This is a genomic window from Marilutibacter maris (assembly GCF_003233695.1).
In the GTDB taxonomy this organism is placed as follows: domain Bacteria; phylum Pseudomonadota; class Gammaproteobacteria; order Xanthomonadales; family Xanthomonadaceae; genus Marilutibacter; species Marilutibacter maris.
The window spans coordinates 3,234,417-3,349,759 of record NZ_CP029843.1 but is presented as its reverse complement, the minus strand read 5'-3'; the positions used below and the strand labels follow the sequence as shown (position 1 = coordinate 3,349,759).

Genomic DNA, 115,343 nt, shown 5'->3' with positions numbered 1-115,343 from the left:
GATGCTGCGCCTGGTCCAGGGCGATGTCGGTTCGGGCAAGACCGTGGTCGCGGCGTTGGCGGCGATGCTCGCGGTCGAGGCCGGCAAGCAGGCCGCGCTGATGGCGCCGACCGAGCTGCTCGCCGAGCAGCACCTCAACAATCTGCGCGCCTGGCTCGAACCGCTGGATGTCCGGGTCGCCTGGCTGGCCGGCAAGGTCACCGGTCGCGCCCGCACCCAGGTGCTCGCCGAGGTCGCCAGCGGCGACGCGCAGGTGGTGGTCGGCACCCATGCGCTGATGCAGCAGGGCGTCGCGTTCCACGACCTGGCACTGGCGATCGTCGACGAGCAGCACCGCTTCGGTGTCCACCAGCGCCTGGCCCTGCGCGACAAGGGGGCGGGCGGCAGCGACGGCGGCGATACGCCCGCGTTCGTGCCGCACCAGCTGGTGATGACGGCCACGCCGATTCCGCGCACCCTGGCGATGGCCGCCTATGCCGATCTCGATGTCTCGGCGATCGACGAACTGCCGCCCGGACGCACACCGGTGCAGACGGTGGCGCTGAGCGCGGGGCGGAGGCCGGAACTGGTCGAACGGATCCGCGCGGCCTGCGCCGAGGGCCGTCAGGCCTACTGGGTCTGCACCCTGATCGACGACAGCGACGAAGTGGTCGCGCAGGCCGCGCAGACCACGTTCGAAGGACTGTCGGCGCAGTTGTCGGAACTGCGGGTCGGGCTGGTGCACGGGCGGATGAAGGCGACGGAAAAGCAGGCCGCGATGCGCGCGTTCAAGGACGGTGAGACCGACCTGCTGGTCGCGACCACGGTGATCGAGGTCGGTGTCGACGTGCCGAACGCCTCGCTGATGATCATCGAGAACGCCGAGCGGCTGGGCCTGGCCCAGTTGCACCAGTTGCGCGGCCGGGTCGGTCGCGGCAGCGCGGCGTCCAACTGCGTGTTGCTGTACCAACCGCCGCTGTCGGCATTGGCGAAGCAGCGACTGGAAACGATGCGGCAGACCCAGGACGGTTTCGTGATCGCCGAGAAGGACCTGGAACTGCGCGGCCCCGGCGAGCTGCTGGGCACCCGCCAGACCGGGATCGCAGGATTCCGGGTCGCCGACCTGGTCCGCGACGCCGATCTGCTGCCGCGGGTCCACGAAGTCGGCGAACGGTTGATGGAACAGTCGCCGCAGCTGGCCGACCGGATCGTCGCGCGCTGGGTCGGCGGCGCCGCTCGCTACGCCTCGGCGTGATCCCCGGGCTGCGCCCGGGAATCCCCAAAGTTTGCTGCGCAAACCTTGGGCCCCGCCGTTGCGCTTCCACACCCCCATTCGCATCTGTGATGCGAATCGCCCCCTGACTCAGGGGGCTTGGTCCGTGCTGTATCGCATCCTGTAGGAGCGGCGTAAGCCGCGATTTTTTAGAGCTCCCGAAGAAGGCCCATCGAGGCTTACGCCGCTCCTACGAAGAGCGTTCGTCCGCCCCATGAATCCAGCCTCCTGAGGCTGGGGGACGATCTCCGGCTACGCCCGGATATCTCCCAAAATTTGCTTCGCAAACCTTGGGCCCCGCCGTTGCGCTTCCACACCCCCATTCGCATCTACGATGCGAATCGCCCCCTCACTCAGGGGGGAACGATATCCGGCTGCGCGCGGATATCTCCCAAAGTTTGCTGCGCAAACCTTGGGCCCCGCCGTTGCGCTTCCACACCCCCATTCGCATCTACGATGCGAATCGCCCCCTCACTCAGGGGGCTGGGTCCGTGCTTGCTTTATCGCATCCGGTAGGAGCGGCGTAAGCCGCGATTTTTTTGGAGCTCCCGAAGAAGGCCCATCGCGGCTTACGCCGCTCCAGCGGGGACGGGTGATTTAATTTGGATCGATAAAATGGCAGGCTGGAGGGCCTGTCTTCCAGAGGACGCCCTGCCCATGACCAGTCGTCGCCGATTCCTGCAGGCCGCCGCGCTCGGCGCCGGCGCTGCCGCGCTTCCGTCGGTCGCGCTGCGCGCCACCGAAGCCGGCGCAGGCGCGGCCCGCGTGGTCTCGACCTGGGACTTCGGGGTCGGTGCCAATGCCGCCGCCTGGGGCGTGCTCGGCGCGGGCGGCACCGCTCTGGAGGCGGTCGAGGCCGGCGCGCGCTGGGCCGAGGCCGATCTGTGCAACCCGACCGTCGGTCGCTGCGGCAATCCCGACCGCGACGGTGTGCTGACCCTGGACGCGAGCATCATGGACGGCGACGGCCGTTGCGGTGCGGTCGCGGCGCTGGAGGACATCGCCCATCCGGTCTCGGTCGCGCGCGCGGTGATGGAGAAGACCCCGCACGTGATGCTGGTCGGCGACGGCGCCCAGCAGTTCGCGCTCGAACAGGGCTTCGAGAAGACGCCGCTGCTCACCGACGGCGCCCGCGAGGCCTGGCACGAGTGGCGCCGGGAGTCGCGTTACGAACCGAAGATCAATGTCGAGCGCGACCGCATCCAGCGGTCGCGGCCCGGCGACAGCCACGACCACGACACCCTCGGCATCCTCGCGCTTGATGCGCAGGGGCGGCTGGCCGGCGCCTGCACCACCAGCGGCATGGCCTGGAAGCTGCACGGGCGGGTCGGCGACAGTCCGATCGTCGGCGCCGGCCTGTATGTCGACAACGAAGTCGGCGCGGCGACCGCGTCCGGCGTCGGCGAGGAGATGATCCGCAACGCCGCCAGCTTCCTGGTGGTCGAGCTGATGCGCCAGGGCCGTTCGCCGATGGACGCCTGCCGCGAGGCGATCGACCGGGTGGTGCGCAAGCGTCCCGAGGCCAGTCGCCGGTTGCAGGTGTGTTTCCTGGCCTTGAACCGCGATGGCGAGGTCGGTGCCTTCGCCCTGCACGAGGGCTTCGTCTACGCCCTGCATGACGGCGGCGCCGGGCCGCACGAGCGTCTGCATGACGCCGGCGCGATCTACTCCGAAGGCGTGCGCTGAACATGTCCGCCGGCGCGCCGCTGCTGGAGATCGCGGCCAACTCGCTGGCTTCGGCGCTGGCCGCGCAGGCCGGCGGCGCCGACCGCGTCGAGTTGTGCGAGAACCTCGGCGAGGGCGGCTGCACGCCGTCCTGGGGCACCATCGCGGCGGCGCGCGAGCGCCTGGGCATTCCGCTGTACGTGCTGGTGCGCCCGCGCGCCGGCGACTTTCTCTACGACGAGGATGAGCGCGAGGCGATGCGCCGCGACATCGAAGCCTGCGTGCGCATCGGCTGCGACGGCGTGGTGATCGGCGCGCTCGACGCCGATGGCGATGTCGACATGGCGACATGCCGCGAGCTGGTGGCCGCGGCCGGCCCGCTGGGGGTGACCTTCCATCGCGCGCTGGATGCCTCGCGCGACCCGGTCGCGGCGCTGGAGGCGGCGATCGCGCTCGGCTGCGAGCGTGTGCTGACCTCCGGGGCACAGGCCAACGCACTGGACGGCGCGGCGACGATCGCCACCCTGGTCGAGCGGGCCGCGGGGCGGATCAGGGTGATGGCCGGGGCCGGGGTCGAGGCGGCGACGCTGCCGTTGCTGCGCCAGCGCAGTGGTGCCGACGAGTTCCATGCCTCGGCGCGGGCGCGCCTGGCCTCGCCGATGCGTCATCGCGTGCCAGGCCTGCCCGGACTGGAGCCGGAACGCTGGCAGACCGACCCGGCACGGGTCGCGGCGCTGTGCGCGGCCCTGCGCGATGATTGATCCGGTCCAAGACCGCTGGAGCGGCCTCGGCCGCGAGGCCTGAACGAAACTCTCCCCCTCAGTCAGGGGGGATTCGCCCCGCAGGCGCGAATGGGGCGGAGGCGCAATGGCGGGTGCGCAGCAAACCTTCGGAATTCCGGGGTGCAGTCCAGGGATCGCGGCTTACGCGGTTCCCACAAAAGGCTTGGCGGTGCCGGTGAGGGGATCGGCCCACGACTTCCTGCGAGCAATCAATGCCTCATCCACCGTAGCAGCGGCGTAAGCCGCGATGGGTTCATGGGAAGGCCCTCGCGGCTTACGCCGCTGCTACGGGACAGCCTCCCGAGTCAGGGCGATTCGCGCGCAGCGCGAATGTGGGCTGGAGACGCATCGACGGGGCCCGGCAGGTGCTGGGGTTTACCGAGTGGAGCTTCGTCAACGTCGCAATGCGTCGGCCAGCGAGCGTACCGCCAGTGCCGTGCGCAATTCGTCCAGGCCGGCGTCGGAGCGCAGTCTGACGACAGCGGTCTCGCCCGGCAGCAGGGTCAGCGCGTTGTCCGACAACTCGGCATCGATGTCGCCGAAGTCGATCCATACCGCGCGTGCGATCCGTTCGCTGCGCAGCTCCAGCGCATAGCCGTCACCGTCGCGGTCCAGGGTCGCCTGCAGCTCGGGGACGCCCCAGTCGATCCCGCTGGCCGGCCCGAACCAGACCACCCGACGCGAGGGCGGTTCGCCCTCGACGCTCAGCTCGAACACCGCCGCGGTCGCGGCCGGGTCGGCGTCGCCGAGCAGTTGCGCGTCGGTGTACTGCGCGAGTTCGGTCGAGGACAACGCGGGCAGGACCACGGTCTGGCGTTCATCGCGCAGCACCTCGCCGCCCAGGCCCATCACCCGCAGCCGCAGCTCGCCGCGCAGCTCGCGAGTGCGGTCGGAGAGCAGGTGCACCCGGGTCCGGCCGTCCTTGCGCAGGGCCGATACCGCGACCGGGGCGAAGAAACGGCGGGCATGGAACTGCAGTGCCTTCCAGCGTCCGAACCAGTCGATGCCCGACCACGAGGCGCCCGGCCAGACGTCGTTGAGTTGCCAGTACAGCGTGCCCATGGTGTGCGGACGGCTGGCACGGTGGTGCAGGGCGGCCAGCTCGATGCCCTCGGCCTGGGCGACCTGGCTGAGGTAGATGAAGTCGGAGAAGCGGGTCGGCTCGCCGAACTCCATGCGCACGTAGTGCATCAGCCGTTCGTTGCCCTTGCCGGCGAGGAATTTCTGGTGGGCTTCGATCACCGGCGTGTCGATGCCCTGTTCGCCGGGCGCCGCGAAATGGTCGACCGTGCGTTGCACCGGCCAGGCCTGCAGGCCGTACTCGGACATGAAGCGCGGGGTGATGTCGAGGTACTTGAGTGGCGGGTGCGCGGGATTGCCCCACACCTCCCAGTAGTGCATGTCGCCAGCGTCCTCGGTGTTGGCGACCTCGGCCAGATCGTTGCTCGGCGAGCTGGCCCAGTAGGCGATGCCGCCGCCTTCCTCGGCGACGACTTCGCGCAGGTCGTGGCCGAACAGCTGCACGTAGCCGTCCCACACCTTGTCGGCGAACACCGGGTCGGCCTGTTTCAGGTCGCGGCCGTGGCCCCAGTATTTCCAGGCGATTTCCTCTTCGTTGTTGCCGCACCACAGGACGATGCTGGGATGGTCGCGCAGGCGGCGCACGTTGTCGCGCGCCTCGGCGACGACGTTGGCGCGGAAGGCGTCGTCGTAGGCCGGCTGCATGCCGCCGCCGAACATGAAGTCCTGCCACACCATCAGGCCCAGTTCGTCGGCGATGTCGTAGAAGGTGTCGCTCTCGTAGTAGCCGCCGCCCCAGCCGCGGATCATGTTCATGTTGGCGTCCACCGCGGACTGCAGCACCCGCCGCAGCTGCGCCTCGCTCACGCGCGGCTGGAACATGTCGAAGGGGATGAAGTTGGCGCCCTTGGCGAACACCGGGATGCCGTTGATCTCGAACTGGAAACGGTTGCCGGGCGCGTCCGGCTCCCGGTTCAGCACCACGCTGCGCAGGCCGGTGCGCCGTTGCGCGCGGGACACCCGCTTGCGGCCGTCCAGCAGTTCCGCCTCGAAACGATAGAGCGGTTGCGCGCCATAGCCGACGGGGAACCAGCGCTGTGGGTTGTCGATCCGCAGCGGCACGGTGATGGTGCTGTCGCCCTGGTCGACATCGATGCGCTGGCGGGCGACGCGCGTGCGCCTGCCGTCCGGCGCGGTCTGCCACAGGCGCAGCTCGTACTCGCCGGCGCGGGCGGCATCGATGCCGACGCGCACGCTGAGCTCGGCGCGCTCGGCGCCGACGCGCTCCTGGCGCACGTGCAGGTCGTCGATGCGGACCGTGTCCCAGCTGCGCAGCTTCACCGGACGCCAGACGCCGGCGGTGACGTAGCGCGGGCCCCAGTCCCAACCGTAGTGGTAGCCGGGCTTGCGCACGAAGTTCGCGGTCATCGCGTCGCGCGGCTCGTCGCCATGGGGCGAAGGGTAGTTGCCGGCGATCTTGTGCGGCATCGCCTGCACCTGCGGCAGCATGCGGTTGATCGGCGAGTGCAGCACCACGCGCAACCGGTTGCCGCCGTCCTTCAGCCTTCCCTGCACCGGTACCCGCCAGGTGCGGAAGAAGTTGTCGGCGTCGAGGATCTTCTCGCCGTTGAGATACACCTCGGCGAAGGTGTCCAGCCCCTCGAACACCAGCTCGCTGCGCGCGGCATCGCGCGCGCCGGCGGGGGCGTCGAATTCGACCCGGTATTCCCAGTCGGCCAGGCCGATCCATTGCAGCCCGGCCTCGGGCGCGCCGACGTAGGGGTCGGGGATCAGGCCGTGGGCGAGCAGGTCGGTATGGACCGTGCCCGGCACGCTTGCGCTGCGCCATGGCGCGGCTTCCGGATGCGCCCGGGCCTGCGGGCTGGCGGGCAGCTGGCGGAACTGCCAGTCGCCATCGAGGACGATCTCGCCCGCGCTACCCGCGAGGGCGGCACTGGCGGCGAGGGCGAGTGGAACGCCGGCGAGCAGGCGCAGGAGTGGGCGCAAGAGCGGGCGGATGCGGCGGCGGGCGTCGGTCGGGGCCGTGTGTGTCATGGGCTGGGCGCCTTGCAGTACTGGTCGATGAAGTCCTGGTGCCGGGGCATCGCGCCGACGCAGTTGGCGATCACCCGTCGTACCCGCTCGACGTGTTCGACCAGGTCGTCCTCGGGCATCTCGTCGACGATCGGGTGGTAGCCGCGCGGCATGATGCGCTGGCCAAGCATCACCTGGATCCAGCTCGGCAACGCGAAGAAGTCCTCGCCGTTGCGGAAGTAGCGGCCGTCGGCGCGGAACAGCTCGATCGCCTCGCGCAGGGTGTCGGGGATCGACATCGTGCGGCAGTAGTCCCAGAACGGCGTGTCGTCGCGCTCGGTCGCGTTGTAGTGCAGGATCAGGAAGTCGCGGGTGCGCTCGTACTCGAACGCGGATTCGCGATTGAAGCGATCGACCAGCAGCGGATCGAAGTCGCGGCCCGGGAACAGCCCGAGCAGGCGCTGGATGCCGGACTGGACCAGGTAGATGCTGGTCGACTCCAACGGCTCCAGGAAGCCGCTGGCCAGGCCCAGCGCGACCACGTTGCGGTTCCAGAATTTGCGCCGCATGCCGGTGGTGAAGCGCAGCGGACGCGGGTCGGCGAGCGCGCGGCCGTCGAGATTGGCCAGCAGGGTCGCGGCCGCCTCGTCGTCGCCGAGATGGCCGCTGGAATAGACGTAGCCGTTGCCGACGCGGTGCTGCAGCGGAATGCGCCACTGCCAGCCGGCCTTGAGCGCGGTCGAGCGTGTGTAGGGCGTCGGCGCGCCGACGATCTCGCAGGGCACGGCCATCGCCCGGTCGCAGGGCAGCCAGTGGCTCCAGTCGACATAGCCGGTCTTCAGGGTCTGCTCGATCAGCAGCCCGCGGAAGCCGGAGCAGTCGATGAACAGCTCGCCTTCGATGCGCTCGCCGCTTTCCATCACCAGCGCTTCGATGAAGCCGTCGTCGGCGCGCTGGACGACGTCGACGACCTTGCCTTCGGTGCGCTTCACCCCGCGGCGCTCGGACAGTTCGCGCAGGAAGCGGGCGTACAGGCCGGCGTCGAAGTGGTAGGCGTAGGCGATGTCGGACAACGGCGATCCGACCGGGGCGTTGTCGGGGCTGACCATGAACCGGCCCTGCGTCGCCGCCGCGGTCTGCAGCGAATAGGCGCCGATGTCGGCCGCGCGCCCGGCCAGGAACAGCTTCAGCCAGAACTGGTGGAACGGCAGCGGCCCCAGGCCCTGGCCGATCCTGCCGAAGCCGTGGACATAGCTGTCGCCGAGGCGGCCCCAGTCCCTGAATTCGATGCCGAGCTTGAAGGTGCCCTGGGTGCGGGTGACGAAGTCGACCTCCCTGATCCCCAGCATCTCGCTGTTGAAGGTCTTCATGTGCGGGACGCTGGCTTCGCCCACGCCGACGATGCCGATCTGCTCGGATTCGACCAGGCGGATGCTGGCGCCCTTGCCGAGGTAGGTGGCCAATGCCGCCGCGGCCATCCAGCCGGCGCTGCCGCCACCGACGACGACGACGTTCCTGATGCGGTTGTCGCTATTCACGGCGTACCCCAGAGAAAAAGACCGGCAGGAGCCGGTCGAAGGTACCCCCTCGTGCCGTCGGGCACGAGGGGGCGGGGGGTCAGAACTTGTAGGTCAGGCCGAGGTAGGCGACGCGGCCCGCGTAGCCGTTGGAGTAGAAGCGGGCCTTGGTGTCGCTGCCCAGGTGGGAGCGCGTCTCCTCCTTGGTCAGGTTCAGGATCGACGCACTCAGGCTCAGCGCCGGGGTGAAGTTGTACGCGGCGTTCAGGTCGATCTGCTGGTACGGCTCCTGGTAGACGTTCAGGCCATTCACCAGGCCTTGCACCACCTCGCCGCGACGGTTGTACGAGGCTCGCAGCAGAAGCTTCTCGTTCTCGTAGAACACGGTGAAGTTGGTCTGGTTCTTCGCGCTGCCGACCAGCGGGGACTCGCCGAGCCGGGTGCCGTCCTCGAGCACGATGGCCGCTTCGTTGGTGTCGTTGTAGGTGTAGTTGAACTGGAAGCCCAGGCCGAGGTCCAGCGTGTGCTGGGCATACAGTTCGACGCCCTGGGAAACACCGTCGCGGCCACCGGCGTCGGTCCGGTAGTTCTGCACCGTCACGGTCTGGCCGTTGACGACCATGTCCACGTCGTTCACCACCGGCACCGCGAAGTTGCTGACGTTCTTGCGGAACAGGCCCAGGCCCAGGACCGAGCCGGGATGGAAGTACCATTCCACGCCCAGGTCGTACTGTTCGGCCTTGTACGGCTCCAGCTTCTTGTTGCTGCCGCTGCCATACCAACCCTGTTCGCTAGCGCCACCGGTCAGGCGGCGGTCGTTGACGTATTCGGGGCTGAAGTACTCCAGGCTGCCGGGACTGGCGATGGCACCGTAACTCGGTCGCGAGATCACCTTGGAGGCGGCCGCGCGCAGCACCAGGTCGTAGGTCAGCTCGTAGGCCAGGTTGAAGCTCGGCAGCACGTCGGTGTAGGTGCGGTCGAGCGAGGCGACCTCGTAGGTTTCGGTCCGCGCCAGGCTGTCGGAGAGCCTCCAGTACCCTTCGCTGCCGCAGTAGGTGTCGGCGGGTGCGCCGCCCGGCACGGGGGCGCCCTGTTGGCAGGCCAGCGGATTGCCGTCGACACCGTCGAAGAAGTAGTCGTTGTAGGAGGTGACCTTGTCGGTCGAGTCGGCATGCTGCTCGGTCTTGGCGAAGCGCAGGCCGATGTTGCCGCGCAGCCGCTCGGTGCGGAAGTTGGCCTGCAGGTAGGCGGAGTAGATCTTTTCGTCGACGTTGTAGACGAAGTTCGGCTCCTCGCGGGTCTGCTGTGCGCCGTAGGTGCTGTTCAGATAGGCGATGTAGGCCGGGAAGTTGATCGCCGGATAGGCGCTGGCATCGATGCCGCCGGCCAGGTTGTCCAGCGAATACAGGAAGTCCGGCGAGAACTGGGTGGCCAGGTCGTTGCAGCGGCCGTTCCAGTAGCGGTTGTCGTAGTCGCTCGGATCGGTGCCCGGACACACCCAGTAGCTGTTGCCGGTGCTGCGGTGGATGCCGCCGTCGCGGCCCTTGATGCCGAACTGGATCGAATCCAGGAAGTCGCCACCGAAGCGCCAGGTGGTGTCGACCTGGGCATACTTCTGCTCGTCGCTGTTGCGGGTCCAGGACGAACCGGTCGAGCCGAGGTCGACCTGCAGGATGCCGTTGCGCAGGTTCTGCATCAGTTCCGGCGAGAAGGTCATCGACGGGGTGCCGGTCAGGTCCCACGAACTGGCGTAGTTGCCGTTGGTCCAGCTACCGTCCGCGTTCTGGCGGCGCGGCTTGATCGGCAGCGAGAACTGGAGCTCCGGGCCGCCCTTGGCCCAGGTGCGGCCGACCTTGAAGGAGACGTCGACATTCTCGCCGCGCCACTCGCCGCCGAAATCGACGGTTTGCGACAGCGACTTCTCGATGTTGTAGCTGCCGGTGATCTGCGGGGTCGGCACGGTGCAGTCGTCCGGCCCCCAGCCGCCCGGGGCCATGCCGCCCGCGGCGGCCTCGTCCTCGCTGCAGTAGTACGTCTTGCCCGGATGCAGGCTGTAGTCCGCGCCGGTGACGATGGTGCCGCTGGGGTCGAAGGTCAGGCCGTCGAGCAGGCGGCCGCCGGGCCAGTTGCCGTCGCCATGGTAGCGGGCGATGTTCCACTCCGGGACCTTCAGCGTGTTGGTGCTGGAATTCTGCGACAGGTCGAAGCGGAAGTAGTTCGCGGTCAGGGTCAGGTTGTCGGTCGGCCTGAACTGCAATGTCAGCTGGCCGCCCTCGCGTTCGCGCTCTTCCTCGGTCACACCCAGGTTGACCGACGTCGGCATCATGAAGCCGGTGTAGTAGTTGCCGTTCTGGTCGTGGAAGCCGGTGCCGCCCCACCAGTTGGAATTGAAGTCGGAGGGCCGGCCGTTGACGTCGACCGCGGTGCCGCCTTCGTCGCGGCCGTACCACTGCCAGTTCTCGGTGCTGGCGCCCATGGTGCGCGTGGTGCGCTTCTGCCGGGTATAGCCGACGAAGACGCCGAAGCGGTCGTTCGCGTCGTGCCAGGAATACGAGCCCGAGAACTGACCGTCGGTCTCCTTGGTGGTGTCGGCCCAGGTGCCCTCGACGGAAACGAAGCCGGTATTCGATTCCATGTCCAGCGGGCGGCGGGTGTGCAGGATCACGGTGCCGCCGACGCCGCCCTCGTCGATGCGCGCTTCCGGCGTCTTGAACAGCTCGGCGCCGGACAACATGTTCGAAGGCAGCAGCATGTAGTTGAACGAACGGGTCGGGTCGCCGTTGGACTCGGCCGTGGCGATGTAGTTGCCGTTCAACTGGGTCAGAGTCAGATCCGGGCGCAGGCCGCGGACGCTGACGCTCTTGCCTTCGCCGCCGTCGCGGCTGACGATCACGCCCGGCACGCGCTGCAGCGCGTCGGCGACGTTCTTGTCGGGGAACTTGCCCACGTCCTCGGCGGTGATGACCTCGACGATCGCGTTGGCGTTGCGCTTCTGCTCCAGGCTTTCCTCGATCGCATAGCGATAGCCGGTGACGACGATCGCGTCCAGATCGGTGGCCTCGTCGGACGACGCGGTTTCCGCGGCCTCCTGGGCGAAGGCAACGGCTGGAACCGCCGTGGCCGCGGTCAGCGCGATGGCGATGGCCGCGGACAGCGAGTTCCGGAAATACGTATGTGACATCTCAATCTCCCTCTCCAGGTTGAGTGGCCTCGAACGAGCGATTTACATCGATCCAAAACGAGGGCGGCGTCGATCCCCATCAGGCACCCCCTGTGTCTGCCGGCTTGCGCTGTCCGTCTTGCGGACATTCGGCCTGCCCCCCTCTCCCGGGGGTGGCGGGTTAGATCGATCCAATGCGTCGCGGGCCTAGATTTATCACAGGGCGCGGCGACATGCATGCTGCTTTGCAATATGAGGCGGGCGGTTCGACCCGCTCGGGCGCTTGCGGCCAGGGAGTACGCAGGCGCCTGTCGGCGGTCGGGTTTGGCGCTCGTGCGAGAGCGGGCGTATAAGGCCTTTGGATCGATCCATCTTCGTCATGAATTTAGATCGATTCAAATAGCTTGTCCGTGTTGCCGGGCAGGACGGGCAGGCCCTTCGAACAGCCTGACAAGGAGGCACCTATGTTTGACCGTAACCCGTTGTTGCGTGGCGCATGGTTGGTCGCGGCGTCGTTTGGTCTGGGGCTCGTTTCGCCATCCGCATCCGCCGATTCGGCAGTCTATGGCGGCGGTCCGTTCTACAACGGCGGCCAGGCGGTGATGGACGATCTGCGCGGATCGGGCTTCACCACGGTGATCCTGTTCGGCGTGCACGTGCACGCCAATGGCGACCTGCACTACAACAACGATCCGATCATCACCGACGGCACCTATATCGGCGATCCGGGCTGGCCTTCGCGCCTGGCCACGCTGAAGCAGGCGCCGACCTCGGTCACCCGCATCGAGGCCTCGGTCGGCGGCTGGGGCACCGGCGACTTCCAGAACATCAAGGACCTGATCGCCGCCCAGGGCACCGGGCCGGACAGCGTGCTGTACCGGAATTTCCAGACCCTGAAGCAGATCACCGGCGCCGACGCGATCGACTTCGACGACGAGAGCACCTACGACCTCGCCTCGTCGACCCAGTTCGGCAACATGCTGTGGGAGCTGGGCTACTCGATCACCCTGGCGCCGTACACCAACATGGGCTACTGGCAGAGCCTGGCGAGCAATCTGTCGGGCAAGGTCGACGGCATCCATCTGCAGGCCTACGACGGCGGTGCCGGCAACAACCCGTCGACCTGGTCGAATGCGCTGGGCATGACCGTCGATCCGGGGCTGTGGTCGCGCCACGGCAGCGGCTGCGCCTCCGGCGACAGCCCGGCCACGGTGCAGAGCAAGATGGCCAACTGGAAGAACTCCGCCGGGATCGTCGGCGGCTTCATCTGGCTGTACGACGACATCCAGGCCTGCTGGGCGCAGGGCACCAGCGCCGATTACGCCAACGCGATCAATGTCGCGGTCGGCGCCAACGCGCCGCCGCAGGTGAGTTTCCAGGCCAGCGTCAACGGATTGAGCGTCGACTTCAGCGATACCTCCAGCGACAGCGACGGCAGCATCGTCTCGCGCCATTGGACGTTCGGCGACGGCGGCACCTCGACGTCGGCGACGCCCAGCCATGCCTATGCCAGCGCCGACAGCTACACGGTGACGCTGACGGTGACCGACGACGACGGCGCCAGCGCTTCGCGCACCGACACCCTCGTGGTCGGCGCGGCCAATCTGGCGTTGAACCGGCCGACCACCGGCTCGGCCTCCTGCAACTCAAGCGAGAGCCCGGACAAGGCGGTCAACGGCAGCGTCTCCGGCGGCAACGGCGACAAGTTCTGCAGCCTGGCCGGGTCGAAGTGGTTGCGGGTGGACCTGGGGGTCTCGCAGAGCGTCGGCCAGTTCGTGGTCAAGCACGCCGGCGCCGGTGGCGAATCGACGGCCTGGAATACCCGCGGCTACGACATCCAGGTGTCCGGCAACGGTTCGAAGTGGACCACGGTGGTCTCGGTGGGCGACAACACCGCCAGCGTCGCCAGCCATCCGATCCAGCCGGTCACCGCCCGCTACGTCAGGCTCAACATCGCAACGCCGACCCAGAACGGCGATCCGGCCGCGCGGATCTACGAGTTCGAGGTCTACTGATCCGGGCCCGGGGACGGGCGATCCGCGGGGCGGGTCGCCCATCCGGCTGCCCTGGGAGAGGGACGGGAGGTGTCGGTGTGACCCGGTCGATGTTGCGGTGCACGATGCATGGCCGGGCCGATTGTGGTTGATTTAGATCGATCCAGTTGAGCCGGGGCATGGGTAGGTGCCCCTCGCTTGAGCCGGAATTTAGATCGTGACAAATCCGTTTTCCCCCTCCCTCGGGTTGGAGCCCGGTTACGACCGGGCTCGTTTTTCTCCCAGGCGGGGCGCTGCAGGCGCAGCGGGCGGGTGACTCCCGATCGAGCCGGTCCGGTCCAGTTCGACCTGCTTGTCGCAGAACTTTGTCGCAGAACCACGCGGTTGCCGGTTGGCCGCCGCTCAGACCCAGAGGTGAGCCGTGCCCCGAAGCCCGTCGCCAGACCGTCCGAACCGTCGCCCGCCGCTGCGAGCGCTCATGCTCGCGGCCGTGCTGGCACTGCCGTCAGTGGTGTCGGCGACGCCGCCGGCGGCGGATCTCGCCGCGACGGTCAACACCTTCATCGGCAGCAAGGACGACGGCAACACCTTCCCCGGTGCGTCGGCGCCGTTTGGCCTGATCCAGGTGTCGCCGATCGGCGAGCACTACTCGGGCTGGCGCTACGACGACCCGAAGATCCACGGCTTCGGACATTCCTTCATTTCCGGCGCCGGCTGCTGGGAGCAGGGCGGCCAGGTGTCGGTGCTGCCGGTCACCGGCACGATCGGCCCGGGCGGCGACTTCGATACCGCCGACGCCGCCAGCTTCGACCACACCCGCTACGGCTCGAAGTATGCCCATGACGGCGAGATCGGCCAGGCCGGCTACTACAAGGTGCGCCTGACCGACCGCGGCGGCATCGACGCCGAGGCCACCGCGCTGACCCGCGCCGCCGCCGAGCGCTACACCTTCGCGCCGGGCAGCGACAGCGGCCACGTACTGGTCAACATCGGCCAGGCCAACGCCAAGCACGAGGTCGTCGGCAGCGTCGTCCATGTCGTCGGCGATCGTGCGGTGGAAGGCAAGCTGGTCACCAAGAGCTTCTGCGGCGGGCGCCAGTACACGACCTGGTTCCGGCTCGAGTTCGATCGCCCGTTCAAGGCCTTCGGCACCTGGGACAAGGACGGCGGCGTCCCCGGCTCGCGCCACAGCATGGGCGCGCAGTGGGAGGTGCCCAACGGCGCCTGGCTGAGCTTCGACCTGGGTCCGTCGCGCAGCGTCACCGCGATCAGCGCGATCTCCCACGTCGACGCCGAAGGCGCGCGTCGCAACCTGGAGGCTGAGGGCAAGCGCGACGGCCGTCTGCTCGGCTTCGATGAGATGCGCGAACAGGCACAGGACGCCTGGCGTCGCGAGCTGGCCACGGTGCGGATCGCCGGCGGCGGCGACGACGACCGCACGGTGTTCTACACCGCGCTCTATCACGCCCTGTTGCAACCGTTGACCGGCAACGATGCCGACGGCCGCTACCGCGGCTACGACGACGAGATCCACGTCGCCGACGGCTGGACCTACTACGAGTACTTCTCGCTGTGGGATACCTACCGCTCGCAGAACCAGCTGCTGGCGATGCTGCGTCCACAGCGCTCGCGCGACATCGCCCGTTCGGTGCTGAAGATCCACGAGCAGATGGGCTGGCTGCCGCGCTGGGGCTACGCCAACTTCGAGACCAACATCATGACCGGCGATCCGGTCACGCCGTTCCTGGTCGATCTGTGGAAGTTCGGTGCGCTCGACGGCCGCGAGGAACAGGCCTGGCAGGCGCTGTGGCAGAACGCCAGCGGGCGTCCGCCGGCGATGTCGCGTGCGCAGGGCCGTGCCGGCAACGACAACTACCTGGCCCACGGCTTCGTCACCTACGACCGCGCGTTCCCGTCCAAGGGCATGGATGTCGACCCGCATCACGGCGGTTCGGCCACGCTGGAGTACGCGCTGGCCGACTGCTCGCTGTCGCAGATGGCGCAGGCGCTGGGCGAGGGCGAAGCGGCCGCGACCCTGCGCGCGCGCGGCGGCAACTGGCGCAGCATCTGGGACGCCTCGGTCGTCGATGACGACACCGGCTTCCGCGGCTTCCCGCGGCCGCGCACCGAGGACGGCGGCTGGTACACGCCGCCGCATGCCGGCTACGACCCGCGCTCCAACCACGGTTTCCACGAAGGCACCGCCTGGCAGTACCAGTGGCTGGTGCAGCAGGATGTCCCGGGTCTGGCGGCGGCGATGGGCGGCGAGGTGGCGGCGTTGAAGCGCCTGGACACCTTCTTCGCCTACGACGCACTGCTCGCCGACCCGGCGCATGCCGCGCGCAAGCAATGGGTGGTCGGGCCGTACAGCTACTACAACCAGTACCGCTACAACCCCAACAACGAGCCCGACCTGCACGCGCCGTGGCTGTACACCCTGCTCGGCGAGCCGTGGAAGACTTCGGCGGTGCTGCACGCGGCGCAGACGCTGTTCACCAATGCGCCCAACGGGGTGACCGGCAACGACGACCTCGGCACGATGTCGGCCTGGTATCTGTTCAGCGCGGTCGGTCTGTACCCGCTGATGCCGGGCAGCGGCGAGCTGGTGCTGCATGCGCCGCGCTTCGAGCGGATCGAGCTCGACCTGGGCAACGGCCGCACCCTGAGCGTGCGTGCGCCGGGCGCGGGCGGCGAGGGGCCGCGCTATCCGCAACAGGTGCGCTTCAACGGCGAGCCGGTCGAACGGGTCTGGCTGGACTGGTCGCGGCTGCGCGCGGGCGGCGAGCTGGAGATCGAGCTGGGCGCCGAGCCGTCGGACTGGGGCGTTGCCGCGTCCAGCCGTCCGGCGGCCGTGTGCGCGACCAACGGCGCCGGCAGCTGAGGGCGCGACGGGCGATGCCGGTCATGGGCTTCCAACGCGATGTCGCAGCGGCACCGACGCCGCTGCGCGGGCGCGCGGGACGGCCTGCGGCAGCGGCGGGGCGGAGGATCCGTGGCGGTCGCCTTGAATCGATCTACTTCGGCAATAATCGGATGCATCCAGGGATACGCATCAAGGAGCCTCCGATGACCGCAAGCAAGTCCAGGCGCAAGGCCGTCACCGTCACCGACATCGCCAAGGGCTGCGGCGTCTCGCGCGCGACCGTGTCGCTGGTGCTGCGCGGCAGCCCGCTGGTCCACGCCGACACCCGTGCCCGGGTCGAAGCCGAGCTCAAGCGCCAGCGCTACGTCTACAACCGCGCCGCCGCCAACCTGAGGCGGCAGACCTCCTCGTCGGTGGCGCTGGTGATCAACGATCTGTCCAACCCGTTCTTCGCCGAGTTCGCCGCCGGTGTCGACGAGGCGCTGGGCGAGGGCCGCTACGTGACCCTGCTCGGCAGCACCGCCGAGTCGCCCGAACGGCAGGAGGCGGTGCTGGCCTCGCTGGTCGAGCACGCGCCGGCCGGGATCATCCTGTCGCCGGCCGAGCACAGCGACGGTGCGGTGCTGCTGCGCCTGATCGGTGCGCGCACCCCGGTGTTGGTGTTCAACCGCGAACTGGCCGGTCACGACTGGGACTTCCTCGCCCTCGACAACGAGCGCGGCGCGTGCCTGGCCACCGAGCACCTGATCGGGCTGGGGCATCGGCGGATCGCGTTCTTCGGCGGCCATGCGGACTCCAGTTCGTGCCGGCAGCGCCGCGAGGGCTATCTGGCGGCAATGCGCGAAGCCGGCATCGAGCCGGAGGCCGGTTGGCTGGTCGAATCCAGCCCGACCCGCGTCGACGCCGCCGCGCGCACCGCCGAACTGTTCGAGCGCGCGCCCGATGCGAGCGCGGCGGTCTGCTACAACGACAACGTCGCCTTCGGTCTGATGCTCGGCCTGCGCGCGCGCGGCGTGCGCCCCGGGACCGAGTTCGCCGTCACCGGCTTCGACGACATCAGCGAGGCCGCCCTGTCCACCCCGCCGTTGACCACCTTGAGCGTGCAGCCGCGCGCCTGCGGCCGCAGGGCCGCGGAAATGCTGCTCGAACGCGTGCACGACCCCGACGCGCCGCCACGCAGGACCGTCGCCCCGGTCAGTCTGGTGGTGCGCGGCAGCTGCGGGGAGCCGCAGCCATGAAGCCTTTGTCATGACCCCACCCGGTGCCGTCGCGACGGCATCGACCAGGAGAGCACCGCCCCATATGAGCACGCCGAGCACGCCCGCCCGCCTCGAGAATCCGCCCGCCGGCATGAGCAGTACCGCCTCCGGGACCCGCATGGCCCTGATCGCAATGACCGCGATCTTCTTCATGTGGGGCTTCATCACCGAGCTCAACGGGGTACTGATTCCGCACCTGCAGTCGGTATTCGAGCTGACCCATGCGCGCTCGATGCTGCTGGACTCGGCGTTCTTCGGCGCCTACTTCGTGATGGCGCTGCCGGCCGGGCGGGTGGTGGCCCGGGTCGGCTACAAGCTCGGCATCGTGATCGGCCTGCTGATCGCCGGCGCCGGCGCGCTGCTGGTGCTGCCGGCGGCGCAGATGGCCTCCTTCAACCTGTTCCTGCCGGCCTTGTTCATCCTCGCCACCGGCGTGGTGGTGCTGCAGGTCGCGGCCAATCCCTACGTCAGCCTGCTCGGTACGCCGCAACGCGCCGCCAGTCGACTCAACTTCGCCCAGGCGGTGAACTCGCTCGGCCACACCATCGGCCCCTATGTCGCCGGTCTGCTGATCTTCAGCGCGACCCTGCTCAGCGCCGAGCAACTGGCGGCGCTGCCGGCGGCCGAGCGGGTGCAGACCGTGCAGCCGCTCTACATCGGCGTGGCGGTGGCCCTGCTGGTGCTGGCGGCGGCGGTGTACTTCTTCCGCCTGCCGGCGCTGTTCGAGGCCACCGAGCAGGCCGACAGCCGTCCGCACGGCTTCGCCGAGGTGTTGCGGCTGCCGCACGTGCGCTGGGGCGTGCTGGCGATCTTCTTCTACGTCGGCGTCGAGGTCACCGTCGCCCACTTCATGGTCAAGTACGTCTCGCAGCCGACCATCGGCGGGATGAGCGAGCGCGACGCCTCGTTGTACCTGTCCTACTACCACGCCGCGGCGATGGTCGGCCGCTTCGTCGGTGCCGCGCTGCTGATGCGCGCCAATCCGCGCCGGATGCTGCCGTTGTACGCGGCGCTGAACATCCTCCTGCTGCTGGTGACGATGACGACCCTGGGCGGGGTCGCGATGTGGAGCGTGGTCGCGGTCGGACTGTTCAACTCGATCATGTTCCCGACCATCTTCACCCTGGCGATCGAGCGCCTGGGGCCGATGACCGAGAAGGCCTCCAGCCTGCTGGTGATGGCGATCGTCGGCGGCGCGGTGATCCCGCCGTTGCAGGGCCTGTTCGTCGACCTGTTCAACGCGCGCCTGGGCGACGAGACCCGGGCCCTGCAGTACGCGTTCTTCGTTTCGATCCTGTGCTACGCCTACATCCTCTGGTACGGCTGGCGCGGCTCGCGCCTGAGTGGAGCGGGCCTGCCCGGAGCGGGTCCGAGCGGGGCGGGCGTCGCGGCGGCGAAGGACTGAGGCCGACATGCGCAAGATCGTCTGCTTCGGAGAAGCCCTGATCGACTTCCTCGCCCAGCCTTCGGCCACGCCGGGGGCGGAGCGGGCCTTCATCCAGCACGCCGGCGGCGCGCCGGCCAACGTTGCCGTCGCCGCCGCGCGCCTGGGCGCGCCGACCCAGTTCGTCGGCATGCTCGGCCGCGACATGTTCGGCGACTTCCTGCTCGAAAGCCTGGAAGGCGCCGGCGTCGGCACCGCGCATATCGTGCGCACCGACGAGGCCAAGACCGCGCTGGCCTTCGTCGCGCTCGACCATGAAGGCGAACGCAGCTTCAGCTTCTACCGGCCGCCGGCCGCCGACCTGCTGTTCCGCGCCGAGCACTTCGAGCCGGACTGCTTCACCGGTGCCGCCGCGTTCCACGTGTGTTCCAACAGCCTGACCGAAGCGGCGATCGCCGATGCCACGCTGGCCGGCATGCGGATCGCGCGCGACGCCGGCACCCTGGTCAGCATGGATCTGAATCTGAGACCGGTGCTGTGGCCGGACGGTGTCGATCCGCGACCGCGGCTGTGGAACGCGCTGCAGACGGCCGACGTGGTCAAGCTCGCGCGCAACGAACTGGAGTTCCTGGCCGCGGGCTTCGGCGGCGGCGAGGACGGCGAACGCGCGGTTCGCGAGAAGATTCTCGAAGGCGCGACCCGCTGGCTCGTGGTCACCGACGGCGCCGCGCCGCTGCACTGGTACGGCCGCGATGTCGGCGGCGTCGTCGGCAGCGGTTCGCTCGAGGGTTTCCGGGTGCGCGCGCTCGACACCACCGCGGCCGGCGACGCCTTCGTCGGCGGCCTGCTGTTCCACCTGGCCGGCGCCGGTGTCGATGCGACGGGGCTGCCCGCTTTCGTCGGCGATCGCGTCGCGGTCGAGGAGGCGCTGCGTTTCGCCGCCGCGGTCGGCGCGCTGGCGGTCACCCGTCATGGCGCGTTCGCGGCGATGCCGACCCACGCACAAGTACAGCAACTGCTCAAGGAACAGTACGACGATGTCGCCTGAAAACTCCGCGTCACCGGCGTTGCCGGACTTCCACTCGCCGCAGTTGCTGCGCGCGCACATCGCGCAGACGATGGCGTTCTATCACCCGCGCTGCATCGATCCGGATGGCGGGTTCTTCCACTACTTCAAGGACGATGGCCGCGTCTACGATCGCGGCCACCGCCACCTGGTCAGCAGCACCCGTTTCGTCTTCAACTATGCGATGGCGGCGCGCGAGTTCGCCGACGATGCCGCGCTGGCCGGTCAGTACCTCGACGCCGTGCAGCATGGCTTGCGCTACCTGCGCGAGGTCCACCGCGACCCGCGGACCGGCGGCTACGCCTGGACCCTGCGCGACGGCCAGGTCGAGGATGCGACCAACCACTGCTATGGCGTGGCCTTCGTGCTGCTGGCGTACTCGTGCGGGCTCAAGGTCGGCATCGAGCAGGCGCGCGAGTGGATGGACGAGACCTGGCAGTTGCTGGAGTCGCGTTTCTGGGAACCGGGCCCGGGCCTGTACCGCGACGAGGCCGACGCCGACTGGAACTTCAGCGGCTACCGCGGCCAGAACGCCAACATGCACATGTGCGAGGCGATGCTGGCGGCCTACGAGGCCAGCGGCGAGCGCCGCTATCTCGACCGCGCGCTGACCCTTGCCGATCACATGACCCGGCGCCAGGCCGCGCAGGCCGGCGGCCTGGTCTGGGAGCACTACGACGCCGACTGGAACGTCGACTGGACCTACCATCTCGACGACCCCAAACACCTGTTCCGTCCGTGGGGCTTCCAGCCCGGCCACCAGACCGAGTGGGCCAAGCTGCTGCTAATCCTCGACCGCCATCTCGCCGGCGTCGGCATCGAGGCCGACTGGCTGGTGCCGACCGCGCGCCGGCTGTTCGACACCGCCCTCGAGCACTCCTGGGACGAGGCGCGTGGCGGCATGGTGTACGGCTTCGCGTTCGAGGGCCTGCGCGACGCCGCCGGCGGCAACGCCAGGGTCGAGGGCGCGGCCTATCCCTGCGACGAGGACAAGTATTTCTGGGTCCAGGCCGAGTCGCTGGCCGCCGCCGCCCTGCTGGCGAAGCGCACCGGCGAGGCCGGGTACCGCGACTGGTACCAGCGGCTGTGGACCTATGCGTGGACGCACATGGTCGATCACCGGCACGGTGCCTGGTATCGCATCCTCGACGCCGACAACCGCAAGTACGACGACGACAAGAGTCCGGCCGGCAAGACCGACTACCACACCATGGGCGCCTGCCACGAGGTGCTGGGCGTGCTGCGCGGATGAGGGCCGCCGGCGCCGTCCTGATCGCCGTCTGGCTGGCACGCTGCCTGGTGTCGGAACCGGCATCGGCGGCAGCGTCCGCCGGGCCTGCGCCTGAGCGTTTCGGCTCCTCGTTCGAGGACGGCGATCCGCAGCCTATAGCGGGCAGGGGCGAGGAGGCGCGGGGCGCGACCCTGACGCTGCGCCGCGCCGGCGGCCCCGACGCGGCGTACACCGCGCGCACCGGGGTCGGTTTCACCGGTGTGCGCTCGCTGGAATACGCCGGCCGGATCGACGCGGAGGGCGGCGGCGCGGCGCGCGCGGCGGTGTTCGACGTCTCGATTCCGGTGACCGCCGCGACCGAGCTGTCGTACCGGATCTTCCCGCGCTTCATCGACGACGATCTGCGCTATCCCAGCACCTGGGCCGCGGTCGATCTGGAGTTCAGCGACGGCTTCCGGCTGTCCGACCTGGGTGCCCTGGACCAGCACGGCTTCGGGCTGTCGCCGCGCGGGCAGGGCGGGTCGAAGTCGCTGTATACCGACCAGTGGAACCACAAGCAGTCGCGCATCGGCGAGGTCGCCGCGGGCAGGACCATCGCCCGCATCCTGGTCGCCGTGCAGGCGCCGTTCGGCCCCGCCGACTTCCGCGGCTGGATCGACGACATCGCGGTGACGGACCGGCCGATTGCGGACGCGGCCGCATCGGCGGCTCCCGCCGACCACGTGCTGACCACCCGCGGCACCCATTCCTCCGGCGCGTTCTCGCGCGGCAACAACATTCCCGCGACCGCGCTGCCGCACGGCTTCAATTTCTGGGCGCCGGTCACCGATGCCGGCTCGCTGAGCTGGTTCTACGAGTACGCCCGCCGCAACGACGCGCGCAACCGGCCGCGTCTGCAAGCGCTGACGCTGAGCCACGAGACCAGCCCGTGGATGGGCGACCGCCAGACCTTCCAGGTGATGCCGTCGATCGCCGCTGGCGTGCCCGACCCCCGCCGCGATGCGCGCGCGGTGACGTTCCGGCACGAGAACGAGGTCGCCAGGCCCCACCACTACCGGGTCGAACTCGACAACGGCATCGTCGCCGAGATCGCCCCGACCGACCATGCGGCGATGTTCCGGTTCCATTTTCCGGGCGACGACGCCAGCCTGATCTTCGACAACGTCGACGACCGCGGCGGCCTGTCGTTGTCGTCGGAGCGCGGCGAACTGAGCGGCTACACCGACACCCGCAGCGGGCTGTCCAACGGCGCCGGGCGCATGTACGTGTACGCGAAGTTCGATCGCCCGGTCGTCGCCGGCGGCAAGCTGGTCGTCGAGGGCGACGCCAGGCAGGGCAGGCGGGCCAAGGTGCCCGGCTACTTCCGTTTCGATGCCGGCAGCGAGCGCACCGTCACCATGCGCATCGCGACCTCGCTGATCAGCCTCGAACAGGCCCGCCACAATCTGGCGCTGGAGATCGGCGAGCGCGACGGTTTCGAGGATGTCCGCGAGCGCGCGCGCCAGGCCTGGAACGCACGGCTCGGGGTGATCGAGGTCGAGGGCGCCACGCCCGACCAGCTGACCACCCTGTACTCCAACCTGTACCGCCTGTTCCTGTATCCGAACTCGGCGCACGAGAACGTCGGCAGCCACGAGGCCCCGGTGTGGCGTCATGCGGTGCAGGCTTCCGCCGGCACCGACATCGCCGAGGGCACCACCGACACCCGCACCGGCGCCGCGGTCGTCGACGGCAAGGCCTACGTCAACAACGGCTTCTGGGACACCTATCGCACCACCTGGGCGGCCTACTCGTTGCTGGCGCCCGGGCAGGCCGCGGAGATGGTCAACGGTTTCCTGCAGCACTACCGCGATGGCGGCTGGGTGCCGCGCTGGTCCTCGCCCGGCTACGCCAACCTGATGACCGGCACCAGTTCGGACGTGGCCTTCGCCGATGCCTACGTGAAGGGCGTGCAGGGCATCGACGCGGCCGCCGCCTACGCCGCGGCGATCCGCAATGCCGCTGTCGCGCCGCCGAACGACAACGTCGGCCGCAAGGGCATGGACGTGTCCCCGTTCGTCGGCTATGTGCCGAGCACGGTAGGCGAGGGCCTGTCCTGGGCGCTGGAGGGCTACATCAACGACTACGGCATCGCCAACATGCTGGCGGCGATGGCGAAGGCGCCGTCGCCCCCGGTCGCGCGCGAGCGCCTGCGGGCGGAAAGCGCCTACTACCGCAACCGCGCGCTCAACTACGTGCATATGTTCGATCCGGCGATCGGCTTCTTCCAGGGGCGCTCGGCGGATGGCCGCTGGAAGTCGACGGCCGAGCGCTACGACCCCGAGGTCTGGGGACACGACCACGACTACACCGAGACCAATGGCTGGGGCTTCGCCTTCCTGGTGCCGCACGACGGCCAGGGCCTGGCCAATCTGTACGGCGGCCGCGACGGGCTCGCGCGCAAGCTGGACGAGTACTTCGCCACCCCCGAGACCGCGCGCTTCCCCGGCTCCTACGGCGGGGTGATCCACGAGATGGTCGAAGCGCGCGACGTGCGCATGGGGCAGTGGGGGTTCTCCAACCAGGTCGCCCACCACGTGCCGTGGATGTACCTGTACGCCGGCCAGCCGTGGCGGACCCAGGAGATCGTCCGCGAGACGCTGGCGCGGATGTACGTCGGTTCGGAAATCGGACAGGGCTATCCCGGCGATGAGGACAACGGCGAATCGTCGGCATGGTGGCTGTTCGCCGCGCTGGGCTTCTATCCGCTGCAGATGGGCAGCGAGGAGCTGGTGATCGGCTCGCCGCTGTTCACCCGCGCCACCGTGCATCTGGACAATGGCCGGGAGCTGGTGATCAGCGCACCGGACAACGGCCGCGACAACGTCTATGTCGCCGGCGTCACCGTCAACGGCAGGCCCTGGCACCGTACCGCCATCCCGCACCGGCTGCTGGCCGAGGGCGGGCGGATCGAGTTCCGGATGGCGTCCAGGCCCACGGAGTGGGGGAGTGAGACGTCGGCGCTGCCGTCATCGCTGACCGCGCCCGGAGCCGCACCGAGGCCGATCGCCGACCTCACCGGTAGCGGCCGCGGCAGCGCATCCAGCGATCGCTCCGGTATCCGCGCTGACGACCTGTTCGACAACGACTCGCGCACCGAAGCGGTGTTCCCGGGGGAGTCGCCGGTGTCGGTGACCTGGACTTCCGCGCGGTCCCCGGCCCCGGTGAGCTTCTACACGCTGACCTCCGGCGCCAGCGCCGGCCACCCGACCGACTGGGTGCTGGAAGGTTCCGACGACGGCGGCACCTGGCAGGTGCTGGATCGCCGCCGCGGCGAGGCCTTCGAGTGGGCGCGCCACACCCGGCCGTTCCAACTGGCCGCGCCGGCGGCGTACAAGCGGTACCGGCTGGTCGTCGAGGCGAGCAGCGAGCCCGGATCGTTCGCGCTTGCCGAGATCGAGCTGCTGGGCGAGGCCGATCCCCAACGCAGGGCGGATACGCAGTGAGCCGGCGGCTGCGCCGCTCGCTGCTGCCGATGTTGGCAGTACTGGCGACACTGGCGCTGCTGCTGGCCGCCTGCGCCCACCGCCCGGTTCCGGACGCCCGCACGGCATTGAACCCGCGCGCGATCGTCTTCTACTACAACTGGTACGGCAGCCCGGAGATCGACGGAGAACGCCTGCACTGGTCGCATCCGGTGCTCAAGTTCAACCCGGACGATCCGGACCGGCCGCCGATACCCGGGGGCGGCGACATCGCCGCCGACTTCTATCCGGCGCTGGGCGAGTACTCCAGCGCCGATCCGGATATCGTCGAGCTGCACATGGCGATGATCGCGCGGGCCGGCATCGGCATCGTCGCGGTCACCTGGCTGGGCGAGGACGATCCGAGCGCGCGCAGCCTGCCGTTGTTGTTCGAGGCCGCGGCCCGCCATGGTTTGCGGCTGTGCTTCCAGATCGAGCCCGCCGCGCGCCCGGACATCGGCGCCGCGCGCGAGGCGATGGTGCGGATCGTCGAGCGTTTCGGATCGCATCCGGCGCTGTTCCGCGATCCCGACAGCGGGCGTCCGCTGTTCTTCGTCTACGATTCCTACCAGATCCCCGCCGTCGACTGGGCGCGAGTGCTGACGGCCGACGGCGACCTGAGCCTGCGCGGGACGCGGTTCGACGCCGACGTGATCGGCCTGTGGGTCGGGGCCGACGAGCACGCGTTCTTCCGCGACGGCGGCTTCGACGGTTTCTACACCTACTTCGCCAGCCGCGGTTTCAGCTACGGCTCCACCCCGGCGCACTGGCCGTCGCTGCAGCGCTGGGCGCAGGACAACGGCATGCGCTTCATTCCGTCGGTCGGCCCCGGCTACCTCGACGCGCGGGTGCGGCCGTGGAACCGGGCCAATGCGCACGATCGCGACGGCGGTCGCTACTACGACGACATGTTCGCCGCCGCGATCGCGAGCGGCGCGACCCATGTCGCGATCACCTCGTTCAACGAATGGCACGAGGGCACCCAGATCGAGCCGGCGGTGCCGCATACGTACCCGGGTCGCCACTATCTGGACTACGCGCCATTGCCGCCGGATCACTATCTGCGGCGCACGCGATACTGGTTGTCGAAGCACCCGCCGGGCCTGCAGCCGCCGCCGTCGCGGTGACGAAACGCCGGGCCGCGCTTACCCGTGTCGTGCGAATCTGCGCATAATCGGGCGATGAACAAGACAAAGATCCCACTGCTGATAGATACCGATCCGGGCGTCGACGATGCGCTCGCCCTGTTGATGGCGTTCAACGATCCGCGTTACGACGTGGTCGGCCTCACCATCGCCGCCGGCAATGTCGGCCTCGAACACACCGTGCGCAACGCGCTGAAGGTTTGCGAAGTCGCCGGCTGCGACGTGCCGGTGTTCGCCGGCTGCGAGACCCCGCTGCTGCACCCGGCGCCGGATGCCGCCGACGTGCACGGCAAGGACGGCCTCGGCGACATCGGCTACACCCCGGCCGCGCGCAGCGCCGAGGCCGAGCACGCGGCGCTGGCGATCATCCGCCTCTCGCACGAACATGCCGGCCGCCTGGTGCTGGTCGCGCTCGGCCCGCTGACCAATGTCGCGCTGGCGCTGAAGCTGGACCCGAGCCTGCCGCAGCGGATCGCCCGCTTCGTGGTGATGGGCGGCGCGGTCACCGCGCAGGGCAACATCACCGCGGCGGCCGAGTTCAACATCCATTTCGATCCCGAGGCCGCACACATCGTGTTCGACGCCTTCCCGACGACAGACCTGGCCGACTGGGAGGCCACCGTCGCGCACAGTCTCGATCACGCCGAGCTGCGCGGCTGGTTGTCGGCGCCGAACGATCGCGCCCGCTTTTACGAGGCGATCTCCAGGCAGACCCGGGAGTGGTCGGAGAACCGTCGCGGCAGCCGCTGGTTCTGCGCCGACGCGCTGGCGATGGCCTGGGTGCTGGAGCCCGACGGCGGCGAGCGGGTCGAGGCGCGGCCGATGGCGGTGGCGCTGGAGGGCCGCCACAGCCGTGGCGCGACCGTGGTCGACTGGCGCCGCCAGGGCGGCCGTCCGGACAACGTGCGGATCCTGCTCAAGTACGATCAGGCGCGGTTCGAGGCGATGATCCGCGGCGCGATCGGGGCCGAGACCGAGGCGCAGGCCGCGGCCGGCTGAACGCGGAAGCCGGCGGTCACGGCCGGGCTTGTGCCGGTGGGGGAGTGTCGCTATACTGCGCCGCTTCCCTCCGATTACTTTGGTGAGTGCCATGAAGGCCGGCATCCATCCCGAATACCGCGAAGTCGTGTTCCAGGACGTGACCAGCGACTTCCAGTTTCTGACCCGTTCGACCCTCGACAGCAAGGAATCCGTAAAGCTCGAGGACGGCAACGAGTATCCGCTGATCAAGGTCGACATCTCGTCGGCTTCGCACCCGTTCTACACGGGCAAGCACAAGATCATGGATACCAGCGGCCGCGTGGACAAGTTCCGCAAGCGCTACGCCAAGAAGTAAGCAGCCGCGCGCTGCGTCGCGCGTTTTCGCGCGCGATCGAGACAGTATCCGGACGACGGCTGCCTGAGGGTGGCCGTCGTCTTTTGCGCGCGCGCGCGACGATCGCCGGCCGTGCCGTCATATACGCGTGGCAGGCTGGATGCCCGGGTCGGAGCGAGGCGCGTGCGCGGGCCTGGATCCGGCGCCCGTCCCCGGGTCCGAGCTTCGACTCTGAACGCTTGTGCGATAATTCCCCGGTTACGGCTCGCTCGGGTTAAAACCCGGCCGGCTGGCCGTGATCCTGTCCCCCATCCGTGTCCGGGCCTTCGCCCGCACGTCGACATGAGGAGTCTTCCGTGTCCGATTCGACCAAGTCCGGTCTTGCCGAGGTCACCCTGACCGCCGGCGACAAGAACGTCGTCCTTCCCGTGCAGCACCCGACCCTGGGCGCACCGTGCATCGACGTCGCCCGTCTGCCCAAGGAGACCGGCTGCTTCACCTACGACCCCGGCTTCACCGCCACCGCCAGCTGCAAGTCGGCCATCACCTACATCGATGGCGATCAGGGCGTGCTGTTGTACCGCGGCTACCCGATCGAGCAGCTGGCCGAGAAGTCCAGCTTCCTCGAGGTCGCCTACCTGCTGATGAACGGCGAGCTGCCGAACAAGGAAGAGTTCGCCGGGTTCGAGCACGAGGTCACGCATCACACGATGATGCATGAGCGGCTGAAGAACTTCTTCCACGGCTTCCAGTACGACGCCCACCCGATGGCGATGCTGGCCGCGACCGTGGCTTCGCTGTCGGCGTTCTATCACGACACCCTCGACCTCGAGGACCCGGAGCAGCGTCGTCTCGCCGCGATCCGCCTGCTGGCGAAGATGCCGACCCTGGCCGCCGCCGCGTACCGCTATTCGATCGGCTGGCCGATCCGTTTCCCGCGCAACAACCTCGACTACGTCAACCGCTTCCTGCACATGATGTTCGAGGTCCCGAGCGAGCCGCTGGAGATGAACCCGGTGGTCGCCAAGGCGCTGGACCTGTTGTTCATCCTGCACGCCGACCACGAGCAGAATGCGTCGACCTCGACCGTGCGTCTGGTCGGCTCGACCGGCGCCAATCCGTATGCCTCGGTCGCCGCCGGCATCACCGCGCTGTGGGGCCCGGCGCACGGTGGCGCCAACGAAGCGGTGCTGAAGATGCTGGCCGAGATCGGCACCCCGGACAAGGTCGACGCCGCCGTCGCCCGCGCCAAGGACAAGAACGACAGCTTCCGCCTGATGGGATTCGGCCATCGCGTCTACAAGAACTTCGACCCGCGCGCGAAGATCATCCGCGAGATGACCCACAAGGTGCTCGGCGAGCTGGGTGTCAACGATCCGCTGCTGGAAGTGGCGATGAAGCTGGAAGAGGCGGCGCTGAAGGACGAGTACTTCGTCCAGCGCAGGCTGTACCCGAACGTCGACTTCTACAGCGGCATCATCTACAAGGCGCTGAAGATTCCGACCGAGATGTTCACCGTGATGTTCGCGATCGGCCGCACCGCCGGCTGGGTCGCGCACTGGCTGGAGCAGCAGGTCGATCCGGAAAACAAGATCGGCCGTCCGCGCCAGATCTACACCGGCTCGGCCACGCGCGATTATGTCGCCATCGACAAGCGCTGAGCGCGCGGCGGCCGTCCCGTCGCACCGGCAACACCGACGCCCCGCATCGCGGGGCGTTTTTTTGTCCGCGACATCGGCGTTCGTGACCGGGTTCGCGGACGCGCGCCCGTGGACGGTCGCGGCGGTCCGTGGTCGGGAAGGCGGTGCTATGATCCGCTGCGCGACGGGTGGCCAGGGGCCGCCGTCGCGTACAGGGATGTGCATCGGTGCGCGGCGAGATGCGCGCGTCGCCGGCCTCCCTGGACGGCGGGCCGCCGCGGCCGGACCTCACCATGGACAGGAGACGAATGATGAGAACCTTGATCAGCAGCCTCGGCGTGGCCCTGTGCCTGTTGCTGGCCTCGACCGCTGCCTGGGCGCAGGAGATGTCCTTCCGCAGCGGCGTGATCACCGACATCGAGACCATCCAGGTCGAAGCGGCCCGGCCGCAGGAGACGACCCGGGCGCAGTCGGCGGGCGCGCGGGCGGTGGGACGCACGGTCAAGCGCGCGTTGTGGCGCGCGGCGCTGAATTCCAGCAGCGACCATGCCTACGACACCTATGACGTGGCCTCCGGTGCGGTCGACGACACCGCCGAGGTGGTCGCCGAGAACCGTGCCGAGGCGCGGAACACGGCGTATCTGGTGATGATCCGCTTCGACGACGGCAGCCAGTCCGCGATCCAGGCCGGCGAGGTCGAAAAGCTGCAGGTCGGTGCCCGCGTGCGGGTGCTGGGTTCCGGCGATTCGGCCCGGATCATGCCCGAGTAAGCGTCGCGGCCCGGAAACCGCGCCAGGGCCGCCGCCGTGCGGCCCGGGTGTCCCTCCGGTACGAGGCCCGCGCCGGTCCGCCATCGCGGTGCCGGTGGCGGGCCTTGCGTCGTGTCGGCCGGCGATCGCCGCCGCCGGCCGCCAGGACGAGGGCGTAGCCGCGTCGCGTCAGCGCCCCAGACCGGCCTCGTAGCTCGAGATCTCCTCATTGGCCAGCAGCTGCTGCAGCTGGGTTGCCGAGGCGCGCTTCATCGGTCGACCGTCGACATTCGACAAGGGGGCCTGGCGCAGGGCGTCCAGCGGCAGCACGGTCACGTCGAAGCTCAGATCCTCGGCGCCGAACACCCAGACCGGAAGATCGGCCGAGCGCTCGGGATCCAGGCGCAGGCGGCGCATCCGCGATTCCGCCGGAATCCCGTGCTCGTCGAGAAAGCGCATCACCGCTTCGGCATCGTCGCTGTAGGCGTGCAACTGGACCGCCGAGTTGGCGTCGGCGGTGCCCTCCAGTACCGGGCCGACCAGGCGCGGCGAGAACGGCTCCAGGAACCCGAGCGCGCGCAGTGCCGCTTCGCGGCGGACCCTCAGCGCCTCGCCGTGGTTCGCTCCCGAGAACAGCCGCTGGTACTCGCGCAGGGCCTCCTCGATCTCGCGATTCCGCGGTAGCGAGGCATCGTCGAAGATGCCCAGGCGCTGCGCCGCCTTGAGCTTGGCCTGGTGGTAGTCGCGCATCCCGCCCTCGGCCATCAACCGGGCCGCCTCGTGGGCGAGCCGGCGCCGGCGTTCGCGGGTGCGGGTCTGTGCGTGGACGTGGGCGTGCTGACGGGCGTGGGGCATGGCAACCTCCGCGGCTGGCACGACAACGGCGACCTGATCGCCGTGGCCGGTCCGAGCGGCCGGCAGGGCAACGCTAGCACGTCATCGGCGACAGCGTGAACCGGGGCCGGGAGCGGCCGCGATGGTGGTTCAGGCAGGGCCCGGCGGACAGGTCCCGGCGCCGGTTGCGGGCGCCGGGACGGCAAGCCGCCATCGGTCAGAAGATGTCGAAGGACTCCTCGGCCGGCTCCTCGTCGGCGCCGTAGTCGACGAAGGTCTGCATCCGGTCCAGGTCCTCGGCCTTGATCCACTCGGTCAGTCCGCCGCTGCCGTCGGGCAGCAGTTGTCCGGTCGCCGAGACCGACACCCTGATCATGCCGTCGGGCGGGGTGTTCTGCGCGATCGGCTGACCCTCCAGGGCGACCCGCATGTAGTCGATCCAGATCGGCAGGGCCGCCTTGCCGCCGTACTCGCGGCGCCCCAGGGACTGGAAGTTGTCGCGGCCGACCCAGACCGTGGTCACGTACGGGCCGCCGACGCCTGAGAACCAGGCGTCGCGGTGGTCGTTGGTCGATCCGGTCTTGCCGCCGACATCCTCGCGACCGAGCACCCGGGCCGCGGTGCCGGTGCCGCGGCGGACCACGTCGCGCAGCATCGAGATGATCTGGTAGGCGACGCGGTTGTCGATCGCCCGTGGCGCCCGCGGTGCGTCGGGGTCGACGTCGGCGGTGTCGTCGTCGGCCGGTGTGGCCTCGGGTTTCGGTGCCGACGGTGTCGCCGGGCCGAGATTGAAGCCGTCGACCACCTGGCTGACCGACGCCGCGTTGCCGCCGATGCCGCAGCTGGGGCAGGCGCGGGCGGGCTGCTCCTTGAACACCACCGCGTCGTTGCGGTCGCGGATCTCGTCGATGAACCACGGCGTGATGCGGTAGCCGCCATTGGCGAACACCGCGTAGCCGCGGGCGACCGACAGTGGGGTCAGCGAGGCGCTGCCCAGCGACATCGACAGGTTGGGCGGCAGCTGCGACTCCTCGAAGCCGAAGTTGGAGATGTAGCGGCGCGCATAGTCGACGCCGATCGCGTCCAGCAGGCGCACCGACACCAGGTTGCGCGATTGCACGATCGCCTCGCGCAGGCGCATCGGGCCGGCGAAGTTGCCGGAGTCGTTCTGCGGGCGCCAGACCTTGCCGTTGCGCTGCTTGAACACCACCGGGGCGTCGAGCACGATCGAGGCGGGGTTGAAGCCCTTGTCCATGGCCGCCGCGTAGACGAACGGCTTGAAGCTGGAGCCGGGCTGGCGGCGGGCCTGGGTGGCGCGGTTGAACTCGTTGCCGGCGAAGCTGAAGCCGCCCGACAGTGCCCGAAGGGCGCCGTCGATCGGTTCCAGCGAGACCAGGGCGGCCTGGGCGCGCGGCAGCTGGTCGAGCGCGTAGGTGTAGCTCGGCGGCGGTTGCGGCAGGCCCTCGGGGACCTCGGCGGGCTCGGTCTCGACCGGCGTCTGCCGGACCCGGACCAGATCGCCGCGCTTGAGCAGGCTGCCCGGATCGCTCTTGCCGTAGGTGTTCTGGGCGGTGATTTCGACCACCTCGCCACTGCGCAGGGCCAGGGTCGCCCGGCCCGCGCCGGCACTCAGTACCACCGCCGGCAGCAGATCGGCCTGGGCCGGAACGCTGCGCAGGCGCTTGCCGGCGGCCTTCGCGTCCTCGTCCGCGGCCAGCTCGAAGTGCTGTTCGACCCCATGCCAGCCATGGCGGCGGTCATAGGTGGAGAGCCCGTCGCGGATCGCCTTGTCGGCCGCCGCCTGCAGGACCGGATCGATGGTGGTGGTGACCTTGTAGCCCTGGGTCAGCGCTTCGGCGCCGTAGCGGGCGACCATTTCCTGGCGGACCATCTCGGCCACGTAGGGCACGTACACCTCGATCGGCGGCTCGTGCGCCGCCGCGTGCATCGGCACCGCACGGGCGGCGGCGGCCTCGGCCGCGGACACGAACCCGAGTTCCTCCATCCGCTGCAGGATGTAGTCGCGGCGCTCGCGGGCGCGCTCGGGGTTGCTCAGCGGGTTGCCGCTGGACGGGAACTTCGGAATCCCGGCCAGCGAGGCCATCTCGTCCAGGTCCAGCTGGTCCAGGGGCTTGCCGTAGTAGAACTGCGCGGCCGCGCCGATCCCGTAGGAGCGGTGGCCGAAGAAGCTCTTGTTCAGGTACAGCTCGAGGATTTCGTCCTTGCTCAGCTCGCGCTCCATCCGCATCGCCAGCAACATCTCGCGCAGCTTGCGCATGTAGCTGTACTCGGAGTCGAGGAAGAACTGGCGGGCGACCTGCTGGGTGATGGTCGAGCCGCCCGGTACGCGCTTGTCGCTGGTGGTCGCCAGCAGCCAGACCGCGCGCGCCACGCCCTTGTAGTCGACGCCGTGGTGCTCGTAGAAGCGGGCGTCCTCGATCGCGATGAAGGACTGCTTCAGGCGCTCGGGCACCTCATCGATCTTGACCGGGTAGCGGCGCATCTCGCCGAACTGTGCGATCAGCCGCCCGTCTCGGGCATAGACATGCATCGGTTCCTGCAGCTCGACCGTGCGCAGGGTCTCCACGTCCGGGAGATTGGGGACAATTACGTAGTACAAGGTGCCGATCGCGATTGCGCCCAGCACCGCTACGCCGACCAGGGCCAGAAGCGCCCATCGCAGCAAGCGTCGAAGTCGTGGCATCGGGGTCCGTTTCCGAGTTGCGGATGTAATGGCCGGGCAGTATAGAGGAGTCGCCCGGGGGTTCCCCGGGCCGGAAGGGGGATGGGACGGGTTGGCGGTTCAGCTGGTCGATGAGGGGTTTAAAGTGACGAAGGGGGGCAATTTGTGCACGAAGTGGTTGCCAGCTCCTGAAAAGTCCGTTATCTAAGACGGGGCCACACGAAGTGCGCGTAAGCGCTTGTGGCATGGGGAGAAGATCGTGGGAGTCATCACAAAAAGCCAGCCGGCGCTCGTCGGCGTGGACATCAGTTCGACTGCCGTCAAGCTGCTGCAGCTGTCGCGGTCGGGTAATCGCTATCGGGTCGACCACTATGCGGTCGAGCCGTTGCCGCCGAATGCGGTGATCGAGAAGAACCTTGTCGAGGTCGAGGCCGTCGGCGAGGCGATCAAACGCGCGGTGTCCAGATCCGGGACCCGGGCCCGTCATGCCGCCGCCGCGGTCGCGGGCTCGTCGGTGATCACCAAGGTGATCCCGATGCAGTCCGACCTGGACGACGACGAGATGGAGTCGGCCATCGAGCTGGAGGCGGTCAACTACGTGCCGTATCCGATCGAGGAGGTGAACCTCGACTTCGAGGTCCTCGGGCCGGTGCCGGGCAACAACGAGACCGTGCAGGTGCTGCTGGCGGCGTCGCGTGCCGAGAACGTCGAGGTCCGCGCGTCCGCGCTGGAGCTGGGCGGGCTGATTCCGAAGGTCATGGACGTGGAGGCGTTCGCGGTCGAGAACGCGTTCGCCCTGATCGCCGAGCAGCTCAGCGGGCCGCGCGACGGCCTGGTGGCGCTGATCGACGCCGGCGCGACCATGACCACGCTCAACGTGCTGCGCAACGGACGCAGCATCTACAACCGCGAGCAGGTGTTCGGCGGCAAGCAGCTGACCGACGAGGTCATGCGCCGCTACGGCCTGAGCTACGAGGAGGCCGGCCTGGCCAAGCGCCAGGGCGGGCTGCCGGAGAGCTACGAGGTCGAGGTCCTTGAGCCGTTCAAGGAGGCGATGGCCCAGCAGGTCAGCCGTCTGCTGCAGTTCTTCTATGCCGGCAGCGAGTTCAACCGCGTCGACCAGATCGTGCTGGCCGGCGGCTGCGCGTCGATCCAGGGCATCGCCCAGATGGTCGAAGAGCAGCTGGGTGTGCCGACGATGGTCGCCAACCCGCTCGCGAACATGACCCTCGGCCAACGTGTCCAGGCCCACGCTCTGGCGCAGGACGCGCCGGCGCTGATGATCGCCTGCGGCCTCGCACTGAGGAGCTTCGACTGATGGCAAGAATCAATCTGCTCCCGTGGCGCGCCGAGCGGCGCAAGCAGCGTCAGAAGGAATTCGGCGTGATGGTCGCGCTGTCGGCGCTGGCCGCGATCGCGCTGTCTTTCTTGATCGTCAGCTACTACAACAGCCAGATCAGCGGCCAGAATCTCCGCAACAAGTATCTCCAGGACCGGATCGCCGAGGTCAAGAAGATCAACGAGGAGATCGACGTGCTGGAGGCCACCAAGGCCAAGCTGCTGGCGCGAAAGGAAGCCATCGAGGGCCTGCAGGCCAACCGCTCGCAGATGGTCCACCTGTTCGACTCGCTGGTGAGGACCATTCCCGACGGCGTGATCCTGACCTCGATCAAGCAGGACGACAAGACGCTGAGCCTGACTGGCCGCTCGCAGTCCAATTCCCGCGTCAGTACCTATATGCGCAACCTGGAAGGCTCCGGCTGGATGACCAAGCCCGACCTGTCGATCATCGAGGCCAAGGGTGAGGACAAGGGGTTGCCGTACGAGTTCAGCCTGAGCGTGACCCTGGACAACCCGAACGCGCCCAAGGACGAGGACGGCGACGGCATTCCGGACGCACCGATCGAGCAGCCGGCGATGGCGGCGGAAGGCGAGGCGGAAGCCGCGCCGGCGGCCGATGCCGCGGCCGAGCCCGCCGGCGCTGCCGAGTCTGCCGAGCCCGCCGCCGAAGCGCCGGCCGAGGAGTCCGCTCCGGCGGCTGAGCCGGAAGCCGCGCCCGCCGCCTCTGAGCCCGCAACCGGAGCCGCGTCATGAGCCAGAAGAAGATGTCCCTGCGGGAGCTCGACTTCAACAACATGGGGTCCTGGCCGCAGCAGGCCAAGATCGGCTTCTGCGTGCTGCTGGGCCTGATCATCGTCGGCCTGACCTGGTACCTGGTCGTCACCGACAAGCGCGAGCAGCTGCAGCGGCTGGAGAAGACCGAGTCCGAACTGCGCGACGAGTTCGTCGACGAGCAGGGCAAGGCCGCCAACCTCGAGCCGCTGAAGCAGCAGCTCGTGCAAATGGAGCAGCAGTTGCAGCAGATGCTGCGCCAGCTGCCGAGCAAGACCGAGATGCCGGACCTGATCGTCGACATCTCGCAGACCGCGCTGGCGACCGGCATCAGCAACGAGCTGTTCGAGCCGCGGCCGGAAGAAATCAAGGAGATCTACGCCGAGAAGCCGATCGCACTGCGCATGGTGGGCAGCTACCACCAGTTCGGCGCGTTTGTCAGCGGCGTGGCTTCGCTGCCGCGCGTGGTCATCATGACCATGCATGACATCTCGTTGCAGCCGGCCGGCAAGGACAAGGGTGCCGTGATCGGGCCCAACAGCCCGCTGGAGCTGGTCGGTACGGTCAAGACCTACCGTTACCTGGACGAGGGCGAGGCCAGCGAGAGCGGCGATACACCCGCGGCGGAGGGCGGCAAGAAATGAATGGGGAAAGCCTGAACATGCCCGGTTCCCGTATCCAGGCCACGCGGACGATGCCACGGCTGCTACTGGCCGCCTGCGTCGCCCTGGCGCTGGCCGGCTGCGGCCGGGGCATCACCAGCACGCCGGGCGAGGCGCCGAATCTCGAGAAGTGGATCGCCGAAGTGAAGGCGCGACCGGCGCCGCCGTTGCCGCCGCTGCCGGTGATGCAGCAGTTCGAGAGTTTCGAGTACGCGGCTCATGCCCTGCGTGATCCGTTCAGTCGTGCATTCCGCGACCAGGGCGGCAGTGGCCCGCGTCCGGATTCGACCCGTCGCAAGCAGACGCTCGAGCAGTTCCCGCTCGACAGTCTGGACATGGTGGGCACCCTCGGGGCCGGCAGCGGCATCGTGGCGCTGGTGATGGCGCCCGACAGGGTGACGTATCGGGTACGGCCCGGCGCGTACATGGGACAGAGCGACGGTCGCGTGACCGCTGTCCATGAAGATCGCATCGAGCTGGTGGAACTGGTGCCGGATGGCGCGGGGGGCTGGCTGGAACGCCCGGCGTCCGTCGCGTTGGAAGATCAATGAGTTTGGGGGATAGCACGATGACCGTATTCAACGCCAAAAGCCTGCGGCCGGCCCGGCGCTCAACGCTGATGCGCAGTGCCGGCCTTGGCATCGCCGTAGGCGCGTTTGCGGCGTTCAGCGCCGCCCATGCACAGCACACCGACACCGTCGCGGTCGCGCCACTGGCGGCCGGTCAGACCGCGCCGGCGACCAGTGCCGACCCGTCCAAGCGGCTGCCCGGGGCGATCGAGGTCTCCAAGATCGACTTCAAGCGCGGCGATGGCGGCGCGGGGCGCCTGATCCTGGGCTTCAGTGGCGAGGGCGCGGCCCCCGACCTGCGCACGGTCGGTTCGACGGTGACGATCAACGTCGCCAACGCTGAACTGCCGGCCAGCCTGCAGCGTCCGCTGAACGTCACCGACTTCGCGACCCCGGTCCAGCGCATCGAGGCCCGCAGCTCCGGCGGCGGCGCGACGCTGACCCTGAGCACCCGGGGCAACTACGAGTCGATGGCCTACCAGACCGGCGCCGAGTACATCGTCGAGATCGTGCCGCGCGCGGCCGATCCGGCCGCACGCTCGGCCAGTGCCGGCACCGCGGTCGGCGCGACCCGCTCGGCCAGCAGCTCGCGTGCCTACTCCGGACGCCCGGTCACCTTCAACTTCCAGGACGTGCCGGTGCGCACCGTGCTGCAGTTGATCGCCGAGGAATCGGGACTCAACGTGGTCGCCGCGGACACCGTGCAGGGCAATGTGACCCTGCGCCTGGTGAACGTGCCGTGGGACCAGGCGCTGGACATCGTGCTGCAGGCCAAGGGCCTGGACAAGCGTCGCAACGGCAACGTGGTCTGGGTCGCTCCGCAGGCGGAGATCGCCAAGTACGAGCAGGACAAGGAAGACGCGCGCATCGCGCTCGACAACCGCGTCGATCTGATCACCGAGTACATCCAGATCAACTACCACAACGCCGCTCAGATCTTCAAGGCGCTGACCGAGGCCAAGGGCATCGGTGGGCAGAGTGGTGGCCAGGGCGGTCAGGGGGGTAACCAGGGCGACAACGGCTTCCTGTCGCCACGCGGCCGCCTGGTCGCCGACGAGCGCACCAATACGTTGATGATCAGCGATATCCCGAAGAAGGTCGCGCAGATGCGCGAGCTGATCCGGGTGATCGACCGCCCGGTCGACCAGGTCCTGATCGAGGCGCGGGTGGTGATCGCCACCGACACCTTCGCCCGCGAGCTGGGCGCCCGCTTCGGCATTGCCGGCCACAAGGACGGCAAGTACTTCTTCAACGACACGATCGATAACAATGACGCTACGCGTGGGTCTTTTGTCGAAGCGCTCGCTTCCGGAGACTCGACTTATGAGCTGACCAAGGGGCCGATGAGCAATCTGGGCGTGCTCGAGCCGGCCGGATCGCTGGCCCTGCAGATCCTCAATGCCGGCTACGCGCTCGACATCGAGCTGTCGGCGATGCAGGAAGAGGGGCGTGGCGAGGTGATCTCCAACCCGCGCGTGGTCACCAGCAACCAGCGCGAAGCGGTGATCCGCCAGGGCCAGGAGGTCGGCTACGTGACGATCTCGCCGCAGCAGGGCGGCAACAACATTCCGATCCCGAACGTCCAGTTCAAGGATGTCCTGCTCGAGCTCAAGGTGACCCCGACGATCACCCACGACGGCCGCGTGTTCCTGAACATGAACGTGAAGAAGGACGAGATCGAAGGCTTCATCGATTCGGGTATCGGCCGGGTGCCGCAGATCGCCAAGCGCGAGGTCAACACCGCGGTGCTGATCGAGGACGGCCAGACCGTGGTGGTCGGCGGCGTCTACGAGTTCTCCGATCGCGAGGACATCAGCAAGGTGCCGTTCCTGGGCGACATCCCGTTCCTGGGCAACCTGTTCAAGAAAAAGGGTCGCAGCAAGGACAAGGCCGAGCTGCTGATCATGGTCACGCCGAAGGTGATGCGCGTCGAACAGCGCGGCTGACGGCGAAAAAAGTCCGACCGCCGAAAAAAGGGCCTGCGGGCCCTTTTTTCGTGGCCCTCGCGTTGGCGGGCTTGAATCGAAGATGAAGCCCGCGGAACCCGCGCGGCAAAATGGAGTCAAACTGGGACTCTCCCGCGTCCCAGGTAAAGCACGGAATGGACAGCATGGCGATCCCGGCCCCCCCGGTTTCCGAAGAATCGAACCGACTGCACGACACCTTCAAGTCGCTGCGCGAGGGACTGGCGGCGGAGATCGTCGGCCAGGCGCAGCTGATCGAGCGGCTGCTGATCGCGCTGCTGGCCGATGGCCACCTGCTGGTCGAGGGGGCCCCCGGACTGGCCAAGACCACCGCGATCCGCGCGCTGTCCTCGCGCCTGGAGGCGGACTTCGCCCGCGTCCAGTTCACCCCCGACCTGCTGCCGGCGGATCTGACCGGTACCGAGGTCTGGCGGCCGCAGGAGGGACGCTTCGAGTTCCAGGCCGGTCCGATCTTCCACCCGGTGCTGCTCGCCGACGAGATCAACCGGGCGCCGGCCAAGGTGCAATCGGCCCTGCTGGAGGCGATGGGCGAGCGCCAGGTGACCGTGGGCCGGGCGACCTATCCGCTGCCCAAGTTGTTCCTGGTGATGGCGACCCAGAACCCGATCGAACAGGAAGGGACCTTCCCGCTGCCGGAAGCGCAGCTCGACCGTTTCCTGATGCACGTCCACATCGGCTATCCCGAGGCCGAGGCCGAAGCCGAGATCCTGCGGCTGGCGCGGGAACGGGCGCGCGAGGCGATGACGGCGCCGGCCGCGGCGCCGGCGCGGATCCCGCTCGAGGACGTGTTCGCCGCGCGCGCGGCGGTGCTCGAACTGCATGTCGCGCCGGCGGTGGAGCGCTATCTGATCGAGCTGGTGCTGGCTTCGCGCAATGCCGGCCGTTACGACGCGGACCTGGGCCGGCGGATTGCCTGGGGCGCCAGTCCCCGCGGCTCGATTGCGCTGGAGCGATGCGCGAGGGCGCACGCCTGGCTGGCGGGGCGCGATTACGTGACGCCGGACGACGTGCGCGCGGTGGCCCCGGACGTATTGCGGCATCGGGTGCTGCCCAGCTACGAGGCCACTGCCGAAGGCTGGGACGGCGGCCGCCTGGTCGAGGCGCTGCTGCAACAGGTGCCGTTGCCCTGATCGCGCGGCGCCGATGAGTGACAAGGTCGCAACCGAGGGGGCATCGGGCATCGTCCCGTCGCTGGAGGAACTGGTCGCCCTGCGCCGGCTGGCGGGGGCGCGGCGGCCGCCACGCAAGGGCCGCTACGGCGTCAGCGGGCCCGCACTGTCGCCGCTGCGCGGGCGTGGCATGGACTACGCGGAGTCGCGCGAGTACGTGGCCGGCGACGATGCGCGCCATATCGACTGGCGGCTCACCGCGCGGACAGGGCGCGCGCATACCAAGTTGTTCCAGGCCGAGCGCGAGCGCTTGACCCTGATCGTCGGCGACACCGCGCCGTCGCTGTACTTCGGCACCCGGACCCGATTCAAGTCGGTGCAGGCGGCGCGCGCGGGCGCGATCGCGGCCTGGGTCGCCGCGCGCGACGGCGATCGCATCGCGGCGTTGCGCGGCAGCAACAGCGAGCCGCCGGTGGCACCCGCGGCTGGCACCCGCGGGGTGCTGCGGGTGCTCGACGGCCTGGTGCGCTGGTACCGGCAGCCGCCGTCGGACGATCTTGGCCTGGCCATCGCGCTCGAACATGCGGGACGCCTGCTGCGGCCGGGCTCGCGACTGGTGGTGCTGGCCGATGCCGCCAGCGTCGCGGAGGTTCCGCAACGACGCTGGCCGGTGCTGGCCCAGCACCACGAGGTCATCGTGCTGATGCTCACCGACCCCTTCGAAGCGGCGCCGCCGAAGGCCCGGTTGTCGTTGCGGGCGGGACCGGACGGCGACCGTGTCGAACTCGACCTGGCGAGCGCCCCCCAACGCGCGCGCTGGCGTTCGGCGTTCGTCCAACCGGTCGAGGCGGCATTGGCGAACCTGCCGGTGCGCGGGGTGCGCGCGACGGCGTTGTCGACCGACGATCCCAGCGATGCGTGGTTACCGCTGCTGGGACGCGCGCGGCCGTTGGTGGCATGAGCATGCCGGTCGCCATCGTCCTGCGTGACATCCATGAGCCCGCGGCGCCCTCGTGGTGGCCGCCGGCGCCGGGCTGGTGGCTGCTGGTCGCGGTGGTCCTGGCGATCGTTGCTGCCGTCCTGTGGTGGCGACGACGACGTCGCCGCCGGCGCGCGCGCATCCAGGCGCTGTTCGACGACGCGTTGGCCACCGCGACATCGCCGGCGGCGGAGGTGGCGGCGATGTCCGAGCTGCTGCGCCGCGCCGCGCGACGGCGCGATCCGGGCGCGGATCGACTGCAAGGCGTCGCCTGGCGGGCGTTTCTGGACCAAGGCGAGACGCCGCTGTTCGCCGACGAGGTCGGCGAACTGCTGATCGAGGGCGGTTACCGGCGCGAGGTCGATGCCGGACAGGTGGCGAAGTTGCGGCCCCTGGCGCGCGCGCGCTTCCTGCAATGGATGGGCGCGCGATGAGCCTGGCGGCGGCGATGCCCTGGGAGACCTGGCCGGAACTGCAACTGGTCTGGCCGTGGTGGTTGCTGGCCCTGCCGCTGCCATTGCTGGCGCTGTGGCTGCTGCCGGCCGTCCGCAGCCATGCGGCGGCACTGCGGTTCCCGCACGCGGCCCGCTTGAGCGAGGTCGCCAAGCTCGGCGGGCGGGGGCGTCCGGGCCGTGGTCCCGGCCTGTTGCTGTGGCTGGCCTGGGCCCTGCTGTGCGTGGCGGCGGCGCGGCCGCAGCAGTTGGGCGAACCGGTGCAGCCGCCGCAGGCCGGGCGCGACCTGATGCTCGCGCTGGACCTGTCGGGCAGCATGCAGGAACCGGACATGAGCCTGGGCGGGCGTCCGGTCGACCGCCTGACCGCTGCCAAGGCGGTGCTCGCGGACTTCCTCGACCGCCGTGCCGGCGACCGGGTCGGCCTGCTGGTGTTCGGCCGGCGGGCCTATGCGCTGGCGCCGCTGACCCTGGACCGCGAATCGGTACGCCAGCAACTGCAGGACAGCGTGGTCGGCCTGGCGGGTCAGGAAACCGCGATCGGCGATGCGATCGGGCTGGCGGTCAAGCGCCTGCGCGAACGTTCCGATGGCGCGGGAGCGCCGCAGGACAGGGTCTTGATCCTGTTGACCGACGGCGTCAACACCGCCGGCCTGCTGGATCCGCGCAAGGCCGCCGAACTGGCCCGCGACAGCGACGTGCGCGTGCATACCGTCGCCTTCGGCGGCGATGGCGTGATGTCGGTGTTCGGCTTCAAGTTGCCGATGCCGGGCGGCGGCGACGAGATCGACGAGGCGACGTTGCGCGCGATTTCGGAGGCGACCGGCGGACGCTTCTTCCGCGCCCGGGATACCGAACAACTGGCGGGGATCTACGACGAGATCGACCGGCTCGAACCGGTCGAGCGACCGGGGCCGACCCTGCGTCCGCGCATCGAGCGGTACGCGTGGCCGTTGGCGGCCGCGCTGGTGCTGGCGGTGCTGTCGCTGCTGTTGGCGGGCTGGAGGCGACAATGACCCTGCCCGATCTATCCTCCCTGCATCTGCTGCGTCCCGACTGGCTCTGGGCGCTGTCATTGTTGCCGGTGCTGGCGGCGGTGTGGGCGCTGCGACGCCGTCGAGACGGTGTCTGGCGCGAGGCGGTCGATGCGCACCTGCTGCCGCACCTGCTCGATCGCGGGGACCGTCCCCGTCGCCGCTGGGTGCGCGGCCTCGGCGCGCTGGCAGGCATGCTGGCCTATGCGCTCGCGGTGCTGGCCATGACCGGCCCCAGTTGGCGCCAGGTCGAACAGCCGCTGTGGCAGGGCAAGTTGCCGCTGGTGATGGCGCTGGATCTTTCCAGTGCCGGCATGGCGGCCGACCCGCCACCGTCGAGGGTGGCGCAGGCGCGGGCCAAGCTGGGCGCGCTGTTGGCCGCACGCGACGGTCCGGTCGGCCTGTTGGTCTATGCCGACGATGCCTTTACCGTTGCCCCGATCACCGACGATGCCGCCAATGTCGCGCTGTTCCTCGACGCCCTGTCGCCGGACATCATGCCGGTCGACGGCCAGCGGGCCGACCGCGCGCTGGCGGCGGCGGTACGGCTGATGCAGCAGGCCGGCTTCGAGAAGGGCCGGATCCTGCTGCTCGCCGGTGAGGCCGACGAACGCGCCGTCGAGGCGGCCGGCGCCGCCCGCGCGGCCGGTTTCGACGTCGCCGTGCTCGGGCTGGGGCGCCGCGGCGGGATCATGTATCGCGACGTCGCCGGACGCACCGCGGTCGCCGGGTTCGACGAAGCGTCGCTGCGACGGGTCGCCGGCGCCGGAGGCGGTCGCTACGCGCGGCTGTCGTCCGACGCCTCCGATCTGCGGGCCCTGGCGGTGCTCGACGGCGGCGGTGTCGAGGCTTCGCCGGTGGCCGCACGCGGTGGCAGCACCTGGCTCGACGAGGGTTTCTGGCTGATACCGCCGGTGATGTTGCTGGTGTTGCTGGCGTTCCGCCGCGGCGCGGTGCTGGCGATGCTGCTGGTCGGGCTGTGGCTGCCGCTGACTCCGGCCCATGCCGCCGACTGGTGGCGCCGCGCGGACCAGCTCGAACACCGTCGCCTGAGCGAAGCCGGCGATGCCTACCGCAAGGGCGACTTCGCCGCGGCGGCGGAGGGGTACCAGCAGGTCGACAGCGCCGACGGCCACTACAACCGAGGCAACGCGCTTGCCAAGGCCGGCCGCTACCCGGAGGCGGTTGAGGCCTACGATCGCGCGCTGCAGCTGCAGCCGGGGATGGAGGACGCGATCGCCAACCGCGAGGCGGTCCAGGCGGCGATGCAGCAGCAACAGCAACCTCAGTCCGACGGCGAGGACCAGGACTCCGGCGACTCTGGCGACGACGACGGCTCCGGGTCCGACGGCGGCGAGCGCCCCGACCAGGGCCCTGCCGACCCGAGCCGGCAACCTGGAGGGGACAGCGGCGACGGCCAGACGGACGCGTCGCCTGAAAGCGGGGAAAACCCGGGTTCCGACGCCGGAGAGGGGCAGGAGGGGGCCGGGCCCGAGACGGGCGAGGATGCCTCGCCTGCGCCCTCGCCGCAGGACAGCCAGACGCAGGAGGCGGCCGACGAGGCGCAGCGCCGCCGCATGCAGCAGGCCCTGGAGCAGGAGGCTCGCCAGGAGGATGGCGACGCGCAGGACCGGCAGTCGCCCGCTCCGGCGCCGGGCGAGGAGACCGCCGAGCAGCGCGAGCGCCGGATCGCCAACGAAGCCTGGCTGCGACGGGTGCCCGACGATCCGGGCGGCCTGCTGCGCGAGAAGTTCCGAATCGAACATGAGCGCCGCCAGCGCGACGGCGGCGCCGGAGGTCCCAAGCCTTGACCCCTCAGACACCATCGCCGGCAACGCCGCTCATCGGTCGGGTGACGGCAAGTCATCTGCTGTCATGGTTGCTGTGCTTCGCTCTGCTGGCGACCGCCTTCGGCGCCCCGGCGACGACGCGCGCCTGGCTCGACCGCGACAAGATCGAGCAGGGCGAGACCGTGACCCTGAACATCGAGACCGATGCGCTGACCGCGACCCCGGACTACGCGCCGCTGGCGGCGGACTTCGACCTCAGCGGGCACAGCAGCCGGCGCGGTATGGCCCTGGGCAACGGCGGTGGCCGCCGCAGCCTGTTCGCGGTGGCGCTGCGGCCGCGCCGCGATGGCGTGCTGACCGTGCCGTCGCTGCGGGTGGGCAAGGACAGTACCGCGCCGCTGTCGTTGCTGGTGGCGCCGGCGGTGCGGCGAGCGCCGGCCGGTGCCGGCGAGGACGTGTTCATCGAGAGCGGGCCGGACCACGATCAGCCCTATGTGCAGCAATCGGTGGGCTGGGTGGTGAGGCTGTACGCGGCGGTCCCGATCGTGACCGGCACCCTCGACCAGCCGGCGCCGCAACGGGCGGCGTTCCAGCGCGTCGGCGACGATGCCCAGTACTCGCGGACGGTTGCCGGACGCCATTACCAGGTCATCGAACGCCGCTTCCTGCTGGTGCCCGAGCGCAGTGGCGACCTGCAGGTGCCGGCGGCGACCTTCCAGGGCCGCAGCGCGGCCGGGTTCTTCGACGACATGTTCGGTGGCCGCGGTGCCAGCCTGCAGGCCCGCGCCGCGCCACGGACGCTGACGGTACGGCCGATTCCGGACGACGCGCCGCAGCCGTGGTTGCCGCTGCACGACCTGCAGCTGCGCTATCGCGCCAACCCGTCGGACCTGCGGCGGGGCCTTGCCGCGACCCTGACCATCGAGGCGGTCGCCGACGGCGCCACCGCGTCGCAGATGCCGGAGCTGGAACTGCCGCCGATCGAGGGCGTGCAGGTGTTCCCGGAACGGCCGCAGGTCGACGAGACCTTCGTCGATGGCCGGCCCAGGGTGAAGTGGACCCGCAGCTTCTCGCTGGTCCCCGACCGCGCCGGCGAGACCCGTCTGTCGGGAGTGAAGCTGGACTGGTGGGACGTGGAAGCCGGCCAGGCGCGCTCGGCGACCCTGCCGCCGCTGGCATGGACGGTGACGGCAGGTATCGACAGGGGGGCCCCGTCCCCCGCGCCCGCGGTGACGGACCTGCCCGCCGATGCGGATACCCCGGCGACGGACCCGTTGGCGGTCTCCACGGTATCCGATGGCGGCAGCCGCTACTGGGCGCTGGCGACGGCGCTGTTCGCGGCGCTGTGGTTGCTGACCCTGCTGTGGGCGCTTGGCCGCCGCGGCCCGGCGCGGGACGCCGCGGCCGGGGCGCGGACGGATGCGGGGCCGGCCGCGGCGACACTGCGGCCGTCGGCCGATGCGCTGCGGCGGGCGCTGGATACCGGCGGTTTCGACGATGTCGCGCGCATCCTCTGCGCGTTGGCGACACCGCCGGTCAACACTCTGGACGATCTGGCGGCGCGCCTGGACGACCCGGCCCAGCGCGCCGCGCTGGACGCGATGCAGCGTGCGCGCTGGGCCGATGGCGACGGCCGCGAGGCGCGCGCGCGCCTGCGCGAGGCATTTGCCGACGGCCCGCGCTGGGCAGCGATCGCCGCGCCGGCCGACGCCACCCTGCCACCGCTGTATCCGGACGATCGGCGCGCCTGAGCCACGGGCGTACCCGAATCGCCCCGCCAATCGAACTGGCCAGCAGGAGCGGCGTCCGTCGCGGTGCCGTCCGGCCCCGTCGCGCACACCCCCGCGCGGCGGGAACCGCCCGGGCGTTTCCCGGCCACGCCGGGAGCTGGCGGCTTCCCTGACCGTGCCGCCGCTCGCGACCGGCGTCGCTCCTCCCACACCCTCCCGGCGGGCCGCTGAGCCGGTTTGCTAAGCTCGCCGGGTTCCGACGGAAGCGAGCCCATGACCGAAAACAGCAACACGTCCGGCCTGTCGCTGCACACCCGCATGCTGATCGGCTTCATCGTCGGCGCCGGCGCCGGCATCGCCGCCAATGTCTTCGTCGGTCAGGCCGGTTGGCTCGACGGCCTGATCCACTACGTCACCGACCCGGTCGGTCAGCTGTTCCTGCGCCTGCTGTTCATGCTGGTGATGCCGCTGGTGTTCTCGGCGCTGGTGCTGGGCGTGGTCGAGATCGGCGACGCCAAGTCGCTGGGCCGCATCGGCGGCAAGACGCTGTTGTGGATCCTGGTGGTGACCGCGATCGCGGTCACCATCGGCCTGGTCTGCGTGAACGTGCTCGAGCCCGGCCGAGGACTGCCGCAGGAAGTCGGTCAGGAGCTGCTGGCCGCCGCCTCCGACCGCGCCACCGAGGTCGCCAGCAAGCGCGAGGGCGTGTCCGGGCTGCAGATCCTGCTCAACATCGTGCCGCGCAACCCGGTCGCCGCTGCCGCCAATGGCGACCTGATCGCGGTGATGTTCTTCGCCCTGATGTTCGGCATCGCCGCGACCGTGATCCAGAGCGAGGGCACCCGCAGCTTCGTCTCCACCGTGCAGGGCGTGTACGACATCTGCCTGAAGCTGATCGGCTGGGTGATCGAACTGGCCCCGTACGCGGTCGCCGCGCTGCTGTTCTCGATCACCGCCAAGCTCGGCTTCGACGTGCTGGTGCAGCTCGCACGCTACGTCGGCACCGTGGTGCTGGCGCTGGCGATCCATTTCTTCGTGGTGTTCCCGCTGCTGCTGCGGACCTTCGGCCGGATGTCGCCGCTGGCGTTCTTCCGCGGCGCCGAGCCGGCGCTGTTGACCGCGTTCTCGACCTCCTCCTCCAGCGCGACCCTGCCGACCACGCTCAAGGTCACCGAAGAGAGCCTGGGCGTGCCGCGGCGGGTGGTGCGCTTCGTCTGCACCCTCGGCGCCACCGCCAACATGAACGGCACCGCCCTGTTCGAGGGCATCACCGTGTTGTTCCTGGCCCAGTTCTTCGGCGTCGAGCTGACCCTGGTCCAGCAGGTGATGGTGCTGGTGCTGTGCATCCTCGGCTCGGTCGGCGCGGCCGGCGTCCCCGGCGGTTCGCTGCCGGTGATCGCGATGATCCTGGTGATGTTCAAGATCCCGCCCGAGGGCATCGGCCTGATCCTCGGCGTCGACCGCTTCCTCGACATGTGCCGGACCGTGGTCAACGTCGGCGGCGACATGGCCGGCTCGGTGGTGATCGGCCGCAGCGAGGCGGCTGCCGAGGCCCGCGAAGCCGCTCGCCAGGCGGGCTGAACGCGGCGGGGCGGGGCTTCCCGGGCGATGTCCCCGGGTTCCGGTCCCGCTGGCGGCGTCCCGGGGCGACATCGGCGCCGCCGGATGGGACAATAGCGCGCCCGCCGCCCCCTGGCCCGGCCCCGGACGCCCGTGTCCAGGCCGCCGGCCCGCGTCGCGGGCGCCTCCGCCCGCCCGCTTCCCAATACTGCCCCGAACCCATGACGACGCCCAGCCGCCGCGATCTCGCGAACGCCATCCGATTCCTTGCCATCGACGCGGTCCAGGCCGCCAACTCCGGCCACCCCGGCATGCCGATGGGCATGGCCGATATCGCCGAGGTGCTGTGGAACGACTTCTACAGCCACAACCCCGGCAATCCGAAGTGGTCCAACCGCGACCGCTTCGTGCTCTCCAACGGCCATGGCTCGATGCTGCAGTACGCGCTGCTGCACCTGGCCGGTTACGACCTGCCGATCGAGGAGCTGAAGAACTTCCGCCAGCTCGGCAGCCGCACTCCGGGCCATCCGGAGAACTTCGTCACCGAGGGCATCGAGACCACCACCGGTCCGCTCGGCCAGGGCATCGCCAACGCGGTCGGCATGGCGCTGGCCGAGAAGCTGCTGGCGCAGCGCTTCAACCGCCCCGGTTTCGACGTCGTCGACCACCGCACCTGGGTGTTCCTCGGCGACGGCTGCCTGATGGAAGGCATCAGCCACGAGGTTGCCTCGCTGGCCGGCACCTGGGGGCTGAACAAGCTGGTCGCGTTCTGGGACGACAACCACATCAGCATCGACGGCAATACCGACGGCTGGTTCACCGACGACACCCCGGCGCGTTTCGAGGCCTACGGCTGGAACGTGATCCGCGGCGTCGACGGCCACGATGCCGCCGCGATCAAGGCGGCGATCGAGGCGGCGCTGGCCTCGACCGGCAAGCCGACCCTGATCTGCTGCCGCACCACGATCGGCTTCGGTTCGCCGAACAAGGCCGGCAAGGAGTCCAGCCATGGCGCCGCGCTCGGCGTCGACGAGGTCCAGGCGACCCGCGAGGCGCTGGGCTGGAACCACGATGCCTTCGCGATTCCGCAGGCGATCGGCCAGGCCTGGAATGCGCATGCGGCCGGCCAGGCCCGCGAGAACGACTGGAACGCGCTGTTCGCCGCCTATGCCGAGGCGCATCCGCAAGCCGCCGCCGAGTTCCAGCGCCGCATGCGCGCCGAACTGCCGTCCGACTTCCTCGCCCAGGCCGACGCCTGGATCGCGAAGCTGCAGGCCGAGGGCCCGGTGGTCGCCTCGCGCAAGGCTTCGCAGATGGCGATCGAGGCGTTCGCGCCGCTGCTGCCGGAGCTGGTCGGCGGCTCGGCCGACCTGGCCCATTCCAACCTGACCCTGTGGAAGGGCAGCAAGTCGGTCGCCAGCGATGACGCCGACGCCAACTACGTGTACTACGGCGTGCGCGAGTTCGGCATGACCGCGATCAGCAACGGTCTGAATCTGCACGGTGGCTTCATTCCCTACGACGCCACCTTCCTGGTGTTCAGCGACTACGCCCGCAACGCGGTGCGGATGAGCGCGCTGATGGGCGCGCACGCGATCCACGTCTACACCCATGATTCGATCGGTCTGGGCGAGGACGGCCCGACCCACCAGCCGGTCGAGCACCTGGCCTCGCTGCGCTACATCCCCGACAACGACGTCTGGCGCCCGTGCGACGCGGTCGAGTCGGCGGTTTCGTGGAAGGCGGCGATCGTCCGCACCGATGGCCCGAGCTGCCTGGTGTTCTCGCGCCAGAACCTCGACCACCAGCCGCGCAGCGATGCGCAGTTGGCCGACATCGCGCGCGGCGGTTACGTACTGAAGGAAGCGACACTGAAGGACCCCGCCGGCGCGCCGCAGCTGATCCTGATCGCGACCGGCTCCGAGGTCGGCCTGGCGATGCAGGCGGCCGAGCGGCTCGGCGACGGCGTGCGCGTGGTGTCGATGCCCTCGACCGACGTGTTCGAGCGCCAGGATGCGGCCTACAAGGAGACGGTGCTGCCGAAGGCCTGCCGCAAGCGGGTCGCGATCGAGGCCGGGGTGTCCGACTTCTGGCGCAAGTACGTCGGCCTGGACGGTGCCGTGGTCGGTATCGACACCTTTGGCGCGTCGGCGCCGATCAAGCCGCTGATGCAGCAGTTCGGCTTCACCGTCGACAACGTGGTCGAGGTCGCGAAGTCGCTGGGCTGAGTCGCCCTGTCATCGCTCCGGAAAGATGGCGCCTTCGGGCGCCATCTTCGTTTCCATCCCTGCCGTCGCCGCCGCTCACCCCCGGTGGCCAAGCTACCTGGAAGGGGCGGATTCGCGCGCGCCTGAACTTCCTGCGACGTTCGCGGTCCCTTCAGCATCATTGTCATGGAGCCTGGCGGGCCGGTTCATGCCGGGGCCGTTCATGCCCTTCTGGGCCCGGCGCGGTTCCGGCCGTAGCATGGGCCTTGGCGGCGCGCGCTGTAGCGACCGCGCGTGGCAGTGGTCAGGAACAAGGAGAGGAAGGGAAGACAAGATGGGGCCGTTTCCGCCAATACCCGCTGATCCGTTTCGGTGCGCCGCATCGCGCTGCGTGCTTCCTGGCTGCCGGGGAGACGGCGCTTGATCGAGCTGTCCGGAATCCATCGCCGCTACGACATGAACGGCCAATCGGTGCACGCGCTGGCGGGTATCGACCTGACCATTGGTGCGGGTGCCTACGTGGCCCTGACCGGTCCGTCGGGCTCGGGCAAGTCCAGCCTGCTCAATATTCTGGGCTGCCTCGACCGGCCCGACGCCGGTTGCTACCGCATCGACGGCCAGGACGTCGCCGGGCTGGACGACGAGGCCACCAGCGACATCCGCAATCGCCGCATCGGCTTCGTGTTCCAGAGTTTCCACCTGCTGCCGCGATTGACCGTGCTGGAGAACGTGCTGTTGCCGCTGCGGTTCTGCCGGGTGCCGCCGGAGCGGTCGCAGGAGCATGCGCTGCACCTGCTCGAGCGGGTCGGGTTGGCCGGCCGCCGCGACCATCGGCCCAATGAGCTGTCGGGCGGGCAGATGCAGCGCGCCGCGATCGCCCGCGCGCTGTTGATGCGGCCGACCGTGCTGCTGGCCGACGAGCCGACCGGCAATCTGGACTCCAGGTCCGCCGCGGACGTGCTCGCGCTGATCGACGAGGTCCATGGCGACGGGCAGACCGTGGTGATGGTGACCCACGACAACGACATTGCCGCGCGCGCGCCGCGCGAAGTCCGTCTGCGCGACGGCCTGATCGAGTACGACCATGCGCGCTGACATCCGCCTCCGCATCGTGACGCTGCTGGCGGTGGTGCTGTGCTGCCCATGGCCCGCGGCCGCGGTGGTGCTGACCGGCGAGGTCCAGGCCGTCGATGCGCAGGGGGTGTTCACGCCGCCGTCGAACAGCTCGCCGGTGGTGCTGCGCTACTACGCGCCGGAAGGCGCCCGGGTCGAGAAGGGACAGGTGGTGCTGCGCATCGATGCGGGGCAGTCCGCGACCCAGGTGCGCGATCTGAGCGCGCAGATCCAGCAGGCCGAGGCCAAGGTCGCCAAGGAGATCGCCGAACTGGAGGTCAAGCGCGTCGACGCCGAGCTCGCCCTGGTCGCCGCCGAGGCGGCGCTGGAAAAGGCGCGCATCGACGCGAAGCTGCCGCGCGAGCTGATCTCCGGGCTGGATCACGACCGCTACCAGGGCGAGTTGAAGCGCGCCTCGCGGGAAACCGCGCTCAAGCGCGAGGAACTGGAGGAGGCGCGCGCAGCGGTGACCCGCCGTCGCGAGGACGGCACGTTGGAAATCCGGCAACTGGCGATGCGGCGTGACTACCATGCCGGCCAGGTCGCCACCGCCGAGGTGCGGGCCGACCGCGACGGTGTGCTGGTCCACGGCTTCGACCCGCGCAGCGGAACCCGTTTCGACGAGGGCTCGACGTCCTGGCCCGGCAACAAGGTCGGCGAGATCGTCAGCGACGGCGGGCGCCAGAGGGTGCGCGCCTGGGCGCTGGAGCCGGACCGGGTCGGGCTGGCGGTCGGCCAGTCGGTGGACCTGCGTTTCGACGCGTTGCCCGAGCAGGCCGGCGAAGGCCGGATCGCGCATATTTCCGGCGTGCCCGAGGCCAGGCAGGAGTGGGGAGAGGGCCGCTACTTCGCCATCGATATCGATTTCGCCGAGGCCGCGCCGGTCGACGCGCTGCTGCCGGGCATGAGCGTCCGGGTGGTGCCGCGGGACGGCGGGGAATCGTCCGGAGGTGGCCGATGACACGGACCGGCATGCTCCCGGTGTCGGCCGCGCTGGTCCTGGCGGCCCTGTTCTGCGTGGCCGCTCCGGCGGATCTGGTCGCCGCCCCGATCCGCATGGACGGGGAGGTCTACGCGCGCAGCACCACGCCGTTGATGCCGCCGTCGGTGGACAACATGTGGCAGTACAACATCACCCAACTGGCGCCGGACGGCACGCGGGTGACGCAGGGCCAACCGGTGCTGGCCTTCGACGGTGCCGAGCTGAGCAAGCGGCTGGTCTCGAAGCAGAGCGAACTCAACGAGAAGCAGACCCGTCTCGACACCCTGGTGCTCGATCACGCCGAGCGCCAGCGCAACCAGCAGGTGAGCACGGCCGAAGCGCGCGCGAACCGGGAGAAGGCGCAGCGCAAGACCGAGCAACCAGAGGCGCTCATCGCCGGGGTCCAGTACCGCAAGTTGGTGATCGAGCGCGAGGCGGCGGAGCGCAAGGAGGCCCTGGCGCGCGAACGCGAGCGGCTGGCGGCGGAACAGCGGCACCAGGAGATGCGTGTGCTGACCGCCGAGGTCGAGCGTCTGCAGGCGGAGATCGCGCAGCTGCGGCAGGACATCGGGTCGCTGCAACTGGTCGCCCCGCGCGATGGCCTGATGATGCACAGGAGCAGCTGGAACGGCGAGAAATTCGATGTCGGCTCGCAGGTCTGGCGCGGCCAGGCCGTGGCCGAGATCCCGGATGGCAACACCCTGGCGGTCCGGGCGACGCTGCCCGAGCGCGACCTCCTGCACGTCGCCAATGGCACGCGCGTGCGGGTGATGATCGAAGGCGGCGCCGGCAGCACCCTGGGCGGCCGGGTGGTCGGCGTCGGCCGAGCGGTGCGCAGCAAGTCGCGCCTGCAGCCGGTACCGGTGATCGATCTGGACATCACCCTCGACACCGTGCCCGCGGGTCTCAAGCCCGGTCAGGTGGTGCGGGTCGAGCTGGCGACGGACGCCGGCGGGCGGGGGCGCGTCGCCCAGGAGGCCGGCTCATGAGACCGGTATCCATTGTCGCGCCCCTGCTGCTGTCGACCGCGCTGGTCCTGTCCGCCTGTACCGGCGATGCGCAGGGGCCGGTCGTCGAACGCGTGCAGGCCGGTCCGTTGCGGTTGCAGGTGGAGGTCGAGGGCGAGCTGAAGGCCCGCGAGGCCACGCCGTTGCTGGTGCCGGGGGCGCAATGGTCGCAACGGCAGCTGGCGTGGATGGTGGCCGACGGCAGTCACGTCGACAAGGGCGAACTGGTCGCCCGCTTCACCGCGCCCTCCGCCGAGCTGGATCTGGAACAGGCGCGCGTCGACCTGCAACGCAACGCGCTGGCGCGCATGGCCAAGCAGGCCGAGCTGGAGGCGGCGCAGGGCCGGGTGGGCGTGGACCTCTCGCAGGTCCGTACCGATCTGGGCATCGCCGAACGCTATGCCAGCGCCGATCTGTCGACGCTCTCGCGCAACGAGCTGCTGGATGCGGTCCAGGACACCGAGTTCCTGGGGGTGAAGCAGGGCGTGCTCGAATGGAAGCAGGGTCAGTCCGAGCAGCGCGGCAGTGCCGAGCTGGCGGTCCTGGACGCCCAGCGTGCGACCCATGCGCTGAACGAGAAGAACCGCCAGGGCGACCTGGATGCGCTGGAACTGCGTGCGCCGCACGCGGGAGTGTTCATGCTCACCGCCAACTGGACCGGCGAGAAGCCGGCGATCGGCAGCGCGATGTGGGCGGGCAACGAGTTCGGCAGCCTGCCCGATACCGCCGCGCTGGAGGTGGAGCTGAGCCTGCCGCAGTTGCTGGCGCAGGGACTGGCGGCCGGGCAGGCGGTCGTCGTGCACCCGCTGGGCCGGCCCGACCAGGAGGTCGTCACCGCCCTGTCCTGGGTCGCCAGCAGCGCCAAGACGGTGTCGCGCAACAACCCGGTCAAGTACGTGTCGATGAAGGCGCCGCTGGACGCGGCGTCGGTGCGTCGTTTCGGATGGGTCCCGGGGCAGCGGATGCAGGCGAGGGTGGTGATGCTGGAGGCGGAGGAGGCGATCAGCGTGCCGAACGTCGCGTTGTCCAGCCAGGATGGCCGCAGTCGCGTCGCGGTCATGGACGGCGGCGGCATCGTCCAGCGCACGGTGACGCTCGGGGTCCGCGGGCCGGCGCGGTCGCAGGTGATCGAGGGTCTGGAGGACGGTGATCGGGTGGTGCTCGCCGATACGGCCGTCGGCGGCGAGCCCGCCATCGCCGAAGACGCGCCCGCGTCGACGCCCCCGGATCCTGCCGGTGACGATGCCGGGGAGGCCTCGTGAACGCTTTGCTGCAGCGCTTGCCGTTGATCTGGCGCGAGGCCGTCGAGGAGCTGTGGCGGCGACGCCTGCGCACCCTGTTGACCCTGCTCGGACTGATCTTCGGCGTCGGTGCGATCGTCGCGATGCAGGCGGTCGGCGAGGGCAGCCGCCGCGAGGCATTGCGGATGGTCGAGAGCCTGGGGCTGCACAACCTGATCGTGGAGGCGGTGGCCCAGGACGAGCAGGCGCTGAAGGAAACCCGGGCGCGCAGCCTGGGCCTGAGCGTCGACGACGCGCGTGCCGCATTGCGGGTGGTGCCCGGCGCCGAGCGCTTCGCCGCGGAGAAGGCGGTGCGCACGCACGCGGTGTTCAGCGACGACGGCCAGAGCGACGCCCAGGCCAGCGGCGTCAGTGCCGATTATTTCTCGCTGTCGTCCTTGGAAGTGGAGCAGGGGCGCTTGTTCGACGCCGCCGACGAGGCGCGCCTGGCTGCGGTCGCGGTGCTGGGACGCCAGGCCGCGCAGGCGCTGTTCCCGGAGGGGGATGCGGTGGGTCGCCACCTGAAGGTCAACCATGTGTGGCTGGAGGTGGTCGGCGTGCTGGCCGAGCGCGACCTGGGCGAGGACCGGTTCGAAGGGGTCCAGCTCGGTCTGGAGGGCAATCGGGTCTTCATTCCGCTGCGCAGCGCGCGGGAGCGTTTCAAGTTCCAGGTCGGCGAGGACGAGATCGACCGCTTCCTGCTGCGGCTCGGCGATCCCTCGCAATTGATCGGCGGCGCCAAGGTGCTGTCGGGCGTGCTGGACCAGCGCCACGCGGGCATGCCCGACTATCGCCTGGTGGTGCCGCAGAAGCTGTTCCAGCAGCACCAGAAGACCCAGCGCATCTTCCGGGTGGTGATGGGCGCGATCGCCGGCGTCAGCCTGCTTGTCGGCGGCATCGGCATCATGAACATCATGCTGGCCAACGTGCTGGAGCGGCGCCGCGAGATCGGCCTGCTGCGCGCGTTGGGCGCGCGCCGCGGCGATGTCGTCGCCCAGTTCCTGCGCGAAGCGACGGTCATCTGCATCGCCGGGGCGCTGCTGGGCTTGTTGTTCGGTACCGGGCTGGCCTACGCGATCGCCCTGTTCGCCGGTTGGCAGGTGGCGTGGGCGCCGCTGCCGATCCTGGTCTCGGTGGCGTTCTGCGCGCTGGTGGGCCTGGGCTTTGGCGTATACCCGGCGCGTCAGGCGGCGCAACTGGATCCGATTGCCGCGTTGCGCCACGATTGACCGGTTCCCGCGGTACCGGCTCCGGATCAGCGCCCGCTGCGTCGCAGCGCCAGCGCCAGCAGCCGCGCCTGCAGCCACTGGGACAGGCCGCGCGGCCGCTCCAGTCCCATCCGTTGCAGCGGTCCGGCGGCATCCGCGGGTGCAGTGCCCGAGATCGCGCCGGAGATCGCGGCGAGCACGGTGCGCAGCTTGCCGGTGGTGCCGTCGGTGGCGGCCTTCAGCCAGGCCAGCGCGCGCACCAGACGCTGTTCGACCTCGGTGAAATCGCTGCCCAGCGGGAAGTCGGGCAGGGTGCCGTCGCGGCGCAGCGTCGCCAGCCGCTCGCGCAGCCGTTCGGGGGTGTTGTCGCGCGCATGCGCGGGCAATGCGAAATCCGCGGACAGCTTGCCGGCATCGCGCGCGCTGTCCAGCAAGGCCTGCTGGAATCGCGCATCGGCGATCGCGGCCATCGCGGCGACGCAGTCCTCGTCGGTCGCACCGCGGATGTCGGCGATGCCGTACTCGGTGATGTAGACGTCGCGCAGGTGCCGCGGGATGGTGGTGTGGCCGTAGTTCCAGACCACGTTCGAGGTCGCCCGGCGGCCGCCACGGGCCGCGCGGAACATCAGCACCGAGCGCGCGTCCGGCAGCGCGTGCGCCATCGCGACGAAGTTGTACTGGCCGCCGACGCCGGAGACCACGCGGCCGTCCTCCAGCGCGTCGGACACCGCCGCGCCCAGCGCGGTCGCCATCATGCAGCTGTTGAAGAAGCGCGCATCGCGACGCTGCAGCCGCTCCAGGGTCTCGTTGCCGCCGTACAGCTCGTTGACCGCGCTGACCGGGCGCATGCCGATGCCGCGCCGCGCATCGTCGTCCAGCTCCCGCAGCCACCGGTAGAAATCCGGCGAGCCAAGATAGAACGCTCCGTGCAGGTATTCGCCGTCGTGCCGCAGGCGTTGGCGATCGGCGTCGGACAGCCGGTCTTCGGCATCGCGCCGCATCAGTTCGACATCGTCGACGACCCGGCGCCGGATCACCCCGACCTCGACCAGGCGGCGGAAGCCTTCGTTGATCATTTCGCTGCAGCCGTACAGACCCTGCGCGAACGGCCCCAGCGCCGGGTCGTCGGCCGCGGCCGAGCCGAGCGCGCGCAGGACCCGCCGGTAGCCGGCGTTGTCGGTGTGGCGCAGCGCCAGCGCATGGCACAGCGCGTCGGCAAGCGCACCGATGCCGATCTGCAGGGTGCCGCCGTCGACGACCAGGGTGCTGGCGTGGAAACCGATCGCGTAGTCGACCTCGCCGACCGGCTGGCGCGGCAGTCCGAACAGTTTCGGATGCGGCCCCGGCGGTTCGGCGACGATGTCGAAGAAGTCGGCATCGACCGCCGCGCCGCCGCCCAGCCATGGCAGCTCCGGATCGACCTCGGCGACCAGCAGCGGGCGCGGCAGGTCGCGCGCCCGGATCGCGGCGAGGGTATCGAAGGTCAGATCGGTGTTGCACGACAGCGAGAGTCGGCTGCCGCCCGGTTCGCGCGCGACCTTCTGCACGACCACGTTGATCGCGCGGTCGGCGAGCGCGCGGGCGACGTGGGTGTAGTTGAGGCTGGCGTAGCGGCGCTGCGCCTGGCGCGCGCCCAGCATCGCGCCGGACTGCATGTAGAACTCCTCGACCTCGATGTGCGCCGGCAGCGCGTTGCGCTTGAGCGCCTGCACGTAGGCCAGGCGCGGGAAGTCCTCGCCGAAGTGGCGCTTCACGAACGGTCCGAGGAAGCGCCCTTCCAGCCCTTCGCCGCCGGCCGGCGGCGGCTCCAGCGACAGTGCGGTGTACAGATGCAGCGGCCGCTCGGGAGTGCGCTGCACGCGTGCGTACAGCGCATTGAGCAGGCGATGGGGCTTGCCCAGGCCCAGCGGCGCGCCGACCCGCAGCGGGCCTTCGGTGCGCTCCAGGATCAGCGCGGCGACGGCGTCGAGGTCGGAAAGTTCGAGTGGCGCGGAACGTGCGTCGTGGGTCGTCATCGGCCAAGCCTAGCGCCTGCGTCGGTGGCGAGGGGTGATGATGCCGCCATCGCCCCGCTCACTCCAGCACGTGCACCTCGTCGGCCAGCCGCTCGACCTCGTCGCGCTGGTGGCTGACATAGACGATCGGCAGGCGGACCTCGTCGCGCACCCGTTGCAGGTAGGGAATCAGTTCGCCGCGGCGGGCCTCGTCGAGCGCGGCCAGCGGTTCGTCCATCAGCAGCAGGTCCGGTTGCGACAGCAGCGCGCGACCCAGCGCCACGCGCTGCGCCTCGCCACCGGACAGGTTGCGGGTGCGGCGGTCGAGCAGATGGCCGATGCCTAGCAGGGCGGTGATCGCATCGAAGCCGAAGCGCGCATCGCCGTCGCGGCCATGACGGCCGTAGCGCAGGTTGTGGCGCACGTCGAGGTGCGGGAACAGGCGCGCGTCCTGGAACACATAGCCGATCCGGCGCAGGTGCGGCGGCAGGTCGATGCGCGCGGCATCGTCGAACAACACCCGTCCCTCGACCTGGATGCGACCGCGCACGGGGCGGACCAGCCCGGCGATCGCATTGAGCAGGGTGGTCTTGCCGGCGCCGGACGGCCCGAGCAGGGCGGTCACCCGCGCCTCGGATTCGATCCGTATCCGGCGCTGGAACCCGCCCCGGCGCAGCGCGACGTCGATCCGCAGGCTCATGCCTCGTCGCCTCCCTGCTGGCGGCGCACCAGCCATTCCGAGGCCAGCAGCGCGGCCAGCGAGATCGCGATCGCGACCGCCGCCAGGCGCCAGATGCCGGCCTCGCCGCCGGGGACCTGCAGCAGGCCGTAGATCGCCGAGGAGATCGTCTGGGTCTCGCCGGGAATGTTGGAAACGAAGGTGATGGTGGCGCCGAACTCGCCCAGGGCCTTGGCGAAGGCCAGCACCGCGCCGGCGACGATGCCCGGCCAGGCCAGCGGCAGGGTGATGCCGAGGAACACCCGCCACGGCGTCGCGCCCAGGGTCGCGGCGGCCTGTTCCAGGCGCCGGTCGGTGGCTTCGATCGACAACCGTATCGAGCGCACCATCAGCGGGAAGCCCATCACCGCGCAGGCCAGTGCGGCGCCGGTCCAGCGGAACGCCAAAGTCACGCCCAGGTACTCGTGCAGCCAGCCGCCGATCGCCCCGCGGGTGCCGAAGCCGACCAGCAGCGCGTAGCCGAGCACCACCGGCGGCAGCACCAGCGGCAGGTGTACCAGCGCATCGAGCAGGGCCTTGCCGGGAAAGCGCTTGCGCGCCAACAACCAGCCGATCGCGATGCCGGGCGGCAGGCTGCACAGCGCCGCCGCGGTGGCGACCTTCAGGCTCAGCGCGATCGCGGTCAGCTCCTCGGGAGTGAAGGCGATGGTGGCGGTCGCGGTCATCCGTCAGTCCCGCGCGCGCAGCTCGAAGCCATGGCGCCGGAAGATCGCCGCGGCCGCCGGCGAGGCCAGCCAGTCGACGAAGGCGCGGCCGTCCTCGCGGCGCGGCCCGTCGAGGGCCGCGGCCGGGTAGACGATCGGCGGGTGACTGCCGGCGGGGAAGGCCGCGACCACCCGTACCCGCGGCTCGGCGATCGCGTCGGTGCGATAGACGATGCCCAATGGCGTTTCGCCGCGGGCGACCAGCATCAGTGCCGCGCGCACATTGTCGGACTCGGCCAGGCGCGGGGCCAGCGACGACCACGCCCCGAGGTGTTCGAGCGCGGCGCGTGCGTACTTGCCGGCCGGCACGCTGCGGGTCTGGCCGATCGCCAGCCGGCCGTTGCCGAGTGCCCGTTCCAGAGTGCCGGGTACGGCGAGGTCGACCGTCGCGGTCGCCGGACCCGCCGGCGCGACCAGCACCAGGCGGTTGCCGAGCAGTTCGTCGCGATCGCTCGCTCGAACCCGCCCGCGCGACTGCAGGTAGTCCATCCAGTCCAGGTCGGCGGACACGAACACGTGGGCCGGTGCGCCGTTGTCGATCTGGCGGGCCAGTGCCGAGCTGGCCGCATACGACACCCGCACCGGCACGCCGCGCTCGCTTGAGTAGGTGGCGGCGGCTTCGTCCATCGCCTCCTTGAGGCTGGCGGCGGCGAACACCGTCAGCGGCGGCGCCGCGCGCGCCAGGGTGGCGCTCAACAGCGGCGCGGTCAGCAGGAGCATGGCCAGCGCGACGGTGGCGAGCGCGACCGGGAAGCGTCGCATCGCGGTGGCGGGCGACGGCAGAACGGGATTCGGTCCGGTTTCGATCAAGTCCGCGATGCCAGGAGGCGGGCCAGCTGCGAGCCTGCCAGCATTGCGGCCACGAGCACAACCGCCGCGATGAGCTCGCGTGCCGGATCAGTCCAGTGAAGCCGGGATATCGCCCTGCACCGGCGTGCAGAGGTAGCGCCGACCGTTGGGCCGGCTGGGCGGCAGCCGGCCGCCGCGGATGTTCACCTGCAGCGAGGGATACAGCAGGACAGGGGCGGGCAGCTGCGCATCGCGCGCGTGGCGGCGTTGCACGAACTCCTCGCGAGTGGTGTCGCCACTCAGCATCACGTTGTCGCGCTTGCTTTCGGACACGGTCACGCTGCAGCGGCGCTCACGTCCGGCCGGTGGGTAATCGTGGCAGAGCCACAGCACGGTCTCGTCAGCTAGCGCGTACAGGCGCTGGATGCTGGCGTACAAGGTGTCGGCATCGCCGCCGGGGAAGTCGCAGCGGGCTGCGCCCACGTCGGGCGCGAACAGGGTGTCTCCGATGAAGACATGGCCTTCGATGGCGTAGCTGAGGCTGTCCGAGGTATGTCCCGGCGTCGCCATCGCCTCGAAGCGCAGCGTACCCGCATCGATGATGTCGCCATCCCGGAAGGTGGCGTCGAAGGCGTCGGCAAGCATGGGGTCGCCGGGGGGGATGTCGAACACGTCGGCGAAGTGCGCCTGTACCTTGCCGATGCCCGCGCCGATGCCGACCACGGCGCCGGTCGCCGCGCGCAATACCCGTGCCGAGGTCAGGTGGTCGGCGTGCGCATGGGTCTCCAGGATGCGATGCACCGTCAGTCCCGTGCCGGCGATGTAGTCCTGAACCGCTTGCAGGCTTTCGGTGCCGACCCGCCCGGACTTGGGGTCGTAGTCCAGTACCGGGTCGATCACCGCCGCATCGGTGCCGCGATGGACCACGTAGGTCCAGGTGCCGGTGCCGGCGTGGAAGAAGGGCTCGATGTGCAGGGTCGGCGCGGGCATGGTCTCACTCGCACGGCGGCTCGGCGCCGCAATAGATGCTGTGCAGGGTTCCGATGATGCGTTCGGCGGGGCCTGGCGCCAGCATGTAATAGATGGTCTGCGCTTCGCGCCGGGTGGCGACCAGTCCGTCCTCGCGCAGCACCGCCAGGTGTTGCGACAAGGCCGACTGGCTCAGCGCGACGTGTGCGTTGAGCTCGCTCACCGAACGCTCGCCTTCCACCAGCAGGCACAGCAGCATCAGCCGCTTCTCGTTGGCCAGCGCCTTCAGCAGCCGCGCCGCGTCATGGGCGTGCGCGCGCATTGCCTGCGGGTCGATGCTGGAAAGAGGTGGAGCGGAACGGGTCGCGGGCATGGGCTTACCGTACCACCAGCGGCAGTCCGGCCTCGCTCCAGGCGACGACGCCGCCGGCAATGGAGCGCACATCGGCGAATCCCAGCCGCTGCAGGTTGACGGCCGACAGCGCGGCCCGCCCTCCCGTCCTGCAGACCACGACCACCGGCCGTTGCTTGTGCGACAGGGCGGGGTCGCTGACGTTGGCCACCGCCGGATGGGCGTCGACCTGGAACTCCAGCACGCCACGCGGGATGTTGATCGCGCCGGGGATGTGGCCGGTCTCGAATTCGGCCGGCTCACGGACGTCGATCAGGACCTCATCGCCACGGTCGGCGGCGAACGCCGACGGCGCCACCTCGCGGATCCTGGCGCGCGCCTCGCCGACCAGTTCGGAGGCGGTGATGTACGTGCTCATGCTGTGTCCTCAAATATCAGTTGACACTAATATAAGAGATATCTAATATTAAGTCCAGCGTCCGCCCCCGCGTGCGGGCGGGATGGGTGAAGCGATGTCCAGGATTGTGGTGATGGGTGCGGGTCTGGGTGGAATGAGCGCCGCCTATGAGCTGCGTGAGACGCTTGGCAAGGGACACCAGATCACGCTGGTGGGACAGGGCGAACTGTTCGGCTTCACCCCGTCCAATCCGTGGCTGGCCGTGGGCTGGCGCAAGCCCGAGGACATCACCCTGAAGGTGGCCGACCATGTCGGCAGGCACGGGGTGGTTTTCGACGGCAACGGCGTGGAGCGCATCGACGCCGAAGGCGACGCCGTGATCACGGGCGCCGGCGAGCGTATCCCCTACGACTACCTGATAGTCTGCACCGGCCCGAAACTGGCCTTCGACGAAGTCCTGGGCACCGGCCCCGACGCGGGCCATACGCAGTCGGTGTGCACCACCGCGCACGCACAGCATGCGTGGCAGGCCTACCAGGCGTTCCTGGAAAACCCCGGTCCGGTGGTGATCGGTGCGGTGCAGGGCGCCAGTTGCTTCGGCCCGGCCTACGAATTCGCGATGATCGTCGATGCCGACCTGCGCAAGCGCAAGCTGCGCGACAAGGTGCCGATGACCTTCGTATCCAGCGAACCCTACGTCGGCCACATGGGCCTGGGCGGCGTTGGCGATTCCAAGGGGTTGATGGAGTCGGAGCTGCGTCAGCGCCACATCAAATGGCTGGTCAACAGCAAGGTGGCCGAGGTGCGCGACGGGGAAATGACGGTGGTCGAGCACGACGCCGGCGGCCAACCCGGCGAAGCGCATGCACTGCCGTTCAGGTTCGCGATGCTGCTGCCGGCGTTCAAGGGCGTGGACGCGGTTGCCGCGGTCGAAGGGCTGTGCAATCCGCGCGGCTTCGTGATTGTCGACAGTCACCAGCGCAGCCCGAAGTACCCGAAGATCTTCTCGGCCGGGGTGTGCGTGGCGATCCCGCCGGTGGAAGTCACGCCGGTGCCGACCGGCGCGCCGAAGACCGGCTTCATGATCGAGTCGATGGTCACCACCATCGTGCGCAACATCCATGCCGAACTGAACGGCCAGACGCCGGACTACGAAGGCACCTGGAATGCGGTCTGTCTGGCCGACATGGGCGACACCGGCGCGGCCTTCGTTGCGCTGCCGCAGATTCCGCCGCGCAACGTGACCTGGACCAAGGTCGGCAAGTGGGTGCACCTGGCCAAGATCGGTTTCGAGAAGTACTTCCTGCACAAGATGCGCAACGGCACCTCCGAGCCGATCTACGAGAAATACATTCTCGGCGCGCTCGGCATCGAGCGGTTGAAGGACGTCAAGCGCAAACCGTCGGCATGAGCCGGCTCAACAAGATTCCCCTTCCGGAGACAATGCGATGAACCTCGATCGTGCCGTGATCGCCTTCGCTGGCGTGATGATCCTGATCAGTGTGCTGTTGGTGCACTTCGTCTCGCCATGGTGGCTGCTGTTCACTGCCTTCATTGGACTGAACCTGTTGCAGGCCAGCTTCAGCGGCTTCTGTCCTGCTGCGCTGGTATTCAGGGCACTGGGCGTCAAGGGAGGCGGCTGTGCGTTCAAGTAAGGCCCTGCTGCCATCGCTGTTGGCGTTGGCGTTGGCCGCCTGCGGTGGCCAACAGACGGCGGACTTGCCGCCGCTGGCCGACGTGCCGACCTTCGAGGTCGTTGCGGGCACCGGCCTGTCCGGCCACGGCTGGGACGGCGTGGTCGAGGCGGTGCGTCGTGCCGACCTGAGCGCGCAGACCGCAGGCCGGGTGGCGGAGATGCGGGTCGACGTAAACGACCGGGTGCGGCAGGGCGACGTGCTGCTGCGCATCACCGCGGTCGAACAGGACGCCGGCGCGAGCGCCGCCCGGGCACAGCTGCGTGCGACCGAGGCCGCGGCGGCCGAAGCCGAACAGACCTGGCGCCGCTATGCCGCGCTGGCCGACGGACAATATGTGTCGAAGCTGCAGCTCGACCAGGCGCGTTCCGCTCGCGACGCGGCGGTCGCCGCCCGGGATGCCGCCCGTGCCAACCTGGCACAGGCCGCGCAACAGGCCGGCTACACCGTGGTGCGCGCGCCCTTTGCCGGGGTGGTCGCCACGCGCGACGTGGAGCCGGGCGAAACCGTCGTCCCGGGGCAGCCGCTGGTCAGCGTGTACGAGCCGCGCGAACTGAGGATCGAGGTCGCGGTACCGCAGACCCGCGCCGATGCGATCCGTCGCGACCCGCAGGCTACGGTCGTGCTGCCCGGCGGACGCGAGGTGGAGCCGGCCGAGGTGATCGTGTTCCCGGCCGCGGACTCGACCAGCCATAGTGTCAACGTGCGTGTACGCCTGCCCGATCTCGATCCTGCGCCCGCGCCGGGCAGCACCGCGAAAGTGCGGTTCGACGCGGATACGGAAGCGGGCGACGGGGCCGCGCCGCTGCGCATTCCCGTCTCGGCGGTGGCGCAACGCGGCGAACTGAGCGGCGCGTACGTGAAGCAGGGCGATCGCTTGTTGCTGCGCCAGTTGCGGCTGGGCGCGCGCATCGGCGACCAGGTCGAGGTGATCAGCGGCTTGCAGGCCGGCGACAGGGTCGCCCGCGATCCGGTGGCGGCGATGCAGGCGCTGGCGGCGCAGCGCAGGGCGACGGAAGCTACACATGAGTGAGTCTAGGCAATCCGCGCGGCTCGGTGTATCCGGGCGGCTGGCGGCCGCGTTCCAGCAGAACCCCATGACCCCGGTCCTGGCGGTGATGGGCCTGCTGTTGGGCTTGCTGGCGGTGATGATCACCCCGCGCGAGGAAGAACCGCAGATCGACGTGACCATGGCCAACGTCTTCGTCCCGTTCGATGGCGCCGGCGCGCGTGACGTCGAACAGATGGTCGCCACGCCGCTGGAGCAGAAGCTCTCCGAGATCGAAGGCATCAAGCATGTGTACTCGATCAGCCGGCCGGGCCTGGCCGTGCTGACGGTGGAATACGAGGTCGGCGTGCAGCGCCAGCCGGCGCTGGTGCGCCTGTACAACCAGGTGTTCTCCAACCAGGACTGGCTGCCGCAGGGCGTCGGCGTGGGCGTGCCGGTGGTCAAGCCCAAGGGCATCGACGACGTTCCGGTGATGGCGGTGACCCTGTGGAGCGACGATCCCGATGTCGATGCGACGCGGCTGGCGGAGGTCGCGCACACGCTGGAGAGCGATCTCAAGCGCATCTCCGGGACTCGTGACATCTACACCATAGGCGCTCCCGAGCGCGCCGTGCTGGTGACCCTCGACGCCACGAAGCTGGCCGCCTACGATCTTTCGCCCGGCGAGCTGGCGCAGGCGCTGCAGGCGGCGAACGTGGTGCGCCAGGCCGGCGAGCGCGTGGCCGCCGACGCTGCGGTACCGGTGACCGCCGGACGGTTCCTGGCATCGGCCGAGGAGGTGGCCTCGCTGGTGATCGGCAGCAATGGCGGCAAGCCGCTGCTGCTGTCCGATGTGGCCACGGTGCAGTCGCGTGGCGATCTGGCCAGCCGCTACGCCTGGTTCGGTGCGCCGGCCGGCCGCGGTTCCGGCCCGGAGGCCGGAATCGCGCCAGCGGTGACGATCGCCATCGCCAAGAAGCCTGGCAGCAATGCCTCGGACATCACCCGCGCGGTCGCGCTGCGCCTCGACCAGCTCAGGGGCGAGCTCATCCCCGACGGCATCCACGCCACGGTCACCCGCGACTACGGCAGTACCGCCGCCGACAAGGCGCTGAAGTTGATCCAGAAGCTGGTGTTCGCCACCGCATCGGTGGTGTTGCTGGTGCTGTTCGCGCTGGGATGGCGCGAGGCCATCGTGGTCGGCAGTGCGGTGGTGCTGACCCTGGCGGTCACCCTGTTCGCCTCGCATGTGATGGGCTTCACCCTCAACCGCGTATCGCTGTTCGCGCTGATCTTCTCGATCGGCATCCTGGTTGACGACGCCATCGTGGTGGTCGAGAACATCCACCGCCACCTGGCGATTCCGGGCGCGGACGGCCGCAAGCGCACGCTGCGCGAGGTGATCCCGCCGGCGGTGGACGAAGTGGGCGGCCCGACCATCCTGGCCACCTTCACCGTGATCGCGGCGCTGATGCCGATGGCCTTCGTGTCCGGGCTGATGGGTCCGTACATGCGGCCGATCCCGATCAATGCCTCGGTCGGCATGCTGCTGTCGCTACTGATCGCGCTGATCGTCACCCCGTGGCTGTCGCTGAAGCTGCTTGGCCGCCACGGCCATTCCGTGGAAAGCGACCATGCGCACGAGGAACGCCAGCAGGGTTGGCTGCATCGCCTGTTCCACAAGGTGATGTCGCCGTTCCTGCTGGGCGCGCGGGCCGGGCGCAGGCGCGGCCTGTTGTTCGCCTCGATGGTGGGCCTGGTACTGCTGGCCGCGTCCCTGGCGGCGTTCGAGCTGGTGGTGCTGAAGATGCTGCCCTTCGACAACAAGTCGGAGGTGCAGATCGTGGTGGACATGCCAGAAGGCAGCACGCTGGAACAGACCAACGCGCTGCTGGGCGAGCTGGCTGCCGAGGTGGATCGGGTGCCGGAGGTACTGGACTACCAGGGCTACGCCGGCACCGCCGCACCGATCAACTTCAACGGCCTGGTGCGGCAGTATTTCCTGCGCAGCGGCAGCAATGTGGGCGACCTGCAGGTCAACCTGGTCGACAAGCACCACCGCGACCGCCAGAGCCACGAGATCGCGCGGGCGATGCGGCCGGTGCTGGCCGCGATCGGACGGCGCCATGGCGCCTCGGTGAAAGTGGTGGAAGTGCCGCCGGGCCCACCGGTGCTGGCCCCCCTGGTGGCCGAGGTCTATGGCCCGGAGTACGCGGGACAGCGCCGGATCGCGCGCGCGCTGGCCGAAGACGCGTTTGCGAAGACCGAGGGCATCGTCGACATCGATACCAGCGTGGAGGCCGACGCCCCCCGCGAAACCCTGGTGCTGGACCGCACGCGCGCCGCTCGCCTGGGCGTGGCCCAGGCAACGGTATCGGAAGCCATTGCGATTGCGGTCTCCGGCCGCGATGCCACCTACGTGCAGGACGCCAGATCGAAGTACCCGCGGCCGGTGCGACTGCGGTTGCCGGCGCGGGACCAGGCCTGGTTGCAGTCGCTGCTGGCGGTCAGGGTGCGCAGTGCGCAGGGCACGCTGGTGCCGCTGTCCGAGCTGGTGACCGTGGAGCGCGAGGATTGGGACGGCGCCATCCACCACAAGGACGGCCTGCCGGTGGCCTACGTGATGGCTGACGAGGCCGGCGCGCTCGACAGTCCGCTGTACGGCATGTTTTCCATCGTTGGCAAGCTCGGCGACGCCCGGCCCGCCGGCCAGGCGCTGGACCAGAGCTTCATCGCCCAGCCCGCCGATACCAGCGGCTATGCGATCAAGTGGGACGGCGAGTGGCAGATCACCTACGAAACCTTTCGCGACATGGGCATCGCCTATGCCGCCGGCATGGTGTTGATCTACTTGCTGGTGGTGGCGCAGTTCCGCAGCTACCTGGTGCCGCTGGTGATCATGGCGCCGATCCCGCTGACCGTGATCGGCGTCATGCCGGGCCATGCGCTGCTGCACGCGCAGTTCACCGCCACCAGCATGATTGGAATGATCGCCCTGGCCGGCATCATCGTGCGCAACTCGATCCTGCTGGTGGATTTCATCAATCAGGAGAGCGGGCGTGGGGTGCCGCTGGCCAAGGCGGTGATCGACGCCTGCGCGGTGCGCGCCAAGCCGATCGCGCTGACCGGAGTGGCGGCGATGCTGGGTGCGTTCTTCATCCTCGACGACCCGATCTTCAACGGTCTGGCGATCTCGTTGATCTTCGGCATCTTCGTCAGCACCATTCTCACGCTGGTCGTGATTCCCTTGTTGTATTACACGTTGCTGGCCCACAGGACCGACCGGGAGGCGGACGCGGCATGAGCGGAGAAGAGACCATCCGGCTGAGGCTGGAACAGGACACGCCCTATGGCTTCCGCGTCCACTTCCAGGGCGCCGGCATCCCCGAGCTGATGACCGATGAGCCGGCGCCGCTGGGCGAGGGGCGGGGGCCCAACCCCGCCGCGCTGCTGCTGGCCTCGGTGGCCAACTGCCTGGGCGCCAGCCTGCTGTTCGCATTGCGCAAGTTCAAGAACGCGCCCGGCCCGGTCGAGGTGGAAATCGAGGCGGACAAGACGCGCAACGAGGCCGGCCGCTGGCGCATCCCCAAGGCACGGGTGCGCATCCTGCTGTCCGACCGCGCCGAGTCGCTGGAACACTTCGAGCGCACCCTGGCCCAGTTCGAGCAATTCTGCCTCGTCACCCAGAGCGTACGCGATGGGGTCGAGGTCGATGTGGAGGTGGTCGATGCCGCGGGCGCGCGCTTCGTCCCCGGTCGGGCCGCCGCATGAGCGGGGGGATCATCGTTGCCTGCCCACGTTGCAACGCGCGCAATCGCGTGCCGGCCGCGCGCCTGGGCGAAGCGCCCGGTTGCGGCAAGTGCGGCGCGCCGCTGTTCGACGGTCGTCCGCTGGCGCTGGACGAAGCCGGGTTCGACGCGCACGTGCTGCGCGGCGAGCTGCCGGTGCTGGTGGATTTCTGGGCGCCCTGGTGCGGGCCGTGCCGGGCGATGGCGCCGCAGTTCGAAGCCGCCGCGGCGCAGCTGGAGCCGCAGCTGAGGCTGGCCAAGGTCGATACCCAGGCACAGCCCGGACTGGGCGGTCGCTTCGGCATCCGTAGCATCCCCACCCTGGTGCTGTTCGTCGGCGGCCGCGAGCGCGCGCGTCAGGCCGGCGCGATGGGCGCCGCCGACATCGTTCGCTGGGCCCGCCAGCACCTGCCGCAGTGAGGACGCCACGATGAAACGATTCCTGCTGGTGTCCGCCGCGCTTTGTGCCCTCGGCCTGCTGTCGGGCTGCCGGACGCAGCCGCAGATCGCCAGGCTGCCGGTGCAACCGGCGGGGCCTGTGTCCGGCGTCGACCTGCATGCGCCGCGGCCGGGCCTGTACACCGCCGGCCAGCCCGCCGAAAGCGACTGGAGGGCGATTGCCGCGCGCGGTGTGACCACAGTGATCAACCTGCGCACGCCCGCGGAGATGGACGGGCGCGACGAGGCCGCCGAGGTCGCCGCCGCCGGCATGGACTATCACGCGATCCCGGTGGCCGGCGCAGCCGGCATCGACGCGGACAATGCGGCGGCGTTGGCTGCGCTGCTGCAACGGGTCGACGGCACGGTGCTGGTGCACTGCGCGTCCGGCAACCGGGCCGGTGGGCTGGTCGCGCTGGCCGCGGCCGCAGACGGGCAGCCGGCCGAGCAGGCGCTGCGACTGGGCAGGGCGGCCGGATTGAGCGGCGCCGAGGCGCAGGTGCGCGATCAGCTCGGATTGTCGGCCGAGTAGACGGGTTCAGCCGCCCAGCGCGGCGTTGAGCACCCCGGCCAGGTGGCGTCCGCCCAGCCGCAGCTGCCGTTCGACCACCGGCAGCCAGCGTTCGCCGTAGGCCGGGTCCAGGGTGCCCTTGGGCGGATAGAAGCCGGGGCTGTTGAGGATCCTGCAGGAGGCTTCGGCCCAGGCGGCCGGGCTGCCGGGCCGGGCCGGTGCGTCCGCGGCGATCGTCGACTGGCGCAGGCGTGCGAGCCAGCCGGCCTCGCCCAGACCGGCGCTGCCGAGCAGGCCGCTGTCCCACAACGCGTGCAGGTTGCTGCCGCGGCCGTCGATGTTGATCTGGTGGGTGTTGCCGCCGCGGTCGTCGGCGCGTCCGGCGTGCAATGGCTGGTGGATGTCGCCGACGAAGTGGACGACGAACTTCAGCGCCTGCCGGCGCTTGGCGCGTGGCTGGCCGGGGTCGGCGAGGATCGCGACCTGCGCGTCGATCGCGGCGACCACGCAGTCGTCGCCGGGGCAATCGCGGGCGGTGTCGTAGTGGCAGCCGTCCTCGGCGATGTTGACGTAGTGCCAGCGCGCGCTGCGACGGCCCAGGTCGGGGTCGTTGGCGCGCAGCTCGTCGGCCCAGCTGGCGATGCCGGCCAGGCTCGGATCCGCTTCGCCGGCCAGCAGGTCCAGCGCCGCGGCGCGCGCCTGCGGGGTCATGCCGTCCCAGGCCAGGTCGGCGACCAGGCGATGGCCGAGCGGGCCCCAGGCCCGGGCGGAGGGTGACAGGGTGAGGGTGGCGGCCAGTGCGGCGGCGGTCAGGGCGGTTCGCAGGGTCATGCGCCCACTCTAGCCGACGCCGTACTTTCACCGGGTGACAGGATCTGCCGGGTGACAGGATCCGGCGTCAGGCGGTCCCGGTCAGAAGCGGACCACGTAGGCGACGCCGTAGATGAACGGATCGATGTCGACCGTGCCCAGCTCGGCGCCGTCGAGCCTGACGTCGGTGTCGATGTCGATCCAGCGCGCGTCGACGCGGATCGCGCTGCGCTCGCTGATGTCGAAGTCGATGCCGGCGTGGGCGGCCAGGCCCCAGGAATCGTCGAGCTTGAGGTCGCTGCCCGACAGCGCGCCGCGGGTGTCCTCGCTGAAGAAGGTCGTGTAGTTCACGCCCGCGCCGAGGAACGGACGGACCTTGCCGCCGCCGTTGAAGTGGTACTGCAGCGAGACCGTCGGCGGCAGGTGGCGGGTGCTGCCGACCGTGCCCAGCCCGTCGATCGCGATGTCGTGCTGGAACGGCAGCGAGGCCAGCACTTCGATGCCGAGGTTGTCGCGCAGGAAGTACTCGAAGGTGATGGTCGGGCGGACGTTGTCGTCGACCTCGACGTCGAGGGTGCCGCCGGCGAGGCTGCCGTTGTCGGACTTGGGATCGACCACGTGGGCGCCGAAGCCGAGGGTCCATTCGCCCTGGGACTGGGCCAGGGCCGGGCTGGCGAATGCGGCCAGGGCGAGGGCGAGGGTGCTGACGATCAGTGGGTTGCGCATGGGTAAGACTCCTTGTCTCGTTGTAGCCAGTGGATGGATCCAATATCCGGCTTCGGGAGTGTCGCGACTTGACCATGCTCAAATCCGTGAACGGCGATGGAAAAGCGTTCAGTCGGCGGGTCCGGCGCGCGGTCGGGGCCGACGAACGGGCGCCGGAGCCGCCGCCACGGGCGTCCCGTGGGGCCGTCGCGCGGGCTGCCGGGTCGGAGGCCGGCCCCCGGGCGCCCCACTGGGCGGGCCTGCCAGGGCGGGCCTGTTGGAGCGCGCCTGCTAGAATATGCGCCCCCGTCCACCCATCCGCCGCGCGCCGACGCGGCCGTAGGAGCACCCAGCAATGACCATCAAGGTAGGCATCAACGGCTTTGGCCGCATCGGACGCAATGTGCTGCGTTCGGCCGTGCAGAACTTCGCCGGCGAGATCGAGATCGTCGCGATCAACGACCTGCTCGAGCCCGACTACCTGGCCTACATGCTGAGCTACGACTCCGTGCACGGCCGCTTCCAGGGCGAGGTCTCGGTCGATGGCAGCGACCTGATCGTCAACGGCAGGAAGATCCGCCTGAGCGCCGAGCGCGACCCGTCCAACCTGAAGTGGGACGAGGTCGGCGCCGACGTCGTCATCGAGTCGACCGGGCTGTTCCTGACCAAGGAAACCGCGCAGAAGCATCTCGACGCGGGCGCGAAGAAGGTGATCATGTCGGCCCCGTCGAAGGACGATACGCCGATGTTCGTCTACGGCGTCAACCACGCGACCTACAAGGGCGAGGCGATCATCTCCAACGCTTCGTGCACGACCAACTGCCTGGCGCCGCTGGCCAAGGTGCTGAACGACAAGTGGGGCATCAAGCGTGGCCTGATGACCACCGTGCATGCCGCCACCGCGACCCAGAAGACCGTCGACGGCCCGTCCAACAAGGACTGGCGCGGCGGCCGCGGCATCCTCGAGAACATCATCCCGTCCTCGACCGGCGCGGCCAAGGCGGTCGGCGTGGTGATCCCCGAGCTCAACAAGAAGCTCACCGGCATGTCGTTCCGCATTCCGACCTCGGACGTGTCGGTGGTCGATTTGACCGTCGAGCTCGACAAGGACGCCAGCTACGCCGAGATCTGCGCCGAGATGAAGGCGCAGTCCGAGGGCGCGCTGAAGGGCATCCTCGGCTACACCGAGGACAAGGTCGTGGCGACCGACTTCCGTGGCGATGCCCGCACCTCGATCTTCGACGCCGAAGCCGGCATCGCGCTCGACGGCACCTTCGTCAAGCTGGTCAGCTGGTACGACAACGAGTGGGGCTATTCCAACAAGTGCCTGGAAATGGTCAAGGTGATCGCGGGCTGATCCACCGCACCTGATCGCACCGCGGGCGCGGCCCGGTCGGACTAGAGTCCGGCCCGGTCGCGCCCGTTGCGTTTGGCGCGGTACAGCGCCTCGTCGGCCTGCGACAACAGCCGGTCCATGAACTGCGGCGACGGCTGGATGGCGACACCGACGCTGATCGTCACCACCCCGTCGATGCCGTCGGCATGCGGGATCGCGGTGTCGCGCACGGTCGCGCACAGCCGCTGCGCGACCTCGATCGCGACCTCCTCGTTGGCGTCGCGCAGCAGGACCGCGAACTCCTCGCCGCCGACCCGGGCCAACACGTCCCCGGGGCCGCGCAGCAGGCTCAGCATGACCCCGACCACCCGCTTGAGCACGGTGTCGCCGGCCGGGTGGCCGTAGCGGTCGTTGTAGGCCTTGAAATAGTCGACGTCGACGATCAGCGCGCCCATCGGGGTGTCGTCGTACTCCGGCTGCTCGACCAGCTCGTTGACCGCGCGACGGAAGCCGCGCACGTTCAGCGCTCCGGTCAGCGCGTCGATGCTGGCGATCCGCTCCAGTTCCTCGACCGCGCTGCGCAGGTCGGCGGTGCGTTCGGCGATTTCCTGGTCGCGCTCTTCGACCACCTTCTGCAGCGACCCGGCCAGTCTGCGTTGTTCGTCAAGCACCGCGTTGAGTTCGCCATAGGCCTGGCTCAGGCGTTCGGACAGGTCGCCGACCGCGGCGGCGACGGGTCGCAGTTCCATCGGCATGCGGCGGGTGGTTTCGGGATCGACCGGGGCGCCGACCGCGAAGTTGCGCAGGGCGTCGAGCAGTCGGCCGGTGCCTTTGGCCAGTCCACGCAACTGCGCCCAGGTCGCGGCCAGCACGCCGAGGATGATCAGGATCAGCAGGGCGAGCAGGGCGATGGTGCTGCGGCCGATCGTTTCCATCAGCCGCCGGTCCGGCGCGAGCAGGACCAGGGTCCAGCCGCTGCGCATCCGCGAGCGCGAGACGAAGGCGTTGCCGTCGCCGAGGATGCCGTGCTCGAAGCGGGTCTGGGCCATGTGCAGCGGCACGTCGCCGGACAGGGTCAGCCGGGAGTCGGTCACGGTGTCGAGAAAGCCGTGCGGCACGCCCTCGGTGGCGTGGATCACCCGGTTGCGCCGGTCCAGCAGCAGCATTTCGTAGCCGCGCGAGCGGAACGCCTCGCCGCGCTGATTGACGAAGGTCTCGACGTGGATCGAGGCTTCGACGATGCCGCCGAAGCCGTCGGCACCGACAATCGGCGCGGACACCGCGACCAGGGGGTCGTCGCCCAGCGCCCGGCCCCGGAACGCGTTGGAGACGTACGGGCGCAGGTGACGTTCGGGATTCCGGAAGTAGTCGCGATCGGCGACGCTGGGCAGGTCGTCGTCGGGCGTGGCCACCGCCCGGGTCGGTGCGTAGGCGGTGATGCGCCCGTCGGCATCGGTCACCACCGCGCTGATCAGCCCGGGGTAGGCATCGAGCAGTCGCTCCAGGTCATCGGTCCAGCCCGCGTCGCCCGGCGCCCGGGCCTGCGCGAGCAGGGCGACGCCGGCAAGACGGCTGTGGACGAAGTCGTCGATCGAGGACGCGGTCAGGCTGGCCGACAGGCCGGTGCGCTCGCCCAGCGAGACGTGCTCGGCGCGGTACTGCTGCCACAGCAGCACGCCACTGAACAGCATCGCCGGTACCAGCGCAGCGAACAGCAGCAGTTGCGTGAACCGCCGGCGCAGGGACCACGATTGTCCGGTAGAAACCAAGGCTGCGGACGCACTCGGAATGTCGATGACGTAACGCTACCGTGCGGGCCTGGGCCGGGCAATTACCGGCGTCGCGGTGCTTCCCTCGCGCCTGCGCGATCGACGGGGCATTGTGACGGGGGTCGCGGATTGTCCGGCCGGGGTCGCTACGCCGGGTTCGCTCAGGGTCCGGGGGCCGGCGCCGGATCGTCCAGCGGCCTGATCGGCGTCGGCTGTCCATGCGAGTCCAGCGCGACCATGGTGAAGCCGCCGCGGGTCGCCAGGCGGTGGTCGCCGGTCAGCAGGTCCTCGGTATGCATCTCGACCTCGACCTGCATCGAGCTGCGGCCGGTGGCGGTGATGCGCGCGAGCAGTTCGACCAGGGCGCCCTGCGGCACCGCGACGTGGAAGTCGATCCGTTCCGAACGCGCGGTGACGACAGTGCGGCGGGCGTAGCGCGAGGCGACGATGAACGCGGCCTTGTCCATCCAGGCCAATGCTTGCCCGCCGAACAGGGTGCCGAGATGGTTGGTGTGGTCGGGAAACACGATTTCGACCATGCGCGCTTCGACCGGGCGCGCGCTGTCGCTGGAAAGAACATTGGGCATGAGGCGTCTCGTCCTGCCGCGGTCGGGCAGGGCTCCGGGGCGGGGTTTGGGGGGTGTCGTGGGGAAGGCGCGCTCGCGCAGTGGCGGCGTCCGTGCCGCCGGATTACCGCTTTGGACATGGGCAGGCATCCGCCCGCCCCGCATCCCTGCCCGGCGTCCGTGCCGATGCTTCCGTGCCGGCGATGGTTCCGTCCATCGCGTGAGTGCTTCCTGGCAAAGAAAGGAAAGGCCGCCAGTGCCGCCGCGCTCAGAAGGCGGCGTCGAACGCCACTTCGCCACTGACGCCGACCTGGTACGCGGACACGCGCCGTTCGAAGAAGTTGGTGACCTCCTGGACGTCCTGCAGGTCCATGAAGCCGAACGGATTGCTGGCGCCGAACCGCTTCGGCAGCCCGAGCTGCCCCAGTCGCTGGTCGGCGCAGTACTCCAGGTACTGGCGCATGTCCTTGAGCGACAGGCCGACCACGCCGCCCGACAGCACGTCCTGGGCGAACTGCATCTCGCAGTCCACCGCCTCCTCCAGCATGGTAACCACGCGCTGTTTCAGTTCTTCGTCGAACAGCCCGGGCTCTTCCTTGCGCACCGTGTCGATGACCTCGAATGCGAACGCCATGTGACAGCTTTCGTCGCGGAACACCCAGTTGGTGCCCGAGGCCAGGCCGTGCAGCAGGCCGCGCGAGCGCAGGTAGTAGACGTAGGCGAAGGCGGCGAAGAAGAACAGGCCCTCGATGCAGCAGGCGAAGCAGATCAGATTGAGCAGGAATTCGCGGCGCTGCTCGACCGTCTCGATCCGATGCAGGCCCTGGATCGAGTCCATCCACTTGAAGCAGAACTCGGCCTTGGCGCGGATCGAGGGGATGTTCTCGACCGCGGCGAAGGCTTTGGCCCGCGCGCCGGGGTCCGGCAGGTAGGTGTCGAGCAGGGTCAGGTAGAACTGCACGTGCAGTGCTTCCTCGTACAGCTGGCGCGACAGGTACATGCGCGCTTCGGGCGCGTTGATGTGCTGGTACAGGTTCAGCACCAGGTTGTTGGCGACGATCGAATCGCCGGTGGCGAAGAAGGCCACCAGGCGCTCGATCAGGTGCCGTTCGGCAGGTCCGAATTTGTTGCGCAGGTCGTTCACGTCGAGCGAGAAATCGACTTCCTCGACCGTCCACGTGTTGCGGATCGCGTCGCGGTACATCTCGTAGAAGCGCGGGTAGCGCATCGGTCGCAGGGTCAGGTCGAAGCCCGGATCGAGAAGGTGGTTGTCGGTGCTCATTGGCAGGCCTCGCAGGATTGGGGATTCTCGAGTGAACAGGCGACCGCGGCGGCCGGAGCGACCGCGCTCACCGTCGACTTGGCGATCCGGGTCGCCGGGCGCGAACGCAGGTAGTAGGTGGTCTTCAGGCCCTTCTTCCACGCGTACATGTACATCGACGACAGCTGGCCGATGTTCGGGCTCTCGATGAACAGGTTCAGCGACTGGCTCTGGTCGATGAAGGCGCCGCGGTCGGCGGCCATGTCGATCAGCGAACGCATCGGCAGTTCCCAGGCGGTGCGGTAGACCTGCCGCAGCGATTCGGGGATCGCCTCGACGCCCTGGATCGAGCCCTCGGCCATCTTGATCCGGTCGCGCAGCTCCGGGGTCCACTGGCCGAGCTGCTTGAGCTCCTCGACCAGGTAGCGGTTGACCACGATGAAGTCGCCCGACAGGGTCTCGCGCTTGAACAGGTTGGATACCTGCGGCTCGATGCACTCGTAGCAGCCGGCGATCGAGGCGATGGTCGCGGTCGGCGCGATCGCGATCATCAGCGAGTTGCGCAGACCGCCCTCGGCGATGCGCGCGCGCAGCGCGTCCCAGCCCAGCGTATCGGAGGGTTCCACGCCCCAGGCATCGAACTGCAGCTCGCCGCGCGAGGCTCGGGTGTCCTCGAAGCCTGGGTGGCGGCCGCGCTCCATCGCCAACTCGTTGGAGGCCGACAGCGCGTGGAAGTAGATGTGCTCGGCGATCTGCCGCGACAATGCGCGCGCCGGTTCGGAGTCGAACGGCAGCCGCAGTTTGAAGAACACGTCCTGCAGGCCCATCGTGCCCAGCCCGACCGGGCGCCACTTCAGATTGGCGCGGCGGGCGGTCTCGATCGGATAGAAGTTCAGGTCGATCACCCGGTCGAGCTGGCGAATCGCCAGGCGTACGGTCTCGCCGAGCCGCTCGAAGTCGAAGCGTCCGGCCTGGCCGTGCACCGGGCCCTCCTCGAACAGTTCGACGTGGTGCGACAGGTTGATCGAGCCCAGGTTGCAGACCGCGGTCTCGTCCTGCGAGGTGACCTCGAGGATCTCGGTGCACAGGTTCGACAAGTGCACCACGTTGCCCTCGCGCAGGGTCTGGTTGCAGGCGCGGTTGGACTTGTCCTTGAAGTTCATCCAGCCGTTGCCGGTCTGGGCCAGGGTGCGCATCATCCGCGCGTACAGTTCACGCGCCCTGACCGTCTTCCTCGCCAGTCCTGCGGCCTCGGCGGCGCGATAGGCGGTGTCGAAGGCCTCGCCCCACAGGTCGGTCAGCTGCGGCACCCGGGCCGGGTCGAACAGCGACCATTCGCCGTCGGCCTCGACCCGGCGCATGAACTCGTCGGGGATCCAGTTGGCGAGGTTGAGGTTGTGGGTGCGGCGGGCCTCGTCGCCGGTGTTGTCGCGCAGCTCCAGGAACTCCTCGACATCGGCGTGCCAGGGCTCCAGGTAGACGCAGGCCGCGCCCTTGCGCTTGCCGCCCTGGTTGACCGCCGCGACCGAGGCGTCGAGCGTCTTCAGCCAGGGCACGATGCCGTTGCTCAGGCCATTGGTGCTGCGGATCAGCGAGCCGTGCGAGCGGATCCGGGTGTAGCTCAGGCCGATGCCGCCGCTGAACTTGCTCAGCTTGGCCACGTCCATGTAGCGCTTGTAGATGCTCTCCAGCGAGTCCTCCGGCGAGTCGAGCAGGAAGCAGCTCGACAGCTGTTCGTGGGTGGTGCCGGCGTTGAACAGGGTCGGCGACGACGGCACGTAATCCAGCTGCGCCATCCGCCGGTACAGCGCCAGTGCGTCGCCGACGTCCTCGCTGAGCGCGCAGGCGATGCGCAGGAAGAACTGCTGCGGGGTCTCGATCACCGTGCGCGCGGTCGGATGGCGCAGCAGGTAGCGGTCGTACAGCGTGCGCAGTCCGAAGTAGTCGAAGCGGTGGTTCAGCGTGTTGTCGATCGCATCGTTGAGCTTGCGCGCATTGGCCTGCACGAAGCCGAGCAGGCGGTCGTTGATCACGCCCAGCTCGTGGCCGCGCTGGACAGACTGCGAGAACGCGTTGATGTCGATCGCGGCGACCTCCTTCTCGATCACCCCGGCCAGCAGTCGCGCGGCGAGGCGGCCGTACTCGGGTTCCTCGGCGGTCAGCAGGGCGGCGGTGCGGATCGACAGCTCATCCAGTTCGCGCGTGGTCGCGCCGTCGTAGAGCCCGGAGATGGTGCGGGTCGCGACCCGCATCGGGTCGATCGAATACAGGTCCTCGCTGCAGCGGGTCACCGCGCGCACGATCTTGTTGAGGTCGACCGGTTCGCGACCGCCGTTGCGCTTGGTCACGGTCATGGTCAGGTTCGCGGCCGGCGGGGTCAGCGCGAAGCCATCGCCGCCACGGGGGGCGGCGGGCGGGGAGGCAGGCGCTGCGGGGGCGGCGGCGTCGGCCGTTGCGGTGGGGCGGTCGGTGGTGGGAGCGACGGACATCGCGGTACTCCTGTGCAGGCGCACGGGTCGCCACCCTTCCCTCGAGGGCGACGCACGGTGGCACGGTGGATGGCGCCCGCGACAGGGGATGGCGCCGATCCAGCCGTGCCCCCGCGGGCGCGGAATCTGCAGGATGGAGACGGGGTGTCGCAGCGCCCGAGACGGACGCACGCCGGCGGAGGATCCGGCGTTCGCGGCAGCCAGGCGGCCACCGCCACGACACCGACCGTCTCCCCCCGGAGACTCCCTGGCCGGTCACCGCGCGGTGTGCTTCGCGCGGCTGTCGGCAGGTCTTCGGGCTCTGGACGCGGGGCTGGTCGTTCCGTTGCAGACCTGCGGCAGGAGCGGCGTAGGAGCGGCGTAAGCCGCGATGAAGCTTCCTTGGAAGACCCGATCGCGGCTTACGCCGCTCCTACCATCGCTCGTGCAACGACATCTGCGGACCAGCTTCCACCTACCGCCTGCCGCTTCCCGGGGACGGGCCCCAGTGCCATGGCAGGTTTCGTTTCCACTACCGCTGCGGGGCAGCGCCGGCCTTGGCGCGCCTGTTGGCGACACCGCACCGGACTTCCCTTTTAAGCCGTCGTCCGATTGGGGCGACAGCACCGACGGGCACAACATAATGGGGGCGACTGGTTCCGTCAATCCGATATCTTGTGATTTGCGTGAAGGCCGTCGATGGCGTGCGGGTGCAGCCGCGGGGGGCCGTCTGGTGTAGCCTCGCCTGCAGCTGAATGCGAGGCGGAATCAATGGAAGGTCTGCTTGTACTGCTGGGGCTGGCCGTACTTTCGGTGCCGGTGCTACTGATAGTGGCGTTGGTGATGATCGGAGGCTTGCGCTCCAGGGTGAGTGCGCTGGAGGGCGAACTGGCTCGCTTGCGTGCTTCCGCCGGGGCCGAGGCCGGACCGGAGCCGTCGTCCGCGGCCGTGCGCCCGCCGCCTGCGGCACCCGCGCCCGCGCCGACACCCACTCCGGCACCGGTCGAGGCCAGGCCGCGCCCGCAACCCGCTGCGGCACCGCCGGTGGTGGCGGCCGCGCCTGACCCGGTCCGGTCGCCGCCGCCTCTGCCGCGCACGCCGCCGGCCCGCAGCGGTCCGGACCCGGTGACCCGCGCCGCGCGCGTGATCAAGCGCTGGTTCACCGAGGGCAACGTGCCGGTCAAGGTCGGCATGCTGGTGCTGTTCGCCGGTGTCGCCGCGCTGCTCAAGTACGCCAGCGACCAGGGCTGGGTGGCGGTGCCGGTCGAGTTCCGCTACGCCGGCGTCGCCGCCGCCGCGTTGGCCGGGCTGGTGTTCGGCTGGCGTCAGCGCGAGCGCCGGCGCGTGTTCGCGCTGTCGTTGCAGGGCGGCGCGATCGGTGTGCTGCTGCTGGTGGCGTTCGCCGCGTTCAAGGTCCATCCGCTGCTGCCGGCGGGGGCCGCCTTCGCGCTGAGCGTGGTGCTGGTCGCCGGTGCCGGTGTGCTGGCGGTGATGCAGCGGGCGATCGCCTTGGCGGTACTGGGCATCCTCGCCGGCTTCCTCGCGCCGATCTGGTTGTCCACCGGCACCGGCAGCCATGTCGCGCTGTTCGCGTACTACGCGGTGCTCAACGCGGCGATCCTGGCGATTGCCTGGTGGCGCCCGTGGCGGGTGCTGAACCTGATGGGCTTCGTGTTCACCTTCGGCATCGGCACCCTCTGGGGCGTGCTGCAGTACCGGCCCGATCACTTCCAGACCACCGAGCCGTTCCTGTTGCTGTTCTTCGCCTTCTACCTGGCGATCCCGATCCTGTATGCGCGCCGGCGCGCCGCGGGCGGGCAGCGGATCGTCGACGCCTGCCTGGTGTTCGGCACGCCGCTGGTGGCGTTCTCGTTGCAGGCCGCGCTGCTGGAGGGCGCGCGCATGCCGCTGGCGTTCTGCGCGCTGGCCCTGGCCCTGGTGTACCTGGTGTTGGCGTGGATGCTGCGCATGCGCGAGCGCTACCAGCCGCTGGTCGCGCCCTACGCGGTGCTCGCGGTCGGCTTCGCGACCCTGGCGGTCCCGCTGGCGCTGTCCGCACAGGCGACCGCCAGCGTGTTCGCGCTGGAGGGCGCGGCGGCGGTGTGGCTGGGCCTGCGCCAGCAGCGGCGGTTGCCGCAGATCGCCGGCCTGTTGCTGCAACTGGCCGCGGCGGGAAGCTTCCTGATCGGGCTCGAAGCCGGATCGCCGGCGCAGGCGCTGGCCAACCCGCGCTTCACCGGCGGCCTGCTGATCGCGATCGCCGGTTTCGCCAGCGCCTGGAGCTACCGGCGCTCGGCGAAGTCGGGCCCGGCCGCGCCCTATTACCTGTGGGGCCTGGTGTGGTGGATCGGGACGGCCTTGGCCGAGATAGACCGCTTCGCCCCGCCGGCGACGGACGCCGACCTGATCCTGGTGCTCGCGACGCTGACCGCGCTGCTGGCCGGCGTGGCCCGGCGATGGATCGACGCGGCGGCACTGGACGTGACCGTGGCGGCGGCGCTGGCGGCGGCGGTACCGCTGGCGTTCGCCCAGGCCGACGCGCATGCGCAACCGTTTGCCGGCCTCGGCCTGCTGGCGTGGGTCCTGTACGCCGGATGCGGCATCTACACGCTGTCCGGCCTGCGCCGCGTGGACGGTCGCGCGCGTGGCTTCGCCCATGCCGGCTGGGTCGCGGCCTGGACAGTGGCGCTCGGCCTCGGCCTGCTCGAACTGGCGAAACGGCTCGGCCTCGGCGACGGTTGGTGGGTGGCGCTGGCCGCCGCGCCGCTGCTGGCGGTTGCCGCGGCGACCCTGTGGCGGCCGGGCTGGATCGGCTGGCCGCTGGCCACCGCGTTCCAGGCATGGAGGCCGGCGCTGCGCAACGGTCTGTTGCTGGTGCTGGCGCTGGCCTTCGTCAATGCCCTGACCTGGTCCGGCGACGCCGCGCCGCTGCCGTGGATCGCACTGCTCAACCCGCTGGACCTGTTCCAGGCCGGTGCGTTGCTGGTGCTTGCCAACGGCTTGCGGTCGATGCCGCAGCGCTCGCGCCTGCGGGCGCAGCATCCGATGCTGCTGGCCGTCGCCGGCTTTGCGCTGATCAGCGTGATCACCCTGCGCGCGACCCATCACTGGGGCGGCGTGGACTGGCGTCCGTCGATGCTGCAGACAAGCCTGGTGCAGACCGCGCTGACCGTGGTCTGGAGCATGCTCGGCGTGGTCGGCTGGGTGGTCGGTTCCCGTCGCGGCCGGCGCACGCTGTGGCTGGCCGGCGCGGTGCTGATGGCGGTGGTGCTGGCCAAGCTGGTGCTGGTCGACCGCCAGCATCTGGGCAACCTGCTGGGGATCGCCTCGTTCATCGCCTACGGCCTGCTGTGCACCGCGGTCGGCTATTTCGCACCGGCGCCGCCGAAGACCTCGGCGCCCCGGGACTCTTCGGGAGAAACCGCATGAGGCGGCAGGTTCGGAGCGTATGTCGGGTGGCCGCCGTTCTGGCGCTGCTGCCATGCCTTGCCGCGTTGGCGGCCGGGCGTCAGGACTACGGCTGGGAATGGCCGCTGACGCTGTCGCAGGACGATGCCGGCGCCTACCGGGTGACCCTGGACGAATTCGTCTACCGGCGCCTGCAGGATCCGCAGCTGCGCGATCTGGTGGTGTTCGACGGGGCCGGGGGGGCGGTGCCGACCGCAGTGCTGGCGCCCGAGCAGCCGCTGGCGCGGACCGCGCCCAGGCTGGCGCTGCCGTGGTTCGCGCTGCCGATGTCGAAGACACCGTCGGCGAGGCGCTGGGAACTGCTCAGCGAGTCCGACGCCGACGGCCGGCTGCGGCGGGTCGAGGTGAGCGGCGGCGCGCCCGCCGAGCGTGCCCAGGCCGATGTCCTGATCGTCGATCTGAGCCGGGTGCGCGAAGCGGTCGCCGCGCTGGAGCTGGAGTGGAAGCCGGTCGAGGCGCTCGACCTCGGCTACCGGGTCGAGGCCAGCGACGACCTCGATCACTGGCAGCCGTTGGCGACCCGCGGACGCCTGGTCGACCTGCAGCGCGAAGGGCGGCGTCTGCTGCACCGGCGCATCGACCTGTTCGGACTGCTGCCGCATCACCAACGTGCCCGCTACCTGCGCCTGACGCCCGACCGTGGCGACCAGGCGCTGGCGATCGCGTCGGTCGAGGCGGTGTTCGCGCCGCGCGCGACGGCCGCGCCACTGAGCTGGATCGAGCTGTCGCCGAGCCGCAGCTCCGACGATCGCCAGATGTACGAATTCCGGATCGACGGCCGCTTCCCGGTCGAGCAGGCCGATGTCGCGCTCGACGGCAATCACGCGGTCGAGTGGCGGCTGGAGAGCCGCGACGACGCGGATGCGCAATGGCGTTCGCGCGGCGCGCCGTGGATGGGCTACCAGGTGGGCGCGGAAGGCGGACGCTCGCGTCCCAACGCGTTGGCAACGAGCGTTCGCGATCGCCAGTGGCGGCTGCGGGCGAGCACGGCGGTCGCGAACGCCCCGGTTCTGCGCCTGGGCTATCGTCCCGAGGTCGCGGTATTCGTGGCCCAGGGCGCGCCGCCGTACGCGCTGGCGGCCGGCAGTGCCCGCGCGCTGCCGGAGCCTTCGCCGGTGCCGCGACTGGTCGAGGCGTTGCGCGAGCGTCACGGCCGCGACTGGCAGCCGGCGACCGCGTACCTGGGCAGTGCCCGGGTACTGGCCGGCGAGGCGGCGCTGCGTCCGGACTGGAACTGGCGCAAGGGCCTGCTTTGGGGCGTGTTGCTGATCGGCGCGCTGGTGGTGGCCGGACTGGCCCTGAGCCTGCTGCGCTCGAGCCGCGCCACGGCGGCCGCTGAAGCGGTGCCGGAGACGGCCGGGGATGTCGAGCCCGCGCCCGCCGACCCGGACAAACCCGAGGCGGAGTGAGTCCCGTCGCGGTGCCTCAGGGGACCGTTCGGTTTCATTCGCGGCAGCGGGCCGCGACAATGGAGGGCCATGCATGCCGTGCGGGCCGCCCTGGCTGCAGGCCGCGCCGGCGAGCGCCCGGCCATGGAGGGCCGGGCCGGACGGACCGAAGACGGTCCGCTGCGCCAGGGAAGGCATGTTTCCTCCACTTCCAATTGAACAGTTCCAGCGAGCGACCACGATGACCATCCAGCGAATGACCGACCTCGATCTCACCGGCAAGCGGGTGCTGATACGGGAGGGCGAGCCGGGCTGACGCGGGCTGCCCTATCGGCAGGCCGCGCCGGCGAGCGCCCGGCCATGGAGGGCCGGGCCGGACGGACCGAAGACGGTCCGCTGCGCCAGGGAAGGCATGTTTCCTCCACTTCCAATTGAACAGTTCCAGCGAGCGACCACGATGACCATCCAGCGAATGACCGACCTCGATCTCACCGGCAAGCGGGTGCTGATACGGGAGGGCGAGCCGGGCTGACGCGGGCTGCCCTATCGGCAGGCCGCGCCGGCGAGCGCCCGGCCATGGAGGGCCGGGCCGGACGGACCGAAGACGGTCCGCTGCGCCAGGGAAGGCATGTTTCCTCCACTTCCAATTGAACAGTTCCAGCGAGCGACCACGATGACCATCCAGCGAATGACCGACCTCGATCTCACCGGCAAGCGGGTGCTGATACGGGAGGGCGAGCCGGGCTGACGCGGGCTGCCCTATCGGCAGGCCGCGCCGGCGAGCGCCCGGCCATGGAGGGCCGGGCCGGACGGACCGAAGACGGTCCGTTGCGCCAGGGAAGGCATGTTTCCTCCACTTCCAATTGAACAGTTCCAGCGAGCGACCACGATGACCATCCAGCGAATGACCGACCTCGATCTCACCGGCAAGCGGGTGCTGATACGGGAGGGCGAGCCGGGCTGACGCGGGCTGCCCTATCGGCAGGCCGCGCCGGCGAGCGCCCGGCCATGGAGGGCCGGGCCGGACGGACCGAAGACGGTCCGCTGCGCCAGGGAAGGCATGTTTCCTCCACTTCCAATTGAACAGTTCCAGCGAGCGACCACGATGACCATCCAGCGAATGACCGACCTCGATCTCACCGGCAAGCGGGTGCTGATACGGGAGGGCGAGCCGGGCTGACGCGGGCTGCCCTATCGGCAGGCCGCGCCGGCGAGCGCCCGGCCATGGAGGGCCGGGCCGGACGGACCGAAGACGGTCCGCTGCGCCAGGGAAGGCATGTTTCCTCCACTTCCAATTGAACAGTTCCAGCGAGCGACCACGATGACCATCCAGCGAATGACCGACCTCGATCTCACCGGCAAGCGGGTGCTGATACGGGAGGACCTGAACGTGCCGATCAGCGAGGGCCGGATCAGCTCCGAGCAGCGCATCCTCGCCGCGCTGCCGACGATGAAGCTGGCGCTGGAGAAGGGCGCGGCGGTGATGGTGACCTCGCACCTGGGCCGTCCGAAGGAGGGCCAGTGGAGCGAGGCCGACTCGCTGGCGCCGGTCGCCGCGCGCCTGTCCGAGCTGCTGGGCATCGACGTGCCGCTGGTGCGCGACTGGGTCGGCGGCGTGGAGGTGAAGCCCGGCCAGCTGGTCCTGCTCGAGAACTGCCGCATGAACGTCGGCGAGAAGGCCGACGACGAGGCGCTGTCGAAGCAGTACGCGGCGCTGTGCGACGTGTTCGTGATGGACGCCTTCGGTACCGCCCACCGCGCCCAGGCCTCCACCCACGGTGTGATCCGCGCGGCCACGGTCGCCGCCGGCGGTCCGCTGCTGATGGCCGAGCTGGATGCGCTGGCCAAGGCGCTCGACAACCCGGCGCGGCCGCTGCTGGCGATCGTTGCCGGCTCCAAGGTCAGCACCAAGCTGGAACTGCTGTCGTCCCTGGTCGGCAAGGTCGACCAGCTGATCGTCGGCGGCGGCATCGCCAACACCTTCATCGCCGCGATGGGGCACGGCGTCGGCAAGTCCCTGGTCGAGATGGATCTGGTCGACACCGCGAAGAAGATCATCGCCGACGCGCAGGCCCGTGGCGCCAGCATCCCGCTGCCGACCGACGTGGTGGTCGCGCCGGCGTTCGCCGCCGATGCGCCGGCGACGGTCAAGCCGGTCGATGCGGTCGGCGCCGACGACATGATCCTGGACATCGGCCCCGAGACCGCGCAGGCCTATGCGGCGCTGATCGGCAAGGCCGGCACCGTGGTCTGGAACGGCCCGGTCGGCGTGTTCGAATTCGACGCCTTCGGCAAGGGCACCGAGGCGATGGCGCGCGCGATCGCCTCCAGTCCGGCGTTCTCGATCGCGGGCGGCGGCGATACCCTCGCCGCGGTCGACAAGTACGGGATCGCCGCCGATGTCGGCTACATCTCCACCGGCGGCGGCGCCTTCCTCGAATTCCTGGAAGGCAAGGAGCTGCCGGCGGTCGCGGCGCTGAAGGCGCGCGCGGCCTGATGGCCACGGCCCGGGCGACGCTGTTCTTCGACCTGGACGGAACGCTCATAGATTCGGCCACCGGCATCACCCGCTGCGTGGCCCATGCGCTGACCGCGATGGGACGCCCGGTGCCGCCGGATGCGGAACTGCGCGGCTGGATCGGCCCGTCGCTGCGCACCAGCTTCGGGCCGCTGTTCGACGACCCGACCGGGGTCGAGTCGGCGGTCGAGCACTATCGCCAGCGTTTCGATTCGATCGGTTGGCGCGAGCACGAGGTCTACGCCGGCATTGGCGAGACGGTCGAGGCCCTGGGTGCGCGCGGCCATCGCTTGGCGGTGGTCACCGCCAAGAACGAACCGCATGCACGGAGGATCGTCGCCCACCTGCCGTTCGGCGGCTGCTTCGCCGAGGTGATCGGTGCGACCCCGTGCGGCCGCCGCAGCGACAAGCCCGAGCTGATCGCCGAAGCGCTGGCGCGGCTCGGGCTGGATGCCGGCGATTGCTGGATGATCGGCGACCGGCGCATGGATATCGAGGGCGCGCATCACCACCGCATGCGCCACATCGGCGTGTTGTGGGGCTTCGGCGGCAGGGACGAGCTGGGTGCGGCCGGTGCCGAACACCTTGCCGCCGCGCCGCACGAACTGCTCGATCTGTTGGCCTGAAGCGGCCGGCTCGGGCTTGCGCGCAGCCCCGTAGGAGCGGCGTGAGCCGCGATGGGGAACGATATCCGGCTGCGCCCGGATATCTCCCAAGGTTTGCCGTGCAAACCTTGGGCCCCGCCGTTGCGCCTCCACACCCCCATTCGCATCTGCGATGCGAATCGCCCCCTGACTCAGGGGGCTGGGTTCATGGGGTAGGTGGCCGCTTTTCGTAGGAGCGGCGTCAGCCGCGATGAGGCTTTCATGGGAAGGCCTTCGCGGCTGACGCCGCTCCTACAGGGGAACAATATCCGGCTGCGCGCGGATATCTCCCAAGGTTCGCTGCGCAAACCTTGGGCCCCGCCGTTGCGCTTCCACACCCCCATTCGCATCTGCGATGCGAATCGCCCCCTGACTCAGGGGGCTGGAGAGTCATGAATCCCCGACCGTTTGTCGTAGGAGTGTCTTTTCCGGCGTGGGGGTGTCAGCGTCGCGCTGCGTCCAGTCGCTTGCCAGCAGTCCGTAGAACGCGGTGTCGCTGATCTCGCCGGCCACCTGCCAGCGTTCGCGCAGCAGGCCTTCGCGGACGAAGCCCAGCCGTTCGGCGAGGCGGCAGGAGGCGAGGTTGCGCGGGTCGATGTCGGCCTCGATCCGGCGCAGGCCCAGGTCACCGAAGGCGTGGTCCAGCGCCAGGACGCCGGCCTCGCGCGCGAACCCGCGGCCCCATGAGCCACGCTCCAGCATGTAGCCGAACTCGGCTACTCCTTGCTCGGCGCTGATCCGGAACAGGGTGACGCCGCCGATCATGCGGCCGTCGTCGAGTGCGGCGATCGCCCAGCACAGCTGGCTGTCGGGGGCGTTGCCGTTGAGGCTGGAATCGAACTTCGAGTGCGCCTGCTCGATCCGCGTCCACGGCGGATGGCTCCAGTAGCGCATCGCTTCGGGATCGGAGTGCAGTGCGAAGAAAGCGGCGAGGTCGTCCGGGCGATAGGGGCGCAGTCGGATCCGCGCGCCGGTGATGACCGGCGGTCGATAGGGCGGGGGAGTGTCGGTCACGCGTGCTCCGTCGTTTCGTCGTCACAGCCACAGCAGCGCCGCGCCGATCACGACGCCGGTCACCAGCAGCTGGATCAGGCAGAAACCCATGATATCGCGGGCCTTCAGTCCGGCCAGCGCCAGCGCCGGCAGCGCCCAGAACGGCTGGATCAGGTTGGTCCAGGCATCGCCCCAGGCCACGCCCATCGCGACCTTGGCCACGTCCGCACCCAGGGCCTCGGCCGCCGGCACCATGATCGGCGCCTGCACCGCCCACTGGCCGCCGCCGGAGGGCACGAACACGTTCAGCACGCCGCCGGCGATGAAGCTCCAGAACGGCAGGGTGTCGGCATCGGCGATCGCGACGAAGGCCTGCGACAGCGTCGCCGCCAGCCCCGACTCGACCATGATCGCCATGATGCCGGCATAGAACGGAAACTGGATGACGATGCCGGCGCCGCCGCGGATCGCCTGGGCGAGGCTGGCCAGCAGCCGGCGCGGCGTACCGTGCAGCACGATCGCCAGCATCAGGAAGGCGAAGTTGACGATGTTGAGGTTGAGTCCGCCGCCGCCGAGGAAGTGATCGACGAGGAAGCCGATGCCGGCCAGGCCGACCAGGGCCGCCAGCAGGCGGCTGTCCTCGAGCCGGTCGGCCGGCTGTGGCGCGCAGGAAGCCATCGGCGCCGCCGGCTCCGGTGCGGGGCGACGGACCACCGCCTCGTTGTCGGACGGCAGCATCCAGCGGTTGACAAGCGGCACCAGCACGAACAGCGCGGCGAGGATCGCCAGGTTGTAGCCGGCGAAGATCGTCCGCGAGGTCGGCACCACGCCCATGGCGTCGACGAGGAAGTGGCCCTCGGTGGCGATGGTCAACGGGATCGAGCCGGCGAGGCCGCCGTGCCAGACCACGAAGCCGGAATATGCGCTGGCGACCAGCAGCCGGTAGTCGACCCGGACCTGGCCGGCCAGCTCGCGCGCGAACAGCGCGCCGACCACCAGGCCGAAACCCCAGTTGACCCAGCTCGCGGTCAGCGACACCAGGCTGACCAGGACGATCGCCATGCCGGGTGTGCGCGCCAGCGCGGCCAGCCGCGCCAGCAGGGCCTTCACCGGTGGCGTGCTGGCGAGCATGAAGCCGGTGACCAGCACCAACAGCATCTGCATCGAGAAGCCCAGCAGCGCCCAGAACCCGCCGCCCCACATCCGCAGCACCGCCAGCGGCGCCTGCCGCTCGACCGTCATCGCGGCGATCGCCGCGACCAGGCTCAGCAACAGCACCAGCACATAGGCATCGGGCAGATAGCGTTCGACCAGGCGCACGGCCGGTCGCGACAGGCGGTTGAGCATCGGCTTTCCGGTTCGGCACCGGCATCGGCCGGCACCGGAAAACTAACCGAAAACCGCGCCGGGTTCCGCGCGCAGCGTTGCGCACCTGCAGCAAATCCGCGATCGCTGGTCTGCTTTGGCGGTGGCGGTTCGATACCAGCGGCGGGGCCTTGCCGATGCGCAATCGATTTCCGCATGGATCGAGCAACAGCTGTGCTAGCGTCGGCAGGATCGCCCCAGCACCGTTCGCCGATGACCGCACAGCAGCGCCGTACCAAGATCCTTGCCACCCTCGGGCCCGCCACCGATCCGCCGGGCGTGCTGGAGCAGCTGCTGAAGGCCGGTGTCGACGTGGTGCGGCTGAACTTCTCGCACGGCGACCCGTCCTCGCAACTGGCGCGGGCCGAGGCGGTGCGCGCCGCCGGCAGGAAGGTCGGTGTCGAGGTCGGCATCCTCGCCGACCTGCCCGGTCCGAAGATCCGCATCGAACGCTTCGCCGACGGCAAGGTCGAGCTGAAGACCGGCGACGCCTTCGACCTGGTCGCCAGCGAGGATGCGCCGGCGGGCACCCGCCGCGAGGTCGGGGTCAGCTATCTCGGCCTGCCCGGTGATGTCGCTCCCGGCGACACCCTGCTGCTCGACGACGGCCTGATGCAGCTGCGGGTCGAGCGGGTCGAGGGCGCACGCATCCACTGCACCGTGCTCAACGACGGTGTGTTGTCCGATCGCAAGGGGCTCAACAAGCTCGGCGGAGGACTCTCGCTGGGGGCGTTGACCGAGCGCGACCGCGAGCTGATCAAGGTCGCCGCCGATGCCGGCGCGGACTTCATCGCGGTGTCGTTCTGCCGCAACGCCGAGGACATGGAGGAGGCGCGCCGCGCGGCCCGCGAGGCCGGCTGCGAGGCGGCCCTGGTCGCCAAGGTCGAACGCGCCGAGGCGATCGAGAACCTGGTCGAGATCGTCGACGCCAGCGACGTGGTGATGGTCGCGCGCGGCGATCTGGGCGTGGAGATCGGCGATGCCGAGCTGCCGGGCCTGCAGAAGAAGATCATCAAGGTCGCGCTGGAGCGCAACAAGGTGGTGATCACCGCGACCCAGATGCTGCAGTCGATGGTGGAAAGCCCGATCCCGACCCGCGCCGAGGTGCTCGATGTCGCCAATGCGGTGATCGACGGCACCGACGCGGTGATGCTGTCGGCCGAGTCGGCCGCCGGCCGCTACCCGGTTCGCGCGGTCGAGGCGATGGCGCGGATCTGCCTCGGCGCCGAGCGCCAGTTCGCCCACGACACCGATTTCGAGGCGGCCCCGCGCAACCTGCAGCGGGTCGACCAGGCGATCGCGATGGCGACGATGTTCCTCAGCGAGCACATCGGTCTGCGCGCGGTGGTCGCGATGACCGAGTCCGGCGGTACCGCGCGCTTCCTGTCGCGATTCCGTTCCGGCGTGCCGATCTACGCGTTCTCGCGCCATGCCGGCGCGCGGCGGCGGATGGCGATGATGCGCGACGTGTTCCCGATCGACTACGACAGCCGCGGCCAGACCCCAGGCGAGGCCGGACGCGGCGCGATCCAGCGCCTGGTCCAGGCCGGCCTGCTGGGGGGCGGCGAACGGGTGGTGTTCACCAGCGGCGAGCGCATGGAGCACCGCGGTTCCACCAATACGCTGCGCCTGCTGGAGGTCGGTCCCGACGGCCAGGCGGTGGGGCTGGGCGAGCTGTAGCGGCGCCCGAGGGGCGGGCAGCGGCAGCGGTCGTCTACCGGTATCGTGAACTGGTATTGAAATCCGGGGTGTGTGGTCTGCAAGTTGTTGATTGTTGGTCGCCGTGGGGAGGCGGAGCCGCCCGCTCGCGGCTATAATGCCGGGCTTCCCACCCGTTCCCTGCAGGATCCCCATGAGCATCGAACAGCTTGCCGAAACCGCCCTGGCCATGGTCGCCCCGGGCAAGGGCATCATCGCGATCGACGAGTCGACCGGCACCATCGCCAAGCGCTTCGCCGGCGTCGGCGTCGAGAACACCGAAGAGAACCGCCGCGCCTACCGCGAGCTGCTGCTGACCACGCCCAAGCTGAGCGATTACATCTCCGGCGCGATCCTGTACGACGAGACCCTGCGCCAGTCGACCAAGGACGGCGTGCCGTTCGCCAAGGTCATGACCGACGCCGGCATGATCCCGGGCATCAAGGTCGACAAGGGCACCCACGCCCTGGCCGGTTTCCCGGGCGAGGTGGTCACCGAGGGCCTGGACGGCCTGCGTGCACGCCTGGAGGAGTACTACAAGCTCGGCGCGCGTTTCGCCAAGTGGCGCGCGGTGATCAACATCGGCGACGACATCCCGTCGGGCACCTGCATCGACGCCAACGCGCATGCGCTGGCCCGCTACGCCGCGCTGTGCCAGGAGCAGGGCCTGGTGCCGATGGTGGAGCCGGAGGTGATCATGGACGGCAGCCACGACATCGACACCTGCTACGAGGTGACCGAGGTGACCCTGCGTTCGCTGTTCGCCTCGCTGTACGAGCAGAACGTGATGCTGGAGGGCACCATCCTGAAGGCCTCGATGGTGCTGCCGGGCACCACCAGCGGCGACAAGGCCAGCGTCGAGGAAGTCGCCGCGGCGACCCTGCAGTGCCTGAAGTCGACCGTGCCGGCGACCCTGCCGGGCATCGTGTTCCTGTCCGGCGGCCAGGGCGATGAGGACGCGACTGCGCATCTGGACGCGATGAATCGCATGGGGCCGAACCCGTGGCCGCTGTCGTTCTCCTACGGCCGTGCGATGCAGCAGGCCGCGCTGAAGCTGTGGGGACAGGACATCGTCAACAACGTCGCCGCCGCGCAGAAGACCGTCTACGAGCGCGCCCGCGACAACGGCCTGGCCGCGCTGGGCGAGTGGAGCAAGGCCGCGTAAGCGAAGCCGCCACTGTCGTACCGAGAACGCCGGCCCCGTGCCGGCGTTTTCTTTGGCCCGGGAGCCGACGGCTCTTGCGCCCCGGAGGGAGCGGCGGTACCGCGATCGGAGTTCGGAGGAAGGCCTCATCGCGGCTTACGCCGCTCCTACATCAGGTACTCACGGACCCAATCCCCCAGTAGGAGCGGCGTAAGCCGCGATCCCCGGACTGCGCCCGGGAATCCCAAAAGCTTGCTTCGCAAACCTCGGACCCCGCCGTTGCGTCTCCACACCCCCATTCGTGCCGCCGGCACGAATCCCGCCTGAACCAGGGGGGGCTATCCACGCTGTAGGAGCGGCGTAAGCCGCGATGCGCCCTGGAATCCCCAAAGTTTGCTGCGCAAACCTTGGGCCCCGCCGTTGCGCTGCCACACCCCCATTCGTGCCTGCGGCACGAATCGCCCCCTGACTCAGGGGGGAACGATATCCGGTCTGGCCCGGGAATCCCAAAAGCTTGCTTCGCAAACCTTGGGCCCCGCCGTTGCGTCTCCACACCCCCATTCGTGCCGCCGGCACGAATCCCCCCTGACTCAGGGGGGAACGATATCCGGTCTGGCCCGGATATCTCCCAAAGTTTGCTTCGCAAACCTTGGGCCCCGCCGTTGCGCTTCCACACCCCCATTCGTGCCTGCGGCACGAATCGCCCCCTGACTCAGGGGCGGGGCCCACGACTTCGCTCACGACTCTACGCCGCTCTTGCGCGGAGTGGTTTCGGGGAGGGGGCACTTTGCCGATCCGGCCTGCCGGCGGCGGCTGTCAACCTATGGCCCACGCGGGCGTTTACCACTGCTGGCTAGACTTGCTGGCTGCACTGTTCCCTCGATCGAGATTGGCATGCTTTCTTCTCCCCCGGATTCCCGTCGTCGCCTGCCGGCGCTGTTGGCCGTGATCATGATCGCGGGGCTGGCCGCCTGCAGTCGCGGCACCCCTGGAGCGGGGGGCGGCGAAGCGCCGGCGATTCCGGTGACGACCCTGCAGCTGCAGATGCAGCCCTGGAGCGATACCGTGCAGGCGCTGGGCACGGTCAAGGCGCGCGAGTCGATCACGGTCACCGCCAAGGTCAGCGAGACCGTGCAGGAGGTGCATTTCGACAGCGGCGACGAGGTCGCGGTCGGCGCGCCGCTGGTCACCCTCAGCGGCCAGCAGCAGCGTGCCGCGCTGAACGAGGCGCTGGCGGCGGCGGAAGAGGCCGAGCGCCTGTACAAGCGCCAGGGCGAGCTGGTCCAGCAGCAGCTGATCGCCAGTTCCCAGTTCGACGCCCAGCGTGCGACCCGCGACGCCGCCCGCGCCCGGGTCGCGCAGATCCGCGCCCAGCTCGGCGACCGGGTGATCACCGCGCCGTTCTCCGGTGTGCTCGGCATCCGCCAGGTCAGTCCCGGCGCCCTGGTCACGCCCGGCACGCCGATCGCGACGCTGGACGACACCCACCGCGTCTACGTCGACTTTCCGGTGCCGGAGTCGCAACTGGCGCACCTGGCGGTCGGCCAGCGCCTGAGCGGTCACAGCGAGGCCTGGCCGGATCGCGACTTCGCCGGCGAGGTCAGCACCATCGATGCCCGCATCGACGCGGCGACGCGCGCGGTCACCGTGCGCGGCGACTTCCCCAACTCCGACCGCGCGCTGCGCCCGGGCATGCTGCTGCAGGTCACCCTGAGCCGTCCCGAACGGCAGGCGCTGCTGGTGCCGGAGATCTCGATCATCCAGGTCGGCACCAGCGCCTACGTGTACCGGGTCGGCGCCGACGACACCGTCCAGCGGGTCGAGGTCGGCGTCGGTGCGCGCAGCGCCGGGCTGGCCGAGGTCGTCGCCGGACTGTCGGTCGGCGACCGCATCGTCGTCGACGGCACCGGCAAGCTGCGGCCGGGCAGCAGGATTCGTGAGGGCGAGGTCCGCGACGGCGGCGCGCCGGCAGCGGAGAGCGAAGGCGCCGCGGCCGACGACGATGCCGGAACCGCGCCGTCCAACGGAGGCTGAGCCATGAACTTCTCCGAGCTGTCGATCCGCCGGCCGGTGTTCGCGACCGTGATGAGCCTGATGCTGATCGTGCTCGGCATCATGGCGTTCTCGCGGCTGACCCTGCGCGAATTGCCGGCGATCGATCCGCCGATCGTCTCCGTCGACGTCACCTACCCCGGCGCCTCGGCGGCGGTGGTCGAGACCCGGGTGACCCAGGTGCTGGAGGACGCGCTGTCGGGCATCGAGGGGGTGGAGACGATCCAGTCGCGCAGCGTCAACGGGCGCTCCTCGGTGACCATCGAGTTCACCCTCGAGCGCGATATCGAGGCCGCCGCCAACGATGTGCGCGACGCCATCAGCGGGGTCGCCGACCGCATGCCCGAGGAGGCCGATCCGCCCGAGGTCGAGAAGGCCGACAGCGACTCGGACACGGTGATCTGGCTCAACATGAGCAGCACCACGATGGACACGCTGCAGCTGAGCGACTACGCCGAGCGCTACGTGGTCGACCGCCTGTCCAGCCTCGACGGCGTGTCGACGGTCAGGGTCGGCGGACAGCAGCGCTATGCGATGCGGATCTGGCTCGACAGCGACGCGCTGGCCGCGCGCGGGATCACCGCCAACGACGTCGAGGACGCGCTGCGCGCGGAGAACGTCGAACTGCCGGCCGGGCGCATCGAGTCCGACAACCGCGACTTCACCCTGCGCCTGGCGCGCAGCTACCAGGCGCCTGAGGACTTCGCGCGGATCCCGCTGCGCAAGGGCGAGGACGGTTACGTGGTGCGGCTGGGCGACGTCGCCCGGGTCGAGCTGGCCTCGGCCGAGCGCCGCGCCTACTACCGCAGCAACGGCGAGCCGAACATCGGCCTGGGCATCAACAAGACCTCGACCGCGAACGCGCTGGAGGTCGCGCGCGCGGCGCGCGCCGAGGCCGAGCGGATCCAGCCGACCCTGCCCGAGGGCACCCGCATCTTCGTCGCCTTCGACAGCACGCTGTTCATCGAGGCCGCGATCGAGCGCGTCTACCACACCCTGGCCGAGGCGATCGTGCTGGTGTTGCTGGTGATCTGGCTGTTCCTGGGCAGCTTCCGCGCCGCGTTGATTCCCGCGGTCACGGTGCCGGTGTGCCTGGTCGCCGCGTTCATTCCGCTGTACCTGTTCGGCTTCTCGATCAACCTGCTGACCCTGCTCGCGCTGGTGCTGTGCATCGGTCTGGTCGTCGACGATGCGATCGTGGTGCTGGAGAACATCCAGCGCCGCACCGACCTGGGCGAACCGCGCCTGGTCGCGGCCAAGCGCGGTACCCGCCAGGTCGCGTTCGCGGTGATCGCGACCACCGCGGTGCTGGTCGCGGTGTTCCTGCCGGTCGGCTTCATGGAGGGCAACACCGGCCGCCTGTTCCGCGAGTTGTCGGTGGCGCTGGCCAGCGCGGTCGCGATCTCGGCCTTCGTCGCGCTGACCCTGAGCCCGATGATGGCGTCCAAGCTGATCCGCCCGCACAGCGAGGAGAAGTCCAATCCGGCGCACCGCTGGATCACCCGCCGGCTCGACAGCGTCGGCGCGCGCTATCGGCGCTTCCTCGACCACAGCGTCGAGCGGCCGTGGCTGTTCGGCGGGCTGATGGTGGTCGCCCTGGTCGCGATCGCGGGCTTGTTCAAGTGGATGCCGACCGAGCTGGCGCCGCCGGAGGACCGCGGTGCGTTCTTCATCTCGGTCGAGGGCCCGGAAGGCGCCGGCTTCGACTACACGGTCGACCAGATCAAGCAGGTCGAGGCGGTGATGGCCGAGCAGATCGCCGGCGGCGCCGATGGCAACGGCAGCCGTCCGGTCCAGCGCGCCAACACCCGCGTGCCCGGCGGCTGGGGCGCGAGCGAGGAGATGCATACCGGCAACGTGATCGTGTTTCTGGCCGACTGGGACAAGCGCGAGGCGAGCACCGCGGAGGTGGTCGACCAGTTGCGCGGCGAACTCGGCCAGTTGACCGGCGTGCGCGCGACCCCGCGCGTGCGCACCGGCCTGGTGCGCAGCGGCGGCCAGCCGCTGCAGGTGGTGATCGGCGGCCCCGACTACGCCGAGCTGGCCCAGTGGCGTGACCGCATCATCCAGCGCATGGACGGGAACCCCGGCCTGTACGGCGCCGACTCCGACTACAAGGAAACCCGCCCGCAGATGCGCGTGCAGATCAACCGCCAGCGCGCCGCCGATCTGGGTGTCAGCGTGTCGGCGATCGGCCGCGCGCTGGAAACGATGATGGGCAGCCGCCGTGTCACCACCTTCGTGCAGGACGGCGAGGAATACGACGTGATCGTGCAGGCCGACAAGCCGGCGCGGGCGACCCCGGCCGATCTGGCCAGGATCCAGGTGCGGGCCCGTGGCGGCGAGCTGGTGCCGTTGTCGAACCTGGTGACCCTGAGCGAGCTGGCCGAGGCCGGCAGCCTGAACCGGTTCAATCGACTGCGCGCGATCACCATCAGCGCCGGCCTGGCCAACGGCTACCGGCTCGGCGATGCGATCGAGTGGATGAACCAGGTCGTCCGCGAAGAGCTGCCCGAGCACGCCCAGATCGACTGGAAGGGCGAGTCGCGCGAACACCAGAAGGCCGGCAGCGCGGTGCTGCTGACCTTCGCGCTGGCGCTGCTGATCGTCTACCTGGTGCTGGCGGCGCAGTTCGAGAGCTTCATCCACCCGTTCGTGATCATGCTGACGGTGCCGCTGGGCGTGCTCGGCGCGCTGCTGGGCCTGCTGCTGACCGGCGGCACCCTCAATCTCTTCAGCCAGATCGGCATCGTGATGCTGGTCGGCCTGGCGGCGAAGAACGGCATCCTGATCGTCGAGTTCGCCAACCAGCTGCGCGACGCCGGGCGCAGCATCCACGAGGCGATCGTCGAGGCTTCGGCGGTGCGCCTGCGGCCGATCCTGATGACCTCGATCGCGACCGTCGCCGGCGCGCTGCCGCTGGTGATCGCCGGCGGACCGGGCTCGGCCAGCCGCGCGACGATCGGCGTGGTGGTGATCTTCGGGGTCTCGTTCTCGACCCTGCTGTCGTTGTTCGTGATCCCGGTGTTCTACGTGTTGCTGGCCCGCTACACGCGCTCGCCGGACGCGGTCAAGAACGAGCTGGAGAAGCTGGAATCCAGCACCCCGGAGGCGGGCGGGCTGGCCTGAGCCGACCCGTCGCCGCGCCGCTTGCCGGCCGCCGTCGCAGACCGGAGACTGGCGATCGGCAATCGTTTGGAGCAATGGCATGGAACAGGCGCGCTTCGGCGTGGCGATCGAGGGCGACGGCTTCGTGCTGCGCCCATGGCGGGTGCAGGACCTGGAATCGCTGATCCGGCACGCCAACGACGAGCAGGTGTCGCGCGCGGTCAGCGACCGGTTTCCGTACCCGTATACGCGCGAGGACGGGCAGGCCTTCCTGTCCGGCAAGGTCGAAGACCTGTCGTCGCAGCCGGTGTTCGCGATCGAGATCGACGGCGAGGCCTGCGGCGGCATCCGCGCGCGGCCGGGCGCCGGCGAGCGCGCCTGCGGCGCCGAGTTCGGTTACTGGCTCGGCCGTGACCATTGGGGCCGTGGAGTGATGACCCGGGTGGTGGCGCGCTTCGCGCCCTGGGCGATGCGGACGCTGTCCCTGCATCGCCTGTACGCGACCGTGCTGGACAACAATCCGGCCTCGGCGGCGGTGTTGCTGCGCAACGGCTTCGTCGAGGAGGGCACCCAGCGCTGCGCGGTGATCAAGCGCGGCCGGCTGTACGACCTGCGGGTGTTCGCGCGGACGCGGCAGGCTCTGGATCTCGACCCGTGACGAAAGTCATGAAGGCCGGAATCGCCGCCGCTGGCACGACCTCGGCGGCGATTCCGGGTATCGTGGGCCCCTGATTCGCGGGGTGGAGTGCGGGATGCCACCGCCCCTGCTTCGCCGCCATGCGGCCTTGTTCCCGGGGAGAGAGATACGTGGAATCACTGGTCAAAGCACTCAACGACATCATCTGGAGCCCGCCGCTGGTGTACCTGTGCCTCGGCGCCGGCCTGTACTTCTCGATCAGGTCGCGCTTCATGCAGGTGCGCGGCATCAAGGAGATGGTCCGGCTGTTGTTCAGCGGGCAGTCCTCCCAGGCCGGTGTGTCCTCGTTCCAGGCGTTGGCGATGTCGCTGTCGGGCCGTGTCGGCACCGGCAACATCGCCGGCGTCGCCACCGCCATCGCGTTCGGCGGCCCCGGTGCGGTGTTCTGGATGTGGGTGGTGGCCTTCCTAGGCGCTTCGACCGCCTACGTCGAGTCGGCCCTTGGCCAGATATACAAGGAGAAGGACGACAACGGCCAGTACCGCGGCGGCCCGGCCTATTACATCGAGAAGGGGCTCGGGGTGAAGTGGTACGCGTGGCTGTTCGCCCTGGTCACGGTGATCGCGACCGGCTTCCTGCTGCCGGGCGTGCAGGCCAACGGCATCGCCGCGGGACTCAACAACGCCTTCGGCATCCCGTCCGCGGTGACCGCGGCCGGTGTGGTGGTGCTGCTGGGTTTCATCATCTTCGGCGGCGTCAAGCGCATCGCGCACTTCGCCCAGGTGGTGGTGCCGTTCATGGCGCTGGCCTACATCCTGGTCGCGCTGGTGATCGTGTTCCTCAAGATCGACCAGGTGCCGGAAGTGCTTTCGCTGATCGTACGCAGCGCGTTCGGCATGGAAGCCGGGTTCGGCGCGGTCGTCGGCCTGGCGGTGCAGTGGGGGGTCAAGCGCGGGATCTACTCGAACGAGGCCGGGCAGGGCACCGGTCCGCACGCCGCCGCCGCCGCCGAGGTTTCGCACCCGGCCAAGCAGGGCTACGTGCAGGCGTTCTCGGTCTACGTCGATACCCTGCTGGTGTGCTCGGCCACCGCGTTCCTGATCCTGTCGACCGGCATGTACAACGTGTACGACCCGGCCGGCGGCGCGATGCTTGTCGAGCAGTTGCCCGGCGTACCCGAAGGGCCCGGCTTTGCCCAGGCTGCCGTCGAATCGGTGCTGCCGGGCTTCGGTCAGGCGTTCGTGGCGCTGGCGCTGCTGTTCTTCGCCTTCACCACCATCGTCGCCTACTACTACATGGCCGAGACCAACATCGCTTACATCAACCGCCGGGTGCACCGGCCGTGGATGGTGTTCGCGCTGCGGATCGGCATGATGGCGGTGGTGACCTATGCCTCGATCGGCAGCGTCGGAACCGCCTGGGGCCTGGGCGACATCGGCGTCGGTCTGATGGCGTGGCTGAACATCATCGCGATCCTGATCCTGCAGAAGCCGGCCTTCCTGGCCCTGCGCGACTACGAGCGGCAGAAGAAGGCCGGGCTCGATCCGGTATTCGATCCGGAGGCGCTGGGCATCCGCAATGCCGCCTTCTGGCAGCGCCGGCTCGACGACAAGTAAGCCAGGCCCCTGCCGTTACCGACCGCTCAAGCAGATCGCCCTAGACGATGACCGCGAGAAAGTCCCCGTGGGGTGGCGCCGGCCGTGGCGGCCGCGATGCGCCGGAGCGTGCCGCGCCGCGCCGCCGTGAGCCGGCGCGCGAACCGGTCGTGCGCGGGGAAGGGCGCGGTGGCGCCGACGATGCGGGCGAGTCGCGCGAGCTGCGCCTGTACGGTTTGAACGCGGTGCGGGCGACGTTCGCACGTCGCCCGCAGGCGCTGCGCAAGCTGTACCTGTCCGAATCGCGGATCCCGGCGCTGCAGCCGCTGTTGAAATGGTGCGTGGCGAACCGGATCGGCTATCGCGTCGTCGAAGAGGACGACCTGCGCCGGCTTGCCGCCAGTCAGCACCATGAAGGCGTGGTCGCCGATGTGCTGCGCGAGCCGCCGTTGCCGCTGTCGAACTGGCTGGACGGCCTGTCGCAGGGGCCGCAACTGGCGCTCTGGCTCGATGGCGTCGGCAACCCGCACAATCTCGGCGCGATCCTGCGTTCGGCGGCGCACTTCGGCGTTGCCGCGATCCTGGTGCCCCGGCATGCGCAACTGGCGTTGTCCGGCGCCGCCGCGCGGGTCGCCGAGGGCGGCGCCGAGGCGGTGCCGCTGGTGCGCCTGGGACGTCCGGAAAACGCGGTCGCGCAACTGCGTGCCGCCGGCTTCCTGCTGGCCGCGACCGTGGTCGAGGGCGGCGACGACCTGTTCGCCGCGGCCCTGCCCGAACGGCTGGTCTACGTGCTTGGCGCCGAGGGCGAGGGCATGGACCGCGGGTTCGCGCAGGCCTGCGATCTGAGACTGTCGATACCGGGCACCGGTGCGGTGGAGAGCCTGAACGTTGCCGCCGCCGCCGCGGTGATGCTGGCGAGCTGGCAGGCGCGACGTTGACCGTGGCAACGGGTGTTGCGGCGAATTGCTGGGCGACGCTGGACGCCTGGAGTGTGGATGCGGTGCGCGTGCTTTCCGCCGAGGCGGCGGCCATTGCGGCGGCCGAGACGGTGTCGCTGCTGCCCGGTCGCTGCGGCTTGTGCGGCGCCTCGGGCGGTTTCGCGTCCGGCCCGGCGCAGAGCCTGCGCGAAGGCCTGGCCTGCCGCGGCTGCGGCTGCAATGCGCGCCAGCGCGCCGCCGCCGGCGTGCTGCTGGGCAGTCTCGCGTTGCCGCCTCGACGGGCCGTCGTGACGATCACCGAGCAGGCCAGTCGACTGTTTCTGGCGCTGCGTCGCCGGGTCGGTCGCCTGCATGGGAGCGAGTACCTGAACTCGTGGTCGCTGCGGCTGCGGATGAGCCTGTGGCTGTGGCGCCACGGCGTCGTCGACATCGCCCGCCATGGCGATGTGACCGCGCTGGAGACCGGCGATGGGCGAGTGGACGCCATTGTCAGCCTGGACGTGCTCGAACACGTTCCGGACTACCGCGCGGCCCTGCGCGAGTTCGCCCGGGTGTTGAAGTCCGACGGCGTACTGGTGTTGACCGTGCCGTTCCACCAGAACCAGGCCGACAACCGCCGGATCGCGGAACTGGACGCCGCCGGTGGGGTGCGTTTCCTGGGCGAGCCGGAGTACCACGGCGACCCTCTCAGCGGCGGGGTCGCCTGCTTCCATCACTTCGGGTGGCAGCTGTTGCAGGAGTTGCGCCGGTCGGGATTCGCGACCGCCGAGGCGCGGCGGATCCAGGATCCCGACGCGGGCCTGCCGCAGGGGCAGTGGGTGATCGTCGCCCGCCGCTAGCGGCGGGCACGACGGCGTCCGTATCCGACCGGCCTGCGGCCCCGCTCAGGTCAGGCCGCGGATCTGGTTCAACACCTTGGCATACGCGTCGGCCTTGTCGGGCTCGGCGAGCATCGCGCGCAGGCACACCGCGGTCGCGGCCAGTTGCAGCGTGTGCATGCAGTTGCGATAGCTGGCGGCGTTGATGTCGTCGAGCGAGGCCTGCATCGCTTCGGCCGTGCTGCGGACCCCGAAGGAAAAGTCGCCGGCATTGTCGAGCACGCTGCGCAGGTTGAACTTCACCGCCTCGACGACCTGCGAATTGATGGCGGCGATGTTCGCGGCCTTCTTGAGCTCGGCGAGATTCTCGGCAACCTGCTCCGGCGAGAGTCCGGTGTCGGGGCTGGCGGTGGTGTCCAACGAATAGATCTGCATCACGCCCTGGATCAGTGCGGCCTGCCTCTCGGCTTCCTGCTGCTGCTGCGCGGCGACCGCGTTCTCGTACAGGATGGCGGTCGCGTGGGCCATGGCCTGGTAGATCGTGCTCATCGCAATCGCCGGGCCCTCGGCGACGGGCTTGACGTTGGCCTGGGTGACGGAATCGGTGATCTGATCGTTGACCGAGGTCGGGGATGCCATGGTTGCGCTCCTTGCTGTGCGGGTGGGCTTTCGTGTTGCAGTCTACGCCGCCGCAGGTCGTGCCGGCAGCCGCGCGCTCGACGCCGGCGCACGCTCAATCGGCGGGAAGGAACCGGCTGCGCGGCGAGTACGGGGTCGGTCGCAGGGTCCGGTCCTCGATGCCGTCGACGAAGCGGCCGTGCCGCTGCCCGGTCTCGCGCTTGATCGCGGCCCACTCCTCGTCGGCCATGAAGTCGGCCCAGCGCGCCTGCATGGTTTCGGTATCCGGCCACTCGAGGAGATAGGCGAACTCGGTGAGTCCCTCGGATTCGGTTTCCCAGGTGGCCAGCACATCGAAGCCGTGCCGCGCCATGATCCGCAGCGCATGGTCGCGGAACCGGTCGTGGAAGGCCTGCTCGTTGCCGGGATGGACCCGGTAGATGCGCAACTGCTGGATCGATGCGGAGCGGGTGCCGTCGTCGTGCTCGGCGACCTCGGGTGCGGGCGTGGCCGCCGTCGCGTTGGCCAGCGTCGTCACCAGGACCAGCGCCGCGAAGGCGGCGCCGTGAAGCCAACGATGATCGAGGGTCATGCGACCTCCTGGGTGGATTGGAGCACCTTGCTGCCCCGACGCGGATGGCTACTTGCCGATGGTGGACGTGTCCTCGGCCTTCGGCGCGCTGCCGAAACCGAAGCCCTGCGCGTTCTCGATCGAGGCGGCGAGGTAGGCGAACACCGCGTAGGCGGCCACGTTCTGCGCCAGCGCCTGCGGATCGATCTTGTCGAGGGTGTCGTCCGGGGTGTGGTGCAGGTCGAAGTAGTCGGTGCCGTCCTGGGCCAGGCGCGCCCAGGCCGCGCCCTTGGCGGCGATCGGGCCGATGTCGGGCCCCGGGCCGCCCTGGCCGGGCATGTGCTCGATGCCCAGCGGCGCCAGCGCCTCGGCGATGGCGCGGTCGGCGGCCTCGGCATAGGCCGGGGCGGAGCTGGAATAGCCATAGATGCGGCCGGCGCCGAAGTCGCTCTCGGCACCGATCACGTGCCGGTGGACCTGGTCCTTGTGCGCCTCGGCATAGGCCTTGCCGCCGTGCAGGCCCTGCTCCTCGTTGGCGAAGGCGACCACGCGGATGCTGCGCGCCGGCCGCTGCGGCAGGCGGCCGATCAGCGCGCCGGCGGCCATGGTGATGCCGACGCCGGCGCCGTCGTCGACCGCGCCGGTGCCCAGATCCCAGGAATCGAGGTGGCCGCCGATCAGCACGACCTCCTCGGGATGCGCGCTGCCGTCGATCTGGCCGATCACGTTCTGCGAGGTGTATTCGCCATCCCAGCCGCAGTCCAGGGCCAGTCGCAGGCGCACCGGGCCGAGCGCGAGCAGGCGCGCGAGCTGGTCGGCGTCGGGCACCGACAGCGCCGCCGACGGGACCGGGGTCAGGTCGTCGTCGAAGCGGGTGATGCCGGTGTGCGGATTGCGGTGCGAGTCGGTACCGGCCGATCGCATCACGAAGGCGGCGGCGCCGGCGCGGATCGCCGCCGACGGGCCACCGCTGCGCACGCGGCTGCCGGGGCCGTAGCCGCGGCCGTCGCGGGCACGCTCCATCCTGTAGTCGATGAAGGCGATCTTGCCGGCGAGCGAACCTACCGGTGCGGCCTCGAGCGCGGCCAGGTCGGCGAAGCGCACGACCTCGGCCTCGACCGTGCCGGCCGGGCTGCCGCCCAGCGCGGTGACCGTCAGCGGCTGTGCGTTGGCGCCGACGATGCGGGCGCTTTCGCTGCGGCGCTCCCATTTCGGGAAGGTCACCGGCTCGGTCCAGACCTTGTCGTAGCCCAATGCCTTGAACTTGGCCACCGCCCAGGCGACCGCGCGAGCGTCGGCCTCGCTGCCGGCCAGGCGCGGGCCGACCTCGGTGGTCAGCGATTCGGTGATCCGGTAGCCGAGGTCGCTGGCCAGCGCCTGTTCGCGCAACCCGGCGACCGAGTCCAGCGCCGGCGCCGGAATCGTGCTCTCGGCCTCGCCGGCGTTGGCGGTGCCGATGACGACGGGTGCGGCGACCACGAGGGCGGCGGCCAGGGCGAGGGCGAGGGTGGCGGTCCGACCCAGCGGGGATACGCGCATTCGAGGCTCCGGGAACAGGTGAAGAGGGGGTGAAAACGGACGAAGCCGCGAGCTTAGCAACTCGCGGCTTCGTGCCGGGGTGTCGCAAGTCATGCGCGACTTGAGGGTTTTTGGCCGCTGCCTTGAGCGAGGTGAGCGGCTCGCCACGAGGGGCGACGCACGTGCCGGCGTGCGGCAGCCTCATGACGTCTCAATCGCGGCTCACGCCGCTGCTACCAAAGTCGGAGTGGTGGCGTGTCGTGGCTGTCCCGTCCGCCGGTCGGCAAACCCGTCGATGCGCCGTGCGAGCGGTTGCCGGATGTCCGTAGGAGCGGCGCGAGCCGCGATCGGGGCCGTCGGGAAGGCTTCAATCGCGGCTTACGCCGCTCTTACGAAACCCGGACCGGGTGTCGCATGGTCGTTCCGTCCGTTCCCACCGAATCTTCCGCTACCTCGATGTAAGCCATCGCGGACGCTCCCGTAGGAGCGGCGTAAGCCGCGATGAGGCCTTCATGGGAAGCTGGTCGCGGCTTTGCGGTGGCGGGATCAGCCGCGCTTGAGCGAATCGCGGATCTCGCGCAGCAGCAGCACGTCCTCGCTGGGCTCGGCGGGCGCGGCGGCTTCGGCCTCGGCCTCGGCCGACTTCTTCAGCCGGTTGTAGCCCTTGATGAAGAGGAAGATCACGAAGGCGATCAGCACGAAGTCGACGAGGGTCTGGATGAAGGCGCCATAGCGGATCGCGACTTCGGCGATCTCGGCGCCGGCGGCATCGACCGAGGCCGGGCTGAGCACGTACTTCCAGTCGCTGACGTCGACGCCGCCGGTCAGGTGGCCGACCGCGGGCATGACGATGCCATCGACCAGGGCGGTGACGATCTTGCCGAACGCCGCGCCGATCACCACGCCGACGGCGAGGTCGATGACGTTGCCGCGGGCGATGAATTCCTTGAACTCGCTGACCATGCCCATCTGCCGTGCTCCGTGTATGAACGTGGCCGACAGGCTACCGCAAAGCCCGCGCCCGCAGGCGATGCGCGGGCGCTCAGGCCAGCGCGGGCAGGATCCGTCCGGACAGCGGCGGCAGCCCGTCGAGGGTCGCCTGGAAGCTGTCGCCGGGGCGCAGCGGACCGACCCCGGCCGGCGTGCCCATGAACACCAGGTCGCCGGCGCGCAGCGCGTACAGCTTCGACAGCTCGTGGAGGATCTCCGGAACGCTCCAGATCAGGTCATCGAGCGAGGCATGCTGGCGGATCTCGCCGTTGACCGCGAGCGCGATCGAACGCCCGGCAAGATCGCCCAGCGCGGCGGCCGGCACCAGTGCACCTACCGGCGCGGCGAAGTCGAACGACTTGCCGGTATCCCACGGCAGGCCCTTGGCCTTGGCCGCGGCCTGCAGGTCGCGACGGGTCAGGTCCAGGCCCAGCGCGTAGCCGTAGACCAACGCCCCGGCCCGTTCCGGCGCCAGTTCGCCGGGCGGGGCGTCGGCGCCGAGCGCGACCACCAGCTCGACCTCGTGATGCAGTTCGGTGGTGCCGGGCGGGTAGGGCACCTGGCCGTCGACGACGATGGTGTCGGCGGGCTTGAGGAAGAACGTTGGCAGGCCCCGGTCGGCCTTGCCCGCGGGCGCCGCCGCGCCCATCTCGCGCGCGTGATCGGCGAAGTTGCGGCCGACGCAGTAGATCCGGCGGACCGGGAACCGGCGCGCCGCCGCCTCGTCGTTGTCGATGATCGGGATGCGAGGCGCTTCCGGCGCCGGGATGACGTCGCCCATGTTCTGAGTCCCGTGGGTTGCGGCCGCTCGGCGCGGCGGAGGAGGCGCTGGCGGCTCAGCCGGCCGGCGGGATGGTGCGGTCTTCCAGGCGCGCCTTCTCGACGACACGGAACTCACCGTCGACGACCTGGCCGTCGTGCCGGCGGTGTTTACCGGCGATCGGGCGCCCGCGCTGCTGCCACCACCGCAGCAGCAGGCCGGCGGCGATCATCGCCGCGCCGACCACCACCGAGAACATCACCAGCACCGCCAGGATCGCCAGCCCGAGCACGCCCAGCGCGATACGCAGCCAGCGCTGGCGCGGCTTGCGCGGCGAGGCGGCGGAACGGATGCGTTCGTGCAGGCGGAAGGGGTCGAAACGGAAGGTGTGGGCGAACATGGGCTCGGTTGTCTGGGGCGGTCGTGACACAATCCGGCAACATTGCCGAGGCGCGAGTATCGGGCCCCGCGCATATGACCGTGTAATGGATTCGTTAAAAGAGCGTGAGCGACCGTTGGTCGTGCCGGCACGCCCCACCCGGACCTTCGCCGATGAGCACCGAGCCGCTGTTGAAACTGGAGCAGTTCCCCGACGATGGCCTGGCCGAGGTCGAAGCGGTGGTCGACGGCGATGCCGAGTCGCTGGTGTTGTTCCGCGACGGCGACCGGGTGCGCGCCTGGTTCAACATCTGCCCGCATGCCGGCAGGCGCCTGGACTGGTCGCCAGGGCGATTCCTGCGCAGCAAGGACGGATTGCTGGTGTGCGCCGCCCACGGTGCCAGCTTCGAGTTGGCCGGCGGCGCGTGCGTGGCCGGTCCGTGTCGCGGCGAGGCCCTGCGCGAGGTCGCGGTCGAGGTCCGCGACGGCGCGGTCTGGCTGGGCGCCGACGACTAGGACAGGTCCGCTCCGGACGCGGCCGTCGCCTGCTCGGGTGGGCTCTTGCGACGCAGCGGTGCGACCGACGCTTCGCCCAACACGCGCCTGAGCGTGCGCATCATGTGGCTGTGGTGGGCGAAGCCCGCTTCCAACGCGATCTGGCTGGCCGGCATGTCGCGCCTGAGCAGCAGCTCGCGAGCAGGCGACAGCGGCATCGACGACGGGATCCCGCGCTTCATGGCCGACCTGTTCCAGCGCGCCGCCGATGCCGGCCATGCCGGCGAGGAGGCCGCGGCCTTGATCAAGGTGTGCTGCGTTCGCCGGCCTGAGCGTCGTCCTGGGATCCCCGGGCCGCGCCCGGGAATCCCCAAGGTTTGCTTCGCAAACCTTGGCCCCACCGTTGCGCTGCCACACCCCCATTTGCATCTGCGATGCGAATCGTCCCCTGACTCAGGGGGATGGGGTCATGTGGCAGGCAATCGCTCTTCGCAGGCACGGCGTGAGCCGCGATGGAGCTTTCACGGGATTGCCCGGTCGCAGCTTGCGCAGCTCCTACAAAAGCCCATGAGTGGCGAGCACCTGCCGTCCTTCGATCCGAATCGGAACGACAGGCTTCAGGACAGTCGTGGTCAGAACAGCAGGTTCACCATCAGCACCGCGATCGCGGTGTAGACCAGCGACAGCGGCGCGCCGATCTTCCACAGCTCCTTGGCGCTGTAGCCGGCCGGACCGGTGATCATCGAGATCACCGGGTTGGAGGCGGTCATGAAGTTGTTCGACGCCGACAGCGCGACGATCAGCGCGAACGCGGTCGGGTTGCCGCCCGCTGCCAGCGCGATGTTGATCGCCAGCGGAACCACCACGATCGTCGCGCCGACATGGCTGATGACCAGCGAGAACGCCGTCGTCAGCAGGCCCAGCAGCAACTGCATGATCCATACCGGGGTGCCGTCGGGGAGCTGCTCGATGCTGTGGCCGGCGACCCAGGCCGCGGCGCCGCTGGAGTCCATCGCCCAGCCCAGTGGGATCAGGCAGGCCATCATGAAGACGGTCTTCCAGTTGATCGCCGAGTAGGCCTCGTCGATGTGGATCACGCCGGCGATCAACATGCCGGCCACGCCGGTCATCAGCGCCAGCGACACCGGCAGCCGCGAGGACAGGGCCAGCAGCATCGCCACCGCGAAGATGCCCATCGCGATCTTGAACTTGTGCGGGCGCTGCTCGCCCTTGGGGTAGTCGGTGACCACCACCAGGTCCTTGCCGGCGGCGGCCTTGGCCAGGTCGGTCCAGATGCTGTGCAGCACCAGCATGTCGCCGGCGCGCAGCGGCTGGTTGCGCACGTCGTCGCGCAGCACGGTCTTGTCGCGGTTGATCGCCAGCAGGCTGATGCCGCGCTGCTTGCGCAGTTCCAGCTCGCGCCCGGTCTTGCCGATGAAGCCGGAGGTCGGCGGGATCACCGCCTCGGAGATGCCGGCGCGGCTGGGGTTGAACAGGTCGCCGAAGTTGCGCAGCCGCGAACTCAGGCGCAGGAAGTTGTTCTGCGCGAAGTCGGCGACCTGCTGCTTGGGGCCCATCGCGCCGAGCACGCTGCCGACCCAGATGCGGGTATCGGCCGGCGGCGCCAGCCGCTCCTCGCTGTTGCTCTTCAGCGCCAGCAGCAGCGGCACCCCGTGCAGGGTTTCCGCCTCGCCCAGCGACATGCCGACCAGCGGGCTCTCGGCGGTGACGGTCAGTTCGTAGACGTCGCCCTCGATGCCGTAGGCCTTGGCGAAGTAGCTCTGGGTGCGGGCCGGGGTCACGCCCTTGCCGACCTCGTCGCGCTCGAGCTTGTGGCCGAAGAAGTGGAAGTAGGCCAGCGCCGCCGCCAGCAGGGTCAGGCCGATCGGCAGCGGCGCGAACATCTTCAGCGGTTCCAGCGTGGCCGCGCCGGAGGGCAGGTTGCTGTTGGCGGCGACCAGCAGGTCGTTGAGCAGGATCAGCGGCGAATTGCCGACCATGGTCAGCGCGCTGCCCATGATGATCGCCGCGGCGATCGGCAGCAGCAGCCGCGGCAGCGACAGGCCGGTGCGCGAGGACAGCCGCGAGGCGACCGGCAGGTACAGGGCCATCACCGCCGGGTTCTGCATGAACGAGGAGTTGATGCCGGCGATCGCGCCGGTCAGCAGCATCAGCCGCTGCTCGATGCCGTGGGCGCGCCGCAGCAGCCAGGCGGCGAGCCGGTTCAGCGCGCCGGTGCGGTCGAGGCCGGCGCCGAGGATCATCGTCGCGATCACGCTGATCACCGCCTGGCCGGAGAAGCCATTGAACAGCTCGTCCGGCGCGACCAGTCCGGACAGGCCCAGCATCACCAGCACGCACAGGGCGACGACGTCGGCGCGGATCCGCTCGAACAGGAACATCACCATCGTGAAGCCCACCAGCCCGAGAACGAGCTTCATGTCGGTGGTGAGCGTCAGCGCGGTGTCCATTTGGCTAGTAGTGAGCGAAGAGGAGTGAGGAACGGGAGAAGGGCGAGGTCGCGTCTTCCTCGGGCGGTGGGGGTGGAACTCTCACTGCTCACTCCTCTCCACTCAGGTCTCGCTCTTGTCGTAGAGCAGGTCCCAGACACCGTGCCCGAGCCGTTGGCCACGGGTCTCGAAATGGGTCTGCGGACGCCATGGCGGCCGGGCCACCGAGCCGCGCGCTCCGGCGCGGTTGGTCAGCCCTTCGGTGGCGTCGAGCACGTCCCACATATGCTCCGCATACTCCTGCCAATCGGTGGCCAGGTGCAAGCGTCCGTCGGCGGCCAGCTTGCGCATCAGCAGCGCGGCGAAGGCCGGCTGCACCAGCCGCCGCTTGTGGTGGCGCTTCTTGTGCCAGGGGTCGGGAAAGTAGATGCGGACCTCGTCGAGGCTGCCGTCGGCGATCTCGTTCTCCAGCACCTCGACCGCGTCGTGGTGGTAGAGGCGGACGTTGTCGACGTCGTCCTCGGCCAGTGCGTTGAGCAGGCGGCCGACGCCGGGGGCGTGGACCTCGATGCCGATGTAGTCGCGCCCGGGGTCCTGGCTGGCGGCGAAGCGCAGCGCCTCGCCGTTGCCGAAGCCGATTTCCAGCACCCGCCTGCGGGCGCGGCCGAACACCGCGTCGAAGTCGCGCGGAGAGGCCTGGTAGTCGAGGCCGAAACGCGGCCACTGCGCGTCGAACGCGCGCTGCTGCGCCGGCGTGAAGCGGCCCTGGCGCAGCACGAAGCTGCGGATCTGGCGCTGCCCTTCGTGGACGGTGAACGGCTTCGGCGGGGCCTTGCCGGCAGCGGACCGGGGCGTGCTGTCGCCGGACGCAGGGTCGGGCGATGCGTCTGAGGGCTTGTCGGCGCCGTTGCCCATCACCCGATCAGCCCGTCCACGGGACTGGAGGCGGAGGCGTAGCGCTTGCGCGGGATGCGGCCGGCCTTGAACGCGGCGCGGCCGGCCTCGACCGCCAGCTTCATCGCGTGGCCCATCAGCACCGGGTCCTTCGCGCCGGCGATCGCGGTGTTCATCAGCACGCCGTCGCAGCCCAGCTCCATCGCGATCGAGGCGTCGGAGGCGGTGCCGACGCCGGCGTCGACGATGATCGGCACCTTCGCGTTCTCGACGATCTCCAGCAGGTTGTAGCGGTTCTGCACGCCCAGGCCCGAGCCGATCGGCGCGGCCAGCGGCATCACCGCGACGCAGCCGATCTCTTCCAGGCGCTTGGCCAGGATCGGGTCGTCGGAGGTGTAGACCATCACCTCGAAGCCATCGCCGACCAGGGTCTCGGCGGCGGCGAGGGTGGCGACCACGTCGGGAAACAGGGTCTTCTGGTCGCCGAGCACTTCCAGCTTGACCAGGTTGTGGCCGTCGAGCAGCTCGCGCGCCAGCCGGCAGGTGCGCACCGCGTCATCGGCGGTGTAGCAGCCGGCGGTATTGGGCAGGATGGTGAAGCGGTCCGGCGGCAGCACGTCGAGCAGGTTCGGCTCGCCCGGGTTCTGGCCGATGTTGCTGCGGCGGATCGCGACGGTGACGATCTCGGCGCCGGCGGCCTCGGTGGCCAGGCGGGTTTCCTCGAGATCCTTGAACTTTCCGGTGCCGGTGAGCAGGCGCGAGGCGTAGGTCTTGCCCGCGATGACGAGCGGGTCGGTGCGGTGGGGGGCGTTCATCCACCTATTATTGCATCGACTACCTATTGCATCGACTGCTGCCCAGGCGGCATGGCTTGCGCCGTCGATGCCACCGCGATGCCGGCGCCGCGGCGCCCGGGGGCCCGCCTCAGCCGCCGCCGAGCGCGTGGACGATCTCGACGCGGTCGCCGTCGGCCAGGGCGTGCTCGGCATGGCGGCCGCGCGGCACGATCTCGCCGTTGACCTCGACCGCGACCCGGCGCTGGCCGAGGCCCTCGTTCTCGATCAGGGCGGCGATGGTGGTGGCGTCGGTGCGGCGCGGTTCGCCGTTGAGGGTGATGTCCATACCGGTATTGTCCCGCCGCCGGTCGCGGCTGTGAAGCCGGCGGCGGACGCCGCCCGTGCGCGGACGGGTCCGATGGCGGTCGCCGGATGGCGCGATCCATGACAGATTAATGACGCACTGCGGCGTGAATCGCGGTCGCCTGCGCGGTATTGCTGTATCCATCCGCAGGCGTATGCCCGCGGCCGCGCCCAGCGTCCCGATACGACGACCGGCGCCGCCAGCCCCTGGCGATCGCGTCGGCGCGGCCGTATCGATCGACCCGCACACCTTGGCTTGATCCACCGAATTGGGAACCTCATGAAGACACCCGTACGCACCCTGCTTGCCAGCGCACTGGCGCTGGCCGCCGCGCCGGCGATGGCGCAGACCTATTCGCAGACCATCTTCTTCGGCGACAGCCTGACCGACTCCGGTCACTTCCGTCCGGCGCTGGTCCAACAGGCGGGGCCGTCCGCCGCGATCCTCGGCCGCTTCACCACCAATCCGGGCCTGGTGTGGTCCGAGTACCTGGCCGATTTCTACGGCGCCGAGGCCTGGAGCGACAACCAGGGCGGCACCAACTACGCGGTCGGCGGCGCCCGCGTCGGTACCGACGGCAGCGGCGCGCTGGGACCGATCCCGTCGCTGGCGACCCAGGTGTCGAGCTATCTGGCCAGCACCGGCGGCCGCGCCGATCCGAACGCCCTGTACACCGTGTGGGGCGGCGCCAACGACATCTTCGCGGTGACCGCGGGCGCGCCGCCGGAGCAGACCATCGGTGCGGCGGTGACCACCCAGATCGGCCTGGTCGGCAGCCTGCAGGCGGCCGGCGCGCGCTACGTGCTGGTGCCGACCCTGCCCGACATCGGCAGCACCCCGGGCTTCCTCGCGCAGGGGGCGCAGGCCTCGGCGATCGGCACCCAGCTGTCGATGACCTACAACGATGCGTTGTTCAGCGGCCTCGCCGGCGCCGGCCTGCGGGTGATCCCGATGGATACCTTCCACCTGCTGCAGGAGATCGTCGCCAACCCGGCGCCGTACGGCTTCAGCAACGTCACCGGCACCGCCTGCCAGCCGCAGATCACCGCGCAGTCGCTGACCTGCAACCCGGGCACCTATGTGACTCCGGACGCGGCCGACACCCATGCCTTCGCCGACGGCGTGCACCCCTCCTCGAAGGCGCACGGGATTCTCGCCGACTACGCGGCCTCGGTCCTCGAGGCGCCGCGCCACGCCAGCCTGATGTCGCATGCGCAGAGCCTGACCGGTCGCAATCGCGCCGAGCGCCTCTCCGCCCAGTTGGGCGGCCGCGAGCAGGGCGACGGCATGCGCGGCTGGGCCGATCTGCGCGGCGACTACCAGCGCTACGACGAGGATGCCGGCCTGATGGTCGATGCCGAGGGCATGGGCCCGGGGCTGATGGCGGGCGTCGACTGGCGCAGCGGCCAGCTGGTCTATGGCGGCTACCTCGGCTTCGGTCGCCAGACCCTGGACTTCGGCCGTCAGCACGGCGAGTTCTCCTACGACGACGCCAGCCTCGGCGGCTATCTGGGCTGGCGCGGCGAGCGCGCCTGGGTGACCGGCCAGGTCGGCTACACCTGGTCCAACTACGACTTCGACCGCAAGGTCGTGCTCGGCGCGGTGACCCGCGCGCACAACGGTTCGGCCGACGGCAACAACCTGAGCATCGGCGTCGATGCCGGCTACGAGTTCGTCCACGGCGGCCTGCGTCACGGCCCGGTGGTCTCGCTGCTGTCGCAGAACATCGAGATCGACGAGCTGGCCGAGAACCAGCCGGGCCTGTCGACCTCGCTGGCCTACGCCGAACAGGACATCGACTCGCTGATCGGCAGCATCGGCTGGCGCTTCGAGTTCCAGGCCGGCGAGCATCTGCGCCCGTACGCGCGGGTCGCCTGGGAACACGAGTTCGAGGACCGCGACGACGAGGCGTTCGCGCGCCTGCAGTCGCTGCCGGCCGCCGCGCCCTACGCGGTGCCCGGACTGCGTTACGACGACAGCTACGGCACGGTGATGTTCGGTGCCCGCAGCCAGGTGTTCGGCCTGGATGCCGATGTCGGCCTGTCCGGCATGGTCGCCCGCGAGGGTGCCGACAATGTCTCGCTGTTCCTGAGCCTGGGCCGGGGGTTCTGAACCGCGACCGGCGCCCGTTGCGGCGGGCGCCGGCGACGCGTTGCCTAGCGGCACATGCGCGTCGTAGACTCTGCCGCATGCGGGTGTAGTTCAATGGTAGAACCTCAGCTTCCCAAGCTGATGGCGTGGGTTCGATTCCCATCACCCGCTCCAGTTGCCGGCGGCGGCCCCGATTCCTGACGGACGGGGCCGCCGTCTTTCGTTCAGGCCCCGCGAGCCGCGCCCGGATGGCGGCGGCGTCCAGCGTCCGCAGGAGATTCGATGTCGAACGTGATGCCTTCGGCGGAACGCATCGTGCTGGGTTGGCGCGAGTGGGTCGCATTGCCGGCGCTCGGCCTGGCGGCGGTGCGTGCCAAGGTCGACAGCGGTGCGCGCACTTCGGCCCTGCACGTCGACCGGCAGTGGCGCTTCATCGAGGGCGGTGCGCCATGGGTCGGGTTCTCGCTGACCCCGGGCGCGGGCGAGGACGCCGGCGGCGACACCGTCGTCGGGACCGTCGAGGCGGCCGCGCCGGTGATCGACGAGCGCGAGGTGACCGATTCCGGCGGCCATACCACCCGCCGGGTGTTCCTGCGCACCACGATGCGCCTGGCCGGCATCGAACGCGAGATTGAAATCAATCTGTCGGACCGGCGCGGCATGCTGTTTCCGATGCTGCTGGGACGCACCGCCATCGCCACGGCGTTCACGATCGATCCGGCACGCTCCTTCCTGCATGGCCGGCCGCCCGCGGGCACCGTGCCGCTCCTCCACCGCCGTTCTCCCACGCCCTGACGCCGACGCCATGAAGTTCGCGATCCTGTCGCGCAATACCAAGCTGTATTCGACCCGGCGCCTGGCCGAAGCCGCGCGCGAACAGGGCCATTCCGTGCGCGTGCTCGATCCGCTGCGCTGCTACATGCGGATCGCCACCGACGGTTTCCAGATGCACTACAAGGGCCGCGAGATGAGCGGCTACCACGTGGTGATTCCGCGCATCGGGGCGTCGGTGACCCGTTACGGCAGCGCGGTGCTGCGCCAGTTCGAGTTGATGGACACCTTCACCCCGAACCCGTCCGACGCGATCCTGCGCGCGCGCGACAAGCTGCGCAGCCACCAGATGCTGGCCGCGCAGGGCATCGGCCTGCCGGCGACGGTGTTCGGCGACAATCCAGACGACACCAACGACCTGCTGTCGATGCTCGGCCCGCCGCCGCACGTGATCAAGCTCAACGAGGGCACCCAGGGCGCGGGGGTGATGTTGACCGAGAAGCTGTCCGCCTCGCGCGGGGTGATCGAGGCCCTGCGTGGCCTGTACGCGCAGTTCCTGGTCCAGGAGTTCGTCGCCGAGGCCAAGGGCGCGGACCTGCGCTGCTTCGTGGTCGGCGGCAAGGTGGTGGCGGCGATGAAGCGGCAGGCGCCGAAGGGCGACTTCCGCTCCAACCTGCACCGTGGCGGACGCGCGCGCGGGGTCAAGGCGACCCTCACCGAGCAGGACGTGGCGATCCGCGCCGCGCGCGTGCTCGGCCTGGGCGTGGCCGGTGTCGACCTGATCCGTTCCGGGCGCGGCCCGCTGGTGCTGGAGGTCAACGCGTCGCCGGGGCTGGAAGGCATCGAGGAGGCGACCGGCGTCGACATCGCCGCCGAGATCGTCCGCTACTCGGCCGAGCGCCACAAGCGTCGCGCGGCCAAGCGCGCGGCCGCGCGACGGGGCTGAGGCCCATCCTCTCCCGCTGTTTGCGGACTCTGGCGACTTCTCGCGTGGCGGTCGTCCGCGGTCCGGGCTGGAGTAGCGTCGAACCGGGAGCGCCTGCCAAGGGGGCGGCGCCATACCATCCAAGATGGGGAGGTTTCGATGAAGTCGCGCTTTTGGGGTTCCAGGATCGGTTCTTTTCTGATGCCGGCGGTGCTGGTCTCGCTGGTGGGTGCCGCAGGTTCCGCTTCGGCCATGCAGATGAACCTGCGCGATGGCGGCGCGTTCGCCTCGCAGCGAGCGGTCATCGAACGGGATCTGGCCGGTGGCGAGAAGTATTCGGAGCTGGGCCGGGAGGACCGGGCCCAGGTCCAGGCATCGCTGGACAGGATGCAGCAGCTGATCGAGGCGTCCGGCTCGGTGATGCTGATGCAGCCGACCGATCAGGTCGAGTTGTTCAACCAGCAGGAGACCGTCAACCAGATCCTCACCGCGGCCGCGCGGGACAGCCGACTGGTGTGCCAGCGCGAGCGCCGGACCGGTAGCAAGTTCATGATCAGCTCGTGCATGACGGTCGGCGAGCGTCGCCGCCAGCGCGAGTCCAGCATCGAAGCGCTGCCCTCGGGCAACCAGACGCCGGAGTCGGTCCTGAGGGACCTGTGAGCTCTTTCAGGATGATTCTCTCTTTAGTGTGAGATTCGTTTTTATCGTAATTTGCCGCCTGAATCGCCGATTTTGACCGAAGTTGTTGCTGGCATGACGGATGGCTCCCCGGCTTTAACGACGACTTAATCGGAGCCGGGGTAGTCTTTCCGGACCGCAGCTCTGCCGGTTCCAAGTCAGTCGGCTGGATACAGCGGGTTACGGTATCGGGGCAGTACCCTTGGTTTTATTGGCCCAGGCGCGGCGATCCCGCCCCTGGGCCTTTTCTTGCCCGGTCGGCGTCCGGGTCGGATTCGATACCTGCGTCGGCGCGGCGGCGGTCGGCTCTGGCAGAATCGATGCTGAGCGGTCGACATCAGGCGCGGAACCCGACGACAACCGTCCGGTCCAATGCCCGCTGCCACCGATACCCCACATTGAAGGAAGGCGTGATGCGCATACTTGTGATCGAGGACAACCAGGACATCGCCGCCAACCTGGGCGACTTCCTGGAGGATCGCGGCCACACCGTCGACTTTGCCGCGGACGGCATCACCGGGCTGCACCTGGCCGTGGTCCACGACTTCGACGCGATCGTGCTCGACCTGAACCTGCCCGGGATGGACGGCCTGGAGGTCTGCCGCAAGCTGCGCAACGAAGCGCGCAAGCAGACCCCGGTGCTGATGCTGACCGCGCGCGACAGCCTCGACAACAAGCTGGCCGGCTTCGACTCCGGCGCCGACGACTACCTGATCAAGCCGTTCGCGCTGCAGGAGGTCGAGGTCCGCCTCAACGCGTTGGCGCGGCGCGGCCGCGGCGTGCAGACCCGGGTGCTCAACGTCGCCGACCTGGAATACAACCTCGATACCCTGGAGGTGCGCCGCCAGGGCAAGCTGCTGCAGCTCAATCCGACCGCGCTGAAGATCCTGCAGGCGCTGATGGAGGCGTCGCCGGCGGTGGTGACCCGACAGGAACTGGAAACCCGGGTCTGGGGCGAGGAGCTGCCGGACTCCGACAGCCTGCGCGTGCACATCCATGGCCTGCGCGCGGTCGCCGACAAGCCGTTCGAGGTGGCCCTGATCCAGACCCGTCATGGCATCGGCTACCGCATCGCTCCGCCCGATGAGCGAGATTGAGGCATCACCCAGGCGCCTGCGCCGCCGTCGGCGGTTCCGGCGCCAGCTCCGCAGCCGCATCATCCTGGCCTTCGTCCTGCTCGGATTCGGGCTGACCGCGCTGTTCGCGTGGGCGACCAACTACACCCGCACCCGGGTCGAGAACCAGTTGGTCGAGGACGTGATGAACAGCAACATCGACGCCTACGCGGACAGCTATTACTCCGCGCCCGGGCAGACCCCCGGCATCGATTTCCAGCAGATGGTCGGGCGGGTGGTCAAGAAGGAAAACTTCGAGACCCTGCGCTTCGAGCAACCCGACTGGTACGAACTCGGCGACGGTATCCACAACGTGTCGGGCGCCAACCCCGACGGCTCGCCGTTCGCCTACAAGCTGGCGGTGCGCAAGACGCCCAACGAATGGTTCTTCCTCGCCTACGACATGACCCAGTCGGTCCGCGGCGAGAAG

90 protein-coding genes, 1 tRNA gene, 1 pseudogene and 1 riboswitch (2 of these 93 cut by a window edge) are annotated in these 115,343 nt (G+C 69.7%); of the genes and pseudogenes, 61 read left to right on the top strand and 31 right to left on the bottom strand.

The features are described from left to right. The 3 genes from recG to C9I47_RS14725 all read left to right on the top strand — a co-directional run. Window positions 1-1,234, top strand: the 3' portion of a protein-coding gene (recG, locus tag C9I47_RS14735; protein WP_111267430.1) for an ATP-dependent DNA helicase RecG. It extends 890 nt beyond the left edge of the window; only the last 1,234 of its 2,124 coding nucleotides appear in the window; its start codon lies beyond the left edge, outside the window; it ends in the stop codon at window positions 1,232-1,234. Window positions 1,235-1,909: 675 nt separating this feature from the next. Next, the gene (locus C9I47_RS14730) at window positions 1,910-2,938 is read left to right on the top strand and encodes a N(4)-(beta-N-acetylglucosaminyl)-L-asparaginase (protein WP_111267429.1); all 1,029 of its coding nucleotides are present in this window, start codon (window positions 1,910-1,912) and stop codon (window positions 2,936-2,938) included. A 2-nt stretch (window positions 2,939-2,940) separates the two neighbouring features. Beyond that, on the top strand, window positions 2,941-3,678 hold the full coding sequence (locus tag C9I47_RS14725; protein WP_111267428.1) for a copper homeostasis protein CutC: 738 nt from the start codon (window positions 2,941-2,943) through the stop codon (window positions 3,676-3,678). 414 nt (window positions 3,679-4,092) lie between these two features. Here the strand turns inward: C9I47_RS14725 and C9I47_RS14720 are convergent, their stop codons facing one another. From C9I47_RS14720 to C9I47_RS14710, 3 genes are all read right to left on the bottom strand, one after another. Continuing rightward, a complete protein-coding gene (locus C9I47_RS14720) occupies window positions 4,093-6,774 on the bottom strand; it encodes a beta-mannosidase (protein ID WP_111267427.1) in 2,682 nt (893 codons plus the stop codon). Further along, window positions 6,771-8,291, bottom strand: a complete 1,521-nt coding sequence (locus tag C9I47_RS14715; protein ID WP_111267426.1) for a tryptophan halogenase family protein — start codon at window positions 8,289-8,291, stop codon at window positions 6,771-6,773. The genes C9I47_RS14720 and C9I47_RS14715 overlap by 4 nt, the downstream gene beginning before the upstream one ends. Before the next feature lie 79 nt (window positions 8,292-8,370). Then, window positions 8,371-11,451, bottom strand: coding sequence for a TonB-dependent receptor (locus C9I47_RS14710; RefSeq protein ID WP_111267425.1), 3,081 nt, complete (start codon window positions 11,449-11,451; stop codon window positions 8,371-8,373). A gap of 443 nt (window positions 11,452-11,894) precedes the next feature. Between C9I47_RS14710 and C9I47_RS18175 the strand changes: the two genes are divergently transcribed. From C9I47_RS18175 to C9I47_RS14650, 12 genes are all read left to right on the top strand, one after another. Next, a complete protein-coding gene (locus tag C9I47_RS18175) occupies window positions 11,895-13,445 on the top strand; it encodes a galactose-binding domain-containing protein (RefSeq protein WP_111267424.1) in 1,551 nt (516 codons plus the stop codon). A gap of 457 nt (window positions 13,446-13,902) precedes the next feature. Beyond that, the gene (locus C9I47_RS14700) at window positions 13,903-16,305 is read left to right on the top strand and encodes a GH92 family glycosyl hydrolase (RefSeq protein ID WP_111267423.1); all 2,403 of its coding nucleotides are present in this window, start codon (window positions 13,903-13,905) and stop codon (window positions 16,303-16,305) included. Between the two features lie 152 nt (window positions 16,306-16,457). Continuing rightward, window positions 16,458-17,525 carry a LacI family DNA-binding transcriptional regulator gene (locus C9I47_RS14695; protein ID WP_190238523.1) on the top strand — a complete coding sequence of 356 codons (1,068 nt, stop codon included), beginning with the start codon at window positions 16,458-16,460 and terminating at the stop codon, window positions 17,523-17,525. Window positions 17,526-17,637: 112 nt separating this feature from the next. Then, on the top strand, window positions 17,638-18,951 hold the full coding sequence (locus tag C9I47_RS14690; RefSeq protein ID WP_223250163.1) for a sugar MFS transporter: 1,314 nt from the start codon (window positions 17,638-17,640) through the stop codon (window positions 18,949-18,951). A 7-nt stretch (window positions 18,952-18,958) separates the two neighbouring features. Beyond that, the gene (locus C9I47_RS14685; RefSeq protein WP_111267420.1) at window positions 18,959-19,978 is read left to right on the top strand and encodes a carbohydrate kinase family protein; all 1,020 of its coding nucleotides are present in this window, start codon (window positions 18,959-18,961) and stop codon (window positions 19,976-19,978) included. Beyond that, on the top strand, window positions 19,968-21,248 hold the full coding sequence (locus tag C9I47_RS14680) for an AGE family epimerase/isomerase (RefSeq protein ID WP_111267419.1): 1,281 nt from the start codon (window positions 19,968-19,970) through the stop codon (window positions 21,246-21,248). Before C9I47_RS14685 ends, C9I47_RS14680 begins: the two co-directional genes overlap by 11 nt. Beyond that, window positions 21,245-24,712, top strand: a complete 3,468-nt coding sequence (locus C9I47_RS14675) for a GH92 family glycosyl hydrolase (protein ID WP_111267418.1) — start codon at window positions 21,245-21,247, stop codon at window positions 24,710-24,712. Before C9I47_RS14680 ends, C9I47_RS14675 begins: the two co-directional genes overlap by 4 nt. Further along, a complete protein-coding gene (locus C9I47_RS14670; RefSeq protein WP_111267417.1) occupies window positions 24,709-25,857 on the top strand; it encodes a glycoside hydrolase family 71/99 protein in 1,149 nt (382 codons plus the stop codon). The genes C9I47_RS14675 and C9I47_RS14670 overlap by 4 nt, the downstream gene beginning before the upstream one ends. Before the next feature lie 54 nt (window positions 25,858-25,911). Next, on the top strand, window positions 25,912-26,874 hold the full coding sequence (locus C9I47_RS14665; protein WP_111267416.1) for a nucleoside hydrolase: 963 nt from the start codon (window positions 25,912-25,914) through the stop codon (window positions 26,872-26,874). Between the two features lie 91 nt (window positions 26,875-26,965). Beyond that, window positions 26,966-27,211 (top strand): type B 50S ribosomal protein L31, encoded by a 246-nt coding sequence (locus tag C9I47_RS14660; protein ID WP_111267415.1) that lies wholly within the window; start codon window positions 26,966-26,968, stop codon window positions 27,209-27,211. A gap of 335 nt (window positions 27,212-27,546) precedes the next feature. Continuing rightward, window positions 27,547-28,851: a citrate synthase gene (locus tag C9I47_RS14655; protein ID WP_111267414.1), complete on the top strand. Its 1,305-nt coding sequence runs from the start codon at window positions 27,547-27,549 to the stop codon at window positions 28,849-28,851. 290 nt (window positions 28,852-29,141) lie between these two features. Beyond that, window positions 29,142-29,600 (top strand): hypothetical protein, encoded by a 459-nt coding sequence (locus C9I47_RS14650; RefSeq protein WP_145985539.1) that lies wholly within the window; start codon window positions 29,142-29,144, stop codon window positions 29,598-29,600. A 168-nt stretch (window positions 29,601-29,768) separates the two neighbouring features. On the opposite strand, the gene C9I47_RS14645 is transcribed toward C9I47_RS14650, so the two are convergent. Next, window positions 29,769-30,434, bottom strand: a complete 666-nt coding sequence (locus C9I47_RS14645; protein ID WP_111267412.1) for a hypothetical protein — start codon at window positions 30,432-30,434, stop codon at window positions 29,769-29,771. Between the two features lie 196 nt (window positions 30,435-30,630). After that, window positions 30,631-33,117: a penicillin-binding protein 1A gene (locus C9I47_RS14640; RefSeq protein ID WP_111267411.1), complete on the bottom strand. Its 2,487-nt coding sequence runs from the start codon at window positions 33,115-33,117 to the stop codon at window positions 30,631-30,633. A gap of 238 nt (window positions 33,118-33,355) precedes the next feature. On the opposite strand from C9I47_RS14640, the gene C9I47_RS14635 reads away from it, so the two are divergent. The 18 genes from C9I47_RS14635 to C9I47_RS14550 all read left to right on the top strand — a co-directional run bounded on the left by C9I47_RS14635 (window position 33,356) and on the right by C9I47_RS14550 (window position 54,896). Then, entirely contained in the window at window positions 33,356-34,414 is a 1,059-nt protein-coding gene (locus C9I47_RS14635; RefSeq protein WP_111267410.1) for a pilus assembly protein PilM, read from the top strand. Next, a complete protein-coding gene (locus tag C9I47_RS14630; protein WP_111267409.1) occupies window positions 34,414-35,190 on the top strand; it encodes a PilN domain-containing protein in 777 nt (258 codons plus the stop codon). The genes C9I47_RS14635 and C9I47_RS14630 overlap by 1 nt, the downstream gene beginning before the upstream one ends. Next, window positions 35,187-35,852: a type IV pilus inner membrane component PilO gene (gene pilO, locus C9I47_RS14625; RefSeq protein WP_111267408.1), complete on the top strand. Its 666-nt coding sequence runs from the start codon at window positions 35,187-35,189 to the stop codon at window positions 35,850-35,852. The genes C9I47_RS14630 and pilO overlap by 4 nt, the downstream gene beginning before the upstream one ends. Window positions 35,853-35,869: 17 nt before the next feature. Next, window positions 35,870-36,421, top strand: a complete 552-nt coding sequence (locus tag C9I47_RS14620; protein WP_223250162.1) for a pilus assembly protein PilP — start codon at window positions 35,870-35,872, stop codon at window positions 36,419-36,421. Window positions 36,422-36,438: 17 nt separating this feature from the next. Further along, on the top strand, window positions 36,439-38,385 hold the full coding sequence (locus tag C9I47_RS14615; RefSeq protein ID WP_111267406.1) for a type IV pilus secretin PilQ: 1,947 nt from the start codon (window positions 36,439-36,441) through the stop codon (window positions 38,383-38,385). A gap of 155 nt (window positions 38,386-38,540) precedes the next feature. Then, window positions 38,541-39,554, top strand: a complete 1,014-nt coding sequence (locus C9I47_RS14610; RefSeq protein WP_111267405.1) for an AAA family ATPase — start codon at window positions 38,541-38,543, stop codon at window positions 39,552-39,554. A 13-nt stretch (window positions 39,555-39,567) separates the two neighbouring features. Further along, window positions 39,568-40,494: a DUF58 domain-containing protein gene (locus C9I47_RS14605; RefSeq protein WP_111267404.1), complete on the top strand. Its 927-nt coding sequence runs from the start codon at window positions 39,568-39,570 to the stop codon at window positions 40,492-40,494. Beyond that, a complete protein-coding gene (locus C9I47_RS14600) occupies window positions 40,491-40,946 on the top strand; it encodes a DUF4381 domain-containing protein (protein ID WP_111267403.1) in 456 nt (151 codons plus the stop codon). The genes C9I47_RS14605 and C9I47_RS14600 overlap by 4 nt, the downstream gene beginning before the upstream one ends. Continuing rightward, window positions 40,943-41,980, top strand: coding sequence for a vWA domain-containing protein (locus tag C9I47_RS14595; protein WP_111267402.1), 1,038 nt, complete (start codon window positions 40,943-40,945; stop codon window positions 41,978-41,980). The genes C9I47_RS14600 and C9I47_RS14595 overlap by 4 nt, the downstream gene beginning before the upstream one ends. After that, window positions 41,977-43,809 (top strand): tetratricopeptide repeat protein, encoded by a 1,833-nt coding sequence (locus C9I47_RS14590; RefSeq protein ID WP_111267401.1) that lies wholly within the window; start codon window positions 41,977-41,979, stop codon window positions 43,807-43,809. The genes C9I47_RS14595 and C9I47_RS14590 overlap by 4 nt, the downstream gene beginning before the upstream one ends. Window positions 43,810-43,850: 41 nt before the next feature. Beyond that, window positions 43,851-45,539 (top strand): BatD family protein, encoded by a 1,689-nt coding sequence (locus C9I47_RS14585; protein ID WP_223250161.1) that lies wholly within the window; start codon window positions 43,851-43,853, stop codon window positions 45,537-45,539. Between the two features lie 252 nt (window positions 45,540-45,791). Continuing rightward, window positions 45,792-47,099 carry a dicarboxylate/amino acid:cation symporter gene (locus tag C9I47_RS14580; RefSeq protein WP_111267400.1) on the top strand — a complete coding sequence of 436 codons (1,308 nt, stop codon included), beginning with the start codon at window positions 45,792-45,794 and terminating at the stop codon, window positions 47,097-47,099. 200 nt (window positions 47,100-47,299) lie between these two features. After that, window positions 47,300-49,306, top strand: coding sequence for a transketolase (gene tkt, locus C9I47_RS14575; RefSeq protein WP_111267399.1), 2,007 nt, complete (start codon window positions 47,300-47,302; stop codon window positions 49,304-49,306). A gap of 399 nt (window positions 49,307-49,705) precedes the next feature. Then, window positions 49,706-50,380 (top strand): ABC transporter ATP-binding protein, encoded by a 675-nt coding sequence (locus C9I47_RS14570; RefSeq protein WP_111267398.1) that lies wholly within the window; start codon window positions 49,706-49,708, stop codon window positions 50,378-50,380. Continuing rightward, a complete protein-coding gene (locus C9I47_RS14565) occupies window positions 50,370-51,359 on the top strand; it encodes an HlyD family secretion protein (protein WP_111267397.1) in 990 nt (329 codons plus the stop codon). Before C9I47_RS14570 ends, C9I47_RS14565 begins: the two co-directional genes overlap by 11 nt. After that, window positions 51,356-52,369 carry an HlyD family secretion protein gene (locus C9I47_RS14560; protein WP_111267396.1) on the top strand — a complete coding sequence of 338 codons (1,014 nt, stop codon included), beginning with the start codon at window positions 51,356-51,358 and terminating at the stop codon, window positions 52,367-52,369. Before C9I47_RS14565 ends, C9I47_RS14560 begins: the two co-directional genes overlap by 4 nt. Continuing rightward, window positions 52,366-53,649, top strand: coding sequence for an efflux RND transporter periplasmic adaptor subunit (locus tag C9I47_RS14555; RefSeq protein WP_190238522.1), 1,284 nt, complete (start codon window positions 52,366-52,368; stop codon window positions 53,647-53,649). The genes C9I47_RS14560 and C9I47_RS14555 overlap by 4 nt, the downstream gene beginning before the upstream one ends. Next, a complete protein-coding gene (locus C9I47_RS14550) occupies window positions 53,646-54,896 on the top strand; it encodes an ABC transporter permease (protein ID WP_111267395.1) in 1,251 nt (416 codons plus the stop codon). The genes C9I47_RS14555 and C9I47_RS14550 overlap by 4 nt, the downstream gene beginning before the upstream one ends. A 26-nt stretch (window positions 54,897-54,922) precedes the next feature. On the opposite strand, the gene C9I47_RS14545 is transcribed toward C9I47_RS14550, so the two are convergent. From C9I47_RS14545 to C9I47_RS14515, 7 genes are all read right to left on the bottom strand, one after another. Beyond that, the gene (locus C9I47_RS14545) at window positions 54,923-56,890 is read right to left on the bottom strand and encodes an acetyl-CoA hydrolase/transferase C-terminal domain-containing protein (protein ID WP_111267394.1); all 1,968 of its coding nucleotides are present in this window, start codon (window positions 56,888-56,890) and stop codon (window positions 54,923-54,925) included. A gap of 58 nt (window positions 56,891-56,948) precedes the next feature. After that, the gene (gene modC, locus C9I47_RS14540) at window positions 56,949-57,569 is read right to left on the bottom strand and encodes a molybdenum ABC transporter ATP-binding protein (RefSeq protein WP_190238521.1); all 621 of its coding nucleotides are present in this window, start codon (window positions 57,567-57,569) and stop codon (window positions 56,949-56,951) included. Beyond that, window positions 57,566-58,273 (bottom strand): molybdate ABC transporter permease subunit, encoded by a 708-nt coding sequence (gene modB, locus C9I47_RS14535; protein ID WP_111267392.1) that lies wholly within the window; start codon window positions 58,271-58,273, stop codon window positions 57,566-57,568. The genes modC and modB overlap by 4 nt, the downstream gene beginning before the upstream one ends. Before the next feature lie 3 nt (window positions 58,274-58,276). Next, window positions 58,277-59,074, bottom strand: coding sequence for a molybdate ABC transporter substrate-binding protein (gene modA, locus C9I47_RS14530; protein WP_111268167.1), 798 nt, complete (start codon window positions 59,072-59,074; stop codon window positions 58,277-58,279). A 135-nt stretch (window positions 59,075-59,209) separates the two neighbouring features. Further along, window positions 59,210-60,091 (bottom strand): MBL fold metallo-hydrolase, encoded by an 882-nt coding sequence (locus tag C9I47_RS14525; RefSeq protein WP_111267391.1) that lies wholly within the window; start codon window positions 60,089-60,091, stop codon window positions 59,210-59,212. 4 nt (window positions 60,092-60,095) lie between these two features. Next, window positions 60,096-60,443 (bottom strand): ArsR/SmtB family transcription factor, encoded by a 348-nt coding sequence (locus tag C9I47_RS14520; protein ID WP_111267390.1) that lies wholly within the window; start codon window positions 60,441-60,443, stop codon window positions 60,096-60,098. 4 nt (window positions 60,444-60,447) lie between these two features. Then, window positions 60,448-60,840 (bottom strand): rhodanese-like domain-containing protein, encoded by a 393-nt coding sequence (locus tag C9I47_RS14515; protein ID WP_111267389.1) that lies wholly within the window; start codon window positions 60,838-60,840, stop codon window positions 60,448-60,450. A 112-nt stretch (window positions 60,841-60,952) separates the two neighbouring features. Here C9I47_RS14515 and C9I47_RS14510 point away from each other — a divergent pair, with 112 nt between their 5' ends. Genes C9I47_RS14510 through C9I47_RS14480 form a run of 7 tightly spaced genes read left to right on the top strand, consistent with a single transcriptional unit; the run spans window position 60,953 to window position 68,259 of the window. Further along, entirely contained in the window at window positions 60,953-62,230 is a 1,278-nt protein-coding gene (locus C9I47_RS14510) for an NAD(P)/FAD-dependent oxidoreductase (protein ID WP_317616522.1), read from the top strand. A 37-nt stretch (window positions 62,231-62,267) separates the two neighbouring features. After that, window positions 62,268-62,474, top strand: a complete 207-nt coding sequence (locus tag C9I47_RS14505) for a YgaP family membrane protein (protein ID WP_111267387.1) — start codon at window positions 62,268-62,270, stop codon at window positions 62,472-62,474. Further along, entirely contained in the window at window positions 62,461-63,546 is a 1,086-nt protein-coding gene (locus C9I47_RS14500; protein WP_190238520.1) for an efflux RND transporter periplasmic adaptor subunit, read from the top strand. The genes C9I47_RS14505 and C9I47_RS14500 overlap by 14 nt, the downstream gene beginning before the upstream one ends. Next, window positions 63,539-66,805: an efflux RND transporter permease subunit gene (locus C9I47_RS14495; protein ID WP_111267385.1), complete on the top strand. Its 3,267-nt coding sequence runs from the start codon at window positions 63,539-63,541 to the stop codon at window positions 66,803-66,805. The genes C9I47_RS14500 and C9I47_RS14495 overlap by 8 nt, the downstream gene beginning before the upstream one ends. Next, window positions 66,802-67,272: an OsmC family protein gene (locus tag C9I47_RS14490; RefSeq protein WP_111267384.1), complete on the top strand. Its 471-nt coding sequence runs from the start codon at window positions 66,802-66,804 to the stop codon at window positions 67,270-67,272. Before C9I47_RS14495 ends, C9I47_RS14490 begins: the two co-directional genes overlap by 4 nt. Beyond that, complete coding sequence (gene trxC / locus C9I47_RS14485) at window positions 67,269-67,709, top strand: thioredoxin TrxC (RefSeq protein ID WP_111267383.1); 441 nt, start codon at window positions 67,269-67,271, stop codon at window positions 67,707-67,709. Before C9I47_RS14490 ends, trxC begins: the two co-directional genes overlap by 4 nt. Window positions 67,710-67,719: 10 nt before the next feature. After that, window positions 67,720-68,259, top strand: coding sequence for a beta-lactamase hydrolase domain-containing protein (locus tag C9I47_RS14480; protein ID WP_111267382.1), 540 nt, complete (start codon window positions 67,720-67,722; stop codon window positions 68,257-68,259). Window positions 68,260-68,265: 6 nt separating this feature from the next. Here the strand turns inward: C9I47_RS14480 and C9I47_RS14475 are convergent, their stop codons facing one another. Together C9I47_RS14475 and C9I47_RS14470 are read right to left on the bottom strand one after the other, a co-directional pair. Then, entirely contained in the window at window positions 68,266-69,069 is an 804-nt protein-coding gene (locus tag C9I47_RS14475) for a S1/P1 nuclease (RefSeq protein ID WP_111267381.1), read from the bottom strand. An 81-nt stretch (window positions 69,070-69,150) separates the two neighbouring features. Continuing rightward, window positions 69,151-69,774, bottom strand: coding sequence for an OmpW/AlkL family protein (locus C9I47_RS14470; protein ID WP_111267380.1), 624 nt, complete (start codon window positions 69,772-69,774; stop codon window positions 69,151-69,153). 334 nt (window positions 69,775-70,108) lie between these two features. On the opposite strand from C9I47_RS14470, the gene gap reads away from it, so the two are divergent. Beyond that, window positions 70,109-71,110: a type I glyceraldehyde-3-phosphate dehydrogenase gene (gap, locus tag C9I47_RS14465; protein ID WP_111267379.1), complete on the top strand. Its 1,002-nt coding sequence runs from the start codon at window positions 70,109-70,111 to the stop codon at window positions 71,108-71,110. Window positions 71,111-71,151: 41 nt separating this feature from the next. Here gap and C9I47_RS14460 read toward each other — a convergent pair whose 3' ends face one another. The 4 genes from C9I47_RS14460 to C9I47_RS14445 form a co-directional block, all read right to left on the bottom strand. Further along, a complete protein-coding gene (locus C9I47_RS14460) occupies window positions 71,152-72,780 on the bottom strand; it encodes a diguanylate cyclase (protein ID WP_145985538.1) in 1,629 nt (542 codons plus the stop codon). A gap of 239 nt (window positions 72,781-73,019) precedes the next feature. Then, complete coding sequence (locus C9I47_RS14455) at window positions 73,020-73,445, bottom strand: acyl-CoA thioesterase (RefSeq protein WP_111267377.1); 426 nt, start codon at window positions 73,443-73,445, stop codon at window positions 73,020-73,022. Between the two features lie 247 nt (window positions 73,446-73,692). Further along, entirely contained in the window at window positions 73,693-74,706 is a 1,014-nt protein-coding gene (locus C9I47_RS14450; protein WP_111267376.1) for a ribonucleotide-diphosphate reductase subunit beta, read from the bottom strand. Continuing rightward, on the bottom strand, window positions 74,703-77,039 hold the full coding sequence (locus C9I47_RS14445; protein WP_223250387.1) for a ribonucleoside-diphosphate reductase subunit alpha: 2,337 nt from the start codon (window positions 77,037-77,039) through the stop codon (window positions 74,703-74,705). Before C9I47_RS14445 ends, C9I47_RS14450 begins: the two co-directional genes overlap by 4 nt. 549 nt (window positions 77,040-77,588) lie before the next feature. After that, window positions 77,589-77,799: riboswitch (cobalamin riboswitch) on the bottom strand. Window positions 77,800-77,924: 125 nt separating this feature from the next. Between C9I47_RS14445 and C9I47_RS14440 the strand changes: the two genes are divergently transcribed. From C9I47_RS14440 to C9I47_RS14420, 4 genes are all read left to right on the top strand, one after another. After that, the gene (locus C9I47_RS14440; RefSeq protein ID WP_111267374.1) at window positions 77,925-80,582 is read left to right on the top strand and encodes a DUF2339 domain-containing protein; all 2,658 of its coding nucleotides are present in this window, start codon (window positions 77,925-77,927) and stop codon (window positions 80,580-80,582) included. A 26-nt stretch (window positions 80,583-80,608) separates the two neighbouring features. Next, a complete protein-coding gene (locus C9I47_RS14435; RefSeq protein ID WP_223250160.1) occupies window positions 80,609-82,030 on the top strand; it encodes a DUF3999 domain-containing protein in 1,422 nt (473 codons plus the stop codon). A gap of 1,300 nt (window positions 82,031-83,330) precedes the next feature. Further along, on the top strand, window positions 83,331-84,506 hold the full coding sequence (locus C9I47_RS14425) for a phosphoglycerate kinase (RefSeq protein WP_111267371.1): 1,176 nt from the start codon (window positions 83,331-83,333) through the stop codon (window positions 84,504-84,506). Beyond that, on the top strand, window positions 84,506-85,153 hold the full coding sequence (locus C9I47_RS14420) for an HAD hydrolase-like protein (RefSeq protein ID WP_111267370.1): 648 nt from the start codon (window positions 84,506-84,508) through the stop codon (window positions 85,151-85,153). Before C9I47_RS14425 ends, C9I47_RS14420 begins: the two co-directional genes overlap by 1 nt. A gap of 408 nt (window positions 85,154-85,561) precedes the next feature. Here C9I47_RS14420 and C9I47_RS14415 read toward each other — a convergent pair whose 3' ends face one another. Both C9I47_RS14415 and C9I47_RS14410 read right to left on the bottom strand, forming a co-directional pair. Continuing rightward, complete coding sequence (locus C9I47_RS14415) at window positions 85,562-86,185, bottom strand: GNAT family N-acetyltransferase (RefSeq protein ID WP_223250159.1); 624 nt, start codon at window positions 86,183-86,185, stop codon at window positions 85,562-85,564. A 21-nt stretch (window positions 86,186-86,206) separates the two neighbouring features. After that, window positions 86,207-87,511 (bottom strand): short-chain fatty acid transporter, encoded by a 1,305-nt coding sequence (locus tag C9I47_RS14410; protein WP_111267369.1) that lies wholly within the window; start codon window positions 87,509-87,511, stop codon window positions 86,207-86,209. 231 nt (window positions 87,512-87,742) lie between these two features. Between C9I47_RS14410 and pyk the strand changes: the two genes are divergently transcribed. The 8 genes from pyk to C9I47_RS14370 all read left to right on the top strand — a co-directional run bounded on the left by pyk (window position 87,743) and on the right by C9I47_RS14370 (window position 99,540). Then, window positions 87,743-89,209, top strand: coding sequence for a pyruvate kinase (gene pyk, locus C9I47_RS14405; protein WP_111267368.1), 1,467 nt, complete (start codon window positions 87,743-87,745; stop codon window positions 89,207-89,209). 172 nt (window positions 89,210-89,381) lie between these two features. Further along, complete coding sequence (locus C9I47_RS14400; RefSeq protein WP_111267367.1) at window positions 89,382-90,392, top strand: class I fructose-bisphosphate aldolase; 1,011 nt, start codon at window positions 89,382-89,384, stop codon at window positions 90,390-90,392. An 873-nt stretch (window positions 90,393-91,265) separates the two neighbouring features. Further along, window positions 91,266-92,405 (top strand): efflux RND transporter periplasmic adaptor subunit, encoded by a 1,140-nt coding sequence (locus C9I47_RS14395; RefSeq protein ID WP_111267366.1) that lies wholly within the window; start codon window positions 91,266-91,268, stop codon window positions 92,403-92,405. Between the two features lie 3 nt (window positions 92,406-92,408). Continuing rightward, complete coding sequence (locus C9I47_RS14390; protein WP_111267365.1) at window positions 92,409-95,552, top strand: efflux RND transporter permease subunit; 3,144 nt, start codon at window positions 92,409-92,411, stop codon at window positions 95,550-95,552. 79 nt (window positions 95,553-95,631) lie between these two features. Then, complete coding sequence (locus C9I47_RS14385; RefSeq protein WP_111267364.1) at window positions 95,632-96,189, top strand: GNAT family N-acetyltransferase; 558 nt, start codon at window positions 95,632-95,634, stop codon at window positions 96,187-96,189. Window positions 96,190-96,338: 149 nt separating this feature from the next. Continuing rightward, on the top strand, window positions 96,339-97,784 hold the full coding sequence (locus C9I47_RS14380; RefSeq protein WP_111267363.1) for an alanine/glycine:cation symporter family protein: 1,446 nt from the start codon (window positions 96,339-96,341) through the stop codon (window positions 97,782-97,784). A 47-nt stretch (window positions 97,785-97,831) separates the two neighbouring features. After that, window positions 97,832-98,701 (top strand): TrmH family RNA methyltransferase, encoded by an 870-nt coding sequence (locus tag C9I47_RS14375; RefSeq protein ID WP_111267362.1) that lies wholly within the window; start codon window positions 97,832-97,834, stop codon window positions 98,699-98,701. A gap of 62 nt (window positions 98,702-98,763) precedes the next feature. Continuing rightward, on the top strand, window positions 98,764-99,540 hold the full coding sequence (locus tag C9I47_RS14370; protein WP_141482245.1) for a class I SAM-dependent methyltransferase: 777 nt from the start codon (window positions 98,764-98,766) through the stop codon (window positions 99,538-99,540). Window positions 99,541-99,924: 384 nt separating this feature from the next. Here the strand turns inward: C9I47_RS14370 and C9I47_RS18015 are convergent. The 6 genes and pseudogenes from C9I47_RS18015 to C9I47_RS14340 all read right to left on the bottom strand — a co-directional run. Further along, window positions 99,925-100,158 (bottom strand): annotated as a pseudogene (locus C9I47_RS18015) (RebB family R body protein); the annotation flags it as partial. 94 nt (window positions 100,159-100,252) lie between these two features. Continuing rightward, window positions 100,253-100,729, bottom strand: coding sequence for an NIPSNAP family protein (locus C9I47_RS14360; RefSeq protein WP_111267359.1), 477 nt, complete (start codon window positions 100,727-100,729; stop codon window positions 100,253-100,255). Window positions 100,730-100,777: 48 nt separating this feature from the next. Next, a complete protein-coding gene (locus C9I47_RS14355) occupies window positions 100,778-102,247 on the bottom strand; it encodes a M28 family peptidase (RefSeq protein ID WP_111267358.1) in 1,470 nt (489 codons plus the stop codon). A gap of 525 nt (window positions 102,248-102,772) precedes the next feature. Beyond that, on the bottom strand, window positions 102,773-103,195 hold the full coding sequence (gene mscL, locus C9I47_RS14350; RefSeq protein ID WP_111267357.1) for a large-conductance mechanosensitive channel protein MscL: 423 nt from the start codon (window positions 103,193-103,195) through the stop codon (window positions 102,773-102,775). Window positions 103,196-103,268: 73 nt separating this feature from the next. Next, a complete protein-coding gene (locus C9I47_RS14345; protein WP_111267356.1) occupies window positions 103,269-103,997 on the bottom strand; it encodes a fumarylacetoacetate hydrolase family protein in 729 nt (242 codons plus the stop codon). A 55-nt stretch (window positions 103,998-104,052) separates the two neighbouring features. After that, a complete protein-coding gene (locus C9I47_RS14340; protein ID WP_223250158.1) occupies window positions 104,053-104,376 on the bottom strand; it encodes a hypothetical protein in 324 nt (107 codons plus the stop codon). 152 nt (window positions 104,377-104,528) lie between these two features. Between C9I47_RS14340 and C9I47_RS14335 the strand changes: the two genes are divergently transcribed. Further along, window positions 104,529-104,870: a Rieske (2Fe-2S) protein gene (locus tag C9I47_RS14335; RefSeq protein WP_111267355.1), complete on the top strand. Its 342-nt coding sequence runs from the start codon at window positions 104,529-104,531 to the stop codon at window positions 104,868-104,870. Here C9I47_RS14335 and C9I47_RS14330 read toward each other — a convergent pair. The 5 genes from C9I47_RS14330 to thiS all read right to left on the bottom strand — a co-directional run bounded on the left by C9I47_RS14330 (window position 104,867) and on the right by thiS (window position 109,315). Then, window positions 104,867-105,091, bottom strand: coding sequence for a helix-turn-helix domain-containing protein (locus C9I47_RS14330; protein WP_145985537.1), 225 nt, complete (start codon window positions 105,089-105,091; stop codon window positions 104,867-104,869). The genes C9I47_RS14335 and C9I47_RS14330 overlap by 4 nt on opposite strands. Window positions 105,092-105,481: 390 nt before the next feature. Further along, complete coding sequence (locus C9I47_RS14325; RefSeq protein WP_111267353.1) at window positions 105,482-107,320, bottom strand: SLC13 family permease; 1,839 nt, start codon at window positions 107,318-107,320, stop codon at window positions 105,482-105,484. 102 nt (window positions 107,321-107,422) lie between these two features. Then, a complete protein-coding gene (trmB, locus tag C9I47_RS14320) occupies window positions 107,423-108,214 on the bottom strand; it encodes a tRNA (guanosine(46)-N7)-methyltransferase TrmB (RefSeq protein ID WP_111267352.1) in 792 nt (263 codons plus the stop codon). Continuing rightward, window positions 108,214-109,008: a thiazole synthase gene (locus C9I47_RS14315; protein WP_111267351.1), complete on the bottom strand. Its 795-nt coding sequence runs from the start codon at window positions 109,006-109,008 to the stop codon at window positions 108,214-108,216. Before C9I47_RS14315 ends, trmB begins: the two co-directional genes overlap by 1 nt. 109 nt (window positions 109,009-109,117) lie before the next feature. After that, window positions 109,118-109,315, bottom strand: coding sequence for a sulfur carrier protein ThiS (thiS, locus tag C9I47_RS14310; protein WP_111267350.1), 198 nt, complete (start codon window positions 109,313-109,315; stop codon window positions 109,118-109,120). Between the two features lie 297 nt (window positions 109,316-109,612). Between thiS and C9I47_RS14305 the strand changes: the two genes are divergently transcribed. The 7 genes from C9I47_RS14305 to C9I47_RS14275 all read left to right on the top strand — a co-directional run. Next, a complete protein-coding gene (locus C9I47_RS14305; protein WP_111267349.1) occupies window positions 109,613-111,445 on the top strand; it encodes an autotransporter domain-containing protein in 1,833 nt (610 codons plus the stop codon). Window positions 111,446-111,524: 79 nt separating this feature from the next. Then, window positions 111,525-111,598: transfer RNA gene (locus C9I47_RS14300), tRNA-Gly, on the top strand. A gap of 108 nt (window positions 111,599-111,706) precedes the next feature. Continuing rightward, window positions 111,707-112,219, top strand: coding sequence for an ATP-dependent zinc protease family protein (locus C9I47_RS14295; protein WP_223250157.1), 513 nt, complete (start codon window positions 111,707-111,709; stop codon window positions 112,217-112,219). 10 nt (window positions 112,220-112,229) lie between these two features. Continuing rightward, the gene (gene rimK, locus C9I47_RS14290; protein WP_111267348.1) at window positions 112,230-113,141 is read left to right on the top strand and encodes a 30S ribosomal protein S6--L-glutamate ligase; all 912 of its coding nucleotides are present in this window, start codon (window positions 112,230-112,232) and stop codon (window positions 113,139-113,141) included. A 138-nt stretch (window positions 113,142-113,279) separates the two neighbouring features. Then, window positions 113,280-113,780: a hypothetical protein gene (locus C9I47_RS14285; protein WP_145985536.1), complete on the top strand. Its 501-nt coding sequence runs from the start codon at window positions 113,280-113,282 to the stop codon at window positions 113,778-113,780. Between the two features lie 431 nt (window positions 113,781-114,211). Further along, on the top strand, window positions 114,212-114,895 hold the full coding sequence (locus C9I47_RS14280) for a response regulator transcription factor (protein WP_111268163.1): 684 nt from the start codon (window positions 114,212-114,214) through the stop codon (window positions 114,893-114,895). Continuing rightward, window positions 114,882-115,343, top strand: partial view of a sensor histidine kinase gene (locus C9I47_RS14275; protein WP_223250156.1) — the start only. The gene runs 873 nt beyond the window's last position; the window shows 462 of its 1,335 coding nt (coding positions 1-462); it begins with the start codon at window positions 114,882-114,884; the stop codon falls past the right edge of the window. The genes C9I47_RS14280 and C9I47_RS14275 overlap by 14 nt, the downstream gene beginning before the upstream one ends.

Coding starts and splice junctions, on each gene's coding strand:
- C9I47_RS14730 (WP_111267429.1), top strand. CDS start 1,910: ATGACCAGTCGTCGCCGATTCCTGCAGGCCGCCGCGCTCGGCGCCGGC.
- C9I47_RS14725 (WP_111267428.1), top strand. CDS start 2,941: ATGTCCGCCGGCGCGCCGCTGCTGGAGATCGCGGCCAACTCGCTGGCT.
- C9I47_RS14720 (WP_111267427.1), bottom strand. CDS start 6,774: ATGACACACACGGCCCCGACCGACGCCCGCCGCCGCATCCGCCCGCTC.
- C9I47_RS14710 (WP_111267425.1), bottom strand. CDS start 11,451: ATGTCACATACGTATTTCCGGAACTCGCTGTCCGCGGCCATCGCCATC.
- C9I47_RS18175 (WP_111267424.1), top strand. CDS start 11,895: ATGTTTGACCGTAACCCGTTGTTGCGTGGCGCATGGTTGGTCGCGGCG.
- C9I47_RS14700 (WP_111267423.1), top strand. CDS start 13,903: ATGCTCGCGGCCGTGCTGGCACTGCCGTCAGTGGTGTCGGCGACGCCG.
- C9I47_RS14695 (WP_190238523.1), top strand. CDS start 16,458: ATGCATCCAGGGATACGCATCAAGGAGCCTCCGATGACCGCAAGCAAG.
- C9I47_RS14690 (WP_223250163.1), top strand. CDS start 17,638: ATGAGCAGTACCGCCTCCGGGACCCGCATGGCCCTGATCGCAATGACC.
- C9I47_RS14685 (WP_111267420.1), top strand. CDS start 18,959: ATGCGCAAGATCGTCTGCTTCGGAGAAGCCCTGATCGACTTCCTCGCC.
- C9I47_RS14680 (WP_111267419.1), top strand. CDS start 19,968: ATGTCGCCTGAAAACTCCGCGTCACCGGCGTTGCCGGACTTCCACTCG.
- C9I47_RS14675 (WP_111267418.1), top strand. CDS start 21,245: ATGAGGGCCGCCGGCGCCGTCCTGATCGCCGTCTGGCTGGCACGCTGC.
- C9I47_RS14665 (WP_111267416.1), top strand. CDS start 25,912: ATGAACAAGACAAAGATCCCACTGCTGATAGATACCGATCCGGGCGTC.
- C9I47_RS14660 (WP_111267415.1), top strand. CDS start 26,966: ATGAAGGCCGGCATCCATCCCGAATACCGCGAAGTCGTGTTCCAGGAC.
- C9I47_RS14650 (WP_145985539.1), top strand. CDS start 29,142: ATGAGAACCTTGATCAGCAGCCTCGGCGTGGCCCTGTGCCTGTTGCTG.
- C9I47_RS14645 (WP_111267412.1), bottom strand. CDS start 30,434: ATGCCCCACGCCCGTCAGCACGCCCACGTCCACGCACAGACCCGCACC.
- C9I47_RS14640 (WP_111267411.1), bottom strand. CDS start 33,117: ATGCCACGACTTCGACGCTTGCTGCGATGGGCGCTTCTGGCCCTGGTC.
- C9I47_RS14630 (WP_111267409.1), top strand. CDS start 34,414: ATGGCAAGAATCAATCTGCTCCCGTGGCGCGCCGAGCGGCGCAAGCAG.
- pilO (WP_111267408.1), top strand. CDS start 35,187: ATGAGCCAGAAGAAGATGTCCCTGCGGGAGCTCGACTTCAACAACATG.
- C9I47_RS14620 (WP_223250162.1), top strand. CDS start 35,870: ATGCCCGGTTCCCGTATCCAGGCCACGCGGACGATGCCACGGCTGCTA.
- C9I47_RS14615 (WP_111267406.1), top strand. CDS start 36,439: ATGACCGTATTCAACGCCAAAAGCCTGCGGCCGGCCCGGCGCTCAACG.
- C9I47_RS14610 (WP_111267405.1), top strand. CDS start 38,541: ATGGACAGCATGGCGATCCCGGCCCCCCCGGTTTCCGAAGAATCGAAC.
- C9I47_RS14605 (WP_111267404.1), top strand. CDS start 39,568: ATGAGTGACAAGGTCGCAACCGAGGGGGCATCGGGCATCGTCCCGTCG.
- C9I47_RS14600 (WP_111267403.1), top strand. CDS start 40,491: ATGAGCATGCCGGTCGCCATCGTCCTGCGTGACATCCATGAGCCCGCG.
- C9I47_RS14595 (WP_111267402.1), top strand. CDS start 40,943: ATGAGCCTGGCGGCGGCGATGCCCTGGGAGACCTGGCCGGAACTGCAA.
- C9I47_RS14590 (WP_111267401.1), top strand. CDS start 41,977: ATGACCCTGCCCGATCTATCCTCCCTGCATCTGCTGCGTCCCGACTGG.
- C9I47_RS14580 (WP_111267400.1), top strand. CDS start 45,792: ATGACCGAAAACAGCAACACGTCCGGCCTGTCGCTGCACACCCGCATG.
- tkt (WP_111267399.1), top strand. CDS start 47,300: ATGACGACGCCCAGCCGCCGCGATCTCGCGAACGCCATCCGATTCCTT.
- C9I47_RS14565 (WP_111267397.1), top strand. CDS start 50,370: ATGCGCGCTGACATCCGCCTCCGCATCGTGACGCTGCTGGCGGTGGTG.
- C9I47_RS14560 (WP_111267396.1), top strand. CDS start 51,356: ATGACACGGACCGGCATGCTCCCGGTGTCGGCCGCGCTGGTCCTGGCG.
- C9I47_RS14555 (WP_190238522.1), top strand. CDS start 52,366: ATGAGACCGGTATCCATTGTCGCGCCCCTGCTGCTGTCGACCGCGCTG.
- C9I47_RS14545 (WP_111267394.1), bottom strand. CDS start 56,890: ATGACGACCCACGACGCACGTTCCGCGCCACTCGAACTTTCCGACCTC.
- modC (WP_190238521.1), bottom strand. CDS start 57,569: ATGAGCCTGCGGATCGACGTCGCGCTGCGCCGGGGCGGGTTCCAGCGC.
- modB (WP_111267392.1), bottom strand. CDS start 58,273: ATGACCGCGACCGCCACCATCGCCTTCACTCCCGAGGAGCTGACCGCG.
- modA (WP_111268167.1), bottom strand. CDS start 59,074: ATGCGACGCTTCCCGGTCGCGCTCGCCACCGTCGCGCTGGCCATGCTC.
- C9I47_RS14525 (WP_111267391.1), bottom strand. CDS start 60,091: ATGCCCGCGCCGACCCTGCACATCGAGCCCTTCTTCCACGCCGGCACC.
- C9I47_RS14520 (WP_111267390.1), bottom strand. CDS start 60,443: ATGCCCGCGACCCGTTCCGCTCCACCTCTTTCCAGCATCGACCCGCAG.
- C9I47_RS14515 (WP_111267389.1), bottom strand. CDS start 60,840: ATGAGCACGTACATCACCGCCTCCGAACTGGTCGGCGAGGCGCGCGCC.
- C9I47_RS14510 (WP_317616522.1), top strand. CDS start 60,953: ATGGGTGCGGGTCTGGGTGGAATGAGCGCCGCCTATGAGCTGCGTGAG.
- C9I47_RS14505 (WP_111267387.1), top strand. CDS start 62,268: ATGAACCTCGATCGTGCCGTGATCGCCTTCGCTGGCGTGATGATCCTG.
- C9I47_RS14495 (WP_111267385.1), top strand. CDS start 63,539: ATGAGTGAGTCTAGGCAATCCGCGCGGCTCGGTGTATCCGGGCGGCTG.
- C9I47_RS14490 (WP_111267384.1), top strand. CDS start 66,802: ATGAGCGGAGAAGAGACCATCCGGCTGAGGCTGGAACAGGACACGCCC.
- trxC (WP_111267383.1), top strand. CDS start 67,269: ATGAGCGGGGGGATCATCGTTGCCTGCCCACGTTGCAACGCGCGCAAT.
- C9I47_RS14480 (WP_111267382.1), top strand. CDS start 67,720: ATGAAACGATTCCTGCTGGTGTCCGCCGCGCTTTGTGCCCTCGGCCTG.
- C9I47_RS14475 (WP_111267381.1), bottom strand. CDS start 69,069: ATGACCCTGCGAACCGCCCTGACCGCCGCCGCACTGGCCGCCACCCTC.
- C9I47_RS14470 (WP_111267380.1), bottom strand. CDS start 69,774: ATGCGCAACCCACTGATCGTCAGCACCCTCGCCCTCGCCCTGGCCGCA.
- gap (WP_111267379.1), top strand. CDS start 70,109: ATGACCATCAAGGTAGGCATCAACGGCTTTGGCCGCATCGGACGCAAT.
- C9I47_RS14460 (WP_145985538.1), bottom strand. CDS start 72,780: ATGCTGTTCAGTGGCGTGCTGCTGTGGCAGCAGTACCGCGCCGAGCAC.
- C9I47_RS14455 (WP_111267377.1), bottom strand. CDS start 73,445: ATGCCCAATGTTCTTTCCAGCGACAGCGCGCGCCCGGTCGAAGCGCGC.
- C9I47_RS14450 (WP_111267376.1), bottom strand. CDS start 74,706: ATGAGCACCGACAACCACCTTCTCGATCCGGGCTTCGACCTGACCCTG.
- C9I47_RS14445 (WP_223250387.1), bottom strand. CDS start 77,039: ATGACCGTGACCAAGCGCAACGGCGGTCGCGAACCGGTCGACCTCAAC.
- C9I47_RS14440 (WP_111267374.1), top strand. CDS start 77,925: ATGGAAGGTCTGCTTGTACTGCTGGGGCTGGCCGTACTTTCGGTGCCG.
- C9I47_RS14425 (WP_111267371.1), top strand. CDS start 83,331: ATGACCATCCAGCGAATGACCGACCTCGATCTCACCGGCAAGCGGGTG.
- C9I47_RS14420 (WP_111267370.1), top strand. CDS start 84,506: ATGGCCACGGCCCGGGCGACGCTGTTCTTCGACCTGGACGGAACGCTC.
- C9I47_RS14410 (WP_111267369.1), bottom strand. CDS start 87,511: ATGCTCAACCGCCTGTCGCGACCGGCCGTGCGCCTGGTCGAACGCTAT.
- pyk (WP_111267368.1), top strand. CDS start 87,743: ATGACCGCACAGCAGCGCCGTACCAAGATCCTTGCCACCCTCGGGCCC.
- C9I47_RS14400 (WP_111267367.1), top strand. CDS start 89,382: ATGAGCATCGAACAGCTTGCCGAAACCGCCCTGGCCATGGTCGCCCCG.
- C9I47_RS14395 (WP_111267366.1), top strand. CDS start 91,266: ATGCTTTCTTCTCCCCCGGATTCCCGTCGTCGCCTGCCGGCGCTGTTG.
- C9I47_RS14390 (WP_111267365.1), top strand. CDS start 92,409: ATGAACTTCTCCGAGCTGTCGATCCGCCGGCCGGTGTTCGCGACCGTG.
- C9I47_RS14385 (WP_111267364.1), top strand. CDS start 95,632: ATGGAACAGGCGCGCTTCGGCGTGGCGATCGAGGGCGACGGCTTCGTG.
- C9I47_RS14375 (WP_111267362.1), top strand. CDS start 97,832: ATGACCGCGAGAAAGTCCCCGTGGGGTGGCGCCGGCCGTGGCGGCCGC.
- C9I47_RS14360 (WP_111267359.1), bottom strand. CDS start 100,729: ATGACCCTCGATCATCGTTGGCTTCACGGCGCCGCCTTCGCGGCGCTG.
- C9I47_RS14355 (WP_111267358.1), bottom strand. CDS start 102,247: ATGCGCGTATCCCCGCTGGGTCGGACCGCCACCCTCGCCCTCGCCCTG.
- mscL (WP_111267357.1), bottom strand. CDS start 103,195: ATGGGCATGGTCAGCGAGTTCAAGGAATTCATCGCCCGCGGCAACGTC.
- C9I47_RS14345 (WP_111267356.1), bottom strand. CDS start 103,997: ATGGGCGACGTCATCCCGGCGCCGGAAGCGCCTCGCATCCCGATCATC.
- C9I47_RS14340 (WP_223250158.1), bottom strand. CDS start 104,376: ATGTTCGCCCACACCTTCCGTTTCGACCCCTTCCGCCTGCACGAACGC.
- C9I47_RS14335 (WP_111267355.1), top strand. CDS start 104,529: ATGAGCACCGAGCCGCTGTTGAAACTGGAGCAGTTCCCCGACGATGGC.
- C9I47_RS14330 (WP_145985537.1), bottom strand. CDS start 105,091: ATGAAGCGCGGGATCCCGTCGTCGATGCCGCTGTCGCCTGCTCGCGAG.
- C9I47_RS14325 (WP_111267353.1), bottom strand. CDS start 107,320: ATGGACACCGCGCTGACGCTCACCACCGACATGAAGCTCGTTCTCGGG.
- trmB (WP_111267352.1), bottom strand. CDS start 108,214: ATGGGCAACGGCGCCGACAAGCCCTCAGACGCATCGCCCGACCCTGCG.
- C9I47_RS14315 (WP_111267351.1), bottom strand. CDS start 109,008: ATGAACGCCCCCCACCGCACCGACCCGCTCGTCATCGCGGGCAAGACC.
- thiS (WP_111267350.1), bottom strand. CDS start 109,315: ATGGACATCACCCTCAACGGCGAACCGCGCCGCACCGACGCCACCACC.
- C9I47_RS14305 (WP_111267349.1), top strand. CDS start 109,613: ATGAAGACACCCGTACGCACCCTGCTTGCCAGCGCACTGGCGCTGGCC.
- C9I47_RS14295 (WP_223250157.1), top strand. CDS start 111,707: ATGTCGAACGTGATGCCTTCGGCGGAACGCATCGTGCTGGGTTGGCGC.
- rimK (WP_111267348.1), top strand. CDS start 112,230: ATGAAGTTCGCGATCCTGTCGCGCAATACCAAGCTGTATTCGACCCGG.
- C9I47_RS14285 (WP_145985536.1), top strand. CDS start 113,280: ATGAAGTCGCGCTTTTGGGGTTCCAGGATCGGTTCTTTTCTGATGCCG.
- C9I47_RS14280 (WP_111268163.1), top strand. CDS start 114,212: ATGCGCATACTTGTGATCGAGGACAACCAGGACATCGCCGCCAACCTG.